Genomic DNA, 83,866 nt, shown 5'->3' on the forward strand with positions numbered 1-83,866 from the left:
TGAAATAGTATAGCCCTCGTTTAATAATATTTCAATTTGACTTCTTTCTTTATCACTTAAGTGTTTATAGTGTCGTTTTGTGGTATAATGTACTTCAGACATGAAAATCTTCCTATCTATTTGGTTTAGCAACTTTAGTATAGCTGATTTTCATGTTTTTTTGTTTATTTTTATTTGTTGCACTTCATTTTACAACACGGGTTATTTTCTGAACCAAAACATCTACGAATACGCTCTAGCATAAACCAAGCTGTTTTTTGAGTAACATTGATCAAACCAATATGACGCTTTATAGCCTAACTAAAAATGGTATAAGAACATCTATTTTGTTGATTTCTGTAAAAGATGTTCTTATTAAACAAATAACGACGAATAAAATTATTTACAAAGATATAGGGACAACAAGAGAAAAGGCAGAAAAAATCATGACATCTCTTTCTGAATTATATCAAAATATAGCAGGGATTACTCAAAAGGTTGAATATAAAGACACTTATCTAATCGAAACAGTTGCCATTGATTACGCTAAATTAGATTTTGAAGCTGCCAAAAACATACCGAATGCCAACTTTGATGCTTCTAATAGTAAATATATCAGTTTAAAAAGAACAATCGAGATGTTGGAGGCACAAGGTGCTAAAAAAATTCAATAGCTACACGTATTAAAAAATATACACATATAACTGGCTTTAACTCAGGGGAAATACCCCTTTGCGTTAAAGCCAGTTATTAATATTATATAGCACTTTTTGAATGTTCTTTTAATGTCCACAAGGCATTGGCAAGTTTAGCAAATTGTTCAATAGCTAGTGCCTCTCCTCTTATAGTTGGTAAAATATCGGCTTGTGCCAATCCTTTAGCTAGCCATTCTTTAATATGCTCACTTTTACCATAATGATGTTGCAAATTATTCCATAATGTTTTACGTCGCTGCACAAAACTAGCTTTGACCAATTCAAAAAAGAAATCTTCATTTGCCACATATACAAGTGGTTTTTCTCGTCGTTCTAATTTTAAGATAGCTGAATCAACATTAGGTTGTGGCGAAAAAACGGTTTTAGGCACAATAAAAGCAATAGTGGCATGCATGTAATATTGAATGGCAATAGTCAAAGAACCATAGGCTTTTGTTTTTGGCTTAGCAGTCATACGTTCAGCAACTTCTTTTTGCATCATCATCACAAATGTATCAATCGGTAATTGACTTTCTACAAATCTCATAATAATAGGGGTTGTAATATAATATGGCAAGTTGGCAACTACACTTAAAGGAACATCACTAGACATCTCTGCAACAATTTGTTCTAAAGGTGCTTTTAAAATATCTTGGTGTATAATGGTGACATTTGAATAATCATGCAATGTATCGTGTAAGACTGGAATTAAATAATCATCTATTTCAAAAGCAATAACTTGTTTTGCCACTCGTGCTAAGCGTTCCGTTAAAGCACCTATTCCAGGTCCAACTTCAATAACACAACTGTTCTCATTAATATTAGCCACATCAACAATACGAGTCAAAATATTAGGTTCAATTAAAAAGTTTTGTCCCAAACTTTTTTTCATGCTTAGTCCATACGTCTTTATAATCTCAGCCGTACGACTAGGTGTTGCAATATCTTTTGATTTATCCATTCATTTCCTCCAATACTTGAGCAAGTGCATTTAATACTTGCTCTTTTGTTAAGCCAAACATATTCAAACGTTTCTCCAATTGCTTGCCGTTAACATGTCCAATACCTAATTTTACGCTTAAAGCATCTCTATAGCATTTTGAGTTTGCACCACCAACTAAAGAATAACGCACCAAAAAAGATTGGGTAATACTTGCGTCTGTTTTAGTATATTCTTGAACAGTTTTGACTTGGCTTAAAGCACGTTTAATTGCCGTTTCGCTAGCATGTTCAACCCCTAAACTTCCTTTTGATTTAGGTGGCAAAGCCTCCTCAACTGTTAAAAATGCGTGTTGAATAGTTGGTATTCTTTGTGTAATCAATTGACGTATTCTCTCTCCTGGATAGTCTGGATCTGTCAAGACAATAACTTGAGCATGCTTGTGTGCTTTTTCAATGAGTTGTAACGTTTCCTCATCAAGAGCAGAACCTTTTGTTTCAATCGTTTGAATGTTCGGAAATATTTCTCGTAAACGTCTTGTGTCATCTCGTCCTTCAACAACAATAATTTGGGTCATAATTTAAACAACTTTCTTGCATTTTGGCTAGTCTGGTGTGCAACGTCCTCAAACGAACAGCCTCTTAATTGTGCAATTTTTTCAGCAACATAATAAACGTAAGCAGGCTCATTTCGCTTACCACGATACGGCACAGGAGATAGATAAGGGGCATCTGTTTCAATCAATAATTTATCAAAATCTACCTGTTTAGCCACTTCATGCAAGTCGTATGCCTTTTTAAAAGTCACTACACCACTCAAGGAAATATACATTCCCAAATCTAAAAATCGTTGCATATCGTCAATATTTCCGCTAAAACTATGTATTATTCCTCCCGGGAATCGTTCAGATTTCAAAATTTTGTATGTATCTTCCATAGCCTCTCGAGTATGAATACTAATCGGCAAATTCATTTCTCGTGCAATCGCAATCTGTCTACGAAACACATTCTCTTGTACGTCCTTAGGGTCATTATTCCAATAATAGTCTAAACCAATTTCTCCTAAAGCCACTACTTTTGGCAAGGCTAATTGCTCTTGCAATGTTCGCTCAATTTCACGAGTGTACTTTCCTGCTTCTGTTGGATGCCAGCCAATAATACTATAAATATTATCATACGTTTGGCTCAATTCTAAACTTTTTTTAATCGTCTTTGTATCAAATCCCACTACGGCTAATTGGCTCACCTTATGTTCATAAGCCCGCTCCAACACATCATCTACTTCTCCGTCAAATTGAGAAACATTAATATGCGTGTGTGTATCAAATAACATGTGTTTCACTTCTTTTCATTTATAGTTTATAAGTTTATTATATGAATTCCTATCATTTTTTTCAATTAAAATGATGTTCTGCTTGCCTGTGAACCCCCTATATATCATCAATAAAATAGACGGTTTTATAATATAGACAATGCCTCTTCATTTATCAAGATGTCTTATTCATTATCTCTATACATAAATACACTTCTCATATAAAAAAGCTAGAAAACAATAGGCATCATTTTCTAGCTCTTTGTTTTAGTTAAATTCTTCAAAGGAACTGGCACTTATTTTATTTGGAAGCACCAATGCTAATAAAATCCCCAAACATGCCGGAACTAACCATGCTAATGATTGATCACCTAATGGGAAATAAGCCAAAAATTGTGTCAATGCAGGCAATTTGAATGTCACAGCAAGGGTATCAATTAAAGCAAACAAACTAACCAATCCTACTGTTAATTGCATACCACGTTTGGATAAAGCTATTTTACGATTAATCGCAATTAACATCATATTGATAATAGTAATAGGATATAAGAATAATAGAACTGGTATAGACACTTTAATAATTGTAGTCAAGCCTAAATTAGAAATAGCAAACCCAATAATAGTAAACACTAAAACATACTGTTTATATGTCAACTTAGGATAAATTTTATAGAAAAATTCAGCCGTGGCTACAATCAATCCTACTGCTGTTGTAAAGCATGTCAACGTCACCATAATCGCTAAAAAGATTTGTGAAGGGGCACCGAATAATTGTTGAGTTGCTTGAGAAATAATATAAGACCCTTTATTCACATCAGATTCTAAAATGTGTTGTGGTATAGGAAACTTATTCCCTAAGTTTGCCAATCCTATATATAATAAACTAAATCCAATAGCCACAACAATTCCGGCACTCCAAATCGTTTTTGTATATTCTTTACGAGAAGAAAAACCAAATTGTTTTAACGTATTCACTGCAACCACACTAAAAGCTACGGCTGCTAAAGCATCTAATGTATTATATCCTTCAGTAAATCCTGTACTAAAGGCTTGATGTGCTAAATATCCAGTTTGTGCAGCTATTGGTGCATTATTAGCATAAGCTATAGCACCTACAATAACTAAAATAACAATTAACACAGCAAAGATTGGTGTTAAAATTTTTCCAACACTTGTTAAAATAGTTGTTGGATTAAGTGCTAAAAGGTATGCTACTGCAAAATAAATTGCTGTGAACAAAAGAAGATACCCATTTAAAGTCACACTTCCTAAAGAAATTGTCCAATCACCTACTAAGGCTTTAATTCCCATATCATAAGCTGCTGTTGCTGTTCTAGGAATTGCAAAAAATGGACCAATTGTTAAATACAATAATGCTAGAAAAATAATTGCAAAAACTGGAGATATTTTTGTTGAAATATCATCTAAATAGCCTTTTGGATTTTGCATACCTACAATTAGTGTAATGACTGCAACTCCCACTCCCGAAATAATAAATCCTAAAATAGCTGTCCAAAAATTCTCTCCCGATAACGCACCTAAACTTGGTGGAAAAATCAAGTTTGCTGCGCCAAAAAACATCCCAAATAATAGTACTCCTGTTAAAAAACCTTTTCTATTTGTCATAAATATGTATAGACTTAGCAAAGAGTGTATTAATCCCCTTTTTATACGGCACCTACCTATATTCTAGCGATTATTCTCTTACCTAAGCACTACCCTTTCCTCTATTTTTTAAATTGTAAATTCATTAATTCCATTGCTTCTTTATAAGCAGTCTGAATACGTTTTTTTGTATTCTCGTCAACTTGATTGACATATTTGCCATTATCTAAATAGTCTTCTGCTAAAAAGACTTGATAATCATAGGCTGGATACCCTTGAACATCAGTATTTAACGGTGTCCGAGATACCCACGTTGGATGCAAAATAATGTCGGAAATACGTGTTTTTTGATTTTCCTTTGTGATTTCCACTTCAACAATGACGCCTCGCTCTGTCCAATAGTCTTCTAAAGTTTCAAAACGTTGGTTAGATAATAAATTCCCCATAGAATAAATGATGAATTTCTGCTCGCCGTCTTTTTCAATAATTTCTGTAGGTTCAATCACATGTGGGTGTCCACCAAAAATAATATCCGCTCCCCAATCAATCATCTGTCGATAAAGTTTTTGCTGCTCTTCTGTTGGCGTTCTCCGATACTCCTCACCCATTTGAGGCATAACGATTGTAATATCTGCTTGCTTTTCTGCCGCTTCAATATCTGCCTTAACTTTTTCAGGTGATAAGTCTTTTAGATATGTGTTATATTCTTGAGTGCTTAATGTGCTTTCCATACCATTAAACCCATACGCATAACCTAAAATAGCAACTTTGATGCCTTTAACATCTTTAATTAATATGTCAGGATCACTTTCTTTTTCTTTAACACCAAATGTATCTAATCCCGCTTGCTTAAATGCTTGAATAGTTGATTTCACACCGGCTAATCTACTGTCTAAAATATGATTATGTGCCAAATCAATCACATCAAACCCTGCCTTTTTAATGGAATCTACCACTTCAATCGGTGCATTAAACAACGGATAACCTGCTAAATCGAATTCAGAAGAAATTGTCCCCTCAAAATCTCCTAAAGCCAAATCAGCACTTGAAATTAATGGCGTAATTTGTGCATAATGTTTAGAGAAATCATACGTTCCATTTTTATACGCACTTCGATACACTGGAGCATGATAAAGCATATCGCCACTTCCTGTAATACGTGCAACAATTTTTTCTTGTGTTGCTTGTTCTGTTTGTTGCCCGGAATGTAATTGTGCCTGCTCACTTTTTTGTCCTTTAGGTAACATTGCTAAAATTAAATTAGCAATAATCAAAATGAACAACACCGTTCCTGCAATAAACGTCCGTTTTAACCATTTATCTTGCATTATAACCACCTTTCTTTGTATATTAAAAATAGTATCGCATAATCTACCTGTAAAGGCAATGTTTTTTTAACAGAAATATAATAATTTTATTAACAATTCCACGTCTTGTTACGTATCCAAAAAACACAGTAATCATATAGTTACACTTGCCAATCTTTAACTATTGTAGCACATTTTCTCTTTCTCATATCTATAGTTTATGTAAATCATATCTGACTATGTTATAGTTTTTTGTTTTCAGTTCCTAATAGATACCGTATTGCAGCGATTAAAAAGAAAAAGTTCCCTACATCCTAAAAAACAATCCTCCAATTATGCTAAAATATATGACCATTCACACAAATAAAAAGCGATTAAACGTAATTTTTCAGACTTTATAGGGATTGTTTTGTACAATATAAAAAAGAGTTAAGATGCAACAGGCTATTGGTTATCGTATGTTGTACAAAACATAAAAAATGAAAAACAATCTGTCTAAAGACGACCTTTTTATAGGGACTGGGAAAAAACTAAAATTTTAGCCTTTCGATTAACATGTGAAAAATTGAAAACAGCTTAGAATCAACGTTTCTGATAACGTCATTATAAGCTGTTTTTTTATTTTTAAAACTTTTCCCAGTCCCTACACTCACTAGCTTTTTTTGAACATACTGGCAACACTTTGTTTGTGAACTAAAGTTTCGCCAACAAGACTCTAATTTCAAATAGAATTGGTCTATTCTTTTAAGAAGAATATTTTATGATATTTCTATCCAACAAAAAAACTCTACATTCAGATTAATAAATTCCTTATGTAAAGCTTTTCCAGTTAATAAATGACAACTTAATCAAACAATAATCTTCTTATATCAAACAGAATTTTATCTTATTATACATCTTTTTAATTACTGTTTTGAGCATACTCATTTATGTAACCTCTTGGTAGCGTGTCATTCCCCATTTTCAAAAGTATTTCCGATATGTTTTTTGCTTATTTTCCATTTTTTAGTAATGATGAAAGCACTTTATATCCGGCATGTTCAACCAATGTGTGAATATGTTCAGCATCTTGGCTATCTAATTGGATAACGACTTGAGCTTGATTATTTTCATGGTATACTGCAATTTGTTCAATATTAATATTTTCTTGTCTAAATAGAGCTAGCACTTGTTCAAAAATACCGGCTCTGTCTTCAATTTCAATCACTAGACGTACACCAGGTTTATAATACCCTAGCACATCAACAAAGGCATCAAATATGTCAGAGCTAGTGATTAGTCCGACAAGTTGATTGTTTTCAACGACTGGAAGTACACCTATTCGTTTTTCACGCATGATAACTGCGGCTTCTTCTAGTAAAGCATCAGGATGAATAGTGACCACTTTCGTTTCCATAATATCTTCAATACGTGTTTTTGTCAGTAAGTAGTTCAATTCATGCATACTTAAACTGGTCGCTTGTGAAGGCATGTGTTCGGCAATTAGTTTGTCTGTCACTAACCCTACAATTCGACTACCTTTAACAACTGGTAAACGTTTAACGCTATGTGCTTTCATCACGTCTAGGGCTTCTAACACACGTACATCTCCTGTTACGCTAATAATTTCTGTTGTCATATATCTTCTTACGTCCATGTCTTATCCTCCTAAATATGCCTTTTGCACTTCTGGACTAGAAAGCAATTCTTGTCCGGTACCACTTAATACGATTTTACCTGTTTCTAATACATAGCCTCTATTTGAAATAGATAGTGCCACATTTGCATTTTGCTCAATTAAAAGAACTGTTGTTCCTTGTTTTTGAATATCTTGTATAATATTAAAAATTTCTTTAATGAAAATAGGCGCAAGTCCCATTGACGGTTCATCAAGCAACAGTAATTTTGGACGTGTCATTAAAGCTCTACCCATAGCTAACATTTGTTGCTCTCCACCAGAAAGTGTTGAGGCATCTTGATGTTTACGTTGCTCTAAAATTGGAAAACGTTCAAAAACAGCCCTCAAGTCTTTTTGCACACCGTCCTTATCTTTCCGTAAAAATGCACCTAAGTCTAAATTTTCTTGCACACTCATGCCTTTGAATACATGACGCCCCTCAGGCACATGTGCCAAACCTTTTTCAACAATTTTTTTAGCAGATGTCTGTTCTATGGACTCTCCCAAATAAGTTATTTTTCCACTTTTTGCTTTAATTAATCCAGAAATAGTTCTTAAAATTGTAGATTTTCCTGCACCATTTGCACCAATTAAACTAACTACTTCTCCCTCATTCACATGAAATGACACCTGATTAACCGCTTGTATCATGCCATAATGAACGCTTAAATCTTCAACTTTTAGCATCTATTCGCCTCCTAAATACGCTTTGATAACCGCTTTATTTTGTTTAATTTCATCAGGTGTCCCGTGTGCAAGTAATCTTCCATATTCTAAAACATAGATGCGTTGACAAATCGACATGACCAAAGACATATCATGCTCAATTAGAACAACTGTAATATTAAAATCTTGTTGAATTTTATGGATTAACTCTGTAAGTTCTGCCGTTTCTTGTGGATTCATGCCAGCAGCAGGTTCATCTAAAAATAAAATACGAGGATTTGTTGCCAATGCTCTTACAATTTCAAGACGTCTTTGCTCTCCATAAGATAAATGTTTAGACAAAACATCTTGTTTATCTTGCAAATTGAATAACGTCAATAATTCTAATGCTTGTTCACTCAATTCTTTTTCATTTTGATAATATTTAGATGTTCGACATAAACTATGCCATAATGATACGCCTTTTTTACTATGCATAGCAATTTTCACATTATCAAGTACACTTAATTCATGAAATAGACGTATATTTTGAAATGTACGGGTTAATCCTAAATCACTAATTTGATGAGGACTTTTTTGATTTAACACAACTGGTCCTTTATCAGTATCCAATGTAATTGTACCTTCACTTGGCACATATACACCTGTTAATAAGTTAAATAAAGTTGTTTTTCCTGCACCATTAGGGCCAATTAAGCCAACCAATTCATTTTTTTCAAACGTCATATCAACCATTGATACTGCCGATAGCCCACCAAAGTTTTTCGTTAATTTTTTAATCTCTAATAAACTCATCTGTCAACTCCTCCTTTCTTTGCTTTTAGAAATGTACTAAGCGAAAACTCTTTTTGCCCCAATAGTCCTTTTGGTCTGAAAATCATAACTAATAGCAATAAAACAGCATAAATAATCGTTCTCCAAACCCCAAGACTTTGTAAAAACACATTAATAAGCCCTAATACAATAGAGGAAATCACTGATCCAGTCATACTTCCAATCCCTCCAAAAACAACGATAATTAACACATCTATTGAATTTTGGAATGAAAAATCGTTTGGTGTAATAACTCCAATATAACTACCATACAAAGAGCCTGCAATACTGGCACATATCGCTCCAAATACAAAGGCTATCACTTTATATTTTAATATATGCACACCCATAACTTCTGCTGCAATCTCATTTTCACGAATAGCTAATGTCGCACGTCCTGAGCTACTGCGAATATAATTTGATACAAACATAACCGTTAAAATCATAAATATAAAGACAATAGACCACGTTGCCGTATCGGGTATATTACTAATTCCGGCTGCTCCATTTGTAATATTGTCCGCATTAGAAATGATAATACGAATAATTTCAGATGTTCCTAAAGTTGCAATAGCCAAATAATCTCCACTTAAACGCAATGTTGGTATGCCCACACAAACGGCTAAAACTCCTGCAAGAATTGCACCTACTAGTATACCTACAAGTAACCCTAAAACACCTGGCACTTGTTTATTAATAATTGCTCCAGAATAGGCACCAATCGCCATAAACCCTGCATGACCTAAAGAAAATTGACCTGCAATACCAATGACCAAATTCAAACTAACTGCCAACATAATATTGATTAAAATACTCACTAATGTTAATTCACTTGATTGTGTTAAAATAGATTGTGCGATTAATGTATCAATAAGCAACATACTAATTACTAGACTAACTACCCAAATGATATTTTGTTTACTGAATAATTTCATTTAGACACCTACACTTTCTCTTTAACGGCTTTGCCTAGCAAACCAGCCGGTTTAACAATTAAAATAACGATTAAAATCGCATAAACAAGAGCATCTTTATAAGAAGAAAACCCTAATACATTAACTACTGTTTCCAAAATACCGATTAAATAGCCACCTAACATTGCTCCTGGCACATTCCCAATTCCCCCTAAAACCGCTGCGATAAATGCTTTCAATCCCGGCTGCACTCCCATTAATGGCGATAACGAACCATAATACATACCAACGAGAACACCAGCAGCTCCTGCAAGTGCAGATCCTAATAAAAAGGTAAATGAAATCACATGATTGACATTAATGCCCATTAATTGTGCTGCTTCTTCATCTGTACTTACTGCTCGCATTGCCTTACCCATTTTTGTTTTTTTAATGGTTAAGGTCAATACAATCATTAAAATAATTGTTACTACTAAGATAATGATTTGTTTTATACTTATCTGCGTTCCTAAAATAGAAATCGCCGCATTTCCCAAAACATTTGGAAATGCTCTACTTTCACTCCCTACTGTTACCATCATCATATTTTCAATAAAATATGACACACCAATAGCTGTAATTAGCGCAGCAATGCGAGGGGATTTTCTAAGTGGTTTATATGCTACACGTTCTATAAGGACTCCACCCAATGCACAGATTAGCATTGTTAAAATGAGAGCAGCAAAAAAATCAATCTTCAAAACTGTAATGAAAAAATAACCAATATATGTTCCAAGCATTAACATATCGCCGTGGGCAAAGTTAATTAAACGAATAATTCCATAGACCATTGTGTATCCCAGTGCTACTAGAGCATAAATACTTCCTAATGATACCGCGTTAATAATTTGATCCATTGTTTCCTCCTTGTGCATTGAACAAAAACGGCTACAAATCAACACTTTGGTGTGATTTATAGCTGTTTTCATTACTAATTTAGCTTTTTACCCAGCTTTTCATCTTATTTTGGGTTGACAATTGTATAACTTGTTTCCTTTCCATTCACCAATTCAAGAACATAAGTTGATTTCACAACATTATGATTTTCATCAATACTAAATTTCCCTGTGACCCCTTCATAGTTTTTCACATTTGCCAATGCTTCTGTTATTTTTTGCGTATCAACTTCTCCAGCAGTTTCAATGGCACTTATCAACACACCTGAAGCATCATAAGCTAAAGCTGCAAATGCATCAGCCTCTTTATTATATTTTTCACGGTATGCTTTTAAGAAATTTTGGACTTTAGCATCTGTTGATAATGTAGTAAAATGATTTGTATAAAATACTTTATTCACATTTTCTGCACCTGCCAACTCAACCAAAGTATCACTAGCAAATCCATCTCCACCTAAAATAGCTTTATCTATTCCAGTTGTTCGTGCTTGTTTAATAATCAATCCAGCCTCTTCATAATATCCTGCAACTAACAACACATCATAATCTAATGTTTTCAATTTTGTTAAAATCGCATTAAAATCTTTATCTCCTGCTTGGAAATTTTCTGTTGCGACAATCTCTCCTGAATAATTAGAAACAAACGCTTCTGAAAGACCTTTGGCATAGTCTGATGAGGTATCTTTTAAAAGAACAACTTTCTTAGCATGTAGTGTTTCATCAGCAAATGTTGCGAGTGCTTTTCCTTGGAAAGAATCACTATAAGCTACACGATAAATGTAATTTAATACTTTCCCACTGCTATCCTTAATCACATTATCTCCTGTTGCAGCAGGTAAGACAACGGGTGTTTTTGCTTTAGTTGCCACTGGAACTTGTGCTAATGCATCTGCTGTTGTGGCAGGTCCTAAAATCCCTACAACGTTTTTCTCTGTTAGACTTGTTGCAACACTTGCGGATTCTTTTGTATCTGATTTATTATCTAATTTAACAAGCTCAATTTGTTTCCCTAAAACACCACCACTTGCATTTTTTTCTTCTACGGCTAATTGAATAGCATCTAGCATTGGTGTTCCATACGAAGCTACTTTACCAGATAACTCTAAATTTGTTCCAATAGTAATCGTTGTTGCTTGACTTACTGATTTAGATTTTGTATTTGCTGCACTTGAGCAACCGGCTAATACTAGAGTTGCCAAAGCTATAACACTAACTATTTTTTTCTTTCTCATGTTAATGTAACTCCCATCTTTTCTTCTCATTTATTTTTAATAGATGTGTTTCATTATAAAATAGTCAGACAATTTTGTCAATTTTAAATTTGCATTTTTTTTATTTTTCATGTATAGTGAACGTAATTCAACATTAAGGGGATCCTTTATGAAACATTTTAAAATTGGTTTACGCACATTTAAAACTGCTACAGCCGTTGCTATCTGTTTATTAATTAGTCATCTCATTTCTCGTGATAGCCCTGTTTTATCTTGTTTGGCAGCAGTTTATTGTCTACGAACAGATGCCGCCTCATCATATCATTTTAGTAAACACCGAATTTTTGGCACATCTATTGGTGTCTTTGTGTCTATTGGAGCAATCTTTATTCAAAATATATTGACTCGGACAATATTCAGCGACACATTATTAGTATTTATCGGTGTCATTGCCGTCATTATTTTTTGTAATATGACCAAGCACCCTGAGGGAATTATCACATCTGTGTCAACATTTTTAATTATTTGCTTTAATACACCTGCAACTGAAACAATCCACTATGCTTTTTTTAGAATTTTTGATGTCCTTATTGGTGCTAGTGTAGCCGTTTTAGTAGACTTCAGTTTGCCTGGAAAAAAATCTTAGCCAAGACATTAAAAACATCTTTAAACATTCCAGACACCCTATTATGTGAACTCATGATAAATATCATAACAATACGTCACATGCTACTCTCTACTATCTGATTGCTCGAATATAAATAGTATCATACATCACATGAAAACTGTGACTTTGCCAAATACTATTGCTAAAAAATAGATTTTATATAAAAACAAGCGTGTTGGTAAGAACAAAATTTACCAACACGCTTTATTGTATTTTTGCAAACACATCTTTGCATCGAAAATGACTGAGGTATGTGAGTTTGTCACGTACTCGTTTTTTCACCCTACTTTTTCCTAAATACTACATCACTCTCTTTTTATCATATTATCACTTTATATCTTCAAAAGAGTCTACAAACAATAAAAATCGCGATAAATCCATGTGAACATTGATTTATCGCGATTTTAAACAAACCCCTACATTCCACAAAGAACGTAGAGGGATAAGTCAAAGCATAATAAAAATCTTTTACTCTTTCATAGATTTATAATCTAGCCTTTTTAATCACAGTTTATTCGCATTACTTAGTAGATTTAATAGGTTGATCTGCTAATAATTCTAACTTATGTAAATGGTTACCCCAGTTTTTATCACCGAATGATACATCGAAAGATTTCACACGTTTATTAACACCTATAACAACTGTACGGAATTGTAGTGGTAACGTAAAGACTTCTTCTTGAGCAAATTTTTGCCATTCTTTAAAAGCAGCCACTTGTTTTTCTCTATCAAACATATCTTTTGAGTCAAATTTACTTAAAATATCACTATATTCTTTAGTCATGAAGCGTGAATAGTTATTTGCTGTATCTCCCCATAATCTATTTGGATTTGGATTTCCACCTACGCTCCATGCAGCAACGTAAATATCAATACTTGGATCATCTCCTTGAACTAATTTATAGAATGATTTAAACTCAATTGTACGTCCATTCGTTAATTGAACATCTAAACCAACTTCTTTCCATTGTTGGATATAGTAGTTAGCTTGTGTATCTGAGTCTGCACTTGACATAAATCCTAATTGAATCGTTAATTTTTGTCCTTTTGGATCTTCACGTAATCCATCGCCATCAACATCTTTATAGCCTGCTTCATCTAATAGCTTGATAGCTTTTTCTTTATCATAAGCATATCCCGGCACTGTACTATCACGTAAATCTTTAAATGTTGGTACAATTAATGAGTTCGCTCTAACACGTAAATCTCCATAGAATGATTGAGAAAACTCATCAACATTTAACGCGTAACTCATTGCTTGACGTAATGATTTATTTGACATTTTAGCCTCAGGATTGTATGCCACTTTTTCAGCTTCTTTATCCCATGTTCCTGTTTTAAAGCCTAAGTATGTAATCACATTATTCCATCTTCCTAAGAACTCAACATTATCTAACTCTTTAAATGCTTCATATTTCTCTTTAGTTGTAGGAACAGTTATGATGTCATACTCACCTTTTTTAAATTCATCTGCAGCACTATTTGAGTTAACAACGCTAACAATAACACCCTCTAATTTTGGTTTACCTTGCCAATAGTATTCATTTGCTTCAAGTGTAACAGACTCACCGGCTACAATACTTTTTAGTCTAAACGCACCTAAACCAACTGGATTTTTACGTACCGCATCTGAAGCAGCTTGTTGTGCAACTGGAATATTTCCAAAAATATGTTTTGGCAAAGCACTACTCCAGAATCCACCACCTTGAATAACATCTGGTGTCATTTCAGTTAATTCAAATGTTACAGAATAGTCACTGTTTTTCTTAATTCCTGAAATGCTCTCAGCTTTACCTGCATGATAATCTTCCATTCCAACAATATCTTTAACGGAACTATAACGTGTTCCTGTATAATCTTTATGACCAATCACTTCAAAAGCATAAATGTAATCATCAATCTTGAAATCATGACCGTCAGACCATTTTAATCCTTCTTTGATTGTAACTGTTACTGTTTTTTTATCAATATCGTATTCTAATTTACCCATACCTTTATCAGTAATACGTTGATTATCATCATAGATAAACAAAGATTCATCTAAAAATTGAATAACTTCACTATCTGGGGAAGCTTCATAATAGTTTGCATTTAACAAGCCGTCAAATGGACTTTCTGATACAAGTGCATATTTTAATATACCACCTTTAATAGCTGTCCCTTCATTTTCTACTTTTAGAGGAAAATTAGATTTTAATGTTTCCGAATTTGCAGTATTATCAGAAGCTCCGTCTTTTGATGCATTATCTTGGTTATTTCCACATGCAGCTAATAAAACTGTTGCAGCTAACCCTAAAAACCATTTTGCTTTTTTATTCATAATGTATAACTCCTTTTTTGTTTTGTGAATAAATGATTGACCAATCGAGTTTATTCGTTTTCGGGTGCCAACCCTTTGAGGTGTTCCACGTTAACGATATACTCTCCAACATGTGTATAAAACAGTATTTTATACATGTGTAATATTTTTGGCATAATATGCTACACAACACGATTATCCCGACACATTTTCGATTAAACTTTCTATTAATCGGCAAAGTATAACATAAAACAAGAATAACTATACTCTACATGTATAATTATTAATACAGACAGCGGACACCCCTTTCTATTAAACTCAAGAGTTCATTTCATAAAATTATGAGAACTTTCTAATATAATAAACTATTTTTTAATTTTTAGCAACCCTTTTCTGAATTTTTTGTCAATTCTAATCCCGGTTTTGCATTTAAAGTCAGATTTGCCAGTCTATTTTGACAATAATTGTGGTATGCAGCAGCTCCTATCATAGCAGCATTATCTCCACATAAACGAAAATCTGGCACACTAAATTGAACAGTAGGAAACTCTTTTTCAAATAATTCACTAAGAGCAAATCGCAAACCTTTATTGGCTGCCACACCACCAGCTAATATAAATTGTTTAACAGGGTATTCTAGTAATGCCTGCTTTGTCTTGTGTACCAACACATCAATTATACTAGCTTGAAAACTGGCTGCTAAATCTTCTGGATTTATTGTATCGCCTTTTTGTTTGGCGTTATGCACCGTATTAATGACGGCACTTTTTAAGCCACTAAAACTAAAATCATAATGATTGTCATGTATCATTGCTCTTGGAAAAGCAAGTGTGTCTTGCCCTTTTTGTGCCAATTCATCAATCGCTTTCCCTCCTGGATAAGACAAATTGAGAATACGTCCAATTTTATCATAGGCTTCGCCCACAGCATCATCTCGTGTTTCGCCAATAACTTGAAAATCATTATTCTTTTCCATATATACTAACTCTGTATGTCCCCCACTTACCAATAGAGCTAATAACGGAAATTGTAATGGCTGATGCAACTGACTAGCATAAATATGCCCTGCCATGTGATTTACTGGAATGAGGGGTTTTTGATATGCCATAGCTAAAGCCTTGGCTGCACTAATTCCAACCAACAAAGACCCAACCAATCCCGGCCCTTCAGTTACAGCAAAAGCATCTATATCTTCCATACTCATATTAGCAATGCGTAATGCTTCATCAATCACTTGTGTAATTTGTTCAACATGATGTCTACTTGCCACTTCAGGAACCACACCACCAAACCGCATATGGCTTTTAATTTGTGAGGCTACAATATTTGAAAGTTGCTCATTGCCATTTTTCACAACCGATGCACTTGTTTCATCACAACTCGATTCAATCGCTAAAATAAATACGTCTTTCATACATTCTCCCATCTGTAAATCCATGCGTCTTCTATTGGATTTTTATAGTACCTTTTTCGTTCACTTATTTTCTTAAACCCTATTGTTTCATAGAATTGTTTGGCAGGCTCATTACTTGCTCTTACTTCTAAGTAACATGTCTGATAATGTTTTTGTTTCAGCTCACATTCTAATGCCTGCCATAATGCTTTAGCATAGCCTTGTCTTTGATAAGACTTTAAAATAGCTATATTAAGAATTTCCGCCTCATCATATAAAAGATGCGCCCCAATAAACCCTGCCTCATGAATAAAATATACGGCATAAGGTTGCTGCATATCTGTTATATAATCTTGCAAACTCCATGATAAATTTGCTTGTTGTGATACATGATAAATAAAAGGAGCATGAGTTTGATTTGCCTTAATTATTTTCCCCATGCGACTCTCTCCACTAATATGTCATCTTTTTGAAGCTGTCCATTCTGTTTCTCCCAATTCACTTCTGCTTCAACTTTATTCAAATAAAACGGAGTAAGCACATGGACATCAGTTGGTTGTACTGTATGCATTAAAGGTAACATATACTTAGCCTCTGGATAGGCTTTAACATACCGAATATGCTTACTTGCCATTTGAGCAATATAGTGTTGAAGAACAGTTTCATACACATCAATATCTGGACTAACAAACAAAATCGGTTTAGAATAAGCACACACACGCTCCAACAACGCTTCAAAAGATAGATAACTATCTTGAACTTTAGCTTCTCCGTTACAGTACATGCCTGCATAAACATGTTGGCGTCGTGCATCAAAAAATGGCACAATTAATGTATCTTTTTGTCCTATACTTCCTTGTGCCAAAGCTGCTAAACTGGATACAGCATAAAGTGGGATATTCAATGCATACGCAAGTGTTTTTGCAAACGTAACACCAATACGTAACCCTGTATATGAACCCGGCCCATTCGATACAATAATACGATTAATCTGTTTCACATCAAGATGTGCTTTATGCAACACCGTATCAACAGCAGGTGCTAAATGAATACTATGTTGTAACGTATCATATTGTACATGATGTTCTAAACACACGTCTTGATGAAACACAGCAACAGAAAGCGCCTTATTAGATGCCTCAATAATTAATGTATACATAACATTCTCCTTTATATTTTTCAATATTATAGCATAAATTATACAAAAGTGCTTTCTAAGATATATCAGATTGCATTTTACACAAACTCCTTATCTATAAACCAAAAAAGACTATAAAATCATCTAGTCACTCACCATCAAAATAAGCCTACAACATACTGTACTAATAAACCAAAAAATCTCATCAACACAATTTATGCCTACGTAAAATCATGTAGATTATAATACTCAAAAACAATAGGGACCGGGAAAAAACTAAAATTTTAGCCTTTCGATTAACATTTGAAAAATTGAAAACAGCTTAGAATCAACGTTTCTGATGACGTCATTATAAGCTGTTTTTTTATTTTTAAGACTTTTTCCCAGTCCCCTATATGTTATAAAATTTATCCGTTTGCTTCTACTCTTCTGGCTCTTTTCAGTGTGCAAAACGTAAAATTTAAAGAGCGTTGGCTTTTCCTTTGCCAACGCCCTTATATGTTATGTATATTACATAAAATTTGTCCGTTTGCTTCTAATACTTTGGCATGTCTTTTATTTTTCTGACGTATGACGTTTTGAACCGTGAGAGCCTATTATTAAAAAGAGAATGCCTGATAAAATAAACGATATAGCTTGATATATGCTATGTTTCGGTGTATCTGCTCCTGTTTTTGGCAATAATTTTTCGTCACTATCTCTTTTATCGGCAGTTGTTTTATCATTGTTATTTTTATGTCTTTTATCATCATTTGCCTGATTAGTTGACTGTTCTGTTTTCTCTAAATCTTTTGGTGAACTAGGATTTGTTCCTATGGTTCCTTTATCTTCTTGGGCAGATACTTCTTCTTTTTTGTCGGTATCTTTATTAGTGTTATCTATCTTTTCTAATGAGCTTATTGGTTTATTCCCATTATTTTGAATTAATGGTGTCTTATGTTCCGGATTTTCTTTAGGAACACTATCGCGTTTATTCTCTGGTTGTTTTGCTTCACTTGGATTGGTTTTGCTTGATGAGGTATTCTCTTTTGTTTCTAACGGAATTGAACTATTATTTGGCGTTTCAGTATCTTTATTAGAAATATTATCCTCTTTATTTTCTGGTTGCTCTGTTTCACTTGAATTAGCTTTGCTTGATGAGGTATTCTCTTTTGTTTCTAACGAAGTTGAACTATTATTTGGCGTTTCAGTATCTTTATTAGAAATATTATCCTCTTTATTTTCTGGTTGCTCTGTTTCACTTGAATTAGCTTTGCTTGATGAGGTATTCTCTTTTGGTTCTAACGAAGTTGAACTATCATTTGGAGTTTCAGTATCTTTATTAGAAATATTATCCTCTTTATTTTCTGGTTGCTCTGTTTCACTTGAATTAGCTTTGTTTGATGAGGTATTCTCTTTTGGTTCTAACGAAGTTGAACTATCATTTGGAGTTTCAGTATTATCATTAGGGGGTGTATCCATATGATTTGTATCATTTGATAAAGGGCTAATCACTTGAATGGTAACATGTAAGTCTGCTGTTGTATTGTCCGGGTAAGTAATCTGGAGTGTAGCACTTTTTTCACCGATAGTACTTGTATTTGGAGCTTGACTCCATGCTATTGTCGTTCCTTGTGGAAAAGAATCTGCATTTTGCAATACTTCAGAAGCAGATAACGTATGATGTTGTTCAACTTGATTGGTTTCTTTAGCTAATGGCGGATATACCTCCTTGTAAATAGGAAGATATGTATATGTCACAGTTTGTGTACCGTTTAAAAGAGTCAATGTATTTTCTGACTGAAATCCTTTAGCAGTAGCTAAATTATTTCTAACTAAACGATGTTTATCAACCATAATATCCGTTCCAATAATTTCTTTAGTAGAACCTAACAAACCTGTTAGTTCTCTAGGTTGTCTAATCTCTTCCCCTGTCAAATCATTGATATAACGGATAATAATTTTAGGGTTATTTACTGTATAGCCAAGTGAACTCAATTTAATTTGTTGTTTATTTGTTCCGTCAATAGTTGAGGCAAATACTCCAAAAGAACGCAGTTGTGCTTCCGATCTATTAAATCGGCTATCTACAGTTTTAGTAAAAGTAGTTTCCCCATACGTGAACGTAAAAATTGGATTTTCTTTCCCACCATAAGTTAATGAGAAAGGTACAAAGGTATTACTTGGCGTTCCTTCGAGGAAATCTGCGCCAGTAGACGATACAAATCCTCTACTATTCGAGTAGATGAAACTTCCAAACGCTCTCCCTTTTGCACCAAATAAAAATGGGTCGCTCTCAGAATAACGATTTCCACTTGGATTTGTTGAATTATGATGGGTATCTAGTTTGAACCCAAATGAATTTTTTATTCCACCTAATCCTAAAGACTCTCCAGAGTGCCCAAAGTTCCCTACATTCGCATCAAGAAACAGAAAAGATATGCCATCACCTGCTTTAAATGTACTCGCTGAGTTTTGCGTTTTGACTTTATCACCCAAATTAATTTGCCCAGCAATACTAAAAGGACGATGAATATCAATCTTTTCTGATAAATATATCCCTCCAACTTGATTTTCTCTATCTTCAGTCAAAATTAAAGCACCGTCTTCTCCTACATCTGCTTGACCATATAACCAAAGTGAATCATAAATTTCTTCTAGTGTCGTTACCTCGATAGCCTCTGGTTCTGTGTATGTCGCATCACTCAAATTTGTCTGTGCATAGACTATTGTCATTGCATTCATTGATGATACTACTGGGGGCATATAAGCATAGAACAAACTAGCTGAAACTGTCAATACAGCACACCGTCTTTTGAAATTTCTCATAAGTATCTCCTTTTTTATATAATCATTTATATAGTCATATAAACAAGATTTATTATAGCAGAATGATGTAAAATACTATGCAAAATTCTGTAAAGGTTTTGTAAATGATATAAAATATAACTTGACTCCCTCTATTTTATAACCCTATATTTTACTAGCACCTCATTAAAAATCTCTTAACCCTCACTCGTGCATACTTACTGTATATGTTTTTGTGCAATACTAGCTAAACATAAATATTACTCTTAACTATATCTGCTATTTCACATCGGCGTACGCTCACTATAAATACAAGTAGATTCCAAATAGATGTGCAACCTTGTTTTAATACTAGAAATAGATTGTGTTTAAACACATACTCTACTCATCATGCATTACAAACATTATCTTTCAAAGTAGATTTTTCTTTAATTCACTCAAATTCACTAAAAATGGATTGTATTTGAACATATACTCTACTCATCATGCATTTCTCCCTAGGTATTCTAGTCAATATACTGACTAGAAATAAATTATTTAAACAGCCACTCTATTGCACTATAAACTAAAAACAGTAAGAAACCACGTGTCAAAACTGTTGATTTCTTACTGCTATTTTTAAAAGTTTATTTTAAAATTTACGTTTTTAAGACTTATGCCCATACACTCTCTAAAACATTCGTCTGATCCCTATCAGGTCCAACAGAAAACGTCGAAATACGTACGCCGACTAGTTCAGCAATACGACGCACATAATTACGTGCATTTTCTGGCAATTCTTCTAATGTACGGCAAGATGTAATGTCTTCACTCCACCCCGGTAATGTTTCATAAATTGGCTTACAATCTGATAATTCTTTCAAACTAGCTGGATAATGTGTAATACGTTCGCCATTAGATTTTTCATAAGCAACACAGATTTTTACTTCACTTAGTCCACTCAATACATCAATACTGTTCAATGATAAGTTAGTAATTCCAGACACACGTTTAGAATGACGCATAACAACAGAGTCAAACCAACCTACACGACGTGGACGTCCTGTTGTCGTCCCATATTCACGACCAATTTCACGAATACGTTCGCCAATTTCATCAAATAATTCCGTTGGGAATGGTCCATCCCCTACACGTGACGTATAGGCTTTACATACGCCAACAACTTTGTCAATTTTACTTGGTCCTACACCACTTCCAATTGTCACTCCTCCAGCTACTGGATTAGAAGATGTTACAAACGGATATGTCCCTTGATCAATATCAAGCATAACACCTTGAGCCCCTTCAAACAATACACGTTTACCAGCATCTAAAGCATCATTTAAAACAACTGACGTATCACACACATATTTTTTTATTAATTGACCATAACCATAATATTCTTCGAAAATATCCTCAAACGCTAACGATTTTGCACCATACATTTTTTCAAACAAGCGATTTTTCTCATCTAAATTAATGCGTAAACGTTCTTCAAAAATCTCTTTATCCAATAAATCGGCAATACGAATACCTATACGTGCCGCTTTATCCATATAGGCAGGCCCAATACCTTTAATGGTTGTACCAATTTTATTTTCGCCTTTAGATTCTTCTTGCAATCTATCCAATTCAATGTGGTATGGCAAAATAACATGAGCACGATCTGAAATACGCAAATTACTTGTATCAATTCCTTTGTCTGCTAAATAGTCCAACTCTTTGATTAAAGATTTAGGATTGACTACGACACCATTTCCAATGACACTAATTTTTTCTGGAGAAAAAATACCTGAAGGAATAAGATGCAATTTATACGTCACACCTCCAAATTTAATGGTATGCCCTGCATTATCACCACCTTGATAACGTGCAATAACCTCTGCATTCTCGCTTAAAAAATCGGTAATTTTACCTTTGCCTTCGTCGCCCCATTGTGTTCCAACAACTACTACTGATGACATAAACTACACCCTTTCTGGTCGGTAGATCTTTCTACACAAAAAATTATTTTCATAAAAAATGTACCGCACATGGAGAATCCTACTTATAGCTGCTTCCTTCCAGATCTGACTCGATTCATAAGCTCTCCATTGCCGTACGTCTTGATTATACCAAACTTTCCTAAAGATAGCTAGTATTTTTTACTATTTTTCCACATTTTTCTATTCACTCTGCCAAGCAATACCTTTTTTCACAACATTTCAATCTTTATCTTGTGTCTTTTGATAAATTTTCAACTCATCATAAAAAGCACTCTCTCCAAACTTACTGCTTTTATCCTATTTTCCTTTTACATTTTGGCATACAATATCTGCACCTTATTCAAGACATGCATTTCATTTTTTATTGCTATCCTTAAAACAACTAGTCACTCCATTTTGCCCTCTCCCAAAACTACAGATTTCTTTACGCATCACCATATCCAAAACTAAAACTCTATTTACATAGAACACTCCATTAAACAACACCTCTACCGATAGTCTTGTACTCACAGTAAACTGCACCATACCTCGAACTGTACCTCTTTCAATATGTGGCATTCTATCAAACATCAACTCTATCAATAGGACGCTAATTACATACAACATTATACTCACAGTAAACTGCACCATACCTCGAACTGTACCTCTTTCAGTATGTGGCACTCCATTAAACATCAACTCTATCAATAGAACGCTAATTACATACAACATTATACTCACAGTAAACTGCACTATACCTCGAACTGTACCTCTTTCAATATGTGGCACTCTATCAAACATCAACTCTATCAATAGAACGCTAATTACATACAACATTATACTCACAGTAAACTGCACTATACCTCAAACTGTACCTCTTTCAATATGTGGCATTCTATCAAACATCAACTCTATCAAGAGAACGCTAATCACACACAACACTCTACTCACAGTAAACTGCACTATACCTCAAACTGTACCTCTTTCAGTATGTGGCACTCTATTAAGCATCAACTCTACCAATAGAACGCTACTCACATACGACATTCTACTCACAGTAAACCGCACCATACCTCGAACTGTACCTCTTTCAATATGTAGCATTCTATCAAACATCAACTCTACCAATAGGACGCTAATCACACACAACATTCTACTCACAGTAAACTGCACTATACCTCAAACTATACCTCTTTCAGTATGTGGCACTCTATTAAGCATCAACTCTACCAATAGGACGCTAATCACACAACACTCTACTCACAGTAAACTGCACTATATCTCGAACTGTACCTCTTTCAATATGTGGCATTCTATTAAGCATCAACTCTACCAATAGGACGCTATCCACGTACAGTATTCGCTCCACAATATGCTACATATATCTACAACAATGACTTTTGTATTGAGGAGTTTGAAATAATAGTTCTCCATTTTTTTGGTGCTTTGTGGTATGATAAAAATGGACGTAAAGGAGAATACTATGGAAGATTTTAAAGTAATTGATTTACATAAGACGTACGGCATTAAAACATTGTTAAATGGTGTATCATTTACAATACGCCAAGGTGAACATGTCGGATTAATTGGACAGAATGGGACAGGAAAAAGTTCGTTGCTTTCTATTTTGAGTCGGCAGGATTCAGCAGATTCGGGGATTATTGAAACATCATCACGCTATCGGATTGGTTATTTGAAACAAGATCCGGTACTTAACCCTGAGCATACTGTTTTTCAAGCTGTATATCACGAAGATACACCACTCCTTCAAACTATTACACGCTATGAACGGGCATTGGGTGACTTAGAAAAAGATGCCCATTCCTTGCAGTTTCAAAAAGCCTACGAAGAAGCTGAACAAATGATGACACGTTTAGACGCATGGCAATATGACGTGAAAATTAAAACTATTTTAACAAAATTAGGCATTACTCATCTATCTCAAAAAATTTCTGAGCTTTCTGGTGGTCAACGTAAACGAATTGGTTTAGCACAAGTTCTCATTCAAGAACCTGATTTGTTGCTATTAGATGAACCGACCAACCACCTAGATTATGATAGTATCGAATGGTTAGAGCAATATTTAGCTGATTACAAAGGAAGCCTACTTTTAGTAACGCATGACCGGTATTTTTTAGAGAGGGTAGTTAGTAAAATCTTTGAGTTAACGCAAGGAAGAATTGACGTTTATGAAGGAAATTATCAAACTTATCTTAGTCAAAAAGCTGAACGTATTGCACTTCAAGAACGTTTCCACGAAAAACAATTAAAACGCTACACTTCTGAGTTGGAATGGATGAGAAAAGGTGCAAAAGCTCGTACGACTAAACAGCAAGCACGAATTGGACGTTTTGCCTCACTTGAAGAGCAAGTGAAACAAAAACAAACAACCAACACATTGGAACTCTCTTTGGAGGGATCCCGTCTTGGCAAAAAAGTGCTGACTTTTGAACAAGTCGATTTAGTAATGCATGGGCATTCCATTTTAAAACAATTTGACTATATTGTACAAACACATGATTGTATCGGAATCGTCGGCAATAATGGTGTGGGAAAATCTACATTATTGAACGCTATTGCTGGACTTTTGCCATTTACAAGCGGCATTTACAGTATGGGAGAAACTGTCAAACTCGCTTATTATAAGCAACTATCTGATGACTTACCTAACGAAAAACGTGTCATTAGCTATTTACAAGAAGTTGCCGAAGAAGTTGACTTAAAAGGAGGAGAAAGAGTAGGTATTGCTGAACTACTCGAAACGTTTTTATTTCCAAGAAGTACACACGGAACATTAATTAAAACATTGTCTGGTGGCGAAAAAAGACGTCTGTACTTGCTGCGGTTATTGATTGAAAAACCAAACGTTTTACTTTTGGACGAGCCGACAAACGACCTTGACATTGATACACTTTCTGTACTAGAAGATTACTTGGACAATTTCTCAGGAGCTACACTTATCGTATCACATGACCGGTATTTTTTAGATCGTGTTACCGACAAGTTAATTATTTTAGACGGACAAGGTCACGTTGACACTTATTTAGGTTCAATGAGTGACTATTTACAAAGTAGACAAACTACAATTGAGTCTACCACTCCCATTAAAGAGGCAGAAAGACCTCGTCGTCGTGAAAACAAACGGAAAATGACCTACCATGAACAAAAAGAGTGGGAAAGTATTGAAGATGATATTATGCATTTGGAGCAAACTATAAACACTCTGCAAACTGAAATGGCACAGTGTGGGAGTGACTTTGAAACATTACAGCAATTACATCTTCAACTCGATGCTTTAAATGATCAATTAGTTGAAAAAATGGAGCGTTGGGAATATTTGAGTGAATTAACATAATAAGAAAACACTGCTCATAACATAAAAGAGGCACTATCCCCCAAGAGATATAGTGCCTTTTTTATGTTGTTGTACCAATTCTACAATCAAAACATATATTTTCTTTCAATATTTAATCTTTATATTTTGATTGGATTAATTTTTTTTCTAAAAAATTATCATTGTAATGTGTCATATAAAAAACAAGTACTATTGTTAATACTGTTGCAAATCCATGTATTTGCAAAGCTGTTGGAATATCTATTCCCATAAATAAAATGACACACGTTAATAAAGTTGGCATACCTAATGTATTTAAAATGAGATTAAGGCATTCTTTATATGTTTTAATTGTAAAAAGTTTAGATTGACGTGTAAGCCATAGAAAAAATGCCGCTCCCAAAACAATCAATAACATATTAGTTGCAATAAGCATAGCACTTGAGAGCAAAATATAACTCACTGCATAGCCACGATTAGCTGTAAACCATTGTTTTGAAATAAAATGCTTGATACTTTCCACATCTGTTAATACTTTTGTGTCCAAAGGCTGACTATACGGCACTTTAGATACTGTTTGTTCTTTTACTTTAATATAAAATCCAATCGTATCAAAATAAATTCCTTTATCAACAGTATCTAGGAAACGTTCTTGTTCAGGCAACCACCCTGCAACTTGTCCTTTCTGAAACGCACTACCTTGTAACGTATCGCCTTGAATAGTTACCTTTTGAAGTGGAGCAATTGCTTCATCAGTGATGCTATCTAATATATGTGGTACAAACACCTCTAAAGATACTGTATTGATTTGAACTGTTCGTAATGTAATCGGAAACATTATGCAACTAACTAAAAAAACAAATATCATAAACATTGTCCCATAATTTAAAGTATTGCGTTGTTTAAACATTCTCTTTGGAGAAAAAATACTACTAAAATAATGTATCATGTTTGATTGTTTCATCATATTCTCTCTTTCTATATCATTTAAATAAATGGCATTCACGTATCCATTAATGTATCATATTTTTTAGCATTCCGCAAAAGAATACACTAAACCTTTTCAAAACGATTGTGTCACATTTTACTCATTTTTACGCTTCAAATGAATAAAAAGTGGTAGAAAGACCACTTTTTTATCGCTTTTTTTATCCTTTTGTCCCACCTCTTGACAAACCAGACACAAAATGTTTCTGCAAGAAGAAAAACAATAAGGAAATTGGTACTGCTACAAATAACGCTCCAGCAGCAAATAGTGCCACACGTTCATTTTTAACATCTAAAATAAACGTTTGCAAACCTACAGCCACTGTGTATGTTTCTTTTGTACGTAGTAAGAAACTAGACAGAATAAAATCTCCAAACGGTCCCATAAATGCCCATAGTGCTTGAACAGCAACCATTGGTCGAACAAGTGGTAAGACGATTTGCCAAAATATTCTAAAATGACCTGCTCCATCTAATTTTGCAGCTTCATCTAAAGACCTTGGCACAGTATCGAAATAACCTTTCATTAACCATGTATTCATTGGAATACCTCCTCCAACATAAATGAGGATAATAAACCAATTTTTATTTAATGCTCCTAGCATCAATGCCACAACAAAGAAAGCCGTTAACGCCGCCATAACGGGTACCATTTGTACAATCATAAAGAACATTAAACTCTTTTTACGCCCAACAAAATGGTAACGGCTAAATGCATAGCCTGTTAAAATAATCGTTATCGTTTGAATAATCATTGTTGAACCAGCAATAATCAATGTATTTAAATACCACTGTCCATATAATGTTTCCTCAAACAAACGTCTAAAATTCTCTAACGTTAATTGCACATTAAAATCCAAAGAAAATGCTGCAACTTGTCCTGCTTTAAAAGCAGATAGTGCCGTAATGGCAATCGGATATAACACAATAACAGAGAAAAAAATCAGATAGGCATACGTTAATAGTTGTAAAATGAGTTTTTTTCTTTTACTAGATTTCATTTTTACTGCCATATTTAATCCTCCATTTCAAATGCGTGTAATTTTTTAAACGTGACAAGTGAAATTCCAATCACGATAATCGAAATAATTAATGTTACTGCTGCAGCTAATGAAAATTGTGGCGATGTACTAGTTGTCAATTTATAAATCCATGAAATCAAAATATCTGTTGAACCAGCACCACCTCCAACTGACCCTGGGCCACCTTGGTTAAACAAATAAATAACAGAAAAGTTATTGAAATTCCCTGTATACTGCGTAATCAAAGACGGTGCAGCTACAGCTAAAATTGTTGGAAACGTAATGTGTTTAAATTTTTGCCACGCATTTGCGCCATCAATCGTAGCTGCCTCATACAAATCATGTGGAATAGCTTGTAAAATACCTAAAGTTAGCACATAAATATACGGTGTTGCTAGCCATGCTTGAACAAAAATAACTGCAAATTTTGTCCAAAACGGATCTGTTTTCCACGGAATTATCCCAAAATCCAAAAATGGAAATAACGATTTTATAAACGGTAACACTTGCGTATTAATCGCACCTAAACTATCGTTAAACATATTACTAAACGTTAAAATAGTAATAAATCCTGGAACTGCCCATGGGAGCAAAAAGATAATCCCAAAAATTCGTTTTCCTTTAACAAAAGATTGATTAGCAACAACTGCTGTAAAAATCCCCATGACAATTTGTAATGTAGAAGCAGCCAAAGACCAAATAATTGTCCAGCCTAGTACAGACAAAAATGCATTTTGGAATGTACTCAATGCCCCAATTTTAATAAAATTGTCAAATCCTACCCAATCTAAAAGTTTTTGTGGAGGAATATGTTGAAAATCATAATTAGTCAGTGCAATTAGGATAGATACAATCACTGGGAATAAAATAACAAATATCATTAAAAGATAAGCAGGTGTTACTAACACATACGGAAATCCATGTTGATAAACATTTTTAAGATTTTCCTTTGGCGAAATTGCAACCTTTTCTCCATTATTCCACATTTTTGCAATTTTTCTTGCATCAATCACATTAACCACATGAAATATTGCATAAATGGCTATAATAAGACATTGTAATACACCTCTAATCAGCATAAATAATGAATTATCACGTCCTGCTTGGTATCCCAATGTGAATAATTCGTCTATATTGTACACACCATCTATTGCCATTTGATAGATAAAAAGCATACATATACTAGCAAACACAATTCCTTTGAACCATTGTCCATTATAAAATTGTCCTGCACCTGGGAAAAACGTAGACAATCCAATGGCTACTTTTTCATTTTTTTTCGTATTCATAGTGTCCTCTCCTTTAGTGCATAAATAATCTATTGCAACCATGTTGCATAAGGTTATCACTACCTAAGTGTTTTCTGTTACCTCTTTTTCATATATCCATTATACCATGCCAATTTAGTTTTGTAATCGTTATCCTAGATGTTACCGATAACAATTTGCACGATACATTTTTCCTATACTCTCTCCTCACATCTCGTTATATGCTCTCTAATTAAATAGTGCCTCACTAATACGTAAATATAGCATGATTACACATAAAATAATATATAGTATATACAAAGATTACTAAAAAAACGCATTTCTTTAATTGGTAGACTTTTCAAAAGTGCCTTAATCTTATCAAGTGCAAGACTCCTTATTAAATAGGTGTATTGGATTGACTAGATACACTTATTAAACACGACGTCTCCTCAGTTGAGGTATATATCTTGTCTAAATGTTGAGAATTTTCAAATGCTTAAAAACAACTTTAACATTATAAAATGCATCCTTAATGTACAGTTATTTCAATTCATTATAATTTATTACAACCATAAAAACGCACTCATTCTATAAAACCTAGCACTTCACATGATTAGTCATACAAAGACATGTTGTTCAAACACACACTCATTCAAACAAACTTCCCCTTACTCTTCTCAGAACTACCTTCACATATTGAAAGTAAACTATAAAAACTGTATGATATTATTCCGTTTGGAAGATATACCATACAGTTTTTTGTATTCACAATACATTTATGTTAAGGACTATTTCTCGTTATAAAATGCACGTTTATTCTATTGCATAAGCTATGATAAACTCAAATTTAGTACACTATTTCTTTCATTTAAAGCACCCCTATGCTATCCCTTTTTTTAAACACACTATGCACGTTTTCTTCTAAATAACCAGATACCTAAACTAATAGCTCCTACACCCAATGTCAATGGAGCAGTTGCATTTGCTTCGCCTGTATAAGGTAATTCATTCTTCCCTTGAGATAATGGTTTTGATTGAGGAGATGACGAAGCGTGGTGCGATGACTGTTTATTTTTATTATCATGTTTGTTATTAGATGATTGATTTTTGTCAGAAGCTGATTGTCCATCATTTCTATGAGATTGACCTGTTTTATCTATATCCTCTCCTGCTTGTTTTGTATCATATTTATCTGTTGTTTGTCCTATGTTTGACCTATTATTCTCTTTTGACTGTTCTGTTTCTGAGCTATCATCAACTTTTGGTTGTCCTGCTTTTAAACCATCATCAGCTTTTGGCTGCTCTACTTTTGAACCGTCATCAGCTTTTGGCTGCTCTACTTTTGAACTGTCATCAGCTTTTGGCTGCTCAGGTGTTTCTTTAGGAACTTCTGGTTTTTCTGGTGTGTCTTTTGGTTCAGGTAATTTAGGAAATCTATTTGGATCTGTTGGTGCTACTGATTTTGTAGTATCAATCTGCTCAATAATCACATTATGTTTATCCCCGAAAGCCTCTAGTAATTTGTCTTTAATCGCTGGGGTTTTCACTTTAAAGACAACTGCATTAGGAACATCAAAACTATCTTTTTGTATACTAAAGTTATCTCCAGTATAATTGATATGAACCTCACGTAAATTATCTAAAGCACCAGATAAAAATTGTGACGGCAATGTATGAACATTATCGCCTAGTGTCACTTTTTCTAGCTTTGGTAATCCACTTACAGCATAACGTTCAAAATCGTTCACTTGATTTGGAAAATTCAACTCTTTTAATTCAACATTTTCAAAGAACGCTAGTTTTTCAACACTTTTCAATGTTTCAGGCATTTCTACATTTTTCAGCGTTTTTACACCAGAAAAAGCAAACATTCCTAGTTTTTCTAAGCCATGACTTAATACAATATGCTCTAATGAGGCTTGGTTTGCAAAAGCATACCCATCAATAACTTTTGTTTCTGGTAATGTTTTAAACATTTTTCCTTCTTTTTGAGCTGGATAATAGATTAAACGTGATTTATTCTTAGTGTATAATACACCATCTTCTGTAGCGTATGTTTGATTGGCTGGATTGATAGTCACACTTTCTAAGCCTGTTGAGTATCTGAACGGATATTGTCCAATATGCTCTAACGTACTAGGCAATGTAATATGTTTTAACTTAGATAAATTTGAAAAAGCCTCATCTTCAATAGACGTCAATGTCGCACCGTCTTCAAAAGTTAAACTTTCTAAACGCTCACTAAAATCAAACGCTCTTTTTCCTATCGTTTTTAGCGAGCTTGGTAATGTGATATGTTTCAACTCTGAATTTGCAAAGGCATTACTTTCAATACTATCCAATTGACTTCCTTGTTCAAACATTACCGTATTTGCTTTACTGCCACTAAAAGCTCTTTTATGAATAATACGTACCGTACTTGGTAGCGTAATTTGACTAGGATAGTACGTTACTGCACCCAATTCATCAGGATAGTAAGCCAATGCTTCTTCTCCAATTTCTGTTACTGTAAATTCTTGTTGTCCAATCATAAATGTCTTGGGTACAATAAACGGTTTATCTCCTTGGTCTGCTTTAAATTGTACGGGAATACCATTTCCTAATTGTACAGTACCTTTATTATTTTCAAGACTTAATATTTTGTATTTGATATTGTCATATGTCACTACACTTCCTGTTTTTAATGGTGTTGACACATTAGCACTTGCTTCATTAGCTCTAACTCCTAACGGTAAAGTCTGTGGTGTCGCTAATAGAACCAGTAAACTCCCTACAATATACTTTTTCTTCATAATAATTCATTTCCTACCATTCTAAACATAAGATTAATTTATGTATATTGATCAATATATGACGTATTATACCATCGCATATTTTTTAAGTCAAATTAATTATTTTTTTAAATATAATTAACAAATGTATAGCTGCTATTTTTTTACATTTAATTACCATTATTTAGCAAAAAAATATCCCCTCATATTCACTTACCTATCTTATAGACAACACTTTCCATATCCAATGCATACCTGTAAAATCCGTTATTTTACAATCCCTATTCTATAAGTATGTTACACACATAAATAATATGCGTTACTCTACTTTACTTACTATCAATATACATATACTCTATCTTTACATTTCACATAAAATACAACTCATAAATGACTTTACTAGCAAGAACCATACGTTTCTGTACAATGAGAAACGTATGGCTGTATTGTCTGTATAAAATAAGTCATGTTTTATGAATTGTGTACACATTCAAAATACTCTATGCCAAATAGGATTTATAGTCACTTTATCTAGTTTTAAGAATATACAACTGTACTACAATCCTCTTATTTTGTATAGATAAAAAATGGCTTTAAACTAGGAGATTCCCCCTCGCTTAAAGCCAATTCATTTATCTCATTATCGTTGATGTTTTTGTTGAATTTGTTCTTTAATAAATTTTATAGCATCATCAGCTGCTTGTTGAGCAGATTTTTTACCACTTGCATTTTCTAATAACATCGTTTCTCCTGCACCCCATACTTCACTCATTTCTGGAATACTTGGCATTGGTTCGTTGTATTTGAACTGTTCAATAACAGCATTGACAACTTCATTATTTTGTGATTTAGCATACTCTCGTGCTTTTAAGTTAGCTGGCACTTCATTTGTTTTATCAAATAATGTTTTTGAATTTTCTTCATTGGCTAAAAATGAAACAAGTTTTGTCGCCGCATCTTTATTTTTAGCCCCCGTTGGAACAATCCATGCTTTACCACCTGCAAATGCTTTATAATGTTCTCCATTAGGTAAAGTTGGAATAGTTGCTGCACCAACATTAATATTAGCTTCTTTCATTTTTGCAACTGCCCAAGGTCCATCAATAACAACTGCTGTTTTGCCTTCCAAGAAACTACTTTGAATAAAATTATTTACATTGCTTACATCTTGTATCCCTTGTGGCCAAACATTATAAAATGTTTTTTGGTATTCCATCGCTTTAACAGCACCTGCGTTTCCCACACCAATATCACTTGGATCTGTCCCTTGTTTACCAAATACATAAGAACCATAACCTGACAATAAACCATAAGTATGGTAATAGTTCGTAAATGGTGCTAAAAATCCTGTGTATTTACCTGGTTCATTTGCAAAAGCAAAACGGTCTTCTTTATTGATTGCTTCTAAGTCTGCAAATGTTGTTGGAGCTTTAGACACTAAGTCTTTATTATACAGCATCACAACACTTTCAATAACTGCCGGTTCAGCATAAATTTTACCGTCAATTGTTACTGCAGATTTCGTTACACTATCCAACTCATCTGCTTGTCCAAATGAAACATCTGTAATCGCACCAGAACGTGCCAATTTTCCAACATGATCATAAGGCACTAACATCACATCTGGAGCATTTCCAGATTGATTATCTAGTGGCAAGTTCTCAGACCCTTTTAATGCATCTCCTGTTACAATGTCAACTTTAACATTATACTCTTTTTCAAACTTTTCTTTAATGCTTTCTAGGAATGGTTTATACCCTTCATCTACATAGGCTTTTACTACCCCCCCGACATTTTTTGAGGTTTGTTGTGATTCTGTTCCAGTTTGACTTGGACGACCACATGCTGCTAGTGCTAAAACTGCTCCTAATAGTGCTGAACTTTTTAAAATATTCTTTGTAAACGTCATACGTCATTCCTCCTAAATAAAAATATTAATTTCCAATCATTGAAATCGTATACATAAATCGTATACACCTATCTTATGCCAACTTTTAAAGTTGTGCAATCTTTTTTAATCTGTTACCGATAACAACTTTTTTATTATCATGAAATTATCATTAATTCCATATTATTTACGCATAAATCTCTATTTCATCTGTATACGTTTACCAGTATGCTCCAATAAATCTGTCGTCATTCCATTAAAAACACTAATTTAACGTTTAGAAAAAACTAAGCATTGTGAGGTATATATTTAAAACTGCGAGAAATCACCGCTTATAAACGAAAATTTCTCGCAGTTTTTGTTATTTGCAAATCTTTTTCCAGATCCATTTATTTTACATGTAACAGATTGCTGTTAACTTCTACAACACATTCAAATGGTGCTAAATAAGCCGTATGTTGTTGTGTTGAAAAATTACCGACTATATGACATGGTAGAGTATGCTCTCCTAAATTGAAGTACCCCGTTAATGTTGTATGACCATCTTTTCTAGTCATACAAACCATGCCATTATTTTTCACTGTTATCTCCACATGACCTTTACCAATAACTGAAGAATAACGTTTTCTAAACGCGACTAATCGTTTGATAAAAGCTAACATCTGTTTATTTTGACGTGCTTCATCCCACCACATCGGTTTACGGCAATCTGGATCCATATCTCCAGTCATACCAACTTCTGTCCCGTAATAAATACATGGTGTTCCTTGTTGTAAAAACATAAAGACAAAGGCACATTGTACACGTTTCATATCGTTGTTTGCTACGGTTAAAATGCGTGGCGTATCGTGTGAATCTAACAAGTTAAACATCACTTCACTTGTTTGTTGGCGATACAACATACGTTGTGCTTGAAGCTGGGAAACCATTCTATCAGGTGTAATACTTCCTTTAACAATACACTCTTTAATACTATCAGTAAATGCATAATTCATGACAGCATGAAATTCATCCCCATCTAACCAACGTTGTGAAGAATGCCAAATTTCGCCTAAAATATAAAAATCTGATTTCAAAGCAGTTGTTTTAGCATAAAACTTTTTCCAGAACTGATGATCAACCTCATTTGCCACATCTAATCGCCATGCATCAATATCACATTCTTTAATCCAATATGTTGCAATATGTAATAAATACTCTTGAACTTCTTTATTATCCGTATTTAATTTTGGCATATTCGCACTAAAAGCAAATGTTTCATATGGTAATTCTTTTGTATTTTCAATATCTTCTATTTCCGTATTCCCTACTGGAAAGCGTAAAATATGAAACCAATCTGCATATTTTGATTGTTCTTGATTAACTAACACATCTTGCCATTGCATTGAAAAATGTCCAATATGATTAAATACTGCATCAATCATCACTTTCATCCCCCGTGCATGTGCTTGATCTACTAATGTTTTAAATAAAGTCTTATCTCCAAAATGCTCATCAATGTCTAAATAATCAATCGTATCGTATTTATGATTTGTCCCTGCTTTAAATATTGGACAAAAATACAAACCATTTACACCTAATTGTTGTAAATAATCTAAATGGTCTAATACACCTTGTAAATCTCCACCGTAAAAATCCGTTCGTGTCGGTGCTTCTTCACTATCCCAAGGTAAAACGCCATCAGGCGATATATCCGGATTTCCATTTGCAAAACGTTCCGGAAAAATTTGATACCATACCGTATCCTTAACCCATTCAGGAACTTTTACCCTATCAACCTCATGAAAATACGGCAATTTAAAACATTGTAATCCTTTTAATTCCTCTTGGTTATAAGGGACAATGCCTTGATCAGCATATATCACTTGTTCACCATTATATCCAGTGATCACAAAAGCATAAGCTAGACGATTATACTCTGCTCCCAATTCAATCTGCCAATAATCATGATACTGGGTTGTTGCAACTTTTATCATCTCACACGGTGCATCAAACTGCCAATTGGTTTCCCACATTAAATATGGATCGCCATGCAACACACCTACACTTTTCACATCATCTTTTTTTGTTCTAAAGCGTAGATGCATGACACCTTTTTCGTATAAATACGCATATTCACTTTCCGGTCTATGCAATAATGCTGATAATTCCATTTATTTCCTCCTTAATACAATAGCTTCGTACGGTGCTAACACACCATCATACGTGATTCTATCCAATGTTGAAAGAATCACGTCTACATACTCACTCTCAAATGCTTGCTTTGTTGATGTCACATTACATATCACAAGTGCATGTTCATCATTCAAATATCGTTCATAAACATACAACCCATCATGTGTCGGCATTAACGCCCATTCTCCTTTAGTAAACAATGATGTCTGCTTCAATCGTAATAATTGCTTATAATAGTGTAAAACACTCGTACTATCAATGCATTCTTGTTCGACATTATAATCTGCCTCCGCATGAGAAACTATCCACGAGTGTCTTGGTGTAGCCTCCCATTGCATCATTCCTCTGGCTGTATCTCTTGTTCCATAGCTTAAACTAGACAATATACGTTGTTTATCATAATGTTTGTGTTGTGCTTTTTGAATAAATTGTTGTGCTGAATTTTCTGTATAATCCGAAAAATGCTGCCATTGTACATTTCTCATTCCAATTTCTTCACCATAATATAAATAAGGAATGCCTCTTTGTAAATACATTAATGTTGCCATAAGTTTAGCTACACGTGTTCGGTATTCTCCCTCTTGAGCAAGACGTGTGACAATTCTTGGCATATCATGATTATTCAAGTATAAGACTGGAAACGTGTATTGTTGCCACTCTGTCATAGCTTGTTTCAAATAGTCAAAATCCAATGCTCCACGTTGATATTGCATCGGTAATGTATTGTCTTTTACTGAATCATCTTCAGCAAAATATCTAAATGTAATAGCCGAATGGAAAAAACCTGTTTTTTCATTTGTATAAGCATGACCTAATAATGCATCTGCTGAAGATGCCTCTCCAACAAAATATGTATTTGGGTATTCTTCTTTAATCTGCTCTACAAACTCATGCATCCATTCATTTACCTTAGGCAAATTAGCGTAATATTGTTCTGCCAAGACAAACGTATTATGTGTATCATCAGGCATATTTGGAAAATCTTTTTCCTTTGCAATATGGATAAATGCATCTACTCTAAACCCGTCTATCCCTTTAGCTAACCAATATTTTGCAATGTTTACCATTTCTTGTCTAACTTTTGGGTTCTCCCAATTCAAATCAGGCATTTCTTTTGCAAACAAATGAAAATAGTATTGATTACTTTCCCACTCCCAAACTGAGCCACCAAAAAAAGATGCCCAATTATTAGGTTCATTTCCTGACTCTTCATCTTTATCTGCCCAAATATAATAATGACGATACGGATTGTCCTTGCTCTTTTTAGCTTCCAAAAACCAAGGATGCTTATCCGAAGTATGATTTAATACTAAATCAAAAATCACTTTAATGTTACGTTTGTGTGCCTCATTCAATAAATCTTCTAAATCTTTTTGATTACCAAAGATTGAATCAATGTGATAATAATCTGAAATATCATAGCCATTATCAACTTGTGGCGAAACAAAAATCGGATTAAGCCAAATCATATTGACACCTAAGTTAGACAAATAATCTAATTTCATTATTATTCCCCTTAAATCACCAATACCATCTCCATTACTATCACAAAAACTTTTAGGATAGATTTGGTACACTATCAAATTTTCGTGCATATCCGCCCTCCTTGAATTCATCTTACTTATCTATTTTACTATTTCAAAACATGATTTCAAACAATAATAAACTGTTATCGGTAACAAAAATAGCTTATTCAATATCTAAACGTCCTCATACAGTCCCCCCAAAAAAAGAGTTGTGTTATACTGTAATCATAAGGGCATTTTGGAGACTACTCCAAAATGCCCAAAGTAGATCCGTTACAATTGGTGGCTCTTTTGATTAAACATAACCGTTATCTCACCAAAGATTTTAGACGGTTATTTTTTATTGTCCTTAAAAAATGCATGATAGAATTTGAACAAGAAAAACAATTATGCTATACTGTAAACAGTGGAGGCATTTTGAAGATTACTCCAAAATGCCCAAAGCAGATCCGTTAAAACCGGTGGCTCTTTTGATTAAAAATAACCGTTATCTCGCCAAAGATTTTAGACGGTTATTTTTTGTTGCCTTTTTTGAAGAGTGTATGACACAAACTTATTAATAGAATAGTGACTTCACTAAATCCTAAAATAGTTTGTATGACTTCAAACGCACCCACACTAGCTCCTCCTTTCTAAAGATTTTGATGAATTGCCCATAGGCATCACCTCTCTTTCAAAGTTTAGAGCCACCGTCTTCACTTATCTACTCTTTTAGTCTACCATATCCCATACATGTTACCTAGCTCTTTTGCCATTTTAGTTTCGCTATACCAAAATGGTTTAATACACACCAAATACGCTTATCTTCACTTATAAAACATGTGAAATTCATGATAACTAAGAATTTTTTTGACAATTTTTTCAATTTTTCATGATACATTATACATATCCCCCTAGATTTTACCTCATATTCTCTTGATACTCATTATCTTTTGCAACTTCTCCTTTGTCATCATATCCTGCAGTATACCGTCTTGTTTTGTGAGTGTAATTTATCTTCCTATAATAAACAAAAATAATTTTTACTTTTTGCTCATATATAAGCACAAACTACTCCCCTATCTTCATTAATTCTCTAATCTGATAAGGCTATTTCTTATGCACTTTTAAATATACACGATAATATCAAAAACTGTGAGACATTTCCGTTTATAAACGGAGATGTCTCACAGTTTTAAACATATCACTTCAGGCAATTCTCTTTCTAGCCCCTAGTTGATGTGTCGGTAGGGTTTCTTTTTCACTATATCTTACCTTTAATTACTGTATGTGTGCCTATTTAACTTACTTTGTTGATTCAGCTATCACTAGTTGAGCTTGGAAATAATTTTCTCCACTTTGATAATCTGAATATTTAATTTTTTTCAGTAGTTCATCAGCACATGCACGTCCCATCTCGGTTAACGGTTGCTTAATCGTTGTTAAACGTGGAGAAGCAATACGGTCCAGAAAAACACCGTCAAAACCAATAACGCCAAAATCTTGAGGAATACTATGCTGTTTTTCACGCAATGCACGAGTTACACCAAGTCCAATACGGTCTGTACTACAAATAAAGCATGTATTCTTAGGTACTCCTATTTCTAGCAATTTTTCCACATACTGTTTTGCTTTTGAGGAACGATTTTTAACACGATGAATCGTATATGATTTACCAGCTTTATCCATTTCCTCCATAAATCCTTTTTCACGTTGTAACTCAAATCGTTCATCTACATCAATACCAATATATACACAGTTTTCATACCGTGATAATGCGTACTCGGTTGCCATAGATATAGCCTTTTGATTATTTGTATCCACAAAATCAATGTGATGATTATTTTCCCCATATAAAATAATAGGTTTCTCTAACGATTTAATCCATTCATAATCACGTTCACGCATACCTGTAATAATATACCCATCAGCTTCACCGTCATCTTGCTCTGGATTAGCAAGCAATCTAACGGCATATTGATGTAAATTTAATTCCTGCGCAATCCCTGTCAACAGTGTCATATAATACGGTTCCACAACGTCCATTTCCTCTAGGATAACGACTTTCACAACATTTGTGCGATTGCGTGCCAATGCTTGTGCTATACTATTTGGTGTATAATTCAACTCTTTCATAGCTTTATACACCGCTTCTTTTAATTCATCAGTGACTTTTTCAGGATGATTAATGACACGGGAAACCGTCATCTTTGAAACATTCGCTTTTTTTGCAACGTCTGTTAAAGTAGCCATTTTTTCTCCTTTACAGTATTAAATTTCCTTATTGATAATATACGCCTCATACGGACGTAAACAATCTGTCGGATTATCATAATTAGCAATTAATAATTCTCCCCTATCTCGTTTAAACGGCACATGTTCCGACGTTAAATTCGCCACAACTTGCCAACGCACGCCATTATAAACTCTCTCATAGACAAACAATCGCTCATCTGTTGGCACTAATTCATAATCTCCCCAAACCATAATATCATGTTCTTTTCTCAAAGCAATTAAGCGTTTATACGTGTAAAAAATCGAGCATTTATCCTCTAAAGCCTGTTTGACGTTTACTTCTTTATAGTTTTTATTTAGTGCTAGCCAAGGTGTAGCATTTGAAAATCCTCCATATTGACTGCTATCCCATTGCATTGGTGTCCGAGCATTGTCACGTCCCTTTGCATTAATTGAGCATAGGATTTCCTCTTTCGTATATCCGTTAGATAAACGATGGTGGTACATATTTATTGCCTCAATATCAGACACTTGACTAATATCTTCGGCAAGATAATTTGTCATTCCAATTTCTTGTCCTTGATAAATATAAGGTGTACCTTTCATTCCGTGTAATAAAATTGCAAACATTTTAGCACTTTCTATACGATACGTTGTATCATTCCCCCAACGAGAAACAACACGAGGAAGATCATGATTTTCAAAAAATAAGCTATTCCAACCTTCTTGCCCTAATTCAATTTGCCAACGGCTCATCACTTGCTTAAATTTACTTAAATTTAATGGTTTTAAGTCCCATTTTTCTTTGCCCTCTTGTTGATCCAAACACACATGCTCAAATTGAAACACCATAGACAACTCTTTTCGACTAGGATTAGAATACAATTTTGCAATTTCTGGTGTTGCTCCCCATGTTTCTCCAACGGTTAAAACATCATATTTTCCGAAAGTTTCACGATTCATTTCTTGCAAATAATCATGGAGCTTTTCTCCATTATTTGTTATTCCTTTATCAATTTGCTTCCCAATTAAATCAATCACGTCCATACGGAAACCACCTACACCTTTTTCAAGCCAAAAATTCATCATTTCCCATATTTTTTGACGTAAAAGTGGATTCTCCCAATTCAAATCAGGCTGTTTTTTACTAAATAAATGCAAATAATATTGCTGTGTTTGTTCGTCCCATTCCCATGCAGAACCACCAAAAATAGACATTAACTCGTTTGGTACATGACCTTGTTTAGCATCTCTCCAAATATAAAAGTCACGATACGGATTATCTTTACTCTGTCTTGCCTCAATAAACCACGCATGCTCATCAGACGAATGGTTGACGACTAGATCCATAATAATACGAATATTCCGCTTAGATGCTTCGTATAATAAACTATCCATATCTTCCATAGTTCCAAACTCTTTCATAATGGCACAATAATCACTAATATCATATCCATTATCATCATTTGGAGATTGATAGACAGGACTTAACCAAATCGCCGTAATGCCTAAATTAACTAAGTAATCTAAACGATTAATAATGCCTGGTATATCTCCAATGCCATCATGATTAGTATCTTGAAAACTACGTGGATAAATTTGATAAATAACAGCCGAATGCCACCATTTTCTTTCCATAGTTTTCCCTCTTTTCTAATAGAATTTAACAGACTACTTTACAAAGCAGCTAGTTATTATCTAAAGGACTAAATATTATACCTTAAAAAAAGATTATTGTCATGCTACTTATTAGCATGGATTAACAAAGAATTTAAGTCTAGTTTCTCTGTTGTATCTACTAAATAATTTGCTGAATACAGAATATCTTCTTTTCCAATACCAACTGAAAACATACCTGCAGCATTAAGACCTTCAATTCCTGATTGTGCATCTTCTAATCCAATACATTCATAAGCTTGAACATGCAATTGTTCAGCAGCTTTACAATATATTTCAGGATCTGGTTTCCCTTTTGTCAGATGTTCTGGATTTACAATAGTATCAAAATAATCAGAAATACCTAATCTTTCTAAAATAAAGGGACCATTTTTACTTGCAGAAGCTAAGGCTATTTTCAACCCTTTTTCCCTTGCTTGTTTTAAAAGTGGCAGAATACCAGGTAATACGTCGTTTTCAGTCATGCGCTCTATCAAAGCCAAATACGTTTCATTTTTTTTCGTTGCCAGTAGTTCTTTTTCCTCTTGGCTCATGTGCTTATTCCCATACTCTAAAATTTTATTTAGTGAATCCATTCGACTGATACCTTTTAATTGCTCATTGAATGCTCTATCAAATGGAATACCAATACTTTCTCCTAATTGTTTCCATGCTTGATAATGGTATTCTGCACTATCTGTAATGACTCCGTCTAAATCAAATACTAAAGCCTTTATCATATACTACCTCTCTTCCAAAATGAGATAGAGTATGGTTGCCCACATACTCTATCACTGTTTATTTTTTATAAAGAAACAACTACCTTGTCTTGCAATTGATACATGTGTTGAGCAATTTGTATTGTTAAACTTTCTCCGCTTATTAATGTAACTACTGCTTCCTCTTTTGTCACGTGAACAGATAATAAACGCTCTCTAAAATTAATTTTGAACGTATATCCTTCCCATTGTTTTGGAACAAATGGATTGAAGATTAACTTACCATGATAAACACGCATACCTGCAAAACCTTGAACAATGGACAACCAACTGCCACTCATAGATGTAATATGTAGCCCGTCTTCTGTATCATTATTGTAATTGTCTAAATCTAAACGCGCTGTTCTTGCGTATAATTCAACTGCTTTATCTTCCTTTCCCAACTCTGCTGCCAAAATCGAGTGAATACATGGAGAAAGCGATGATTCATGTACTGTTAACGGTTCATAAAAGTTGAAATGACGTTCTTTTTCCTCTTGCGTATACATATCGTTAAAGAAATAAATACTTTGTAGTACATCTGCTTGTTTGATATATGGTGAACGTAAAATTTTATCCCAAGACCATTTCTGATTTAACGGTCTATCTTCCGGAGATAATGCTGAAACAGGCTGTAAATCTTTATCTAAAAATGTATCGTGTTGAACAAAAATACCTAATTCTTCATCATAAGGCAAATACATATTAGCTATAATATGTTCCCATTGTCCTATTTCCTGCTCAGTAATGTCTAATTCTACTCGTTTATCATGGCTAATATCTTTTAAAATTTGGCATGTGTACATCAATGTCCATTTCGCAATATTATTTGTATGATAGTTATTATTCACGTTGTTTTCATATTCATTCGGTCCAGTCACACCATGAATCATGTATTGCTGATGACGTTTTGAAAAATGCACACGATCCGCCCAAAAACGTGAAATACCTACTAAAACATCAATCCCTTTCGTCAGCACGTACTCACTATTTCCTGTATAATTCGTATAATTATAAATAGCATACGCTATTGCACCGTTACGATGAATTTCCTCAAATGTAATTTCCCATTCATTATGGCACTCTACACCTGTAAATGTCACCATTGGATAAAGTGCCCCTTTTAATCCTTGTTGTTTTGCATTATGTATAGCACCATCTAATTGGTTATGACGGTACATGAGCAATTCCTTAGTGACTTGTTCATCAGCAACTGATAAATACATTGGCACAATATAGGCTTCTGTGTCCCAATACGTTGCACCACCATATTTTTCTCCAGTAAATCCTTTAGGTCCAACATTTAAACGATAATCTTCACCATAGTATGTCGAAAATAATTGAAAAATATTAAAGCGAATACCTTGCTGTGCTTCATCATCTCCAAAAATGTCAACATCTGCTTTTTGCCAACGACTTTCCCAAACTTTTTGATGAGCATTTTTTAATGCATCAAATCCCAACTGTGTAGCCTCCTGTAACAAATGATTTGCCACTTCACATTGTTTATCCACTTCAACATCTCGGCTTGTCACAACAGCTACATATTTTGTTAATGTTAAACTTTCTTGTACGCTTAAACTAACTTGAACACTTTGTCTTGCCAAAAACTCTTGGACGTCCTCAGTCTGTGGCTCATGTGACCATTCATTATGCATGGCTGTTAATACTGTAAATCTCGGTGCTTCAAACGGATTTTCTACTGTTTGTGTTTGAATATAAAGAGGCTCCTTGCCAAAAGATACCGCTTGCCAAAACTGTTCATCATAATTACTATCTTCATTTCTTACATTTCCATCTAATTTTGACACCATTTTAATAGATACTTGATCGCCACTTAACACGCTAGCACTTACCTTAACAATAGCCAATTCTTTTTGAGCAACACTTAAAAATCGCTCAAATGTAAATCTCACCGTAGCATCAGATCTTATCAATGTAAATTCGCGTGTCAAAATACCGTTCTTCATGTCTAAATCGAGAACAAAATCTTCAATAGTATCTACAGCTAAATCTAAATCCTGTCCATTTACTTCAATATCTACTGCAATAAAATTAGTCGCATTAATTACTTTTCCAAAATAATGCGGATAGCCATTTTTCCACCAGCCAACCCGTGTTTTATCAGGATACCAAACTCCAGCAATATACGTTCCTAAATGTGTATCCCCAGAATATCTCTCTTCAAAATATCCACGCATTCCCATATAGCCATTACCAATAGATGTTAAACTCTCTTGTAGACGTTTATCTTCTTTTTCAAGTGTATGACTCCTAACATGCCAACTATCAATGTCAAATATTCTTTTCATAAATCAACACTCCTTGCAAAAAATCGTTTTCACTTTATACACCTATTATGCCACACAAATAAATTTGTACAAGTCATTTGATACTGTTACCGATAACAAAAACAGGATGTGAGATGTCGTGCGTTACGAGCGATGAAAAAATTGTGCCAGAGCGTTCCATATTCAATGTGTCGCATAGCGACAACTGAATATGAGCGACTAACAACGTTTTTCAAGCGAGTGCGACATTGAACTCAACTATAACAGGATGTGAGGAAAGGTATGCCACGAACGAAGCTAAAAGTGCTTGAGCGACTAAAATGCTACGTGTACATAACACACGGCATTTTGGAGCGAACACATCTTTTTCAAGTGAGTACCTTTCCGAACTCAACTGTAACAGGATGTGAGATGTCGTGCATTACGAGCGATGAAAAAATTGTGCCGGAGCGTTCCATATTCAATGTGTCGCATAGCGACAACTGAATATGAGCGACTAACAACGTTTTTCAAGCGAGTGCGACATTGAACTCAACTATAACAGGATGTGAGGAAAGGTATGCCACGAACGAAGCTAAAAGTGCTTGAGCGACTAAAATGCTACGTGTACATAACACACGGCATTTTGGAGCGAACACATCTTTTTCAAGTGAGTACCTTTCCGAACTCAACTCCAGGATATGAAAAATCGCTTGTTTATGAGTGATGAAAATGCCACCCTATCCGTTCATGAAACTAAAACTATGCACAAAAACTATGTATTAAAACATCAGCACTTTCCTATTCATTTAGTATCTTTTTCAATCCTTTAAACACTCCTAAATAGCAACCATATACTACAATCTCACATATACCATACATTTAGACCTATACTTTAAGAGTTGAATATGTTAAAATAATTTAGTGCATAAGTACTATCTGTTAAATGTATATAAAATATAATATAAGGAGAAAAAATATGATTTTTAAAATGACTTATCAAGAAACAAAACACGAAGCACCACGTCGTGAAAACACAAAAGCCCTTTATATTGAGGCAAGTTCAAAAGTAGAAGCTCGTCAGTTAGTTGAACAAAACACCCCCTATAACATCGAATTTATCCAACCTTTAGACGAGGCTCACTTAGCCTATGAGCAAAAAAATCCTGATTTCAAGCTAACGGTATTCTAACATGAAAGTTAACTTACAAAATAATGAAACAGGAGTCTTTGCTTTAGGGGGACTTGGAGAAATTGGAAAAAACATGTATGGTGTCCAATTCCAAGATGAAATTATTGTCATTGATTGTGGGGTAAAGTTCCCAGAAGATCATCTGCTCGGCATTGATTACGTTATTCCAGATTATAGCTATCTCATTCAAAATAAACACAAAGTTAAAGCACTTGTTATCACACATGGTCATGAGGACCATATTGGAAGTATCCCATTCTTATTGCGTGAATTGAATATTCCAATTTATGCTGGACCTTTAGCTTTAGCACTTATCCGTAACAAGTTAGAAGAACACGGTTTATTACGAGATGCCATTTTAAATGAAATAAATGCAGATAGCGTAATCAAATTCCGAAAAACAACTGTTAGTTTCTATTTAACAACACATAGTATCCCAGAGGCATTTGGTGTTATTATAAAGACACCATCTGGTATTATCGTATCTACTGGAGATTTCAAATTTGATTTTACACCAGTTGGAGAGCCAGCAGATTTACACAAAATGGCAAAACTCGGAGAAGAAGGTGTTTTGCTAATGCTGGGCGATAGTACCAATTCCGAAATTTCTGGTTTTACCAAATCAGAAAAAGAAGTAGGTAATGCTATTAGAGAAATTATAAAAAAAATTGATGGACGCATCATTTTTGCAACATTCGCTTCTAACATTTCACGTTTGCAACAAGTGGTTGAAGTTGCTATCGAAACAAATAGAAAAATAGCTGTTTTTGGAAGAAGTATGGAATCAGCTTTTGTCACAGGGCGCGAACTTGGTTATATTAAAGCCCCTAAAGATACCTTTATTGATGGACGAGATATATCAATGTATCCATCAAACGAAGTGATTATTTTATGTACAGGTTCTCAAGGAGAACCAATGGCTGCACTTAGCCGTATTGCCAATGGAACACATCGACAAATTTCTATTCATCCAAATGATACAGTTATTTTCTCAAGTTCTCCAATTCCGGGAAATACTACAAGTGTGAATAAAGTTATCAATCTATTATACGCTGCAGGTGCAAATGTTATTCACGGAAAATTAAATAATATTCATACATCTGGTCACGGTAGCCGCCAAGAACAAATGTTAATGTTGCGTCTTTTGAAACCAAAATATTTTATGCCTGTCCATGGTGAATTTCGTATGCAAAAGCTACATGCCAATACAGCTGCAGAAGTTGGTGTTCCACTTGAAAATAGCTTTATTTTAGAAAACGGAGAAGTCCTTGCCATTACTGCAAATTCTGCTCGTAGAGCAGGACGTTTTATTGCCAATGATATTTATGTTGACGGTAGCGGCATTGGCGATATTGGAAATGTTGTTTTAAGAGATCGCCGCATTTTATCTGAAGAAGGCTTGGTTATCGTTGTAGCTACTATAGATATAGCAAATCGTACATTACTAGCTGGACCTGAAATGATGTCACGTGGTTTTGTATACATGCGTGAGTCTAGTGAGTTAATTAGTGATACGCAAAGTTTACTACGTCAAGTTATTTCTGACTACCTAGAAAGCGATGAAAACATTACAGAACGTCAACTAAAAGAATTATTTATAAATACGCTTCAAGCACATTTATACGAACAAACTGGACGACGTCCAGTAATTATGCCAGTTGTTGTTTGTCTATCATAAAATAAACCAAATCATGTCATTTAATAACTAAAACCAAAAGCTAAATATACACCTGACATGTATTCACATCTACAAAAAACAGTTCTATGCCAAATAGAGTTAAAAAAGAGGTTATGCAGATAAGAACATAGCCTCTTTTTCGTGGCTAAAACATAAATTTTCTCTCTATGACAAACAGAGGTTATGCAGATAAAAGCACTGCTTCTTTTTCGTGATTAGAAAATAATGCTTAACATTAATAAAGTTACTCACTTTCACAAAAGTAAATAACCGGTGCAAAAAAGAATGCGTTTTAGTTTTTTAATTTTAATATAGCACCAAAAATTCAATTGCTCTATTTTTGATATAGTTTAGTCCATATAATATTTTGATAATTTTTCAACTTAATTGCATTCTAATTACTCAATGCCATCACTCTAATTGATATTCAAACTATATTATTAGGAAATAAAAAATAAGGTCTTTGCCACATTCTATTGACAAAGACCATTAATAGTCTAACATGCTCACCCATGCAAAATATTTCTCTACTCTTTTCTGGACAACTTATCGTTTACAAAAGTGTTTCATTTTTTCAAACATAACAGTACAAATAAATTTCATTTATTATATATTACTCTCTAATCAACGTATAGTTATTCCCTTTCCCTACATCTGTGCCGTTAAAATAAGTCGTGCCATTGACTTCATAATGAACAGCATAAGTAATGCCTCCTCCGCCATCACGAATGCCTAAAATTTGCACTTCTCCTACTGTAGGAACGCTGAACACAACAGGTTTATTTTTAATCATAAACGGTTCAGTAATCGCTACTCCATCAACTAAGACTTGAACATAATCACCGTCTTCAGCAGCATAATCCCAAACATAAATTTTAGCTTGTGCTTCTTTAGAACTGTGCTTAATGGTCAAATCTTGATGAGATAGATTAGTATCCGATTGACTAATCCGTACACCTATTGGGAGTTGGGAGGATATTCCACTCTCTATTGCTGCATTGGCAGCTGACGAACTATTCACACTCGCCAATTTTGGTAATGCAATAATAAATAGACCTAGTAACAACCACCCTGTAATCTTCAATTGCTTATCAAATCGTGATTTACGCTTATTTCTCTTTTGCTTTTTTTCTGTGGTAACATAAGCTTCTGGTGATTGATTCATCTCTTGTTCGGCATTACTATCCCACTCTACTTGATTATCTATCTTCTCTTGAAATTCTCCTTGCTTATTATTCATTGCTTTCCCTCACAACTCTCACTGTTTTTTTATGGCAGAAGATGCAAAATGCAAGACGGCTTACAATAAGCTGCACAACCATTATCCAAAAGAACAGTGTATGCCTTGCTTCATTTTGCACTTGATACCCGTAATTCAATATTTCAATACCTACTGCTAAAATAGCTAAATTTACTGTAAGAATAATGATGTACGGATATAGCCAAGGATATTTATAAAAGTTTTTTCTAAAAAGCGGTACAAGCATTGTTATACCTGAAAATAAACTTACTATAGCTAATATAGATAGAGCAACTTGTGTTGTCCCAAATCCAGACTGCAACACTGTATGTATACTGTCAAAAAGAGCAGGTATACTAATTGTTGATAATACAAGTACTAAACTAATCACAATTAGCCATAATTTTTCAATAATATTTACAATCAGTTTGTTCATTATCCTAATACCTCCTTAATATCATCAACTGTAATTAATGGCAATTCATCAGCACCCATCGTGCCAGAACGACTTAAGCGCACCGCTTGGGCATTTAAAGATCTTTCAAAAATATTTCTCACATATCTCCCATTTCCAAATTGTGCTTGCCTTCTAGCCTGTTCAAGCACTTGCTTCAATAGAACTGTTGCCTCTTGAGACAAAATATACCCTTGATTAGTATACATTTTTTCTGCAATACTAAATAATTCATCTGTTGAATAATCATCAAACTGAATTATATGTGGGAAGCGTGATCTCAAACCTGCATTTTGTTGCAAGAAATTTTGCATATCATCAGTGTATCCTGCAAGAATAACCACTAGTTTATCTCGGTTATCATCCATCATTTTAACAAGTGTGTCAATAGCTTCTTGACCAAAATCGTTAGTTCCACCTTGTGCCAATGCATACGCCTCATCAATAAATAAGACACCATTGAATGCACTCTCAATAACTTCTCTTGTTTTAATCGCCGTTTGACCAACATATCCAGCAACTAAACCTGAACGATCGGTTTCAACTAACTTATTAGTTGGAATGATGCCCATATTGGCTAACACATTTGCAATAGTTCGAGCTATCATAGTTTTCCCTGTTCCTGAATTACCTGTGAAAATCATGTGCAATGTTTGTGTGTCATCCACTTTCAAACCGTTCTTTTTACGTTCTTCTTGAACAATTAACCTTGCATTAAGACTACGAATATATTGTTTAACAGCATCTAAGCCTACCACTTTACTTAGTTCAGCTTCTAAATCATAATTTTTACCTGAAGGTATTTCTGGTTCAATATCTAATAAAGTAATAACACTTAACTCCTCATCACTCACGTCACTCATTGCAATACGAGTTGATTGGTTTCTAATAACTTCATCTAAAAAATTACGCACCATACGAGCATTTCCCGATGTCACAGTAGCATGACGTTTTAAATGATATATAGCTTCTTTAAATGACAATATTGCATCATCACTAAAGACAAACCCCTTTTTATTCATCATCTGTTTACCAATTTCAAACAGTTCATCAGCAGAATAATCAGGAAATTCAATCTTAAGTGGGAAACGAGAGTCTAAACCAGAATTTACTTTCATGAAATCATTCATTTCTTTTTCATATCCAGCTAAAATAACAACAATTTCGCCACGATAGTCTTCAATGAGTTTCACTAAAACATCAATACATTCTTGCCCAAAAAGGCTACCGTCATTTGTAATAGCATACGCCTCATCAATAAATAACACACCGCCCAAAGCTGATTTAAATACCTCTTGCGTCTTTGTAGCTGTTTGTCCAACATATTCTGAAATCAAATCTTTTTTATCAACTTCAACTAGATGACCTGATTTCAACACACCCATTGCATGAAACATATCCGCAACAACACGTGCCATAGTCGTTTTACCAGTACCTGGATTCCCACTGAAAATCATATTTAAAGATTGTGTTGTATCAACTGTTAAAGATGCCTTTTGACGCTTTTCTCTAGCACGAATAACATGATATTGTGCTCTAATAAATTCTTTAACATTGTCAAGACCAATAATAGTTGATAGTTTTTCTTCAAGATTAAATGCTTCTTTTTCCAACAAGTCAAAATCTGCTACTGTTAATAATTCTAAATCTTGTGTAGTATCTTTAGCAATACGCTGTGATTGACTTAAAATAGCACTTTCAACTACATTACGTACAAGTCGTCCATTACCGCTATCATTTTTTCCTTTAATTTGTTTTCGTTCAAATAAGTCAACCATTGCTGCATGGCACTCTTCACTAATACGATATCCCTTACTTTTAGCAATAATGTTAGCAATATCATACATTTCTTGCGGCGTATAATCTTCGAACTCAATTATATGTGGGAATCTAGACTGTAACCCCGAATTTATTTTAAGAAAATCTGCCATCTCTCTAGAGTAACCGGCAAGAATTACTACTAAATCATCTCTATAGTCTTCCATACCTTTGACTAAAGCATCAATCGCTTCCAAGCCAAACACATCATGTTTATCACGACACAGTGCATACGCTTCATCAATAAACAACACACCTCCAACTGCTGACTTAATTAAATCCATTGTTAATTTTGCAGTCTGTCCAACATATTGACCTACCATATCCGCCCTGCTAACTTCCCTTAATTGACCGGAACTTAACACACCGATAGCTTTTAAATATTTAGCAACAATACGTGCAATAGTTGTTTTTCCTGTACCTGGATTTCCAGTGAAAATCATGTGCATAGAAAGACTTGCAGATTTTAACCCTTTTGCTGCTCTTAATTGTTGTACACTCAAGTTATTTTCAAGATTGAACACATACTCTTTAACTGTTTTCAAACCAACAATTGAATTCAGTTCTTCCTTTATACTATCTAACGTTAAACGATTATAATGCCGCTCATAATTATCAAGTAACACCGATACATTATTCACATAAAGCATATAGTCTTCTTCATATTTTAGAACAACCTCATCTCTTTTGGTGACCTCATGTTGCATAACATATTCAGACAACGGTTTGTAAATATTATCGTCTATATGTTCGACTAATCCCTTTACACCTTTTCTTGTATCATAAAAACGCATGATGGCATCAACACAAGAATTGTCTAATTGTAAATTAATTCTCAGTTGCCGTTCTACCTTTTCATTCACATTGGTTAACAAATTCATAATGATTTCTCTTAATTCTAATTCACTAAACGCATCAAGTACGATAATATCATTAATTTCTTGTGTAAATTCACTTCCAATATATTCTGTCACTTTATCAAATGAACCAGTAGCCGTAAAAATAAAATATTTGCCGTTTGTGTTAAATTCAGAAATAGATGTTGTGTTTAACATCCCCGTTGAATCGACAAGTACATTATTTTGGAGTGAGTAACGTTTAGTCAATTGATAGTTGCCGTTTTTAACCAATTGCATAACTACTTCCAAATAACGAAAGTTAGCTTTATCAACATGTTCAAACACCACAACATCTGATTGAGAATATAAACCTTTATACAAATCACTCATAAAGACGTCTTCTTCTGCACCTGTAGGGTATCTATCAAACACTACTTTAGGTACATCAACATAATCCAAAATCCCTCTTTCATTGAGCAATAAACACATATCCTTAACGGCTTTTACCTTACCATGACTATCATGTCCAATGATTAGAATGGTATTTCTAGGCATTGAATCATCAGTACCCATAACAAACGGACGCTTGAATGCTTGGCATAATGCAGAAATATTACTCTCAGAGGCTACCCAAGATTGACGAAGCAACTGTTCAATGCCATCAAAGTTATTATCACTTTTATCTGTACGACTATTCATGCTAAATTCCACTTTATCGGATTTGGAACTTTTAGCTTGGTTTTCACTTGACGGACTATACGCATTTGTTTTATTTTGTACAATCGTATGTCCAAGAGTGCTATTATTTGTAAAAGGCATAGTAACTGATTGCTGCTTCTCTTTTACTATAAACCCCTCTTGCTTAATGGTATCGATAATTTGTATCTCAGGGAATAAAAATCGCAATGCAGATTTTATTGAAAATGTCATATTATCTTCCTTTCTATCACTATATTAATAGAATACACTATATCTGTTTATTTTATACTAATCTGTATTATGCTAAGGAACACTCTAATCAACAATAAAAAATACTTTCCCAACTATTTATATTGTTATTATCAAATATCAAAATGTAATGTATTATATACAATTAAAACTCTTTAAATACTGCCACTTTCATATAGTCATACTTAGACTAAAAAGGAACAATACATCATTCACATATTAAAAAGCTTTATGAATACTTTTTAGTATTTATGACATTACTATTATAGTATACTCATAACTAATTTAGAAGAGAAAACGAAAAATAATACTAGAAAAATTGTAGCATTACAACAGCTGCGTGACAAAAATAAAAGGATATAGTTTTTATGAAACCTGTCGTACACCATACACAACGTTATTTGCTACATACAATTGAAACAGAATCCATGCCGTTCAAACATATAGTAAAGGAATTATTTTAACAAATAATACTACTATTAACTAACTGATAGCATTAAGATAAGTAACAATACGATTGATAGCTCTCATATAAACTGTTGGATATACTTTACAGCCGTAGATAGTTTCTAGGTACGTTACTAAAATAAACGATAGTTTAGCAGTATGGCTCAATACATATATGCATTATTTTTTCAAGAAATCTCCAAATAGAAAACTAAATGATATACTTCTTGAAGTTGATAAATCTAAAGTTTAAGTAGGGAAAGCTAAAAATTGTAATGGTAAATATCCATTTTTTACAAGTGGTTCTTCAATACTAACCTAGAACGAATATTTTGTAGATGGTAGATACTGCTTCCTTAATACTGGTGGTAATGCTGATGTAAAATTTTATGTAGGTAAATCTGCTTACTCAACTGATACGTGGTGTGTTTATGCAGTTAATGATATGACGGATTATCTATACCTCCTTTTAACAACCATAAAAGAAAAATTAAATAAAAAGTATTTTCAAGGAACAGGACTTAAACACTTGCAAAAAGCCTTATTAAGAAATTTAAAAATATTTATATACCTACAACAAACGAATTATTAAATTTTAATAAAATTATTCAACCTATGTTCTATACAATCTCAAAAAATACAAGAGAAATAGAAAAATTAGTTTCTCTTCGTAATTTTCTACTACCATTGCTTATAAATGGTTAAGCGACCATAGAGTAAAACGATAAATTATCGTTTATCTTATTATCAATAACTTTTAAAATATAAGAAACTTTCATTTGAAATTCATATTCTGGAATATTAATAACAATTGTTCTTTCTTTGATTGTAAAAAATACGGTAATTCTCTCCTTCAAATCATCAAAAATTATGCCTAATACAATCTACTAAATAACATCCATATTCTGGATATAGATTTAATTTTTCAATAGGCTTATAATTTTCATTTTTTATTTTGTGTTCCATTTGGATAAGTATTTCCAGATCTTCTTGATAACTTTTAATGCATTCTAGTCTATCTTCTTCATCTGTATAATTTTCATTAACCTTTGTTTCTTCTATCCAAGAGAGAATTTTTTGTTGATTTTTTGCAATTGCTTCATTAAATTTTGTGTACTGCTTTGTAACCCAAAGGGCATAGTAATAAGTATAACGATTAGATTGACAGTAATCGAATATTACTTTTTCACTCAATTCTATAAAGCTCTCGTACTCTTCTAAAACATAATAAGCATCATAGATTTGACAATCTTCAATATCATCTGTACTTAAATGATAATTTTTGTCCTCTCCGTCTTTCACTTGTTTCAAATAAAATACCGCTTTTTCTCTATTTTCCAAACAGATTTCACAATATGCAATACTCAATAACAATCTCATTCTGTTTGGGTATTTAATAAGTAATTTTTCAAATACTTCCTTCGCCTCTTTAAATCTTTTAAACTCAAATAAGCATACTCCATAACCAAACATCATTTCGTAGTTGTCATTATTTATTTCTAATGCTTTTTCAAAAACAATTAAACTTTTCTCTAGGTTTGCAGTATTTTTATCAAACTGATATTTAGAAAAATAACTCAGCCCTAGCCCTTTATATGTTTCAATAAAAGGTGATTTTAATTTTTCTGCTTCTAACAAATATTGTATTTCTTCTTTACATTTAGCATTATAAAATGCTAGATTCGTATAAATCCTTGCTTTGTTTGTATCAGAAAGTTTTTCTTCATAAGTTTTAATAAAATCTTCTAATAGTTTAACTGAGTCTAGATTATCTGCTAATTCTTGCATTATTGTTGCCAAAGCACATACTATATCCACATTACAGGGGTCCTCTTTCAAATTTTTTTCTAAATACACCTTAAATTTTTCTACAAAAGGTTTTGAAGTTTCATAACTAGTAAGTATAAGTTCACCATATTTATTTTTGTATTCTAATTTTAAATTGTTCCAATATTTTTTTATCAATTCTTTCATAACATCCTCTTTTTAAATTAATTTAAAAGTTTACTAAATAACAATACTCAATAAAAAATTTATCTTTGATATATTAAATCATCTCTGTTTTTCCATATTAATTATACTATTTTGATATATCCTTATAAAGCGAGATGATTTACACATCCTACATCAACACTACCATCTAAGATGTTTTCTACAAAATATCTGACTTGATTAAATGATGAAAATAGTAAAAATTCAAATTTTACATTTTGCTCTTTCAAATAGTTTTTTCTATTTTTAAGTTTCAAAAAACATCCTCTTTCTTTCCACTAACAAATTGTTTTTCAATTCTCTTTATCTTCATTCCTTATCAGGATTGAGATCCCTAAAAACAAAGCAGATACTTGGTGGGCTAGCCCACCAAGTATCTGCGAATTATCTCTTATTCTTAGACTTTATACTACTATTAATAATTTTTTGTAAGCATTATTTTTTTACAAATATACCAAAAGGTTTTCCCAATGGTAAGAACTCGTATTTAAAATGTTTGTTTAAAATATTCGCTGCAAATCCATAAAAACTCACAACAGCAATCGCCAATTCACTATACGCAGCTAATGTGTGCATGCTATGTTCAGCAACGCCAAATGAAGATAATGTCAATCCTATAAATAAGAAATCAATAAGTACAAAGATAACAAATAACACTTTGTTTGTTTCAAGAGAGCCTATTGTCATCACTAATGTGAAAATTAAATAGCCTAAAAAAGCAAAACCTAATTGATGAACATCTGCTCCTTTTGCTAATTTTTCTCCAAAAACACCATTTTGTATCATCCATGTTCCTGCAACTCCAAACCAAAATAGTGCATATCCACCAAAAGCTGTTGTCCCAAAAACATTTTGTTTTTTTGCATCATGAATAGCAGCAAATAATTGAGCAAATGCACCTAAAAAAATCGCCCACGGAATAACTAAAGACACCCCTTGCGTTAACCCTAATTTTTGTGATGATGCCACTAATGTCACAATCGCTAATCCAAATAATCCTAAAGCTGATGGGTCGATAGTTGACACTTTTACTTCTTTTTGTTCCATATTGTCCTCCTAAAAATAAATACTTATATAGACTACCAAAAATATACGTTTTGTCAAGGATTTTTTGCCTATTTATACACAACTTGTGAGGGTGTGTTTTTATTTAGAAAGCACCTTTCCTGTTTTGCAGCAAACACCATTATTTGTAGTCATTTATCACAAATTGTACATTGTACATCTTAACAATTAGAACGTGCAAACATAATTTATTGCAGTCATTCAAACAGACAAAAATAAATAAAATATTTTACATATTTCTAAAAATACTTTAACTTACAAGTTATCATTTTTCACCTAGAACACTGTCATTTGACATAGGCTTACATTCACTACTAAATACTAAGACATGTATAACAGCACCATATAAATATGTATTGTTATACACGTCTTTTTGTATTGTAAATTTAATTTTTATTTAGTTCGCTTTTCTTTTTGAAAATCCCATAAATGCAATCAATAATCCTGCACCAATAAATGAGCCAATTAACCAAACTAGAATATAAAGTGGAGCATTTGAAATTCCGTTTACCATCGTAGCAAACAATCCACCATGTGGCACCACACTACGAATACCAAAGAGCATGCTCAATGCTCCAGCAACTCCACTACTAATGGCTAAAGCGGGGATAACACGTAATGGGTTAGATGCAGCAAATGGAATTGCCCCCTCCGTAATAAAGGCAGCCCCCATAACGCAGTTCACTAAAGCACTATCACGTTGTGATTCTGGCCATAAGTCACTTTTTATTAAGGCAGATAAGAAAATTGCCATAGGAGGCACCATACCACCAACCATAACTGCTGCCATGACATCTGAGCCAACTCCACTAGCTGCTGCTGTAACCAAAGCTGTCCCAGTTGCATAAGCTGCTTTATTAATTGGTCCACCCATATCAATTGCCATCATACCTCCAACAATGAATCCAACAACAACTTTCCATTCAGTTGGAATGGAGTTAATAAATTCAATTAAACTTGTTGTTATCATTGCCATTGGTGCATTAAATACTAAAATCATTAATACTCCCATCAGCAATGTCCCTAAAATTGGGAACAAGAAGATTGGTTTCAAACCTTCTAGTGATTTAGGTAAAACACTAAATACTTTACGTAAAACGATAATAATGCCCCCGGCTAAAAATCCGGCCACTAAAGCTCCTAAAAAACCAGACGGACGCATATCCAATGCTTTGACTAAATCTGTTGAACCTGACAATACACTAGGATCTGCTAAAATACCTCCCATAAATCCAACAACTAAGCCTGGACGATCAGCAATAGAATGTCCAATAAATCCTGCTAAAACTGGTAACATCATTGCCATTGACAACTTACCAAGTGTAAATAATGTGTGCGCAATGATATTGTATGACGGATGATCCGGATTAAATGATTCAATTCCCCAGAAGAATGAAAGGGCAATTAAAATTCCTCCAGCTACAACAAATGGTAACATGTGAGAAATTCCATTCATCAAATGCTTATACGCACGTCTTCCTAAACTTTCTTGAGAAATATCTTGTCCTAAGACTTCTCTAGTATCATCTGCTTTATAAATCGGTGCCTGTCCCTTGATCGCCTGAGCAACCAATTCGTCTGCTTTATGAATACCATCAGAAACTTTCGTAATAATGACTGGTTTCCCATTAAAACGTGCCATTTCTACATTTTTATCGGCTGCTACAATAATGGCTGTTGCCTGTTTGATGTCTTTAGCACTTAATTTATTCCCTATGCCACCTTGTCCATTTGTTTCTACTTTAATAGCAACACCTGCTGCTTTTCCTGCCTGTTCTAATTTTTCTGCTGCCATAAAGGTATGTGCAATTCCCGTTGGACACGCTGTTACAGCTAAAATATACGGTTTATGCTCGTCTTCTTTAGATACATTTTCTTCTAAGATTTCCTCTTTAGCTACTTTATCATATTGTTGAATGATTGCTATTATTTCCTCTGGTGTTTCTGATTGTAATAACAATTCTCTTGCTTGTTCATTCATCAGCACTTTCGATAAACGGGCTAAGGCTTTTAAATGCTCTGCTCCTGATCCCTCTGGAGCTGCTATCATGAAAATTAACTTTGCTGGCTGGTTATCAAATGATGCCCACTCAATACCTTCTTGACTACGTCCAAAAATAATTGATGCTTTTTGAATAGATTCATGTTGTGCATGCGGAATAGCAATATTATCCCCTACACCTGTACTAGATTGAAGCTCACGTTGTTGTAAGTTAGCCACATACCCTTCTACATCACTAAGACCTCCCGTTTCAGCAAAACGAGTAGCCAAATATTGTAATGTGTCATTTTTAGTCTTTGTGTGTAAATCTAAGTCGATAATATCTTTTATAAATAATTCAGATAATTGCATTGTGTTTCCTCCTCTAAACTGTTGTCACTTTAATTTGTGGCAGTAATGTTTCGATTAATTCTTTTTGTGTAATTCCCATTGAAAAAGCAGTGGCACTGCCGGTTGCTGCTCCTTGCTGCAATGCTTTTTTATAACAATGAGAATGTAAATATTCCGCTATAAAGCCGGCTAACATAGAATCTCCTGCACCCACTGAATTAATCACTTGTCCTTTCGGTACATTGGCAATATACTTGTCACCATTTTCTGTTAATAAAAAAGAGCCCTCTCCCCCTCTTGACACAAGGACATTTTTTGCACCCTGTTCTTGTAGTTTTTGAGCATAAGTGATGCAATCATGTATTGTAGTAATGCTCACACCAAATAACTCACCCAACTCATGATGATTTGGTTTTATAATGAATGGTTTATAGGCTAAACATTGTTGTAACAATTCTTTAGTCGTATCCAATACTAGATTAACCTCTTTATCACGACATAATTTCGCGATTAATACATAATGATGTTCTGTCATACCAGGCGCCTTATTTCCTGCCAAGAAAAGCGTATCACCTTGACGTAAACGTATGTCAAGAAAATCATATAAACGATTAAAATTCTCTGGAGAAATAAATGCCCCATTTGCATTACATTCTGTTTCTACTTCACCCTTTAATTTCACATTAATACGTGTAACATTCTCTACAGGAATATTATAAACTGTAATACCGTCTTTTTCTAACTCTGATTTTATGTACTCACCTGAAAACCCACCTAAAAATGTAATAGCCGTATTTTTCCAATTAAGTCGATTAAGTACAACAGACATATTAATGCCTTTCCCACCAATAATATAGTGTTCGGATTTAGAACGATTTAATTCACCTAATGTTATCGTATCCATCTGCATCACTAAATCAATAGCAGGATTAAATGTAATGGTATAAATCATCTATTTCCTCCTCTTTCTTTATATAATGTCTTTTTAAGGAAAAATTTTTCCTACTTTTTGTTATGACAACCCAATCATTTCGTATGCCACTTATTTAAGCAATGCACTTGATTAAAATGACGATACATGACTGGACAATCTACAGTCACAATCTCAACTTGTTGAATTGTTGCAAATTGATGAAAAGACTGGGTATCAAATTTTGCATATTCAGCTAGTACAATAGACTGCCGTGCTTGTTGAATTGCCATTTGTTTGATAAAGGCTTCCTCTGAATCAGGAGTCGACAATCCAAATGTGTTATCAATACTATTCACACCTAAAATTGCACTATCAAAATGATAGTGTTGGATTTGTTGCACTGCCATGCTCCCCACAATAGCTTGTGTTCTTTGTTTTAATTTCCCACCAATTAAAGTGGTGGAAATATTATACTTGACTAGACGTTCTAAATGATGTGCTCCATTTGTAACAACATGATGTTTCTTAGCATTGAGAAAGGGAATTAATTGATGTGTGGATGATCCTGCATCTAAAAAAATACATTGCCTTCCGTTCAAAAAATGTTGAGAAACATATTTAGCTAATTGGATTTTACCTGTTTCACCATGCTTTAATCTCTCTTTAAGTAGACTATCTTGACTAAGCGTAGGCAAAATAGCTCCCCCATGTACACGCTTTAATTGATGTTGTTGCTCCAATATATCTAAATCACGTCTAATAGTAGCTTGAGAACAATGTATTGCCTCAACAATATCTACTACTTTTATACTCTGATGTTTAGCTAATTGATGCAATATATACTGGTGTCGTTCTGCTGCCAGCATACATTTTCCCCCTAAAATATTATATTTGTATAATCCATTTTAACCTATAACTCAATCATTTTCAATCAAAAACAATCATTTTCAATCATTCAATCTCTATTTTTACTACGGCTACATGATTTATCATATTGAAAACACCCTCATATACATAGATATAACTTTTCCAAACTTTATGTTTATTACATTTTATAAACTATGTATCCTGCTCTCTAATCAATAAGTCCACAGTCTAATTATTATCTTTATTAAGATACAGTATGATATACATGGTTCGTTTATTATATCTTTTAATATACATGAAAAATTGAATACTTGTTGAAAAATAGATTTACTCTACTGAACAACATCAAAACAATCGTGTTAGCAATTTTTTATTTACCAACACGATTGTATACGCAAAAAGGAACTGGGAAAAAACTAAAATTTTAGCCTTTCGATTAACATTTGAAAAATTGAAAACAGCTTAGAATCAACGTTTCTGATAACGTCATTATAAGCTGTTTTTTTATTTTTAAGACTTTTTTCCCAGTCCCATTATGTATTATAAAGTTCTTCTGCCTTCAATAGCACGTAATAATGTCATTTCATCTGCGTATTCAATATCACTTCCAACAGCCAGTCCATGAGCAAGTCGTGTAACCATAATATTTGCTGGTTTCAATAACCTTGCAATATATTTTGCGGTTGCCTCTCCCTCAGCAGTAGGATTAGTTGCAATAATGATTTCTTGCACATCTTCTGCATCTTGCAGTCGTTGAATTAATGACGAAATACTCAAATCATCTGGCCCAATTCCATCCATTGGAGATAGTACTCCACCTAGGATATGATAAAGCCCTTTATATTCTCCCATTCGCTCCATTGAAATCACATCTTTAGAATCTTCAACGACTAAAATTTGCGTACGATTTCTTTGCTCATCACAACATATTAAACACGGGCTTTCTTGCGTAATATACCCACATATTGAACAATGCGTTAAATCTCGCTTGACACTAATAAGTGCATTAGCAAACTGCAACACATCTTCTTCTGGCATATCCATACTAAAAAAAGCCAACCTAGCAGCCGTTTTTGCACCAATTCCAGGTAAACGTCTATAACTATCTATTAATTTTTCAATTGGTAATGGATATTGCATGTATTATAACCTCATTCCTCCATTAAAATGGCAAATGTTGTGTATATTTACCCATGACTTCTTGAGTACGTGTTTCAACTTTTTTAAGCGCATCATTCATTGCCACAACTAATAGATCTTGAAGCATATCAATATCTTCTGGATCAACAATTTCTGGTTTGATGATGACATCAATCACTTCTTTTTTCCCAGTCATTTTTACTTGAACAAAATCATTGGTTGATATACCTACAAATTCTTGCTCATTCAAATAATCTTGAGCTTTTTCCATTTCTTTTTGTAATTTTTGCATTTGTTTCATCATACCTTGCATATTTCCCATGCCACGCATCATTATTTATTCCTCCACTTCTACAACATCACCAAATAGTTCTGTTGCTTTACTAATAATTTCTGGTATTTCTTCTTTAATTTCTGTAATTGCCTCTTCTAGTGGCTCTAAATGTTCACTAGAACGTGCTGTTTGTGGTTCCAATTCTTCAACTAAAGTTGGGTGTAAATACTGTTCAAGTGTTCCCATTTTTTTAGATTGAACAAATTTATCTCTAATCGTTTGCCATTGACTTAACGGCACACACTCAATACGACACGGGTGTTTAATCAAACGCTCTCCGTGTTGGCTTAAATCTTGTTGTAACGAGGTGTCTGTGGCCGTCATCTGACAAAGTACATCATACTCAAATCCCAAAACAATCCCATGTGGACTTGCTGCTAAAACGACTGATGAATTCAATTTACCTTGTTGTGATACACTCAAACATGACACAATATCGTGCCATTCCTCTTGAACAAGCTGTTTGTCTTTAGCTGTTGCTTGAGCTAAAACACTAAATACTTTTGACAAATTAGGTGTAAACTGCTTATTATTTTGTCGTTTAGGAACATCTTTAATAGGCACTTTTTGAACATTTTCTTGTTTTTGAAGATGCTCAACTTGTTTCTTTAGTTGCTCCACAGTTTGCCACAAGTCTTGAATTAAGGCATTATCGGCACTATTGCTAGCTTTCTTGTCCAATGCTTTTGCCATTTTGAGCGTAAATGTTTCAAGGTAAATATCTTTTTGTGTAGTTACCTTTAATGCCTGCTGAGTTAATGTTAATTCCTCAATCATTGCATAAATAAACTCGGAAGATATACTCGGCATAGAATCCAAAACATCTACTAATGTGCCATCTGGTGATACAACTTGACTAATCAACATATCTCTAGCAAATATTAACAGTTCTTCAACAAAACGCCCTGCTTCTTTTCCATCACGTAACACACAGTGTAAGTCCTCTAAAGCTTTTGATGTATTCTGTTCATAAATGTTTATCACATAACTAAGCATCTGTTCATGAGATATGCTACCAGACACTTGTAAAGCATCCTCATAACGAACACCTTGATCACCATAAGAAATAGCTTGATCCAGCAAACTAAGTGCATCCCTCATGCCTCCATTAGCACTTTTAGCTATAATTTGCAATGCTCTATCGTCATATTCAATCTGTTCTTGTTCAAGAATATAGGTTAAACGCTCTTGAATATGTTGTCTTGTAATCCGCTTAAAATCAAATCGTTGAGCTCTTGAAATAATCGTCGCCGGAATTTTATGTGGTTCTGTTGTTGCCAAAATAAATATGACACTTTGTGTAGGCTCTTCCAACGTTTTCAATAATGCATTAAACGCTCCAGTCGAAAGCATGTGTACTTCATCTATAATATACACTTTATACTGAACTTGTGTCGGTGCATATCTAGACTTATCCCGAATATCTCTAATTTCTTCAACACCGTTATTACTAGCTGCATCAATCTCGATTACATCACCAAGGGTACCTTGTGTGATACTTTGGCAAACATCACAAACGTTACATGGCTCTCCATTCATTTGATTAGGACAATTTATCGCCTTTGCAAAAATTTTAGCCGCACTCGTTTTCCCTGTCCCTCTAGGTCCAGTAAATAAATATGCATGACTAACTTTGTGAGATAAAATGGCATTTTTTAACGTTTGGCTAATCATATTTTGTCCCACAATATCTTCAAACTTTTGTGGTCTCCATACACGATACAACGCTTGATACATGCTTTCCCTCCAATCTACTACCATATCTTTTACATTATAATCTATTTACAAAAAAAATAATAGTAGTAGCTCTGTTTTAAAATATATCGCACATAGCTAAGACTATATTTTGCCACATTATCACAACATATAAATACATATTACACTTGCTACAATAAACAAAATAACATGTTGCTTCCATTTAAACTATTTTTGACATAGACCAAAAAGATTACTCACACTTTGAATATACCTTGCTCTTAAACACGCTTATAACAACATTATATTTCTACTTTAATCCAATTAAAATAGTAGATTATCATCACATCCTCTTGATGAGAAAGAACATTTGCTTTACTAAGGATATAAAAACAATCATGTTGGCAAACTTTTTTGTTTACCAACACGATTCATTGTACACTCAACTTCATATTTAGAACACTAGTGTTATACTATTTTTATTCCTAATATGAATAGAACTAATTTAACAATTCAGCAGCATCTTTATCAATAATAATTGTCACACGCTCATGTTTTTGTAAAATACTTGCCGGAACGCTTTCTGTAATTGGTCCTTCTACTAAATCTTTAATAGCTTGTGCCTTAGCTTTTCCAAATGCCATTAATATAATTTCTTTAGCATCCATGATAGACTGCAATCCCATAGAATAGGCATGTGTTGGCACATCTTCTTTTTTCTCAAAGAAACGTTGGTTAGCTTGAATTGTAGCCTCTGCCAGCTGCACTTTATGTGTTCTCTCCTCAAACGATGTTCCAGGTTCGTTAAATCCGATATGAGCATTAGTGCCTAATCCTAAAATTTGCAAATCAATAGGGTATTGTTTCAATAATGTTTCATATCGTGAAATTTCCGTCTGCTCATCTTGCTCTAAACCATTAGGAACAAAACTTTCTTTGAACGGTTTTGTATTAAATAAATGTTGTTCCATAAAATAACGATAGCTATGCTCGTCTTCAGGAGATAATCCAATATACTCATCTAAATTAATTGAATAGCAATTTGAAAAATCTAGATTACTATGACGAATTAATGTATACAATTCAATTGGTGTACTTCCTGTTGCTAAACCATAATGCTTAGCCCCATGTTGATACGCTTTTTCAAATAATTCAAACGCTTTTTCAGCACCTTGCTGTGCGTTTTCTACAACAATAATATTCATACTGTTCCCCCTGCTTCTTTCTTATATATTTCAACAAAACTGAAAAGGATTTCACATTTATATTGTAACATGTTTTTATATTTTTTCAACGTTTTTCATTATAAATTTCGCTATTCTGATAAAGAATAATCATTGAAGAGAATATAAAACTAGCATATTAGACTATTTCACACTTTTATACAACTTTTCAAATCACCTTTTTGTCCTATCCATTCGCTCTATTCCACAGCAAATTTGATTTTTTTTAATGAATTGATTATACTTAATGAAAAAGGGAGGCGTCTTTATGAAACCAACACAATTATCAACACATCATTCACTTCGCAAATGTTTAACATTAGCTACACATTTTATCTTATTTTGTATTGCATTTGGTCCTATGTTTACCATAACTATGATGACACAAATACCTCTACTTATACCTATACTACACGTTCTACTCTATTATCCAGCACATATATTATCTAAGGTAATATTATCGGATTTTACATTCTCCACTCCCCAAAAAACTATTGAACATATTATCTTATCGGGTATTTTAGGCTTACTTGTTCTACTCGATCTCCTTTCTATTTTATTTACTATCTCTCTAATCGTTCTTCCGGGAACTGTTTTAATCGCCGTTTATGCACTAGTCAATATTTTTTCTGGACACTTTCTATCCGCTCAAGGAACATTGCTTATCATACTTTTATGTCCAGTATATGTCTTAATTAGTACATATATATACCGAAAAATAATTGATATTAAATCTTCAGAAAAGAAATGACTCTACTCATAAAAAATCAAAACACACATCAGTATACATAAAAAATAGCGATTTATACATCTATCATTTCACTATCTGATCATCGTTCTCTTAAAGCAAATATGTTTTATTTGTTAAAAAAATTTGATAACCATTATATAGTTCAAAGAAACTTTACATTGAGGTGCTTTCTGGTCAATAACCTTTGTCGATTTATGATATACCTATACTATTATTTGTTAATTTCCAGTTTCTTTTTCAATATGAAAAAGGAACTGGAAAAATCAATTTTATCATTATTCTGTATTTTTCGCTAAAAAACATAAAAATTCACTAATTGCTCCGTCAATTCATCAAACAAATTTCATGATTAATTGACATATCAAAAACAACATTCCATTCCACAATAATTTGAATTCTCCTCTCGTATTTTTATTCTATGCACTTTAAGTATATATGCTAAAAGTGGAAAGATTTTTTCAAATCTTCCCACTTTTTTATTTTGACTTTTTCCCAGTTTTTTGACCTAGTTACTGATCTTTGGAATATGTCACATCACTTTTATTTTTAATATACTAATAAAAAAATATCTGTTTATACATCAATCTAACTCAATTTGTCCTGTATACAATTTATAATACATTCCCTGATTTGCCATTAAATCTTCGTGATTTCCACGTTCAATGATCTCTCCATGGTCCATGACCATAATTACATCAGCATTACGTATAGTAGACAGCCTATGTGCGATAACAAATGATGTTCTCCCATACATTAACTGATCCATACCTTGACTAATCAGTCCTTCAGTATGGCTATCAATTGAGCTGGTGGCTTCATCTAATATCAATACTTTTGGATTAGCTACTGCTGCTCTAGCAATCGCCAGTAACTGACGCTGCCCTTGAGAAAGTCCTTCTCCATCCCCAGTAATAACTGTTCGATACCCTTCAGGTAAACGTTTGATAAAACTATGTGCATTAGCCAGTTTTGCAGCTTGAACCACTTCATCATCACTCGCATTCAAACGACCATAGCGAATATTATCTGCTATTGTACCTGTAAATAAATGCGTATCTTGTAAAACAATAGAAATGGTTCGTCTTAAATCTTCTTTTTTTATTTGTGTAATCGGAATACCGTCAAATGTAATTGTTCCTGCATCAATCTCATAAAATCGATTAATCAAATTTGTAATCGTTGTTTTTCCGGCACCTGTAGCACCAACGAAAGCAATTTTTAGCCCTGGTTCTGCCCATACATTAATATCTTTTAAAATATTAACATCTTTCGTATACCCAAAATCAACATGTTCCAAAATGATTTTCCCAACTACTGGAATACGATTGTCATCTTTAAGCCAATACCATTGATCTTCATCACTTTGATCAAGACTTACTTTCCCCTCATCTACTTCTGGGTGTTCATCTAAAATGCTAAAAATACGTTCGGCACCTGCTAAGGCAGCCAGCAATACATTAGATTGTTGGGAAATCTGTGCCAAAGGCTGTGCAAACGTTCTGGAAAACTGTAGGAAAGAAGCTAATGCTCCTACGTCCATCATTCCACTAATGACAAGATAGCCTCCCACTGTTGCCGTTAATGCATAATTAACATACGAAATATTGCCTAAAATCGGAAACATTGTGTTGGCATAAAACTGTGCCTTTTGCGCAGAGCGGTTTAATTCTTGATTTAATTCCTCAAATTCTTCTAGTACTTTTTGCTCGTGGTTAAATACTTTAATGACTTTTTGTCCTTCAATATGTTCCTCAATATACCCATTCACTTTTCCAAGTGTTTTTTGTTGCATTCCGAAATATTTGGCTGAACGTGACCCAACAAATTTAACAATATACATCATAATCGCAAGCATTATGACAATCATTATTGTTAATAATGGCGACAAAATAAGCATCATAATAAAGGTTAATACCAATTGTAAAGCTGACGTTAACAACATAAGTAAACTGTTGTTAAACGCATTTTGAATATTATCAAAATCATTTGTAAAACGTGACATCAAATCGCCATGTTTATGCGTATCGAAAAAACGAATTGGCAATTTTTGAATATGATCAAAAAGTTCCATACGAATCGTTTTAATTGTTTTTTGCCCGATAACAACCATAAGACGAACTGAAAAATAGCTGGCACAAACTCCACACATATAGATAAGTACGATTAGACCAATCATACGAAGTAAACCATTAACATCTTTAGAAGCAACAAAATCATTAATTAATGGGCGAATAAAATATGTTCCTGCAACGCTGGCAACGGTACTAATAATTAGAGCAACAACCACAATACCTAGCTGAAATTTGTTTCTCCACAAATACGTCATTAAGCGTTTCAAAGTCTTTGCCATATTTTGAGGGCGTCGTCCAGCTTTATTCATTTTTTCCATTATACTTGTGCTCCTTTCATTTGAGTTTCATAAATATCACGATACATGTCACTATTTTCTAATAACATCTCATGATTTCCCAATGCACTCATTTTTCCATCTTCTAAAACTAAAATATTATCCGCACCTTGAATTGACGAAATCCGTTGTGCAATAATGATAACTGTTGTATCTGGAAAATGATTAAAAAAGGCTTCACGGATATGTGAGTCTGTTGCTGTATCTACTGCAGAAGTTGAATCATCTAAAATAAGGACAGCAGGTTTTCTAACCATTGCTCTAGCAATACATAACCTTTGTTTTTGTCCACCAGAGAAATTTCCTCCACCTTGTTCAACCCAAGTATCGTAACCATCTGGCATTTCCATAATAAAATCATGTGCTTGTGCATATTTTGCAGCTTGAATTAAATCATCTTCACTTGCCTGCTCATTTCCCCACAATAAATTTTCACGAATCGTTCCAGAAAACAGTGTGTTTTTTTGCAATACCATAGATACATGTTGACGTAAATCTTTAAATGTAAACTCTTTAACATCAACTCCACCCACTTTTACACAACCTTTTGTTGTATCAAAAAGACGTGGAATAAGTTGCACAAGAGATGTTTTTCCAGACCCTGTTGGCCCAATAATCCCAAACACTTGCCCAGCTTTAATGTCAAAATGAATATCACTTAATGCTTCTTCCGTTTGATCTTTTCCATAAGAAAAATACACATGTTCAAATGACACATCCCCTTGAATATGTGGCCTACTTTGTGCGTGTGTTTTTTCTACAATATCAATTTCAGTATCCAACACTTCAAATATTCTATCCATTGAAGCCTTTGTCATTGTAAACATAATAAACACAAAGGACATCATCATTAGCGACATAAAGATTTGCGTGATATAAGACAAGAAACTAATTAACTCCCCATTAGTAATTCCACCAGCGATGGCCATATTTCCTCCATACCACATTACTGCAATTGTACACGCATAAATGGCTAATTGCATAGCTGGACCATTGAAAATAACAACCATCATAGCACGCAAAGCTCTTTCTTTAAAAGTTGTGTTGACAGCATTAAACTTTTCTCTTTCATAATCTTCTCGAACGAAAGATTTTACAACACGGATACCTATAAAATTTTCTTGCAATGTACGGTTGATACTATCAACTGCTTGTTGTAACTTTTTAAAACGTGGGAAGGCGATAGACAAAATTAATGCTAAAGCTAAAACTAAAAATGGCACAGCAATAATCAAAACAAGAGAAAGTGGAGCATTAATTTGTACAACTAAGAATATCGTAATAAATAACATCAAAGGAGCACGAGAGAGAATGCGTAGTGTCATAATAATTGTATTTTGAACACTTGTTACATCTGAACTTAAACGTGTCACGAGAGAAGCATTAGAAAAGTAATCGATATTATGGAATGAAAAGCCCTGAATTTTAGCCATTTCAGCTCTACGAAGCTCTGAGGCCACATTTGTTCCCGCTAAGGACGCAAATTTAGCCCCTAACATACCTGCAATAAGGGCAATTATAGACAACCCTACCATAAGCAGACCTTGCTGCACAATGAACTCAAGATTTTTCTGACTAACCCCTTTATCAATAATATTTGCCACAATAACCGGTTGTATCACTTCACATAAAACCTCAATTAAAATTGCTATCATCGCAAAAAAGGGATATTTTTTATACTTTTTAAAGTACGGTAATATCCGTTTAATCATATTTTTCACTCCTTTATTTTTTAATCATCTTTTTATTTTAACAAAAATAAAAAAGCATTTCAAATGCTAAGATTGCTATTTTTTGCATATTCACCTATTTTAGCTTAGATAAACGTGAGTAAAAAAACAGTTATTATACAATAAAACACTTTTTTCTTTTCCTGTAAAATTCGGAAAAAAGTAAGATTCATACCACTAACTCAATCTCTTATAGCTATGTTTGACCAAAATTGTATACATTGCTCAACTTTATGCCTAGTTCTTTTTATGTACACCAAATAAAAAGCATGGAGTCAACACACCTATCTGTATTAACTCCACGTTATTAAAATTTATTAGTATCTTTCTCTTCTAAGAGAACTATGCATTAACGGTTCGGTAAATCGTTTGGTAATTCAATAGATTTCACAGCATTCACATCTTTATAGTGTGCTGTAAAATCTATAGCAACTGTTTGCTTATTGCCACCATTTGGTACAGTCATGATTATTGAACCTTCAGATTCCATCAAATAAAATGTTTTCTTATCTACCTTATAAGATGCCGTAATTTTATCTATTGTCCCCCCTGATTGCATCATGCTATTAATTAAGCTATCATTTCCTGAACCATAAAGACTTGATTTTAAATAATCTTCAATTTTTTCTTTGTCTACTAAGTCTACGTTGACAAGATAGTACGCATCTTTTTCATCAACTGTAGCATACTCTTGATTTAAGTTTTCAAGTGCATTAAATTGGTTTTTCGTAGAATTTATTTGATTGTTAACATCTCCATTAGATTCTATCCATTCTCCATTGACTTTTACATAATACTTATCATTCACATAATAAAATTCTGATTCCACTCCAAATGCTTGCATGTTCATTTTCATGGTCAGAGGATCCATAATTAACTCTACAGAATTTTTCAGAATAACTTGCTCCATTTTTGTCTCATCAACTTTGACTTTTACATCAATATCCATAGCTAGACTTTTGATTGTTTTAGCTGCCTCTATTTGCTTATTTAAAACATCTGTTTTTGACAATTTCTGTTGTGTAGTTACCTGTGTACTGTCACTTGATTGTTGTGGTGTACTTGGATTTTGACAAGCCCCTAGTAATATACATGCACCAAGAAATAATAATCTCTTTTTCATCGTAAACCTCCTAAAAATATTTATACTTTTATTATATCCTATTTTTCTAATTATTCAATGTTTTATATGTTTTCTCATTAACTTGTAACACCATTGATATGAATTGTTCACAAAAATAGGGTTTTCCATAAAATCCTATTCAAACACAGCTCCAATTTATCACCAATAAAAATCTATCTAATGTTTACATCATTTTTATATCGTCTTTTTGCGTTTCTAACATATCGTGCATATTCATCAGACTAAATACTGGTTATTTTAAATAAAATTTGCTATGATACGTCTAGTACAAAGACAAGGAGATTTTATGATTATTTCATCACTATTGTTTCCCAGAGAAAATTTGCCGCATGTGTCATCCATTGATACCATTTCATCGGCTTTAGACCTTATGGAAACACATGATTTAAGATGTATTCCTATTTTAGATTCATCTGGTCAACTATATCGAGGGAACATTTATAAATATCACATCTATCGTCATATCGCTAAGGGAGGCTCTTTAGAAATAGCCGTCACAACATTACTTAAAAATGCAACGAAATTTGTTTATGATACAGACGCTTTTTACACATTGTTTTTTAAATTAAAAGATTTACCTTATATTGCTGTCTTAAACCATGATAACCACTTTCTAGGAGTTGTTCGTCATGATGACTTTATGCTGATGCTCTCTCAAACATGGAAAATAAATGCATCAAGTTTTTCTATTACAGTTGATTTGTCTGGAGAAACCAACTTATTACCCCAACTCATTAAACTCATCAAAAAATCTAGTGAAAACTTCGAATTAATGACACTTGACAAAGATGATTTTACGCTAAAAAAACGTGTTCAAATAACATTCTCTAACACATTGACTCAAGAAGAACTCAACAAGTTAATCATACGTTTAGAAAAAAAAGAGTTTAGCATTTTATCTATTGAAAACTTAGCACACGGTATTTAACTATTTTCAATAATTTTAGGATTATTGAAAACTGAGTAAACTTGTGCAGGCAAACAAATGTTTGCCTGCACAAGTTTGTTTATTACTAAAAAAATGTATCACACATCAAGTCATTTTATCATTTTCAGGATATACAATAAATCGTGTTGAGGAACAAAAAAGTTTGCCAACACGATTTATTATACACCCATAGTTCAAAGACCAAAAAGTATGAAGTAAGACAAAATATTTTAAAATTGTATCGATTTCATTTAAATTTATGTAACTAGTTTTTAAATTTTCTAATTCGCTATCTAACAAAAAGTTCAGTTTATAGGAAATATCATTAAAATTTTGATACATAGTATAAAAATTTTCTTTCCCTGAAAAATAAGAAATCAACTCATTGTGAAAAGGAATCCATTCTGAAATGTGAATTTTACTACTGTCTCCTCGTATTGTATGTTTCTCAAAATAATTTTTTGAAAAAAAAGTATAAGGTAAATATTTATGGGATTTTAGCATCAATCCCTTAAGCAAAGGTATTTGAATATTATGTAAATTTATTATGACTTCGGAACTATTTATTTTGAGAATCATTTTTCTTCCTTCACTTCAATCGTATCATACAAATTAATTAGAACTGACTCCAACGTTGGCTCATCTATTTTCAAACTAATTACTTCATTATTTTCCATTAATTCATTAATCAGAGTTACTAAATTGTCTTCTTTTATCAGTTTTATTTTAAATTTATTATACTCTAGTTCGTCCACCTTATAATGCTTTGATAAACTAAACTGCGATTTTTCACTTATTTCAACAGTTAACTCCTGTGATTGCTCAGAATCTTTAATCAAATTCTTTAGTGAACCATCATAGAATAATTCTCCTTTATTGATAATCAACACTCTGTCCACCATTTTTTCTATATCCGATAAATCATGTGAAGTAATAAAAATAGTGGTCCCAAATTCTTTATTAAGTGATTTTATAACCTTATGAATATTTTCTTTTGCTTTTATATCTAAACCAATAGTTGGTTCATCTAGAAAAACTAAAGACGGTCTATGAAGAAAAGTTGCTAAAATTTCACATTTTGTCTTCTGACCTAAACTCAAATGTCTTACTGGAATTTTTTCGATATCATCCATATCTAATAATTCAGATAGATGATTAAATGTATCCCAAAATTGAGCTGTTGGAATATTGTAAATCTGTTTTAACATTAAATATGTATCAATTGCAGGCAAATCCCACTCTAATTGTGAACGTTGCCCAAACATCACACCAATATTTTTTACATAACGTTTCCTATTTTTATATGGTTCAACGCCACCTACTGTTACAGAACCACTATCTGGCTTCAAAATACCAGATAGAATTTTAATTGTTGTACTTTTTCCTGCACCATTTAGTCCTAAATACCCCACTATCTCACTTTTTTCAAGTTCAAAAGAAATATTTTTTAGTGCGTGTATCGTATCAACTTCTCCTTTTCTTTTTCTCAAAAATGATTTGTTTAATTTTTTTACAACGATGTATCCCATAAGTGTTTTACCTTTCTAACTTCCCGAAGACGAGTATTTCTGTTCCAAATATTTAAATAAGACAACTGATATAAAATAAAATATTATACCTGCAATAGGACTGATAGCATAAAAAAATAAATTCTTCTCACCAGATTTTTGTAAAGTAAAAATTACTGGATAATAGGATATTAATGATACAGGTAATATAAATGTAAAAAAGTTTTGAATATGTCTTGGAAATGATTCCTTAGGATATTGCATCATTGAAACACTTCCTTGTACAAAAATACTGGTAAATTCCATAAATTGATTAAATAGAAAAGTTAAAGAGCCAATAAATAAATATATTCCAACGTATAAAAAGCATCCACATACAATGACAAACGGAATATAGAAAACTAATAAGTACCAATTATAAAAAGAAATATTCTCTACTATGCTAAAGACGAGAACAAATGATGCAACTGCTAATCTTCCAAACCTAATAAGTTGAAAATTGAAAGCTGAAATTTGTAGAATCGTTGAATATGGTCGTAATAAATACCTATCATATTCTCCACTTCGGATTAATCGTTCCATACTTGACTCAAAACCTCTATAAAAAATCTCTGCAAAAGAAAATGAAAAATTGACAATTCCGTATATTAAAAAAACTTCTGATACTGACCAGTCATTTAATTTACCAAAAATATTGAACAATGAAATCATTCCCAAGAGTTCAAAAAAAATGACTAGAATTTGATTGCCAATTCCAACGAAAAAATCCACTTTATACTGTAAATATGCTTTGAAAATTAACTTTATAATCGCAAAATATTTCATCTTCTTAACTATCCTCCATTAATCTCAATTTTTCCTTCAATATCTTTATAAACTATAAGATTGATTGCATAGAAGATGATTATCCACATAATCTGCACTAAAAGCACAAAAAATGAACCTTTATTATCATATAAACCATTAAAAATCTGAGCAGGTAAGTCAACAATATATCTAAACGGTTGAATGTTCAAAAAATCTGAAATCTCCTTTGGAAAAAATCTCAATGGAATAACCATTCCAGAAAGTATATATGCGATGGAACCAATCGTACTTACAAAGTTTGTAATAGAAGTAAAATAAAAAGCCAAACAATACATGGAGGTCGTTATAAGTGTACTTAGTTGAACTGCAAGTAAAACTGAAACAATAAAAAGCAAAAAATTATCCATATTAGGTAACGATAATCGTAATCCAATATCAGGAAAAGCAAAAGATATCATTAAAGAGAACAAAAAAATTGGTATACCACGTGCCATCATTCCAACAAACTTCCAAGATACTGTTTTTGAAAAAATAAAATTAAAAATACTTGTTGGTTTTACAAGGTCCAGTGCCACCGTTCCTTTTCTAATACTATCAAAATCAGAACTATTAACTGTCCAAGGAACAATACCAAATAATACTTGTGTTACCCAAATATACGATGTAGTTTGTAATTCACTCATTGGCGATAACTGCTCATTACTGCCAACAAATGCAATTAAAATATAGTTTTTAAAAATTGCAAAAAATATTTGAGTCACAATCCCAGAAATGAGAGTAATCTTATATATTTTTACAATCTTGATTTGTTTTATAATTTGGCTAACTAAAACCAAACTTATTCCTCCTAATATAATTTTCAACTAAATGTATCAGTTTTTTCTCTTTGATTTCCACATTTGAATCAAAATAATAAGAAATTGAAATAAATGATGCTTTATCAGAATCATCTATTCTCTTATTAAAAAATTTAAGCTGCAAACCCATTTCTCTAAATTCAAATAGAGAAAAATCATTTTCTATTATTTCTTCCTCTTTTATTACACTAATTGAAGAATCGTTATTACCTGCCTTGTTTATATTTATATTAAGTAAACCAGCTACTTTGCCTTTATTTTCAATTTCAAAGATTAAACCTGACAACTGCATACCGATTCGAAAAGACACAACTAGTCCTATTAAGAAAAAACAACTTAATATTTGCTGGAATTTTTACTTACCAACATCATTTGACGAAGAGCCGATTATTTATATCATTAAGTGAAGTGGTTTTTTCGCCGGTATATTTTAATGAACATTCGGTTTTATAACACAAAAAAATGATTTTGCGAGCATTAATACTATGCATATGTTACATTGCGTTTCCTTAACGCTTCGTAACAAAATATGTCTTATTCCCATTACACAACAGTTATACTAAACATGATGCTCTTTATTATCCGACTTGGAATATGACAAGTTATGTTCATGGCAAAATTTTTCTATTCTAACCGAATCTATACTTATATTGAACATTATTTTTGGCAAAGGTTTACTGACTTTACCAATACAAACACATTCCACTTGTTTTAGTATACCTACAGAATCACTATGCTCTTTTAGTCATTCACTCATCACGTCTATTTGCTCCACGCATTTCCATAGGCTTAGCCAATACTTTGATACGTTCCATTAAACGTTGCGATTTTCTCTCATCTTCAACACTTGTTCCTTTCAAATGCTCCACTAAAGAATCAAAATCTAAATTTGATGTAAAAAACGTTGGTAAATGTTGCCTCATACGATAGTCTAAAATAACCATTAGAACATCATCTCTTATCCAAGCACTTAGAGATTCTCCACCAATATCGTCAATCATCAAAATAGATGCTTTCTTAATAATATCTAGTTTTTCATTGACTTTATTTTTTGCAATGGCTTCTTTTAACTCGACAACCAGACTTGGAAAATGCACTAAATAACTACTATATCCTTTTGAAGCTAATTCTCCAGCTAGACACCCTAGTAGATGTGTTTTTCCTATTCCGTATGTTCCATAAAGGTAAGCCCCTTTATGCTCTGCACGTGGATTATCTTGATACGCTTTACAAAATTCTACAATATATTTTACAGCATTTATTCTTCCTTTTCCTGCGTCCAAAAAATTTGGTGACAGACGTAATTCCGCAATTCCTTTTGGCATCTCCAATGTTTGAATACGTTTAGCTACTTGGCGCTGTTCTTCTTGTAGTAAAAACTCATCTGTAGCCTGATACACAACATCAATATATCCAACATTCAACATTAATTTTGGTGCAAATCCTGGATTTTGTGAATGCCCTTTTATTTGAATACGTTCTTTTTCTTTAATAAATTCATATAATTTAGAATAACTATTTGCAATGATCTGTTCATTTAATTCACTCTCATGCTCTTTTAAAAACTCTTTCACATCTTCATCCATCATCATTTGCGCAATGAGTTTCTGATATGTTTCTTTAAATACACCATTGTGTTGATAACGTTCTAAATGATCTCTTATTGATTCCATAATTCACCTTCTTTACGAAAATACTCCTTGCCAATCTTCTTCATCTACAGGAATATCTATATCTTGTAATGCCTGTTTCTCACGTTCTGTTAATTTAATTTGTTTCACATTTTTTTGACGTGTTTTAGGTTTTTGGCGTTCTTCTCTAGTTTCTACACGTTTTTTCAAATAGTCAATTGCTTGTTCTGGTGTTGCAATATTATGTTTTACCCAATCATTCGCTACTCTCTTAACATAGGCTTGTGTCAAAGCTGCATGATTTAACACAACTAAAATATAATAAGACATCATATTGACAACAGAATCTTTAAATTGAAACTCTTTAATTAATAGTTCTAACACTTTTAATTCTAGTTCTTCTACTTGAAATTGCAATCCGTTTATTTGTTGTTTATTTTTCTGCGTCTTAATTTGTCTAACAAACTCGGCTGGTGCAAATTGAACACATTGTTTAATTAATACTTGAATTTCTTCAGGATACTTTTTAACATCTTGTTCCTGTACATCTATCGTTTGTTTAACACGTGGATTGTCGTGATAGTTTGTTTTGTATTGACGAGCAATGGCATATAATTTATCAACATTTATTGTATTATCTGCTAAAGAATGAGCTTGCAGAATATATTCTCTCATATCCATTGGTGAAGTATGATATAACTGGTGTATTGTTAAAATGGCTTGCTTTACCTGAACTGTTATCTGTTCTTGTGTAACATACGTTCCTAAAATTAAGCGTGAGAAAAATTCCCAATCAAAATCTTCATTGTCAATTGCTAATTGTGCTTTTTGTTGTCCAATAATGTGAGCATCATTAGTTTGTAGCGTAATGTGCTGCCCAAATACTTTGCCAAAACTTTGAGAAATATTTGTATAATCCTTTAAAGACACAGGGTGTACAATAAATTTTGCTCTTAATCGGTTAAAATGTTCTTGACCAATTTGCTCACAAAGCAACCCACAATAAACAGGATCATTAAAGAAATCATACGGTGATACGGGGGCTTGAACATCATAAATATATCTATCTAATGTATCATCATCTGTGCGATACGTTATCAATAATCCCATAGCCTCCAGACGTGCTCTGGATTGAAAAAATTCTTGCACGTTATATTGGAGCATAAAGAGCATGCTCTGATGAGTAAGTCGGATTCGATTTTTAGATTGCGACACTAAAAATTGATACAATGCTGCAGCCTTTGCTCCTATCATAGGCTGATATAACGTAAACACCACATCTCTATCTACGTCTGTAATAGTATTCAAATGTTGTATCATCACATAATCTTGCATATTAATATCTTTCCACTCAAGCATCTATCCACCTCCTTTATACGATTACATTGTGTTAAGTTATGCATTGAACGTAACTGTTCCATGCCCTAACTCCGCATTTTCAAATTTATATTTAGTATACATTCACTTAGTCTTAGATGTGTTCGCTCCTAAATGCCCTGTGCTTCCCACACATTGCACTTTTTGCTTCGTTCGTAGCACACGAAATATCACATCCTATTAGAGTTGAGTTCAATTTCGCACTCTCTTGAAAAGCCTTGTTTGTCGCTCATATTCTGTTGTTGCTGTGCGCCCTCTCGAATATGAAACGTTTCGCCACAATTTTTTCAGCGTTCGTAGCACGCGAAATATCACATCCTGTTAGAGTTGAGTTCGATTTCGCACTCACTTGAAAAACCTTGTTTGTCGCTCATATTCTATTGTTGCTGTGCGCCCTCTCAAATATGAAACGTTTCGCCACAATTTTTTCAGCATTCGTAACGCACGAAATCTCACATCCTGTTATTGCTCTAAGCGTTTAGCGAGTTCTTCTAATTCTTGTAAAAATCTGTTTTTGTCTGAAAATTGGCGATACACACTAGCAAATCGAATATAAGCAATATCATCAATTACAGCCAAACGGTCCATAACTAATTCCCCAATAGTCGTTGTAGAAATTTCACTCTCACCCATATTGTATACATCTACTTCAACATCACTTGCCAATTTTTCAAGTGTTTCTAAAGAAATAGGACGTTTTTCGCAAGATCTTACTAACCCACGCAGTAATTTTTCTCGACTAAAATCTTCACGATTTCCATTTCGCTTCACAACTAAAAGTGGAGTCTTTTCAATTCTTTCAAATGTTGTAAAACGGTGTCTGCACTCCTCACATTCTCTACGCCGTCTAATTACCGTATTTTCTTCTGCTGGTCTACTGTCAATAACACGTGAACTACTATATTTACATCGTGGACATTGCATACGTATTCTCCTTACTGTTTATTTGCCTTTATTATAACATCTTTTTAACGCTTTATCATGGATTTAACCGTATTTACCCAACGAATGACTTGTTTGATTGTATCTTCAACACTTCCAGTATTATCAATCACATAATCCGAGCGTTTTACTTTAGCAATTAAAGGCATCTGTGCATACAATCTGCTTTTTACTTCCTCATACGAATACTGGTTACGCGATATTAAGCGTTCTATTTGAACATCTTCCTGCACAAATACACTTAAAACAGCATCAACTTGTTTATCGTAGCCTACTTCAAATAATAAAGGCATATCAATAATAACCACATCTGCTTGCATTTCTAGTTGCTCATCTAGCCACTGGTTAACTTCTTTAAAAATAAGTGGATGCAATATACGATTAAGTGTTTCCCGTTCTTCAGCATGGTTAAAAATAATATCTGCCAATTTTTTACGGTCTAAGGTGTTATCCTCTAATAAAATGTCTTTTCCAAAATGCGATACAACTTGTTCTAGCCCCACACTTCCCTTTTCAACGACTTTTCTTGCCAATTCATCTGTATCGCATAATGGTACATCCAAGGTTTTCAATATATTAGCTACTGTCGTCTTCCCACTGGCAATACCACCTGTTAATCCTACAATATACATTCTTTCCCACTCCTTAATTTGTCATTCTTTGGCAGTGCGAACAAATATGTGTTCCTCTCTGTCCAACGATTATTTTTTCGATTGTATGCCCACAAAATAGACACGCTTTTCCAGTTTGTCCATACACACATAGTTTAGTTTGATAATTCCCTTGTTCTCCTAGACTTGAATAATCTCTAATGGTCGTTCCACCAGCTTGAATAGCTGCCTGTATAATAGATATAATATGATAATGTAATTGTTCAACTTCACTCTCATTTAAATCACTCGCCACACGCATTGGATGAATACGGCTTTGATACAACACCTCATCAACATAAATATTTCCTAATCCAGCCACAACGTGCTGATTTAATAACACAACTTTAATCATCTGATGCTTTTTTTGCAAGTCTTTTTTGAAACGTTCTATAGAAAATGTGTCAAAATAAGGTTCAACACCTAGTTTCTTATGCTCAAAATAAGGTATAACGTCTTTATTAGAAAGCACTATAAACCGCCCAAACTTACGGACATCTTCATACTGTAAAATGCTTCCCTCATGAAAAGTCCACATCACGTGAACATGTTTAGAATATACCTGATTTGTATCGGTTATAAAATATTTTCCACTCATACGTAAATGAGATACAATAGTCCAATGTTTCAACACAATTAGTAAATACTTTCCTCTGCGATCCACTGAATGAATTGTTTCATTTAGCATGCATTGTTTAAATTGTTCAACATCTTCAATTATTTTAGGATAAAAAATACATATTTCCTTAATTGTCTTTCCGACAATTTCTTTAGCTAAAGCACGTCTTACTGTTTCAACTTCTGGTAACTCTGGCATAATAGTCTTCCTTTATAAATTCCACTCATATTTTCCTTATTATAACATGCATTGTAAAAACATACATCTTCTGAATATTTCATAAATTTTTCATGTTTTTTCATTGTATTTCATACAATAAAATAGTATACTGTAATAAATAGATTTTATTGATTGTTTCTATATATTTCTAGACTAACAATTCAGAATATATCGGAATTATTATTAAAATAATTTTATATAAAAACGGACATGCTAAATTAGCATGTCCTCCCCCATGTGCCAAACTTTCTATCAGCACAAAACAACATTGTTCTTAACCTTATTTTCTCACTGTTTTTATAAGTGGAAAATCTTTAATATCTCCAAAGAATAGATGTTCCTCTGGAATTTGATATAACTTAGACATCTTTTTACTTAAAGATCTCGAGATTTTAGTTGAATTTCTCTCAATTCTTGATAAAGAGTCTTTGTTAACCCCTAAAATATTTGAAGCCTCAAGTATTGTTAAATTGCAATTTACTCTAGCTGCTTTTAATGTTAACATTATCATATATCCACCACCTTTTCCTTATAATATCCGAAAACAAACGGATAGTCAACTGAAAAGCAATCTAAAAACTTAAACATCTTTTTACCTTATCGTTATTATGGTAAGATAGGGTTAATTCAAGTTTTTATATTAACAAAATAGTTTTTTTCTAGATAGGTTGTGTATAGAATATGTTAGAATTCTTTAAAAGTATAACAAGTATTAACTTACGAATGTTATTAAAAAATAAAAATATTAATCAGGCTCAATTATCCCGCATGACCGGTATTTCAACAAGTACGATTAATGACTACGTAAAAGGAAAAACGATTATTTCAAAGAGAAATATTGAAAAAATTACAACTGCCTTAGACATTACAATCTATGATTTAGTTAAATATTCTTTTTTTGATGTAAAAGATTTAAGTCAAGAATATGTTGTCGTAAAATTACTCGAAAATAAAACATTAGATATTTTTTCTCCATACGAAAATCTTAAAATTGCTGAAAGTTCAAAAGTTGAACAATATCTATTTTCTAAAGGCGATCAATTGCTATTAGAGAAAAAAGATAAATATGAAACAGATGATATTTTATGTTACTACCATAAAGAGTCAAATCATTACAAAATTGACACGTATACTCAAGATAATCAATTGGAAATTATCGGCAAGATTGTTATGCGTATTTCAATTATGTAGTCATTGCAAAAGATACTTTAACTTTTAATGTGTCTATTAAGGGACTGGGAAAAAAGTCTTAAAAATAAAAAACAGCTTATAATGACGTCATCAGAAACGTTGATTCTAAGCTGTTTTCAATTTTTCAAATGTTAATCGAAAGGCTAAAATTCCAATTTTTTCCCAGTCCCTTTTTTGTATTTTGACAATATTTCCAACGTCATATACATAAAACCCCTAAAATGTATAATACATTTTAGGGGTTTTATGTAGTAAAATTATACATCGGTTCACACAATGTATAAAACGTGCCTGCATATCCGGCAGTGTGGTTTCCCACTTGCACGCTACTTGAGTAGTGACTACTGTCACGCCTCGACTCATCGCATGCTATACATCATACGTGATTTATACTTGCTTGTCAACTAAAATATTCCCTTTTTAATCTCCATATTTTCAACGCTTTTCATCATATCTGAGCATAGATACTCAACTTCTTTTTTACTACTTAGAAAAATAACTAAATTTTCTAGTAACCACAAATCATAACAAGCATCAGATAATATATAGAGCAACATTTCTTCCATGCATACCATAAATAGAAGAAACATGCTATAATATAAAGCGATTATTTGAACTGTATTTATCTCAAGGAGGTTTATTATGAGTTTTGACGGTTTTTTTACTTATCATATCAATAATGAACTAAGCCAAACCATTGTTGGTGGACGTGTTAATAAAATTTATCAACCAAGTGATTATGAAATTGTCCTCACATTACGTGCAAATAGACAAAATTATAAATTGTTAATCAATACTCATCCAACGCAAGCACGTTATCATTTAACTGAAGAAACATTTTTCAATCCAGAAGTTGCACCGAATTTTTGTATGTTATTACGTAAATATTTAGAAGGTGCAACATTGAAATCTATTCAACAGGTAGGATTAGACCGTATTACGACCTTTTGTTTTCAAAATCATGATGAACTAGGGGATAATCATGCTTATCATTTAACAGTAGAACTGATGGGAAAACACAGTAATGTTTTTCTTATTCATCCTCAGTCTAATGTTATTATCGACTGTTTAAAATATATTCCAACCTCCAAAAATAGTTATCGTCAAATTCGTGCCAATACTTATTATCAGTTACCACCTTATCAAAATAAAGTGAATATCATGGCGTTGTCACATGATGATTTTAAACAACTTGACTCTACTATTCAAATGGATACTATTCAACACACCTTACAAGGTATTGGACAAAGCACATTACAATGGATTAAAAACACTTTAACGGATACACAAAAACCATTATCGCAGGTACTAATGCTATTAAAACAAGCACCAACACAAGCTACGCTACTTTTAAAAGATGATATACCTTACGACTTTTTACCTATTTTTTATCCCCAGGGCAAAACAATACCTACGCTTAGTCATTTACTGGATATTTATTACGCAAACAAAGCTAAACTAGAACGTGTTAAACAACTAAGTGGTAATCTTATTGCACAACTTAATCAACTAATATCAAAAAATCAAAAAAAATTAAATAAATTACAACATGAGTGTGAAGAAGCAAAACATGCTGATATATTCAAAATAAAAGGAGAACTTTTAACAACGTTCGCTTTTCAACTCGAAAAAGGAGCAACTCAAGCAACGCTGCCTAACTATTATGACAATGATGCACCTTTACAAATTACGTTAAATCCTCAATTGAGTGCTAATCAAAATGCACAGGCATATTTCAAAAAATACCAAAAGACAAAACAATCCTTGCATTTTTTGAAAGAGCAAATCGCATTATGTCAACAAGAAATTTTATATTTGGATAGTGTGCTTGTTCAAATACATCTTTCAGATACACAAAATCTTGTAGCCATAAAAGATGAACTGATTGCTACGGGATACTTAAAAGATAAACAGAAAATGAAACGTAAATCCCCTGTAAAAAAAGCAGAGCCGTTACAGTTCAAATCGAGTGACGGCACACGAATTTTAGTAGGACGAAATAATATGCAAAATGACTATTTGACATTGAAAATGGCTAAAAAAGATGATATTTGGTTACATACTAAAGATATTCCCGGATCACATGTCATTATCCAATCGAGTCAACCTAGTGATGATACCATTAAATTAGCTGCTACTATTGCTGCGTACTATTCAAAATATCAAAAAGCAAGTAATGTGCCAGTTGACTACGTTGCCGTTAGACAGATTAAAAAACCAAATGGTGCTAAGCCTGGTTTTGTCATTTATGACAAACAAAAGACAATTTATGTCACACCAACACAACAAGAAATAGACAAGCATAAATTATCTTAATTGGAAATTTTGAAAAAATACAGTACAATAAAGAAACAATGATAAACAAGGAGTTTTTTATGGCTAAGAAGAAAAAAACAAAAATGGAAAAAATAACAAAAATAGTGACTTGGGTGATGTTAGTTGCTTTACTTGTATCAGCAGGGATTACTCTAGTACTTTCACTATTTCAATATTTAAAATAAGTTTTCCACTCGCTTTTGCGAGTGTTTTTTATATACTAAATAAAAACTCACTAATAGACTTAAATACGTTTTAAATCGGCTAGTTTCCTCTTGACTTAAAAAGATTGCTTTACCTATTTATAATAAAGCGTGTTGGCAATGCCAACACGCTCAGATTGTTGACAATATAATAAAAAAAGCACATCACATTTTTAAAATAGAAAAAATGTGATGTGCTTTTATATTAAACCTATATAGAGTAGCAAAAGTACTGTTTAAAAGAAAAAAACAATACTGTTTGTGTAGTATTGTTGCCAGTTTTTTCATATTTTGGGTA

General features: G+C 33.2%; 66 protein-coding genes, 1 other RNA gene and 1 pseudogene. 13 read left to right on the forward strand and 55 right to left on the reverse strand.

From position 1 onward, the window contains the following. The first annotated feature begins 257 nt into the window (after positions 1 to 257). Complete coding sequence (locus tag E4T68_RS00830) at positions 258 to 653, forward strand: DUF1307 domain-containing protein (RefSeq protein ID WP_135123171.1); 396 nt, start codon at positions 258 to 260, stop codon at positions 651 to 653. Between the two features lie 82 nt (positions 654 to 735). Here E4T68_RS00830 and rsmA read toward each other — a convergent pair whose 3' ends face one another. The 11 genes from rsmA to E4T68_RS00885 form a co-directional block, all read right to left on the reverse strand. Next, positions 736 to 1,635 (reverse strand): 16S rRNA (adenine(1518)-N(6)/adenine(1519)-N(6))-dimethyltransferase RsmA, encoded by a 900-nt coding sequence (gene rsmA / locus E4T68_RS00835; protein ID WP_135123173.1) that lies wholly within the window; start codon positions 1,633 to 1,635, stop codon positions 736 to 738. Beyond that, positions 1,628 to 2,191, reverse strand: a complete 564-nt coding sequence (gene rnmV / locus E4T68_RS00840) for a ribonuclease M5 (protein WP_135123175.1) — start codon at positions 2,189 to 2,191, stop codon at positions 1,628 to 1,630. The genes rsmA and rnmV overlap by 8 nt, the downstream gene beginning before the upstream one ends. Beyond that, positions 2,188 to 2,946, reverse strand: coding sequence for a TatD family hydrolase (locus tag E4T68_RS00845; protein ID WP_135123177.1), 759 nt, complete (start codon positions 2,944 to 2,946; stop codon positions 2,188 to 2,190). The genes rnmV and E4T68_RS00845 overlap by 4 nt, the downstream gene beginning before the upstream one ends. 246 nt (positions 2,947 to 3,192) lie before the next feature. Further along, the gene (gene brnQ / locus E4T68_RS00850; protein WP_135123179.1) at positions 3,193 to 4,551 is read right to left on the reverse strand and encodes a branched-chain amino acid transport system II carrier protein; all 1,359 of its coding nucleotides are present in this window, start codon (positions 4,549 to 4,551) and stop codon (positions 3,193 to 3,195) included. 101 nt (positions 4,552 to 4,652) lie between these two features. Next, positions 4,653 to 5,858: a CapA family protein gene (locus E4T68_RS00855; protein ID WP_135123181.1), complete on the reverse strand. Its 1,206-nt coding sequence runs from the start codon at positions 5,856 to 5,858 to the stop codon at positions 4,653 to 4,655. A 970-nt stretch (positions 5,859 to 6,828) separates the two neighbouring features. Then, positions 6,829 to 7,473 (reverse strand): CBS and ACT domain-containing protein, encoded by a 645-nt coding sequence (locus tag E4T68_RS00860; RefSeq protein WP_135123183.1) that lies wholly within the window; start codon positions 7,471 to 7,473, stop codon positions 6,829 to 6,831. Between the two features lie 3 nt (positions 7,474 to 7,476). Then, the gene (locus tag E4T68_RS00865) at positions 7,477 to 8,181 is read right to left on the reverse strand and encodes an ABC transporter ATP-binding protein (protein ID WP_135123185.1); all 705 of its coding nucleotides are present in this window, start codon (positions 8,179 to 8,181) and stop codon (positions 7,477 to 7,479) included. Then, entirely contained in the window at positions 8,182 to 8,955 is a 774-nt protein-coding gene (locus tag E4T68_RS00870) for an ABC transporter ATP-binding protein (RefSeq protein ID WP_135123187.1), read from the reverse strand. Further along, the gene (locus E4T68_RS00875) at positions 8,952 to 9,908 is read right to left on the reverse strand and encodes a branched-chain amino acid ABC transporter permease (RefSeq protein ID WP_135123189.1); all 957 of its coding nucleotides are present in this window, start codon (positions 9,906 to 9,908) and stop codon (positions 8,952 to 8,954) included. The genes E4T68_RS00870 and E4T68_RS00875 overlap by 4 nt, the downstream gene beginning before the upstream one ends. Positions 9,909 to 9,916: 8 nt before the next feature. Further along, positions 9,917 to 10,783 carry a branched-chain amino acid ABC transporter permease gene (locus tag E4T68_RS00880; protein WP_135123191.1) on the reverse strand — a complete coding sequence of 289 codons (867 nt, stop codon included), beginning with the start codon at positions 10,781 to 10,783 and terminating at the stop codon, positions 9,917 to 9,919. A 104-nt stretch (positions 10,784 to 10,887) separates the two neighbouring features. Further along, on the reverse strand, positions 10,888 to 12,054 hold the full coding sequence (locus E4T68_RS00885) for an ABC transporter substrate-binding protein (protein WP_135123193.1): 1,167 nt from the start codon (positions 12,052 to 12,054) through the stop codon (positions 10,888 to 10,890). Between the two features lie 148 nt (positions 12,055 to 12,202). Between E4T68_RS00885 and E4T68_RS00890 the strand changes: the two genes are divergently transcribed. Further along, the gene (locus E4T68_RS00890; RefSeq protein ID WP_167753755.1) at positions 12,203 to 12,679 is read left to right on the forward strand and encodes an aromatic acid exporter family protein; all 477 of its coding nucleotides are present in this window, start codon (positions 12,203 to 12,205) and stop codon (positions 12,677 to 12,679) included. Between the two features lie 541 nt (positions 12,680 to 13,220). Here E4T68_RS00890 and E4T68_RS00895 read toward each other — a convergent pair. From E4T68_RS00895 to E4T68_RS00930, 8 genes are all read right to left on the reverse strand, one after another. Further along, positions 13,221 to 15,020 (reverse strand): oligopeptide ABC transporter substrate-binding protein, encoded by a 1,800-nt coding sequence (locus E4T68_RS00895; RefSeq protein ID WP_135123197.1) that lies wholly within the window; start codon positions 15,018 to 15,020, stop codon positions 13,221 to 13,223. 358 nt (positions 15,021 to 15,378) lie between these two features. Beyond that, positions 15,379 to 16,413 (reverse strand): tRNA (adenosine(37)-N6)-threonylcarbamoyltransferase complex transferase subunit TsaD, encoded by a 1,035-nt coding sequence (gene tsaD / locus E4T68_RS00900; RefSeq protein ID WP_135123199.1) that lies wholly within the window; start codon positions 16,411 to 16,413, stop codon positions 15,379 to 15,381. Beyond that, a complete protein-coding gene (gene rimI, locus E4T68_RS00905) occupies positions 16,410 to 16,832 on the reverse strand; it encodes a ribosomal protein S18-alanine N-acetyltransferase (protein ID WP_135123201.1) in 423 nt (140 codons plus the stop codon). Before rimI ends, tsaD begins: the two co-directional genes overlap by 4 nt. Beyond that, the gene (gene tsaB / locus E4T68_RS00910; RefSeq protein WP_135123203.1) at positions 16,820 to 17,551 is read right to left on the reverse strand and encodes a tRNA (adenosine(37)-N6)-threonylcarbamoyltransferase complex dimerization subunit type 1 TsaB; all 732 of its coding nucleotides are present in this window, start codon (positions 17,549 to 17,551) and stop codon (positions 16,820 to 16,822) included. Before tsaB ends, rimI begins: the two co-directional genes overlap by 13 nt. 534 nt (positions 17,552 to 18,085) lie before the next feature. Beyond that, the gene (locus tag E4T68_RS00915; RefSeq protein WP_135123205.1) at positions 18,086 to 20,338 is read right to left on the reverse strand and encodes a Rib/alpha-like domain-containing protein; all 2,253 of its coding nucleotides are present in this window, start codon (positions 20,336 to 20,338) and stop codon (positions 18,086 to 18,088) included. Between the two features lie 632 nt (positions 20,339 to 20,970). Then, positions 20,971 to 22,260 (reverse strand): adenylosuccinate synthase, encoded by a 1,290-nt coding sequence (locus tag E4T68_RS00920; RefSeq protein ID WP_135123207.1) that lies wholly within the window; start codon positions 22,258 to 22,260, stop codon positions 20,971 to 20,973. Between the two features lie 47 nt (positions 22,261 to 22,307). Continuing rightward, positions 22,308 to 22,406, reverse strand: an RNA gene (gene ffs, locus E4T68_RS00925) — signal recognition particle sRNA small type. A 229-nt stretch (positions 22,407 to 22,635) separates the two neighbouring features. Next, positions 22,636 to 23,097: a hypothetical protein gene (locus E4T68_RS00930; RefSeq protein WP_135123209.1), complete on the reverse strand. Its 462-nt coding sequence runs from the start codon at positions 23,095 to 23,097 to the stop codon at positions 22,636 to 22,638. 646 nt (positions 23,098 to 23,743) lie between these two features. Here E4T68_RS00930 and E4T68_RS00935 point away from each other — a divergent pair. Then, complete coding sequence (locus tag E4T68_RS00935; RefSeq protein ID WP_135123211.1) at positions 23,744 to 25,615, forward strand: ABC-F family ATP-binding cassette domain-containing protein; 1,872 nt, start codon at positions 23,744 to 23,746, stop codon at positions 25,613 to 25,615. A 112-nt stretch (positions 25,616 to 25,727) separates the two neighbouring features. Here E4T68_RS00935 and E4T68_RS00940 read toward each other — a convergent pair whose 3' ends face one another. The 11 genes from E4T68_RS00940 to E4T68_RS00995 all read right to left on the reverse strand — a co-directional run bounded on the left by E4T68_RS00940 (position 25,728) and on the right by E4T68_RS00995 (position 44,153). Then, positions 25,728 to 26,558 carry a DUF1189 family protein gene (locus E4T68_RS00940; RefSeq protein ID WP_167753756.1) on the reverse strand — a complete coding sequence of 277 codons (831 nt, stop codon included), beginning with the start codon at positions 26,556 to 26,558 and terminating at the stop codon, positions 25,728 to 25,730. A gap of 184 nt (positions 26,559 to 26,742) precedes the next feature. Continuing rightward, positions 26,743 to 27,582: a sugar ABC transporter permease gene (locus E4T68_RS00945; protein ID WP_135123298.1), complete on the reverse strand. Its 840-nt coding sequence runs from the start codon at positions 27,580 to 27,582 to the stop codon at positions 26,743 to 26,745. Positions 27,583 to 27,596: 14 nt separating this feature from the next. After that, a complete protein-coding gene (locus E4T68_RS00950; RefSeq protein ID WP_135123215.1) occupies positions 27,597 to 28,892 on the reverse strand; it encodes a sugar ABC transporter permease in 1,296 nt (431 codons plus the stop codon). A gap of 866 nt (positions 28,893 to 29,758) precedes the next feature. Beyond that, on the reverse strand, positions 29,759 to 31,645 hold the full coding sequence (locus E4T68_RS00955; RefSeq protein WP_135123218.1) for a leucine-rich repeat protein: 1,887 nt from the start codon (positions 31,643 to 31,645) through the stop codon (positions 29,759 to 29,761). Between the two features lie 619 nt (positions 31,646 to 32,264). Beyond that, a complete protein-coding gene (locus E4T68_RS00960; RefSeq protein WP_135123220.1) occupies positions 32,265 to 33,533 on the reverse strand; it encodes an extracellular solute-binding protein in 1,269 nt (422 codons plus the stop codon). 368 nt (positions 33,534 to 33,901) lie between these two features. Next, positions 33,902 to 35,665, reverse strand: coding sequence for a glycoside hydrolase family 13 protein (locus tag E4T68_RS00965; protein ID WP_135123222.1), 1,764 nt, complete (start codon positions 35,663 to 35,665; stop codon positions 33,902 to 33,904). Then, positions 35,666 to 37,282, reverse strand: a complete 1,617-nt coding sequence (locus tag E4T68_RS00970; protein ID WP_135123224.1) for an alpha-glucosidase — start codon at positions 37,280 to 37,282, stop codon at positions 35,666 to 35,668. Positions 37,283 to 38,497: 1,215 nt separating this feature from the next. Then, positions 38,498 to 39,445 carry a LacI family DNA-binding transcriptional regulator gene (locus E4T68_RS00980; protein ID WP_135123228.1) on the reverse strand — a complete coding sequence of 316 codons (948 nt, stop codon included), beginning with the start codon at positions 39,443 to 39,445 and terminating at the stop codon, positions 38,498 to 38,500. Between the two features lie 18 nt (positions 39,446 to 39,463). After that, complete coding sequence (locus tag E4T68_RS00985; protein WP_135123230.1) at positions 39,464 to 41,065, reverse strand: alpha-glucosidase; 1,602 nt, start codon at positions 41,063 to 41,065, stop codon at positions 39,464 to 39,466. Between the two features lie 104 nt (positions 41,066 to 41,169). Continuing rightward, positions 41,170 to 41,823, reverse strand: a complete 654-nt coding sequence (pgmB, locus tag E4T68_RS00990) for a beta-phosphoglucomutase (protein WP_135123232.1) — start codon at positions 41,821 to 41,823, stop codon at positions 41,170 to 41,172. 65 nt (positions 41,824 to 41,888) lie between these two features. Beyond that, complete coding sequence (locus tag E4T68_RS00995; RefSeq protein ID WP_135123234.1) at positions 41,889 to 44,153, reverse strand: glycoside hydrolase family 65 protein; 2,265 nt, start codon at positions 44,151 to 44,153, stop codon at positions 41,889 to 41,891. Between the two features lie 261 nt (positions 44,154 to 44,414). On the opposite strand from E4T68_RS00995, the gene E4T68_RS01000 reads away from it, so the two are divergent. The 4 genes from E4T68_RS01000 to rnjA all read left to right on the forward strand — a co-directional run bounded on the left by E4T68_RS01000 (position 44,415) and on the right by rnjA (position 46,981). Continuing rightward, positions 44,415 to 44,618, forward strand: a complete 204-nt coding sequence (locus tag E4T68_RS01000; protein ID WP_135123236.1) for a hypothetical protein — start codon at positions 44,415 to 44,417, stop codon at positions 44,616 to 44,618. Positions 44,619 to 44,691: 73 nt separating this feature from the next. After that, positions 44,692 to 44,838 (forward strand): hypothetical protein, encoded by a 147-nt coding sequence (locus E4T68_RS09215; RefSeq protein WP_167753757.1) that lies wholly within the window; start codon positions 44,692 to 44,694, stop codon positions 44,836 to 44,838. Between the two features lie 252 nt (positions 44,839 to 45,090). Then, complete coding sequence (locus tag E4T68_RS01005) at positions 45,091 to 45,303, forward strand: DNA-directed RNA polymerase subunit epsilon (RefSeq protein WP_135123238.1); 213 nt, start codon at positions 45,091 to 45,093, stop codon at positions 45,301 to 45,303. 1 nt (position 45,304) lies between these two features. After that, on the forward strand, positions 45,305 to 46,981 hold the full coding sequence (gene rnjA / locus E4T68_RS01010; RefSeq protein WP_135123240.1) for a ribonuclease J1: 1,677 nt from the start codon (positions 45,305 to 45,307) through the stop codon (positions 46,979 to 46,981). Positions 46,982 to 47,594: 613 nt separating this feature from the next. Here rnjA and E4T68_RS01015 read toward each other — a convergent pair. From E4T68_RS01015 to E4T68_RS01025, 3 genes are read right to left on the reverse strand one after another with little or no spacing between them, the layout of a single operon-like run. After that, positions 47,595 to 48,221, reverse strand: a complete 627-nt coding sequence (locus tag E4T68_RS01015) for a hypothetical protein (RefSeq protein ID WP_135123242.1) — start codon at positions 48,219 to 48,221, stop codon at positions 47,595 to 47,597. Further along, positions 48,214 to 48,657 (reverse strand): hypothetical protein, encoded by a 444-nt coding sequence (locus E4T68_RS01020; protein ID WP_135123244.1) that lies wholly within the window; start codon positions 48,655 to 48,657, stop codon positions 48,214 to 48,216. Before E4T68_RS01020 ends, E4T68_RS01015 begins: the two co-directional genes overlap by 8 nt. Then, entirely contained in the window at positions 48,657 to 52,262 is a 3,606-nt protein-coding gene (locus tag E4T68_RS01025) for an AAA family ATPase (RefSeq protein ID WP_135123246.1), read from the reverse strand. The genes E4T68_RS01020 and E4T68_RS01025 overlap by 1 nt, the downstream gene beginning before the upstream one ends. Before the next feature lie 826 nt (positions 52,263 to 53,088). On the opposite strand from E4T68_RS01025, the pseudogene E4T68_RS09980 reads away from it, so the two are divergent. After that, positions 53,089 to 53,319 (forward strand): annotated as a pseudogene (locus E4T68_RS09980) (hypothetical protein); the annotation flags it as partial. Positions 53,320 to 53,588: 269 nt separating this feature from the next. Here the strand turns inward: E4T68_RS09980 and E4T68_RS01035 are convergent. The 9 genes from E4T68_RS01035 to E4T68_RS01075 form a co-directional block, all read right to left on the reverse strand. Next, positions 53,589 to 54,701, reverse strand: a complete 1,113-nt coding sequence (locus E4T68_RS01035) for a tetratricopeptide repeat protein (protein WP_135123248.1) — start codon at positions 54,699 to 54,701, stop codon at positions 53,589 to 53,591. Between the two features lie 453 nt (positions 54,702 to 55,154). Next, a complete protein-coding gene (locus E4T68_RS01040; RefSeq protein ID WP_135123250.1) occupies positions 55,155 to 55,766 on the reverse strand; it encodes an acetate uptake transporter family protein in 612 nt (203 codons plus the stop codon). A 415-nt stretch (positions 55,767 to 56,181) separates the two neighbouring features. After that, positions 56,182 to 58,137, reverse strand: coding sequence for a fructose-specific PTS transporter subunit EIIC (locus E4T68_RS01045; protein ID WP_135123252.1), 1,956 nt, complete (start codon positions 58,135 to 58,137; stop codon positions 56,182 to 56,184). 13 nt (positions 58,138 to 58,150) lie between these two features. Then, on the reverse strand, positions 58,151 to 59,068 hold the full coding sequence (gene pfkB / locus E4T68_RS01050) for a 1-phosphofructokinase (RefSeq protein ID WP_135123254.1): 918 nt from the start codon (positions 59,066 to 59,068) through the stop codon (positions 58,151 to 58,153). Between the two features lie 74 nt (positions 59,069 to 59,142). Then, entirely contained in the window at positions 59,143 to 59,895 is a 753-nt protein-coding gene (locus tag E4T68_RS01055; protein ID WP_135123256.1) for a DeoR/GlpR family DNA-binding transcription regulator, read from the reverse strand. Between the two features lie 541 nt (positions 59,896 to 60,436). Beyond that, positions 60,437 to 61,036, reverse strand: a complete 600-nt coding sequence (gene recR, locus E4T68_RS01060; protein WP_135123258.1) for a recombination mediator RecR — start codon at positions 61,034 to 61,036, stop codon at positions 60,437 to 60,439. 22 nt (positions 61,037 to 61,058) lie between these two features. After that, entirely contained in the window at positions 61,059 to 61,370 is a 312-nt protein-coding gene (locus E4T68_RS01065; protein ID WP_194185065.1) for a YbaB/EbfC family nucleoid-associated protein, read from the reverse strand. A gap of 3 nt (positions 61,371 to 61,373) precedes the next feature. Next, positions 61,374 to 63,107, reverse strand: coding sequence for a DNA polymerase III subunit gamma/tau (dnaX, locus tag E4T68_RS01070; protein ID WP_135123260.1), 1,734 nt, complete (start codon positions 63,105 to 63,107; stop codon positions 61,374 to 61,376). A gap of 458 nt (positions 63,108 to 63,565) precedes the next feature. Beyond that, positions 63,566 to 64,270, reverse strand: coding sequence for a glucosamine-6-phosphate deaminase (locus E4T68_RS01075; RefSeq protein WP_135123262.1), 705 nt, complete (start codon positions 64,268 to 64,270; stop codon positions 63,566 to 63,568). Positions 64,271 to 64,556: 286 nt separating this feature from the next. Here E4T68_RS01075 and E4T68_RS01080 point away from each other — a divergent pair, with 286 nt between their 5' ends. Further along, the gene (locus E4T68_RS01080) at positions 64,557 to 65,039 is read left to right on the forward strand and encodes a hypothetical protein (protein WP_135123264.1); all 483 of its coding nucleotides are present in this window, start codon (positions 64,557 to 64,559) and stop codon (positions 65,037 to 65,039) included. 580 nt (positions 65,040 to 65,619) lie between these two features. On the opposite strand, the gene E4T68_RS01085 is transcribed toward E4T68_RS01080, so the two are convergent. From E4T68_RS01085 to E4T68_RS01095, 3 genes are all read right to left on the reverse strand, one after another. Further along, entirely contained in the window at positions 65,620 to 67,428 is a 1,809-nt protein-coding gene (locus E4T68_RS01085) for an ABC transporter ATP-binding protein (RefSeq protein ID WP_135123266.1), read from the reverse strand. After that, entirely contained in the window at positions 67,428 to 69,158 is a 1,731-nt protein-coding gene (locus E4T68_RS01090) for an ABC transporter ATP-binding protein (protein ID WP_135123268.1), read from the reverse strand. The genes E4T68_RS01085 and E4T68_RS01090 overlap by 1 nt, the downstream gene beginning before the upstream one ends. 367 nt (positions 69,159 to 69,525) lie before the next feature. After that, positions 69,526 to 70,299, reverse strand: coding sequence for a DUF6612 family protein (locus tag E4T68_RS01095; protein ID WP_135123270.1), 774 nt, complete (start codon positions 70,297 to 70,299; stop codon positions 69,526 to 69,528). A 307-nt stretch (positions 70,300 to 70,606) separates the two neighbouring features. Between E4T68_RS01095 and cbpA the strand changes: the two genes are divergently transcribed. Continuing rightward, complete coding sequence (cbpA, locus tag E4T68_RS01100) at positions 70,607 to 71,248, forward strand: cyclic di-AMP binding protein CbpA (protein WP_167753758.1); 642 nt, start codon at positions 70,607 to 70,609, stop codon at positions 71,246 to 71,248. Positions 71,249 to 71,823: 575 nt separating this feature from the next. Here the strand turns inward: cbpA and E4T68_RS01110 are convergent. The 10 genes from E4T68_RS01110 to E4T68_RS01155 all read right to left on the reverse strand — a co-directional run bounded on the left by E4T68_RS01110 (position 71,824) and on the right by E4T68_RS01155 (position 80,369). Beyond that, positions 71,824 to 72,738, reverse strand: coding sequence for an ATP-binding cassette domain-containing protein (locus E4T68_RS01110; protein WP_167753759.1), 915 nt, complete (start codon positions 72,736 to 72,738; stop codon positions 71,824 to 71,826). Between the two features lie 54 nt (positions 72,739 to 72,792). Next, positions 72,793 to 73,581 carry an ABC transporter permease gene (locus tag E4T68_RS01115; RefSeq protein ID WP_135123278.1) on the reverse strand — a complete coding sequence of 263 codons (789 nt, stop codon included), beginning with the start codon at positions 73,579 to 73,581 and terminating at the stop codon, positions 72,793 to 72,795. A gap of 8 nt (positions 73,582 to 73,589) precedes the next feature. Beyond that, a complete protein-coding gene (locus tag E4T68_RS01120) occupies positions 73,590 to 74,399 on the reverse strand; it encodes a hypothetical protein (protein WP_194185066.1) in 810 nt (269 codons plus the stop codon). Further along, positions 74,386 to 74,730 carry a hypothetical protein gene (locus E4T68_RS01125; protein ID WP_167753760.1) on the reverse strand — a complete coding sequence of 115 codons (345 nt, stop codon included), beginning with the start codon at positions 74,728 to 74,730 and terminating at the stop codon, positions 74,386 to 74,388. The genes E4T68_RS01120 and E4T68_RS01125 overlap by 14 nt, the downstream gene beginning before the upstream one ends. 439 nt (positions 74,731 to 75,169) lie before the next feature. Beyond that, entirely contained in the window at positions 75,170 to 76,093 is a 924-nt protein-coding gene (gene dnaI / locus E4T68_RS01130) for a primosomal protein DnaI (RefSeq protein WP_135123282.1), read from the reverse strand. A gap of 12 nt (positions 76,094 to 76,105) precedes the next feature. Continuing rightward, on the reverse strand, positions 76,106 to 77,410 hold the full coding sequence (locus E4T68_RS01135; protein WP_135123284.1) for a DnaD domain protein: 1,305 nt from the start codon (positions 77,408 to 77,410) through the stop codon (positions 76,106 to 76,108). A gap of 480 nt (positions 77,411 to 77,890) precedes the next feature. Continuing rightward, positions 77,891 to 78,352 carry a transcriptional regulator NrdR gene (gene nrdR, locus E4T68_RS01140; protein WP_135123286.1) on the reverse strand — a complete coding sequence of 154 codons (462 nt, stop codon included), beginning with the start codon at positions 78,350 to 78,352 and terminating at the stop codon, positions 77,891 to 77,893. Between the two features lie 44 nt (positions 78,353 to 78,396). After that, a complete protein-coding gene (coaE, locus tag E4T68_RS01145) occupies positions 78,397 to 79,002 on the reverse strand; it encodes a dephospho-CoA kinase (RefSeq protein WP_135123288.1) in 606 nt (201 codons plus the stop codon). Positions 79,003 to 79,015: 13 nt separating this feature from the next. Next, positions 79,016 to 79,837, reverse strand: a complete 822-nt coding sequence (gene mutM / locus E4T68_RS01150) for a DNA-formamidopyrimidine glycosylase (protein WP_135123290.1) — start codon at positions 79,835 to 79,837, stop codon at positions 79,016 to 79,018. A gap of 301 nt (positions 79,838 to 80,138) precedes the next feature. Further along, entirely contained in the window at positions 80,139 to 80,369 is a 231-nt protein-coding gene (locus E4T68_RS01155; RefSeq protein WP_228099203.1) for a helix-turn-helix transcriptional regulator, read from the reverse strand. A 170-nt stretch (positions 80,370 to 80,539) separates the two neighbouring features. Here E4T68_RS01155 and E4T68_RS01160 point away from each other — a divergent pair, with 170 nt between their 5' ends. The 3 genes from E4T68_RS01160 (at position 80,540) to E4T68_RS01170 (ending at position 83,550) form a co-directional block, all read left to right on the forward strand. Further along, positions 80,540 to 81,049 (forward strand): helix-turn-helix transcriptional regulator, encoded by a 510-nt coding sequence (locus E4T68_RS01160; protein ID WP_135123292.1) that lies wholly within the window; start codon positions 80,540 to 80,542, stop codon positions 81,047 to 81,049. A gap of 642 nt (positions 81,050 to 81,691) precedes the next feature. Then, positions 81,692 to 83,365 carry an NFACT family protein gene (locus E4T68_RS01165; RefSeq protein WP_135123294.1) on the forward strand — a complete coding sequence of 558 codons (1,674 nt, stop codon included), beginning with the start codon at positions 81,692 to 81,694 and terminating at the stop codon, positions 83,363 to 83,365. Between the two features lie 59 nt (positions 83,366 to 83,424). Continuing rightward, a complete protein-coding gene (locus E4T68_RS01170) occupies positions 83,425 to 83,550 on the forward strand; it encodes a DUF4044 domain-containing protein (RefSeq protein WP_135123296.1) in 126 nt (41 codons plus the stop codon). Positions 83,551 to 83,866: the final 316 nt, after the last annotated feature.

Source organism: Granulicatella sp. WM01, from assembly GCF_004570605.1.
Classification (GTDB): Bacteria; Bacillota; Bacilli; order Lactobacillales; family Aerococcaceae; genus WM01.

Bases quoted from the DNA above. Each gene is read 5' to 3' on its own strand.
- rsmA (WP_135123173.1), bottom strand. From the start codon at position 1,635: ATGGATAAATCAAAAGATATTGCAACACCTAGTCGTACGGCTGAGATT.
- rnmV (WP_135123175.1), bottom strand. From the start codon at position 2,191: ATGACCCAAATTATTGTTGTTGAAGGACGAGATGACACAAGACGTTTA.
- E4T68_RS00845 (WP_135123177.1), bottom strand. From the start codon at position 2,946: ATGTTATTTGATACACACACGCATATTAATGTTTCTCAATTTGACGGA.
- brnQ (WP_135123179.1), bottom strand. From the start codon at position 4,551: ATGACAAATAGAAAAGGTTTTTTAACAGGAGTACTATTATTTGGGATG.
- E4T68_RS00855 (WP_135123181.1), bottom strand. From the start codon at position 5,858: ATGCAAGATAAATGGTTAAAACGGACGTTTATTGCAGGAACGGTGTTG.
- E4T68_RS00860 (WP_135123183.1), bottom strand. From the start codon at position 7,473: ATGGACGTAAGAAGATATATGACAACAGAAATTATTAGCGTAACAGGA.
- E4T68_RS00865 (WP_135123185.1), bottom strand. From the start codon at position 8,181: ATGCTAAAAGTTGAAGATTTAAGCGTTCATTATGGCATGATACAAGCG.
- E4T68_RS00870 (WP_135123187.1), bottom strand. From the start codon at position 8,955: ATGAGTTTATTAGAGATTAAAAAATTAACGAAAAACTTTGGTGGGCTA.
- E4T68_RS00875 (WP_135123189.1), bottom strand. From the start codon at position 9,908: ATGAAATTATTCAGTAAACAAAATATCATTTGGGTAGTTAGTCTAGTA.
- E4T68_RS00880 (WP_135123191.1), bottom strand. From the start codon at position 10,783: ATGGATCAAATTATTAACGCGGTATCATTAGGAAGTATTTATGCTCTA.
- E4T68_RS00885 (WP_135123193.1), bottom strand. From the start codon at position 12,054: ATGAGAAAGAAAAAAATAGTTAGTGTTATAGCTTTGGCAACTCTAGTA.
- E4T68_RS00890 (WP_167753755.1), top strand. From the start codon at position 12,203: ATGAAACATTTTAAAATTGGTTTACGCACATTTAAAACTGCTACAGCC.
- E4T68_RS00895 (WP_135123197.1), bottom strand. From the start codon at position 15,020: ATGAATAAAAAAGCAAAATGGTTTTTAGGGTTAGCTGCAACAGTTTTA.
- tsaD (WP_135123199.1), bottom strand. From the start codon at position 16,413: ATGAAAGACGTATTTATTTTAGCGATTGAATCGAGTTGTGATGAAACA.
- rimI (WP_135123201.1), bottom strand. From the start codon at position 16,832: ATGGGGAAAATAATTAAGGCAAATCAAACTCATGCTCCTTTTATTTAT.
- tsaB (WP_135123203.1), bottom strand. From the start codon at position 17,551: ATGTATACATTAATTATTGAGGCATCTAATAAGGCGCTTTCTGTTGCT.
- E4T68_RS00915 (WP_135123205.1), bottom strand. From the start codon at position 20,338: ATGAGAAATTTCAAAAGACGGTGTGCTGTATTGACAGTTTCAGCTAGT.
- E4T68_RS00920 (WP_135123207.1), bottom strand. From the start codon at position 22,260: ATGTCATCAGTAGTAGTTGTTGGAACACAATGGGGCGACGAAGGCAAA.
- E4T68_RS00930 (WP_135123209.1), bottom strand. From the start codon at position 23,097: ATGTTGTATGTAATTAGCGTTCTATTGATAGAGTTGATGTTTGATAGA.
- E4T68_RS00935 (WP_135123211.1), top strand. From the start codon at position 23,744: ATGGAAGATTTTAAAGTAATTGATTTACATAAGACGTACGGCATTAAA.
- E4T68_RS00940 (WP_167753756.1), bottom strand. From the start codon at position 26,558: ATGAAACAATCAAACATGATACATTATTTTAGTAGTATTTTTTCTCCA.
- E4T68_RS00945 (WP_135123298.1), bottom strand. From the start codon at position 27,582: ATGAAATCTAGTAAAAGAAAAAAACTCATTTTACAACTATTAACGTAT.
- E4T68_RS00950 (WP_135123215.1), bottom strand. From the start codon at position 28,892: ATGAATACGAAAAAAAATGAAAAAGTAGCCATTGGATTGTCTACGTTT.
- E4T68_RS00955 (WP_135123218.1), bottom strand. From the start codon at position 31,645: ATGAAGAAAAAGTATATTGTAGGGAGTTTACTGGTTCTATTAGCGACA.
- E4T68_RS00960 (WP_135123220.1), bottom strand. From the start codon at position 33,533: ATGACGTTTACAAAGAATATTTTAAAAAGTTCAGCACTATTAGGAGCA.
- E4T68_RS00965 (WP_135123222.1), bottom strand. From the start codon at position 35,665: ATGGAATTATCAGCATTATTGCATAGACCGGAAAGTGAATATGCGTAT.
- E4T68_RS00970 (WP_135123224.1), bottom strand. From the start codon at position 37,282: ATGCACGAAAATTTGATAGTGTACCAAATCTATCCTAAAAGTTTTTGT.
- E4T68_RS00980 (WP_135123228.1), bottom strand. From the start codon at position 39,445: ATGGCTACTTTAACAGACGTTGCAAAAAAAGCGAATGTTTCAAAGATG.
- E4T68_RS00985 (WP_135123230.1), bottom strand. From the start codon at position 41,065: ATGGAAAGAAAATGGTGGCATTCGGCTGTTATTTATCAAATTTATCCA.
- pgmB (WP_135123232.1), bottom strand. From the start codon at position 41,823: ATGATAAAGGCTTTAGTATTTGATTTAGACGGAGTCATTACAGATAGT.
- E4T68_RS00995 (WP_135123234.1), bottom strand. From the start codon at position 44,153: ATGAAAAGAATATTTGACATTGATAGTTGGCATGTTAGGAGTCATACA.
- E4T68_RS01000 (WP_135123236.1), top strand. From the start codon at position 44,415: ATGCCACGAACGAAGCTAAAAGTGCTTGAGCGACTAAAATGCTACGTG.
- E4T68_RS09215 (WP_167753757.1), top strand. From the start codon at position 44,692: ATGCCACGAACGAAGCTAAAAGTGCTTGAGCGACTAAAATGCTACGTG.
- E4T68_RS01005 (WP_135123238.1), top strand. From the start codon at position 45,091: ATGATTTTTAAAATGACTTATCAAGAAACAAAACACGAAGCACCACGT.
- rnjA (WP_135123240.1), top strand. From the start codon at position 45,305: ATGAAAGTTAACTTACAAAATAATGAAACAGGAGTCTTTGCTTTAGGG.
- E4T68_RS01015 (WP_135123242.1), bottom strand. From the start codon at position 48,221: ATGAATAATAAGCAAGGAGAATTTCAAGAGAAGATAGATAATCAAGTA.
- E4T68_RS01020 (WP_135123244.1), bottom strand. From the start codon at position 48,657: ATGAACAAACTGATTGTAAATATTATTGAAAAATTATGGCTAATTGTG.
- E4T68_RS01025 (WP_135123246.1), bottom strand. From the start codon at position 52,262: ATGACATTTTCAATAAAATCTGCATTGCGATTTTTATTCCCTGAGATA.
- E4T68_RS01035 (WP_135123248.1), bottom strand. From the start codon at position 54,701: ATGAAAGAATTGATAAAAAAATATTGGAACAATTTAAAATTAGAATAC.
- E4T68_RS01040 (WP_135123250.1), bottom strand. From the start codon at position 55,766: ATGGAACAAAAAGAAGTAAAAGTGTCAACTATCGACCCATCAGCTTTA.
- E4T68_RS01045 (WP_135123252.1), bottom strand. From the start codon at position 58,137: ATGCAATTATCTGAATTATTTATAAAAGATATTATCGACTTAGATTTA.
- pfkB (WP_135123254.1), bottom strand. From the start codon at position 59,068: ATGATTTATACCATTACATTTAATCCTGCTATTGATTTAGTGATGCAG.
- E4T68_RS01055 (WP_135123256.1), bottom strand. From the start codon at position 59,895: ATGCTGGCAGCAGAACGACACCAGTATATATTGCATCAATTAGCTAAA.
- recR (WP_135123258.1), bottom strand. From the start codon at position 61,036: ATGCAATATCCATTACCAATTGAAAAATTAATAGATAGTTATAGACGT.
- E4T68_RS01065 (WP_194185065.1), bottom strand. From the start codon at position 61,370: ATGATGCGTGGCATGGGAAATATGCAAGGTATGATGAAACAAATGCAA.
- dnaX (WP_135123260.1), bottom strand. From the start codon at position 63,107: ATGTATCAAGCGTTGTATCGTGTATGGAGACCACAAAAGTTTGAAGAT.
- E4T68_RS01075 (WP_135123262.1), bottom strand. From the start codon at position 64,270: ATGAATATTATTGTTGTAGAAAACGCACAGCAAGGTGCTGAAAAAGCG.
- E4T68_RS01080 (WP_135123264.1), top strand. From the start codon at position 64,557: ATGAAACCAACACAATTATCAACACATCATTCACTTCGCAAATGTTTA.
- E4T68_RS01085 (WP_135123266.1), bottom strand. From the start codon at position 67,428: ATGGAAAAAATGAATAAAGCTGGACGACGCCCTCAAAATATGGCAAAG.
- E4T68_RS01090 (WP_135123268.1), bottom strand. From the start codon at position 69,158: ATGATTAAACGGATATTACCGTACTTTAAAAAGTATAAAAAATATCCC.
- E4T68_RS01095 (WP_135123270.1), bottom strand. From the start codon at position 70,299: ATGAAAAAGAGATTATTATTTCTTGGTGCATGTATATTACTAGGGGCT.
- cbpA (WP_167753758.1), top strand. From the start codon at position 70,607: ATGATTATTTCATCACTATTGTTTCCCAGAGAAAATTTGCCGCATGTG.
- E4T68_RS01115 (WP_135123278.1), bottom strand. From the start codon at position 73,581: ATGAAATATTTTGCGATTATAAAGTTAATTTTCAAAGCATATTTACAG.
- dnaI (WP_135123282.1), bottom strand. From the start codon at position 76,093: ATGGAATCAATAAGAGATCATTTAGAACGTTATCAACACAATGGTGTA.
- E4T68_RS01135 (WP_135123284.1), bottom strand. From the start codon at position 77,410: ATGCTTGAGTGGAAAGATATTAATATGCAAGATTATGTGATGATACAA.
- nrdR (WP_135123286.1), bottom strand. From the start codon at position 78,352: ATGCAATGTCCACGATGTAAATATAGTAGTTCACGTGTTATTGACAGT.
- coaE (WP_135123288.1), bottom strand. From the start codon at position 79,002: ATGTATATTGTAGGATTAACAGGTGGTATTGCCAGTGGGAAGACGACA.
- mutM (WP_135123290.1), bottom strand. From the start codon at position 79,837: ATGCCAGAGTTACCAGAAGTTGAAACAGTAAGACGTGCTTTAGCTAAA.
- E4T68_RS01155 (WP_228099203.1), bottom strand. From the start codon at position 80,369: ATGATAATGTTAACATTAAAAGCAGCTAGAGTAAATTGCAATTTAACA.
- E4T68_RS01160 (WP_135123292.1), top strand. From the start codon at position 80,540: ATGTTAGAATTCTTTAAAAGTATAACAAGTATTAACTTACGAATGTTA.
- E4T68_RS01165 (WP_135123294.1), top strand. From the start codon at position 81,692: ATGAGTTTTGACGGTTTTTTTACTTATCATATCAATAATGAACTAAGC.
- E4T68_RS01170 (WP_135123296.1), top strand. From the start codon at position 83,425: ATGGCTAAGAAGAAAAAAACAAAAATGGAAAAAATAACAAAAATAGTG.